Source organism: Acinetobacter sp. WC-141 (genome assembly GCF_000313935.1).
GTDB lineage: Bacteria > Pseudomonadota > Gammaproteobacteria > Pseudomonadales > Moraxellaceae > Acinetobacter.
This window is the reverse complement of sequence record NZ_AMSS01000072.1, coordinates 1-90,444: the sequence shown is the minus strand read 5'-3', so window position 1 is coordinate 90,444 and position 90,444 is coordinate 1. Positions and strand designations below refer to the sequence as shown.

General features: G+C 39.8%; 84 protein-coding genes, 4 tRNA genes, 2 rRNA genes, 1 pseudogene and 1 riboswitch. Of the genes and pseudogenes, 34 read left to right on the top strand and 57 right to left on the bottom strand.

The genetic code is table 11. The annotated features are described in order from the left end of the window. Window positions 1–5: 5 nt before the first annotated feature. The 19 genes and pseudogenes from tuf to ACINWC141_RS14495 all read right to left on the bottom strand — a co-directional run bounded on the left by tuf (window position 6) and on the right by ACINWC141_RS14495 (window position 15,837). Window positions 6–1,195, bottom strand: a pseudogene (gene tuf / locus ACINWC141_RS14585) (elongation factor Tu). A gap of 146 nt (window positions 1,196–1,341) precedes the next feature. Beyond that, window positions 1,342–1,416: transfer RNA gene (locus ACINWC141_RS14580), tRNA-Thr, on the bottom strand. 13 nt (window positions 1,417–1,429) lie between these two features. After that, a tRNA-Gly gene (locus tag ACINWC141_RS14575) sits at window positions 1,430–1,505 on the bottom strand. A 37-nt stretch (window positions 1,506–1,542) separates the two neighbouring features. Then, window positions 1,543–1,626, bottom strand: a tRNA-Tyr gene (locus tag ACINWC141_RS14570). Between the two features lie 54 nt (window positions 1,627–1,680). Beyond that, window positions 1,681–1,756, bottom strand: a tRNA-Thr gene (locus tag ACINWC141_RS14565). 98 nt (window positions 1,757–1,854) lie between these two features. Further along, window positions 1,855–3,348, bottom strand: a complete 1,494-nt coding sequence (gene trpE, locus ACINWC141_RS14560; protein WP_009392263.1) for an anthranilate synthase component I — start codon at window positions 3,346–3,348, stop codon at window positions 1,855–1,857. A 109-nt stretch (window positions 3,349–3,457) separates the two neighbouring features. Continuing rightward, window positions 3,458–4,126, bottom strand: coding sequence for a phosphoglycolate phosphatase (locus tag ACINWC141_RS14555; RefSeq protein ID WP_009392349.1), 669 nt, complete (start codon window positions 4,124–4,126; stop codon window positions 3,458–3,460). 65 nt (window positions 4,127–4,191) lie between these two features. After that, window positions 4,192–4,818 carry an FHA domain-containing protein gene (locus tag ACINWC141_RS14550; protein ID WP_009392230.1) on the bottom strand — a complete coding sequence of 209 codons (627 nt, stop codon included), beginning with the start codon at window positions 4,816–4,818 and terminating at the stop codon, window positions 4,192–4,194. 40 nt (window positions 4,819–4,858) lie between these two features. After that, a complete protein-coding gene (gene gspD / locus ACINWC141_RS14545) occupies window positions 4,859–7,129 on the bottom strand; it encodes a type II secretion system secretin GspD (RefSeq protein WP_009392337.1) in 2,271 nt (756 codons plus the stop codon). A 41-nt stretch (window positions 7,130–7,170) separates the two neighbouring features. Then, on the bottom strand, window positions 7,171–8,007 hold the full coding sequence (locus ACINWC141_RS14540; RefSeq protein WP_009392300.1) for a type II secretion system protein N: 837 nt from the start codon (window positions 8,005–8,007) through the stop codon (window positions 7,171–7,173). Then, window positions 8,007–8,750 (bottom strand): type II secretion system protein N, encoded by a 744-nt coding sequence (gene gspN, locus ACINWC141_RS14535; RefSeq protein ID WP_009392302.1) that lies wholly within the window; start codon window positions 8,748–8,750, stop codon window positions 8,007–8,009. Before gspN ends, ACINWC141_RS14540 begins: the two co-directional genes overlap by 1 nt. Before the next feature lie 332 nt (window positions 8,751–9,082). Then, window positions 9,083–9,409, bottom strand: a complete 327-nt coding sequence (locus ACINWC141_RS14530) for an H-NS histone family protein (protein ID WP_002053185.1) — start codon at window positions 9,407–9,409, stop codon at window positions 9,083–9,085. Between the two features lie 194 nt (window positions 9,410–9,603). Beyond that, the gene (locus ACINWC141_RS14525; RefSeq protein WP_034678749.1) at window positions 9,604–10,044 is read right to left on the bottom strand and encodes an acyl-CoA thioesterase; all 441 of its coding nucleotides are present in this window, start codon (window positions 10,042–10,044) and stop codon (window positions 9,604–9,606) included. A gap of 7 nt (window positions 10,045–10,051) precedes the next feature. After that, window positions 10,052–11,245 carry a hypothetical protein gene (locus ACINWC141_RS14520; protein WP_009392324.1) on the bottom strand — a complete coding sequence of 398 codons (1,194 nt, stop codon included), beginning with the start codon at window positions 11,243–11,245 and terminating at the stop codon, window positions 10,052–10,054. Between the two features lie 9 nt (window positions 11,246–11,254). Next, window positions 11,255–12,097: a hypothetical protein gene (locus ACINWC141_RS14515; protein ID WP_009392347.1), complete on the bottom strand. Its 843-nt coding sequence runs from the start codon at window positions 12,095–12,097 to the stop codon at window positions 11,255–11,257. Window positions 12,098–12,105: 8 nt separating this feature from the next. Continuing rightward, a complete protein-coding gene (locus tag ACINWC141_RS14510; protein ID WP_009392364.1) occupies window positions 12,106–12,873 on the bottom strand; it encodes a uroporphyrinogen-III synthase in 768 nt (255 codons plus the stop codon). A 4-nt stretch (window positions 12,874–12,877) separates the two neighbouring features. Beyond that, window positions 12,878–13,795, bottom strand: coding sequence for a hydroxymethylbilane synthase (gene hemC / locus ACINWC141_RS14505; RefSeq protein ID WP_034678757.1), 918 nt, complete (start codon window positions 13,793–13,795; stop codon window positions 12,878–12,880). Window positions 13,796–13,896: 101 nt separating this feature from the next. Beyond that, the gene (locus ACINWC141_RS14500) at window positions 13,897–14,637 is read right to left on the bottom strand and encodes a LytR/AlgR family response regulator transcription factor (protein WP_009392287.1); all 741 of its coding nucleotides are present in this window, start codon (window positions 14,635–14,637) and stop codon (window positions 13,897–13,899) included. Window positions 14,638–14,697: 60 nt separating this feature from the next. Beyond that, window positions 14,698–15,837, bottom strand: a complete 1,140-nt coding sequence (locus ACINWC141_RS14495) for a sensor histidine kinase (protein WP_009392334.1) — start codon at window positions 15,835–15,837, stop codon at window positions 14,698–14,700. Here ACINWC141_RS14495 and argH point away from each other — a divergent pair. Together argH and ACINWC141_RS14485 are read left to right on the top strand one after the other, a co-directional pair. Beyond that, on the top strand, window positions 15,828–17,261 hold the full coding sequence (gene argH, locus ACINWC141_RS14490; RefSeq protein WP_009392307.1) for an argininosuccinate lyase: 1,434 nt from the start codon (window positions 15,828–15,830) through the stop codon (window positions 17,259–17,261). The genes ACINWC141_RS14495 and argH overlap by 10 nt on opposite strands. A gap of 9 nt (window positions 17,262–17,270) precedes the next feature. Continuing rightward, on the top strand, window positions 17,271–17,540 hold the full coding sequence (locus ACINWC141_RS14485) for an oxidative damage protection protein (RefSeq protein ID WP_004699209.1): 270 nt from the start codon (window positions 17,271–17,273) through the stop codon (window positions 17,538–17,540). A gap of 306 nt (window positions 17,541–17,846) precedes the next feature. Here ACINWC141_RS14485 and phoU read toward each other — a convergent pair whose 3' ends face one another. The 4 genes from phoU to ACINWC141_RS14465 all read right to left on the bottom strand — a co-directional run bounded on the left by phoU (window position 17,847) and on the right by ACINWC141_RS14465 (window position 21,582). After that, on the bottom strand, window positions 17,847–18,569 hold the full coding sequence (phoU, locus tag ACINWC141_RS14480) for a phosphate signaling complex protein PhoU (RefSeq protein WP_000075183.1): 723 nt from the start codon (window positions 18,567–18,569) through the stop codon (window positions 17,847–17,849). Between the two features lie 105 nt (window positions 18,570–18,674). Beyond that, window positions 18,675–20,021 (bottom strand): multidrug efflux outer membrane protein AbuO, encoded by a 1,347-nt coding sequence (gene abuO / locus ACINWC141_RS14475; protein ID WP_034678743.1) that lies wholly within the window; start codon window positions 20,019–20,021, stop codon window positions 18,675–18,677. 81 nt (window positions 20,022–20,102) lie between these two features. Further along, window positions 20,103–21,008 carry a DMT family transporter gene (locus tag ACINWC141_RS14470; RefSeq protein ID WP_009392327.1) on the bottom strand — a complete coding sequence of 302 codons (906 nt, stop codon included), beginning with the start codon at window positions 21,006–21,008 and terminating at the stop codon, window positions 20,103–20,105. Beyond that, on the bottom strand, window positions 21,001–21,582 hold the full coding sequence (locus ACINWC141_RS14465; protein WP_009392294.1) for a TetR/AcrR family transcriptional regulator: 582 nt from the start codon (window positions 21,580–21,582) through the stop codon (window positions 21,001–21,003). The genes ACINWC141_RS14470 and ACINWC141_RS14465 overlap by 8 nt, the downstream gene beginning before the upstream one ends. Window positions 21,583–21,689: 107 nt before the next feature. Here ACINWC141_RS14465 and ACINWC141_RS14460 point away from each other — a divergent pair, with 107 nt between their 5' ends. The 6 genes from ACINWC141_RS14460 (at window position 21,690) to gluQRS (ending at window position 28,112) form a co-directional block, all read left to right on the top strand. Next, window positions 21,690–22,775 carry a hypothetical protein gene (locus ACINWC141_RS14460; protein ID WP_009392369.1) on the top strand — a complete coding sequence of 362 codons (1,086 nt, stop codon included), beginning with the start codon at window positions 21,690–21,692 and terminating at the stop codon, window positions 22,773–22,775. A 34-nt stretch (window positions 22,776–22,809) separates the two neighbouring features. Next, window positions 22,810–22,944: riboswitch (TPP riboswitch) on the top strand. Between the two features lie 88 nt (window positions 22,945–23,032). Further along, on the top strand, window positions 23,033–24,910 hold the full coding sequence (gene thiC, locus ACINWC141_RS14455; RefSeq protein ID WP_004795134.1) for a phosphomethylpyrimidine synthase ThiC: 1,878 nt from the start codon (window positions 23,033–23,035) through the stop codon (window positions 24,908–24,910). Between the two features lie 75 nt (window positions 24,911–24,985). Further along, window positions 24,986–25,621: an NUDIX domain-containing protein gene (locus ACINWC141_RS14450; RefSeq protein WP_009392264.1), complete on the top strand. Its 636-nt coding sequence runs from the start codon at window positions 24,986–24,988 to the stop codon at window positions 25,619–25,621. Further along, window positions 25,618–26,430 carry a 3',5'-cyclic-AMP phosphodiesterase gene (gene cpdA / locus ACINWC141_RS14445; protein WP_034678741.1) on the top strand — a complete coding sequence of 271 codons (813 nt, stop codon included), beginning with the start codon at window positions 25,618–25,620 and terminating at the stop codon, window positions 26,428–26,430. The genes ACINWC141_RS14450 and cpdA overlap by 4 nt, the downstream gene beginning before the upstream one ends. Window positions 26,431–26,640: 210 nt before the next feature. Continuing rightward, on the top strand, window positions 26,641–27,177 hold the full coding sequence (dksA, locus tag ACINWC141_RS14440) for an RNA polymerase-binding protein DksA (RefSeq protein WP_004640678.1): 537 nt from the start codon (window positions 26,641–26,643) through the stop codon (window positions 27,175–27,177). 2 nt (window positions 27,178–27,179) lie between these two features. Continuing rightward, window positions 27,180–28,112 (top strand): tRNA glutamyl-Q(34) synthetase GluQRS, encoded by a 933-nt coding sequence (gene gluQRS / locus ACINWC141_RS14435; protein WP_009392367.1) that lies wholly within the window; start codon window positions 27,180–27,182, stop codon window positions 28,110–28,112. Window positions 28,113–28,161: 49 nt separating this feature from the next. Here gluQRS and ftsW read toward each other — a convergent pair whose 3' ends face one another. The 5 genes from ftsW to ACINWC141_RS14410 form a co-directional block, all read right to left on the bottom strand. Beyond that, window positions 28,162–29,358 carry a putative lipid II flippase FtsW gene (gene ftsW, locus ACINWC141_RS14430; RefSeq protein ID WP_009392256.1) on the bottom strand — a complete coding sequence of 399 codons (1,197 nt, stop codon included), beginning with the start codon at window positions 29,356–29,358 and terminating at the stop codon, window positions 28,162–28,164. Window positions 29,359–29,382: 24 nt separating this feature from the next. Further along, entirely contained in the window at window positions 29,383–30,729 is a 1,347-nt protein-coding gene (gene murD, locus ACINWC141_RS14425) for a UDP-N-acetylmuramoyl-L-alanine--D-glutamate ligase (protein ID WP_009392329.1), read from the bottom strand. Window positions 30,730–30,889: 160 nt separating this feature from the next. Next, the gene (locus ACINWC141_RS14420) at window positions 30,890–31,141 is read right to left on the bottom strand and encodes a DUF6587 family protein (protein WP_009392323.1); all 252 of its coding nucleotides are present in this window, start codon (window positions 31,139–31,141) and stop codon (window positions 30,890–30,892) included. A gap of 20 nt (window positions 31,142–31,161) precedes the next feature. Beyond that, entirely contained in the window at window positions 31,162–33,015 is a 1,854-nt protein-coding gene (gene feoB / locus ACINWC141_RS14415; protein WP_009392372.1) for a ferrous iron transporter B, read from the bottom strand. Further along, a complete protein-coding gene (locus ACINWC141_RS14410) occupies window positions 33,012–33,275 on the bottom strand; it encodes a FeoA family protein (protein ID WP_009392243.1) in 264 nt (87 codons plus the stop codon). The genes feoB and ACINWC141_RS14410 overlap by 4 nt, the downstream gene beginning before the upstream one ends. Window positions 33,276–33,418: 143 nt before the next feature. Between ACINWC141_RS14410 and xerD the strand changes: the two genes are divergently transcribed. From xerD to thrC, 4 genes are all read left to right on the top strand, one after another. Beyond that, window positions 33,419–34,339: a site-specific tyrosine recombinase XerD gene (gene xerD, locus ACINWC141_RS14405; RefSeq protein WP_009392373.1), complete on the top strand. Its 921-nt coding sequence runs from the start codon at window positions 33,419–33,421 to the stop codon at window positions 34,337–34,339. Between the two features lie 146 nt (window positions 34,340–34,485). Next, window positions 34,486–35,298 carry a DsbC family protein gene (locus tag ACINWC141_RS14400; protein WP_009392336.1) on the top strand — a complete coding sequence of 271 codons (813 nt, stop codon included), beginning with the start codon at window positions 34,486–34,488 and terminating at the stop codon, window positions 35,296–35,298. A 243-nt stretch (window positions 35,299–35,541) separates the two neighbouring features. Next, complete coding sequence (locus ACINWC141_RS14395) at window positions 35,542–36,843, top strand: homoserine dehydrogenase (protein ID WP_009392339.1); 1,302 nt, start codon at window positions 35,542–35,544, stop codon at window positions 36,841–36,843. A gap of 54 nt (window positions 36,844–36,897) precedes the next feature. Next, window positions 36,898–38,037, top strand: a complete 1,140-nt coding sequence (gene thrC, locus ACINWC141_RS14390) for a threonine synthase (RefSeq protein ID WP_009392265.1) — start codon at window positions 36,898–36,900, stop codon at window positions 38,035–38,037. A gap of 108 nt (window positions 38,038–38,145) precedes the next feature. On the opposite strand, the gene pbpG is transcribed toward thrC, so the two are convergent. Then, window positions 38,146–39,192 (bottom strand): D-alanyl-D-alanine endopeptidase PBP7/8, encoded by a 1,047-nt coding sequence (gene pbpG, locus ACINWC141_RS14385; RefSeq protein ID WP_155757901.1) that lies wholly within the window; start codon window positions 39,190–39,192, stop codon window positions 38,146–38,148. Window positions 39,193–39,404: 212 nt separating this feature from the next. On the opposite strand from pbpG, the gene gacA reads away from it, so the two are divergent. From gacA to ACINWC141_RS14370, 3 genes are read left to right on the top strand one after another with little or no spacing between them, the layout of a single operon-like run. Then, a complete protein-coding gene (gene gacA / locus ACINWC141_RS14380; protein WP_003654436.1) occupies window positions 39,405–40,040 on the top strand; it encodes a response regulator transcription factor GacA in 636 nt (211 codons plus the stop codon). Between the two features lie 10 nt (window positions 40,041–40,050). Then, entirely contained in the window at window positions 40,051–41,619 is a 1,569-nt protein-coding gene (locus ACINWC141_RS14375) for a sensor histidine kinase (RefSeq protein ID WP_034678735.1), read from the top strand. 23 nt (window positions 41,620–41,642) lie between these two features. Then, complete coding sequence (locus ACINWC141_RS14370) at window positions 41,643–43,061, top strand: sigma-54-dependent transcriptional regulator (protein WP_009392301.1); 1,419 nt, start codon at window positions 41,643–41,645, stop codon at window positions 43,059–43,061. Between the two features lie 3 nt (window positions 43,062–43,064). Here ACINWC141_RS14370 and ACINWC141_RS14365 read toward each other — a convergent pair whose 3' ends face one another. The 4 genes from ACINWC141_RS14365 to lptF form a co-directional block, all read right to left on the bottom strand. Next, entirely contained in the window at window positions 43,065–44,249 is a 1,185-nt protein-coding gene (locus ACINWC141_RS14365; RefSeq protein ID WP_009392338.1) for a S41 family peptidase, read from the bottom strand. A 15-nt stretch (window positions 44,250–44,264) separates the two neighbouring features. After that, window positions 44,265–45,812: a 2,3-bisphosphoglycerate-independent phosphoglycerate mutase gene (gene gpmI / locus ACINWC141_RS14360; protein WP_009392233.1), complete on the bottom strand. Its 1,548-nt coding sequence runs from the start codon at window positions 45,810–45,812 to the stop codon at window positions 44,265–44,267. A gap of 126 nt (window positions 45,813–45,938) precedes the next feature. Further along, window positions 45,939–47,009, bottom strand: coding sequence for an LPS export ABC transporter permease LptG (gene lptG / locus ACINWC141_RS14355; RefSeq protein WP_009392309.1), 1,071 nt, complete (start codon window positions 47,007–47,009; stop codon window positions 45,939–45,941). Then, window positions 47,009–48,109: an LPS export ABC transporter permease LptF gene (gene lptF, locus ACINWC141_RS14350; protein WP_009392370.1), complete on the bottom strand. Its 1,101-nt coding sequence runs from the start codon at window positions 48,107–48,109 to the stop codon at window positions 47,009–47,011. Before lptF ends, lptG begins: the two co-directional genes overlap by 1 nt. A gap of 143 nt (window positions 48,110–48,252) precedes the next feature. On the opposite strand from lptF, the gene ACINWC141_RS14345 reads away from it, so the two are divergent. The 4 genes from ACINWC141_RS14345 to ACINWC141_RS14330 all read left to right on the top strand — a co-directional run bounded on the left by ACINWC141_RS14345 (window position 48,253) and on the right by ACINWC141_RS14330 (window position 51,127). Then, window positions 48,253–49,701 carry a leucyl aminopeptidase gene (locus tag ACINWC141_RS14345; protein WP_034678733.1) on the top strand — a complete coding sequence of 483 codons (1,449 nt, stop codon included), beginning with the start codon at window positions 48,253–48,255 and terminating at the stop codon, window positions 49,699–49,701. Further along, on the top strand, window positions 49,694–50,101 hold the full coding sequence (locus ACINWC141_RS14340; protein ID WP_009392261.1) for a DNA polymerase III subunit chi: 408 nt from the start codon (window positions 49,694–49,696) through the stop codon (window positions 50,099–50,101). The genes ACINWC141_RS14345 and ACINWC141_RS14340 overlap by 8 nt, the downstream gene beginning before the upstream one ends. A gap of 37 nt (window positions 50,102–50,138) precedes the next feature. Continuing rightward, on the top strand, window positions 50,139–50,777 hold the full coding sequence (gene blhA, locus ACINWC141_RS14335) for a cell division protein BlhA (protein WP_009392355.1): 639 nt from the start codon (window positions 50,139–50,141) through the stop codon (window positions 50,775–50,777). 131 nt (window positions 50,778–50,908) lie between these two features. After that, window positions 50,909–51,127: a hypothetical protein gene (locus ACINWC141_RS14330; RefSeq protein ID WP_009392271.1), complete on the top strand. Its 219-nt coding sequence runs from the start codon at window positions 50,909–50,911 to the stop codon at window positions 51,125–51,127. Between the two features lie 61 nt (window positions 51,128–51,188). Here ACINWC141_RS14330 and ACINWC141_RS14325 read toward each other — a convergent pair whose 3' ends face one another. The 6 genes from ACINWC141_RS14325 to glnK all read right to left on the bottom strand — a co-directional run bounded on the left by ACINWC141_RS14325 (window position 51,189) and on the right by glnK (window position 56,690). Beyond that, entirely contained in the window at window positions 51,189–51,848 is a 660-nt protein-coding gene (locus ACINWC141_RS14325; RefSeq protein WP_009392268.1) for a riboflavin synthase, read from the bottom strand. Between the two features lie 43 nt (window positions 51,849–51,891). After that, complete coding sequence (locus ACINWC141_RS14320) at window positions 51,892–53,184, bottom strand: DNA adenine methylase (RefSeq protein ID WP_009392290.1); 1,293 nt, start codon at window positions 53,182–53,184, stop codon at window positions 51,892–51,894. Then, a complete protein-coding gene (gene ribD, locus ACINWC141_RS14315; RefSeq protein ID WP_009392299.1) occupies window positions 53,181–54,266 on the bottom strand; it encodes a bifunctional diaminohydroxyphosphoribosylaminopyrimidine deaminase/5-amino-6-(5-phosphoribosylamino)uracil reductase RibD in 1,086 nt (361 codons plus the stop codon). Before ribD ends, ACINWC141_RS14320 begins: the two co-directional genes overlap by 4 nt. A gap of 15 nt (window positions 54,267–54,281) precedes the next feature. Then, the gene (gene nrdR / locus ACINWC141_RS14310; RefSeq protein WP_003654416.1) at window positions 54,282–54,740 is read right to left on the bottom strand and encodes a transcriptional regulator NrdR; all 459 of its coding nucleotides are present in this window, start codon (window positions 54,738–54,740) and stop codon (window positions 54,282–54,284) included. A gap of 160 nt (window positions 54,741–54,900) precedes the next feature. Next, window positions 54,901–56,295 carry an ammonium transporter gene (locus tag ACINWC141_RS14305; protein ID WP_034678730.1) on the bottom strand — a complete coding sequence of 465 codons (1,395 nt, stop codon included), beginning with the start codon at window positions 56,293–56,295 and terminating at the stop codon, window positions 54,901–54,903. Between the two features lie 56 nt (window positions 56,296–56,351). Next, window positions 56,352–56,690: a P-II family nitrogen regulator gene (glnK, locus tag ACINWC141_RS14300; RefSeq protein WP_009392365.1), complete on the bottom strand. Its 339-nt coding sequence runs from the start codon at window positions 56,688–56,690 to the stop codon at window positions 56,352–56,354. A gap of 278 nt (window positions 56,691–56,968) precedes the next feature. Here glnK and ACINWC141_RS14295 point away from each other — a divergent pair, with 278 nt between their 5' ends. Both ACINWC141_RS14295 and ACINWC141_RS14290 read left to right on the top strand, forming a co-directional pair. Continuing rightward, window positions 56,969–57,196, top strand: a complete 228-nt coding sequence (locus ACINWC141_RS14295; RefSeq protein WP_009392348.1) for an accessory factor UbiK family protein — start codon at window positions 56,969–56,971, stop codon at window positions 57,194–57,196. A gap of 65 nt (window positions 57,197–57,261) precedes the next feature. Next, a complete protein-coding gene (locus ACINWC141_RS14290; protein ID WP_009392292.1) occupies window positions 57,262–58,749 on the top strand; it encodes a YifB family Mg chelatase-like AAA ATPase in 1,488 nt (495 codons plus the stop codon). Here the strand turns inward: ACINWC141_RS14290 and pdxR are convergent. Then, complete coding sequence (gene pdxR, locus ACINWC141_RS14285) at window positions 58,746–60,197, bottom strand: MocR-like pyridoxine biosynthesis transcription factor PdxR (protein WP_009392254.1); 1,452 nt, start codon at window positions 60,195–60,197, stop codon at window positions 58,746–58,748. The two genes, ACINWC141_RS14290 and pdxR, sit on opposite strands and share 4 nt — an antisense overlap. A gap of 111 nt (window positions 60,198–60,308) precedes the next feature. Here pdxR and ACINWC141_RS14280 point away from each other — a divergent pair, with 111 nt between their 5' ends. Both ACINWC141_RS14280 and ACINWC141_RS14275 read left to right on the top strand, forming a co-directional pair. Continuing rightward, on the top strand, window positions 60,309–61,085 hold the full coding sequence (locus ACINWC141_RS14280) for an aldolase (protein ID WP_009392362.1): 777 nt from the start codon (window positions 60,309–60,311) through the stop codon (window positions 61,083–61,085). 15 nt (window positions 61,086–61,100) lie between these two features. After that, entirely contained in the window at window positions 61,101–61,979 is an 879-nt protein-coding gene (locus ACINWC141_RS14275) for a dihydrodipicolinate synthase family protein (protein ID WP_009392357.1), read from the top strand. Window positions 61,980–62,022: 43 nt separating this feature from the next. Here the strand turns inward: ACINWC141_RS14275 and ACINWC141_RS14270 are convergent, their stop codons facing one another. Further along, window positions 62,023–62,835, bottom strand: a complete 813-nt coding sequence (locus ACINWC141_RS14270) for a TorF family putative porin (RefSeq protein WP_009392368.1) — start codon at window positions 62,833–62,835, stop codon at window positions 62,023–62,025. Between the two features lie 957 nt (window positions 62,836–63,792). On the opposite strand from ACINWC141_RS14270, the gene ACINWC141_RS14265 reads away from it, so the two are divergent. Continuing rightward, complete coding sequence (locus ACINWC141_RS14265) at window positions 63,793–65,088, top strand: OprD family outer membrane porin (RefSeq protein WP_009392258.1); 1,296 nt, start codon at window positions 63,793–63,795, stop codon at window positions 65,086–65,088. Between the two features lie 107 nt (window positions 65,089–65,195). On the opposite strand, the gene ppa is transcribed toward ACINWC141_RS14265, so the two are convergent. Beyond that, window positions 65,196–65,720, bottom strand: coding sequence for an inorganic diphosphatase (ppa, locus tag ACINWC141_RS14260; protein ID WP_004795210.1), 525 nt, complete (start codon window positions 65,718–65,720; stop codon window positions 65,196–65,198). 127 nt (window positions 65,721–65,847) lie between these two features. Further along, the gene (locus ACINWC141_RS14255) at window positions 65,848–66,246 is read right to left on the bottom strand and encodes an MAPEG family protein (protein WP_009392286.1); all 399 of its coding nucleotides are present in this window, start codon (window positions 66,244–66,246) and stop codon (window positions 65,848–65,850) included. Window positions 66,247–66,352: 106 nt separating this feature from the next. Here ACINWC141_RS14255 and ACINWC141_RS14250 point away from each other — a divergent pair, with 106 nt between their 5' ends. After that, window positions 66,353–66,760 (top strand): hypothetical protein, encoded by a 408-nt coding sequence (locus ACINWC141_RS14250; protein ID WP_009392296.1) that lies wholly within the window; start codon window positions 66,353–66,355, stop codon window positions 66,758–66,760. A gap of 21 nt (window positions 66,761–66,781) precedes the next feature. On the opposite strand, the gene ACINWC141_RS14245 is transcribed toward ACINWC141_RS14250, so the two are convergent. From ACINWC141_RS14245 to ACINWC141_RS14220, 6 genes are all read right to left on the bottom strand, one after another. Then, entirely contained in the window at window positions 66,782–68,461 is a 1,680-nt protein-coding gene (locus ACINWC141_RS14245; protein WP_009392351.1) for a long-chain-fatty-acid--CoA ligase, read from the bottom strand. A gap of 297 nt (window positions 68,462–68,758) precedes the next feature. Further along, window positions 68,759–70,978 (bottom strand): DNA topoisomerase IV subunit A, encoded by a 2,220-nt coding sequence (gene parC, locus ACINWC141_RS14240; RefSeq protein ID WP_009392234.1) that lies wholly within the window; start codon window positions 70,976–70,978, stop codon window positions 68,759–68,761. A gap of 152 nt (window positions 70,979–71,130) precedes the next feature. After that, on the bottom strand, window positions 71,131–72,450 hold the full coding sequence (niaP, locus tag ACINWC141_RS14235) for a niacin transporter NiaP (protein ID WP_009392333.1): 1,320 nt from the start codon (window positions 72,448–72,450) through the stop codon (window positions 71,131–71,133). 81 nt (window positions 72,451–72,531) lie between these two features. Beyond that, window positions 72,532–73,176 carry a trimeric intracellular cation channel family protein gene (locus tag ACINWC141_RS14230; RefSeq protein ID WP_004795225.1) on the bottom strand — a complete coding sequence of 215 codons (645 nt, stop codon included), beginning with the start codon at window positions 73,174–73,176 and terminating at the stop codon, window positions 72,532–72,534. 45 nt (window positions 73,177–73,221) lie between these two features. Next, window positions 73,222–73,686, bottom strand: coding sequence for a YchJ family protein (locus ACINWC141_RS14225; protein WP_009392352.1), 465 nt, complete (start codon window positions 73,684–73,686; stop codon window positions 73,222–73,224). A gap of 71 nt (window positions 73,687–73,757) precedes the next feature. Next, window positions 73,758–75,350: a TerC family protein gene (locus tag ACINWC141_RS14220; protein ID WP_009392259.1), complete on the bottom strand. Its 1,593-nt coding sequence runs from the start codon at window positions 75,348–75,350 to the stop codon at window positions 73,758–73,760. Between the two features lie 326 nt (window positions 75,351–75,676). Here ACINWC141_RS14220 and ACINWC141_RS14215 point away from each other — a divergent pair, with 326 nt between their 5' ends. From ACINWC141_RS14215 to ACINWC141_RS14195, 5 genes are all read left to right on the top strand, one after another. Further along, window positions 75,677–76,300, top strand: a complete 624-nt coding sequence (locus ACINWC141_RS14215; protein ID WP_009392305.1) for an LOG family protein — start codon at window positions 75,677–75,679, stop codon at window positions 76,298–76,300. A gap of 203 nt (window positions 76,301–76,503) precedes the next feature. After that, window positions 76,504–77,895, top strand: coding sequence for a multidrug transporter subunit MdtD (gene mdtD / locus ACINWC141_RS14210; RefSeq protein WP_009392340.1), 1,392 nt, complete (start codon window positions 76,504–76,506; stop codon window positions 77,893–77,895). 77 nt (window positions 77,896–77,972) lie between these two features. Beyond that, window positions 77,973–78,731 carry a glycoside hydrolase family 25 protein gene (locus ACINWC141_RS14205; protein ID WP_009392335.1) on the top strand — a complete coding sequence of 253 codons (759 nt, stop codon included), beginning with the start codon at window positions 77,973–77,975 and terminating at the stop codon, window positions 78,729–78,731. 1 nt (window position 78,732) lies between these two features. Beyond that, window positions 78,733–79,788: a DNA polymerase IV gene (gene dinB, locus ACINWC141_RS14200; protein ID WP_009392350.1), complete on the top strand. Its 1,056-nt coding sequence runs from the start codon at window positions 78,733–78,735 to the stop codon at window positions 79,786–79,788. Window positions 79,789–80,104: 316 nt separating this feature from the next. Beyond that, window positions 80,105–80,458, top strand: a complete 354-nt coding sequence (locus ACINWC141_RS14195) for a RidA family protein (RefSeq protein WP_004795237.1) — start codon at window positions 80,105–80,107, stop codon at window positions 80,456–80,458. A 147-nt stretch (window positions 80,459–80,605) separates the two neighbouring features. On the opposite strand, the gene ACINWC141_RS14190 is transcribed toward ACINWC141_RS14195, so the two are convergent. The 4 genes from ACINWC141_RS14190 to ACINWC141_RS14175 all read right to left on the bottom strand — a co-directional run bounded on the left by ACINWC141_RS14190 (window position 80,606) and on the right by ACINWC141_RS14175 (window position 85,828). After that, window positions 80,606–81,106: a DUF2726 domain-containing protein gene (locus ACINWC141_RS14190; protein ID WP_009392239.1), complete on the bottom strand. Its 501-nt coding sequence runs from the start codon at window positions 81,104–81,106 to the stop codon at window positions 80,606–80,608. Window positions 81,107–81,420: 314 nt separating this feature from the next. Next, window positions 81,421–83,802: a YgiQ family radical SAM protein gene (locus tag ACINWC141_RS14185; protein WP_009392260.1), complete on the bottom strand. Its 2,382-nt coding sequence runs from the start codon at window positions 83,800–83,802 to the stop codon at window positions 81,421–81,423. A 214-nt stretch (window positions 83,803–84,016) separates the two neighbouring features. Beyond that, window positions 84,017–85,276 carry an esterase-like activity of phytase family protein gene (locus tag ACINWC141_RS14180; RefSeq protein ID WP_009392236.1) on the bottom strand — a complete coding sequence of 420 codons (1,260 nt, stop codon included), beginning with the start codon at window positions 85,274–85,276 and terminating at the stop codon, window positions 84,017–84,019. A 147-nt stretch (window positions 85,277–85,423) separates the two neighbouring features. Then, a complete protein-coding gene (locus ACINWC141_RS14175) occupies window positions 85,424–85,828 on the bottom strand; it encodes a helix-turn-helix domain-containing protein (RefSeq protein ID WP_009392244.1) in 405 nt (134 codons plus the stop codon). An 81-nt stretch (window positions 85,829–85,909) separates the two neighbouring features. On the opposite strand from ACINWC141_RS14175, the gene ACINWC141_RS14170 reads away from it, so the two are divergent. The 4 genes from ACINWC141_RS14170 (at window position 85,910) to ACINWC141_RS14155 (ending at window position 88,097) form a co-directional block, all read left to right on the top strand. Further along, entirely contained in the window at window positions 85,910–86,395 is a 486-nt protein-coding gene (locus ACINWC141_RS14170) for a DUF2938 domain-containing protein (protein ID WP_009392241.1), read from the top strand. A gap of 18 nt (window positions 86,396–86,413) precedes the next feature. After that, complete coding sequence (locus ACINWC141_RS14165) at window positions 86,414–86,980, top strand: flavodoxin family protein (RefSeq protein ID WP_009392346.1); 567 nt, start codon at window positions 86,414–86,416, stop codon at window positions 86,978–86,980. Between the two features lie 4 nt (window positions 86,981–86,984). After that, entirely contained in the window at window positions 86,985–87,209 is a 225-nt protein-coding gene (locus tag ACINWC141_RS14160) for a DUF2798 domain-containing protein (RefSeq protein WP_009392273.1), read from the top strand. Between the two features lie 279 nt (window positions 87,210–87,488). Next, the gene (locus ACINWC141_RS14155) at window positions 87,489–88,097 is read left to right on the top strand and encodes a lytic transglycosylase domain-containing protein (protein WP_081400169.1); all 609 of its coding nucleotides are present in this window, start codon (window positions 87,489–87,491) and stop codon (window positions 88,095–88,097) included. A gap of 52 nt (window positions 88,098–88,149) precedes the next feature. Here ACINWC141_RS14155 and cysK read toward each other — a convergent pair whose 3' ends face one another. The 4 genes from cysK to ACINWC141_RS14135 form a co-directional block, all read right to left on the bottom strand. Then, window positions 88,150–89,148 (bottom strand): cysteine synthase A, encoded by a 999-nt coding sequence (cysK, locus tag ACINWC141_RS14150; RefSeq protein WP_009392354.1) that lies wholly within the window; start codon window positions 89,146–89,148, stop codon window positions 88,150–88,152. Window positions 89,149–89,379: 231 nt separating this feature from the next. Then, entirely contained in the window at window positions 89,380–89,922 is a 543-nt protein-coding gene (locus tag ACINWC141_RS14145) for a GNAT family N-acetyltransferase (RefSeq protein ID WP_009392332.1), read from the bottom strand. Window positions 89,923–90,066: 144 nt separating this feature from the next. Further along, window positions 90,067–90,181, bottom strand: a 5S ribosomal RNA gene (gene rrf, locus ACINWC141_RS14140). A 186-nt stretch (window positions 90,182–90,367) separates the two neighbouring features. After that, window positions 90,368–90,444 (bottom strand): 23S ribosomal RNA (locus tag ACINWC141_RS14135); the annotation flags it as partial.

Below are 90,444 nucleotides of genomic sequence, written 5' to 3'. Positions count from 1 at the left end.
AGTGATTATGCAGTTACTTTCGCAACAACACCAGCACCTACAGTACGACCACCTTCACGGATCGCAAAACGTAGACCTGGGTCCATTGCGATTGGGTGGATTAATTCTACTGACATTTCAACGTTGTCGCCTGGCATAACCATTTCAACGCCGTCTTGTAATTGGATTGCCCAGTTACGTCAGTTGTACGGAAGTAGAACTGTGGACGGTAGCCGTTAAGGAATGGAGTATGACGACCACCTTCTTCTTTAGAAAGTACGTATACTTCTGCATCGAATTTAGTGTGCGGCTTGATTGTACCTGGTTTAGCAAGTACTTGACCACGTTGTACGTCTTCACGCTTAGTACCACGAAGTAATACACCACAGTTCTCGCCTGCACGACCTTCGTCAAGAAGCTTACGGAACATTTCTACGCCAGTTACAGTTGTTTTAACTGTATCTTTAATACCAACGATCTCTACTTCTTCACCAACTTTAACGATACCAGCTTCTACACGACCAGTTACTACTGTACCACGGCCTGAGATAGAGAATACGTCTTCGATTGGCATTAAGAATGCTTTGTCGATAGCACGTTCTGGTTCTGGAATGTAAGAGTCAAGCGCTTCAACAAGAGCAAGAACTGAAGACTCACCATATTGACCAGCATCGCCTTCCAATGCTTTAAGCGCAGAACCACGGATAACTGGAGTGTCATCACCTGGGAAGTCATAAGTAGAAAGAAGTTCACGAACTTCCATTTCTACTAATTCAAGTAATTCTTCATCATCAACAAGGTCACACTTGTTCAAGAATACGATGATGTAAGGTACACCAACCTGACGAGAAAGAAGGATGTGTTCACGAGTTTGTGGCATTGGACCGTCAGTCGCAGCACACACAAGGATCGCGCCGTCCATCTGAGCAGCACCAGTAATCATGTTTTTAACGTAATCGGCGTGACCTGGGCAGTCTACGTGCGCGTAGTGACGGATTGGAGAATCGTATTCTACGTGTGAAGTATTAATTGTAATACCACGTGCTTTTTCTTCAGGTGCTGAGTCGATTTGTGAGTAATCTTTCGCTTCACCGCCGTAAGTTTTTGCACAAATAGTTGCAATCGCAGCAGTTAAAGTTGTTTTACCATGGTCAACGTGACCGATTGTGCCCACGTTTACGTGTGGCTTATTACGTTCAAACTTAGCCTTAGCCATGTTTATAGTCCTCGTTTACGTCGAACACAATTCTGAGTAAGACCCAGCATCGACATATCGCCTAAAAAATCAAACACCCAATACTTGAAAAGCAGACTAATAAGCCTGCTTTTTAAATCTTTGTAGAAAATCTACTAAACTGTATCTGGAGCTCTTATCGAGATTTGAACTCGAGACCTCTCCCTTACCAAGGGAGTGCTCTACCACTGAGCTATAAGAGCGATTATCCTTCGATGGAGCGGGAGACGAGGGTCGAACTCGCGACATGCAGCTTGGAAGGCTGCCGCTCTACCAACTGAGCTACTCCCGCACGATGCTGGTATACTTAGCACTTCAATCGAAGTTAATGGTGGTGAGAGAAGGATTCGAACCTTCGAAACTTTCGTAGCGGAGTTACAGTCCGCCCCCTTTGACCGCTCGGGAATCTCACCATATCACACTTATTTCAGTGTTATCCTTTACACAACAACTCAACACTCTTAAGATGGTGCCGGCACACGGATTCGAACTGTGGACCTACTGATTACAAGTCAGTTGCTCTACCAACTGAGCTATGCCGGCTCTTCTTAGTGTTTCGTACGTTTCGTATCGGAACGGTGTGCAGTTTAGCAAAACTTCCAAACGATGCAAGCAGTTTTTTAAAAAAAACTGCTAAAAACTCATAAAATCAATCCGTTTGACGATAATTCAACCGCTTTGATCACTGCGCGAGCTTTTATTTGGGTTTCATTCCATTCTGATTCAGGATTTGAGTCTGCAACCAAGCCTGCTCCAGCCTGCACATACACTTTTTTATCACGGATAACACAGGTGCGGATTGCAATCGACATATCCATTTCACCATGCCACCCTAGATACCCTACTGCCCCGCCAAAAACCCCTCGTTTAACAGGTTCGACTTCATCAATAATTTCCATTGCACGAATTTTTGGTGCGCCAGATAAAGTACCTGCGGGGAAGGTTGCTTTAAATACATCTAGTGCATCGATATCATCACGTACTTCACCTTGTACATTTGAAACAATGTGCATGACATGTGAATAGCGCTCAATGACCATTTGATCAGTCACTTGGACCTTACCAATTTTAGAAACTCGCCCAACATCATTTCGACCAAGGTCAATCAACATTAAATGCTCTGCGATTTCTTTCTCATCAGAAAGTAAGTCTTTTTCTAAAGCGATATCTTCTTCTTTAGTTTTTCCACGTGGTCTTGTACCAGCCAACGGGCGAACTGTCGCAATACCATTTTCTAGACGAGAGAGAATTTCAGGTGATGACCCTACAATATGGAATGGCTTTTTATCTGTAATTGTTTGACCCTGTACCAAGAATAAATAAGGTGAAGGGTTTAAATGACGCAAAGCACGGTAAACCTGTAAAGCCTCTCCATCAAAGTCAGAAACCATGCGTTGTCCAGGCACAACCTGCATAACGTCACCCGCACGGATGTATTCTTTAACCTTTTCTATGGTCTCAAGGAATTTCGCTTTACCCGTAATTGATTCAAAATGAGGTGGTGTATGCGGCTTAGCTTGCAAGCTAACAGGTGTAGCCAACAATTGCTCTAATTGATCTAGCTTTTGCTGAGCATCTTCGTAGGCATTTGGCTGTGCAGTATCGGCATGAACAATTAAAAATAAAGTATCTTTCAAATTATCAAAAACAATCACTGTTTTTGATAGCATCAACCACAAATCTGGTAACGCAATAGGATCAGCCGCAGGGACATTCTTTAAGCGCGGCTCTATGTAGCGAACCGCATCGTAGCCCAAATAACCAACCAGCCCGCCAGTAAAACTTGGTAAGTCTGGTAAAAGCTCAGCTGATGGAACTGAAAATTGCTTCTGAAATTCACGAATATATTCAAATGGATCTAGACAATCTTCTTGTGTGACCGAACCATCAGCATGTTGTATAGACAACACCCCTGCATTACATGAAAAAACTGTCGATTCACCTAAACCGATCATGGAATAACGCGCCCAGTTTTCACCACCTTCAACCGACTCAAATAAATAAGCTTGTTTTTGCTCCTTAAACCGAGCAAAAACAGATAACGGTGTTTCCGTATCTGCCAAACGCTGGCGATAAACTGGGATCGTGTTGTAACCTGATGCCTTAAGTTGTTCAAATTGCGCTAATGTAGTCATGAATTTTTCTCTAATATGGTTTCGATTTAAAACGGTGTTTTTCTAGTTTCGATTTAGACACGCCATCGAAAAACCATACGCTTATTCATGCTGATCTCCATTTCACTCATTAGACAATTAACTCAGCCAAACTATCAACCACTTGCTGCGGTTGGCAATCATAGATATTTTCTCCATGATTATAGCCATAGCTAACCACAATACAATCAATTCCCGCACGGCGCGCAGCTTCTATATCATTACTTGAATCGCCAATCATTAATGATTGCGAAGCAGATATCTTTAAACTTTGCATACAATGCAACAAAGGTAATGGATGTGGTTTTCTCTCTGGCAAACTATCTCCCCCAAGCACGACTTGAAAATAAGGAGAAAGCTCCAATGCATCAAGTAATCCTTGAGCAAGTTGCACAGGTTTATTGGTAACACATGCCATATGTATATTCAAATTTTTACAATGCTTTAAAAACTCAGTGACTCCAGGATAAATTTGAGTATTCACACAAAGCTCGGCACTGTAAATATCAACAAATTTCTGTAGTAGGATTTTATGCTGTTCAGCATCTAATTTCCCAAAAATATGAAACAGAACACTTTCACAAAGTTTAGATACTCCTTTACCGACCCATTCTCGTATCTGGGCTTCTGTTATTAAAGGCCAGCCTAATTCTTGTAAGCTTAAATTCATTGATCTATATAAATCAGCAGCAGAATCAACCAGTGTTCCATCTAAATCAAATAAAATTAAATCGCGCTTATTTAGTTGTGCAACAGACATCTTGTTCTTCTCAAAATTAAAAAGGCATGCTTTTAGCATGCCTTGATTGTAAAAGCAGCAAAGGATTATTTAAAGAATAACCATGCCAATAAAGCTAAGATTACTAAAATAATAATAGTGATTAAACCAACCGATGCATTCTTCTGTTGCTCTTTTTCTTCAGCAACACGAGAAACTGGCTCATCAAAAGCAATAGGCGTTTGCTGTTGTGCATTAATATCCACACCCTCTGGAATCGGTGCAGGCTTTGGAATAGAAATATTCTGCGGCATTCCATCGCGACGAACTTCTACTTCTACAGCACGCTCTGCAAGGCTCGGCATACCTTGATCGCTTAAATCTGGAGATGATGTGGTATTTACAGGCTCGGCTTCAATTTCAGGTAATTCCGTGACTTTCTGTGCAGGCGCTAATACAGAAAATTTAAAACTAGCGAACTGAACAATATCACCATCATGTAGCTGCTTTTCTTGCTCAATACGAATATCGTTTACAAATGTGCCATTTGATGAATTAAGGTCTTGCACCCATAGCGCTTGATCTTTTAAAAGCAATGCCGCGTGGCGTCGTGAAATTTCAGCAGCTTGTAACAACACATCGGCATCTTGATGACGGCCTACCAACATATCACGATCGACACTAATTTCTTGGCCCGTAATTTCACCAGTAATTGCTTGTAGTTTCCAAGTCATACGTATGTCCCATTCATTTTTTATCAATCATAACATGCTACTACTGTGCTGTGTTTGGGCGCAGTGTCGTTGTTGTTACTGTATTTTTAGTACGATTAATTTCAGGTTCAGGCAACTGTAAGGACTGTTTTCGAACCGCTGGTTCTACTGCTATAGGTGTTGTTACTGTCGAGCTTTTGCCACCAGAAGGAACTTGACTGTAATTTTTTGGCTGAGAAGCGATACTAGGTGGTGTCATCTTTTGATTATAGACATCATCAACCTGTTCAGGTAGTTTGGCAAAGTTGCCATTTTTATCCATCGCTAATTGTAAGCTGTAAAGCTGGTTGTAGCGCTGCTGAGACAAACGGCGCACATCATTTGCATCACCCACAATTGTTGGATGAATAAAGACGAGAAGATTACGTTTTACATTGCTTCGAGTATCCGAGCGGAATAACCGACCTACATATGGAATACTACTTAACCCAGGAATACCTTGACGGTTAAATTCAACATCGTCAGATACTAAACCACCCAAAACTACTGTCTGTCCATGCTCAGCCAATACAGCAGTTTTAATAGCACGTTTATTGGTAATTAAATCGGCTGCCTGACCTTTACTCGCCTGAACATTCGAAACTTCCTGTTCAATTTCAAGTCGAACTGTGCCATTTTCACCTATGTGAGGTATAACTTTTAATGTTACGCCTACGTCTTTTCGTTCAACAGTGGTGTATGGATTGATGCCTGTACTATTTGTAGTAACCGAACCTGTTACAAATGGAACATTCTGACCGACAACAATATAAGCTTCTTCATTATCCATCGTCACAATAGAAGGCGTAGACAACAAATTAGAAGCTGTATTCTCTTTTAGAGCTTGAATTAAAGCTCCATAAAGCTGACGAGAACCATCTGCACCCTCTTTATACTTTCCTAATGCAATTGAACTACCTGCTCCAATTGCACTCCCTAAACCAGAAGCACCACCCGTTAAATAACCAGCTGCCAGTGAAGCTAGACTTGAACCTGCGTTCGTAAAGTTAATTAAACCAATACCACTATTGATATCACCAAGTGCCCATTGCACCCCTAATTGATCGGCATCTTTACCCGAAACCTCAATAATGGCAGCCTCAATAAGAACTTGCTGACGCCGAACATCTAGCTGCTGAATCGCAGATTCAATTTCACGCATTAATTGTGGGTCAGCCTTAACCACTAACGAGTTTTGGGCATTATCTGCAATAATGCTCACACCATTTTGGCTAAAGCTAGAGATATTGTTTTGATTATTACTATTTGAATTGCCATTTAAGTTAATAGATGGCGTAGAAATTGAGCTACCATTTGAACCAGATGTGTTTGAACTGGAATTTTGGTTATTACCCATCAAATTATTGATCGGATTCGACGAGTTAGAAGAATTATTATTACTATTTGATGAAGAAACAGCCTGCCCTGTTACAAGACCTTGTAAAATCTCTGATAAATTTTTTGCACTTGCATATTTTAATCGAAAAACTTTTAAGCCCCCTAAGCGGTCTGCCGAAGGTACATCCAGCATTTCGATCATGTGACGAATACGCTTACGTGTTTCAGGGTCACCCTTTACTAAAATACGATTGGTTCGGTTGTCTGCAATAATACGAATACGTGCACCACTAAAATCTTTCGAAGCTCCCGTTGCACTCATTGCCTCAAGTTGAGTAATGATTTCTTCCGCCTGACTCGATTGCAAGTTAATCGCTTCAATATCATTTTGTCCCGTACCGTCGAGGTTACGAATGATATTTTCAAGTTGGTAGATATTCGCAGCTCGGTCCGAAACAATCAGCGCATTCGTCCCTGCTATCGCAGCCATATGTGCGAATTGAGGCATTAAAGGGCGAAGTGCTGGGATTAAATCATTTGGATTTGTATTTTCAAGCCAAATGACTCGAGTGACGATTTGATCACCACGCACTCTATTTCTAGAGTCGTAAGGAATTCCCGAATTCTTAACATTGCTATCTGGCACCAGTTTGATGGTATTCCCAGAAGGTATTGCCACCACCCCATTTACATTTAGGACCCCAAGGAAAAGATCATAAACTTCATCTTTGTTGAGTGGCTTATTCGATATTACTGTGACATTGCCACGCACTCGCGGATCTACTGCAAAGTTTTTCCCCGTAATGTCTGCAACTTCATTAATAAATGCAGTTAAGTCAGCATCACGTAAATTGATCTTCCATGTCTGGGCATAGACGCTGCTGCTCACTGTCGCAATCAATGGAGCTGCTGCAAGTAATGCCCAAAGTGGACGTTGATGATTCAATAAAGCCATAACTTGCGATAATTCCTAACTCTTATGGTGACGTGTTATCACTAAAAATTTTGTTGTATGGTCATCACTTGATCACCACGTTTTATTTCTAATTTCACTTGCCCAGCTCGACGAGCCTGTTCAAGTAACTGCACATCCGTTTGTCCTTGCCCAACCGTTTGACCGTTTAAAGAAACAATCCGGTCACCCGGCCTTAAACCTAACTTATTTCGAAGCGCAGTAGGTGTACGTTCTGTAACTTCAAAACCTTCGCTTGAGTTCCCACTTACCCCCATATCTTTGAGGTACTGCTCTCGGTTCCCCTGCATTTGCTGAATAGCCTGGCCAAGCGCCTCTTGAGTCGTATTAACAGGCGCCGATGACTGAGGCGTAGTCGCAGTTGGTTGTGAAGCATCCGGTGTCATGGGCTGATATAAACCGTTTGGCAAACCTTTAAACTGAAGCTCACGCGTACTTCCATTACCTTGACGTAATATCACGTGGTCCCAATAAACTTCTGCTAACTGGTAAGATGTAGAAGCGATTGTTTCACCCACCCGATACCGGTCAGCAGTATTATCAAGCTTAATAACAGCCGAAGAAAAACGGTTCGGATAGCCCACCATCACACCTTGCAATTCTAGGTTGACATTTTCCTGGGCTGCATTGGCAGAAGGTTCATTAAAAAGCGAAAAAGTACTAATGTTAGGAATCTGTGGCTGCTGTGATCCTAACTCTACCCGATCAAACTGCATCATTTGGGGCGGTGCAATAACCCACCAAAATAATGAAGCCAATTTCCAACACAGCCATAGAACTAAAAAGGCAAATACCACCACACTTAACCGATCTAATTTTTGCCATTGTAGTTGCTGTAATTTCTCAATCCATACTTTCATTAGTTACCACCTTGTAGTAATGGTTGGCGAGAACTAATGACAAAAGTATCTAAACCAGCTTTCCCATCATAAGACGGAATATTCAGTAATAATCTTTGCGTAAGCTGCATATCAAGCATCATGTTGGCATCTAATAAAAGGTTTGCCATTTTTTGACTGCGTTGATCACGTATATCAATCTGTAATTGACCATTTTGATCCGTTAATTGCCCATTTAAAGAGGGCATATTCATCCGGTCTTGACGATCACCAATATTATAAATCAAAGCACCACCACCCCAATGCAATTGACCATCAACTGCGGCGAAACCCTGCTCTTTTTTATAATTAAAATTAATATCTTTTAACTGGATACTATTCACAGGCCATTGCCAGTTCACAATTTGTTTTAATGTTTCAGGCGCAACCTGACCATTCATAGCTTTTACAATTACTTTTTTTCCAACACCATAGGCCATTACCCCAGATAATTGGGTATTTCCACTATGGATATCTACATCAGCAGCGAACCTTAATAAAAATAGGTCAAGAGGTCTAGTTTTCCAATGAATCGAGCCTCTCAAAGTACCGCGCCGCCAATCTGCTTGGCCTTGCCAGATATTTCCACTTACATTGTGTAGAGTTTGATTATTCTTTGAAAATTTAGAAATAAGCCAAGTCGCCGGGATCTGTAAAATAATAAAAATTAAAAATGCAATGAGGGCAAATAACCACCACTTCCATTGCTTAGACTTTTTCTTCATTCAGCCTTACCAACATGCAAATTATCATCCTTATTTTGAGAGTAGCTCCCTAGTCTGACATTATGCATACTTTTTCAACATCGCCAATTCACTTCATATAAAAAAACCAAGCAATCGGGCTTGGCTTCGGTATTAAGACTATAAGGTGAACGTATGACAAAATCATGAAAACCCAGTACTAAAAGAACTAAATGCACATTTGATCTCAACACTGTATTTAAAGATGAATTTAAACACTCAATTTCTTAAATAATATTTACCACAAAATTTTAGATATTTTCACGCATAAAAAAGCCAGACAAATTTGTCTGGCTTTTAAAACGGCAATACGATTAGATTAAGAAATCTTCAAGTTTTGCACCTTTTTCAATTTCAGCAACCAACCAGCGTGGTTGTTTACCACGACCAGTCCAAGTCTCTTCAGAATTGTTTTTGTTGCGGTAACGCGGTTCAACAGATTTACGTGTTGTTTTCTTACGTTTTTGAGCACCAAACTCAAGAAGTTGTTCAACACTAAAACCTACATTTTCAGCGATCTCGATAATTTGATTATAAGCATCTTCGATTGCTTGATCTTTTTTACTTGCAATTAAAGCTTCCGCTTCTTCTTGTAAGCGTTTTAACTCTTCAACAGATAATTCACTGATATCCGGTTTCATTAATAAATACTCCAGTCTTACAGACAATTCAAAATAATACAGACAAAATTTAAAAACATAAAATCAAGACCAATATTATTTATAATCTATTCAATAAGCAATAGTTTGAAAGCCGTGTTCATCAGAATAAACCAAAAAATTACCTTTTAATTACATTATCAATTATAAATGAAATATATTTTATTAATATTTATTTAAGATAAATGTATTAAGTCATGTCCAACAGATTTTTCTAGCTCAATAATTTTTTGTTTTATTTCCTGAGGTATTTTACATTTTCGTTCTGTTAATTTATCTACGCAGACCATAACTGCTTCACCAGTAGCCACAATTTGTTGTTGGGTTTCGCTCCATAATATATAAGCCATACGGAATGCACTATTACGGAGCTCTTCCACGCGAACACCCACTTTCAATACATCTGGATAAAGAACTGGCTTTAAATATTTACATTGGCTGGAAGCTACAACGGTATATAATTGTGGGGTTAATATATTTATCGCTTCCATATATAAAATACGTGAGCTTTCAATATATCGATAATATTGTACATTATTGACATGACCAAAAGCGTCCATATCTCCCCACGCTACTTTCTGTTCATATATTATCGGGTAGACAGACAGTTCTTTCATTTTTGCCTCATATTTTAAATTTTAAAAAATTCGCATCATTTTCAAAGATTAGGTTTAACTGTTTGATTAACACCTCATCTTCATTAAGCGTAGACTTAATACGCAAATAGCTCATTAAAATATTATCTGGATATAATGTTAATAATGTTTCAGCCTCTGCTTGACGTCCAGTTGCCATATAGACATGCCATTTTGCAAAGGTTAAAACTGGCAAATTCATATATTGATTTTCTAATTCAATAATTTTTTCTTCGACATCAGCATAGTCTGGAACCTGTTTAAGCAATTGTTGCTGAAACCACAGATAAAACACTTCTGGATCAAATTGCTCTTTTAATAGGTGTAGTGTTAAGGCTGCATGCTGCATGCTCATATCAGGCATACGCGCCAGTAATTTGAGCCATAACAACTTACTGCTATACGGTCGAGTTTGAATCTCGGACTCTAAATCCAGATAACGTTGTTGCAAAGCATGTAAGTCATCAATAGAAGCTTCATCAAATTGCTGAAGAAGTTGCTGTAACCATAAGTCACGGTGCTCAGCATCTAATAATCCATACTTCATTGACCGCAAATATACCCATGGATGTTGCAGCGCCAATTGCCCCCATAACGCAGTTAATCGTTGCTGGTAGGCGGTTTCTATTTCTTGAAGCCACGGTGACAACTGATGCTGGTATAAAAATTCAAGATGAGTTAAGGCACGGTCAGCTTCGTTTTGGGCTAAAAAGATTTCGATTCGCTCTAACTCTGCCAATTCAAATGCCATGGGTGGAGACTGATCTAAAGCAGCCAATGCTTTTGGATAGTCTCCACTTAAAACCAGAAACTTGGCATCAATAATATTTTTTAAAAGTCCTGATTGAGTAAAAACACGTTCAATAAAAACACGCTGATCTTCGGCAGCCTCTAGTAACCAGACAATACCTAATTGTTCATAAGGATGAAGGTTTTTAAACTGGAAGATATTTTCACTTTTCCTCTGCTCACGAGAGGAATATCGTTTAATCCAAAGCCACACCAGTTGAGCAATAAAACTCAACACCACAAAAGCAAGGGTTAATCCCCAGACATTTGTTTGCAACTGCAATTGTCGCCAGTAGATATAGACATACCCCATTCCATAGCCATAACTAAATAAAGCTAAAGCTGCAAAGAGTATTAAGCTGATTACGAAATAAACCGATAGGAGGTGTTTCATATCTCCTCCTTATGAGCCAATTAGACCAAGTGTAGATAATTTAGGAACAGGTACGACAGATAAATGAGCCACTTTAGCAATACGTTTTTTTAACTGCTGACTCGCTCCATCAGGCATTTCATCTAGTTTTTGCATAACAGATTGCAACTCGTTTTGGTACTCTGTCATTTTCCCTTGATTGAGTGCCTGTTCAGCAATCAATAATCTTAATTGCACTTCTTTAAGCACCACACTTCGATTCATTAAATTAATAGACGGCGTTTCTACTTTTTCTATACGGAACCATTTTTTCCACCAAGACACAGACTCAGATTGATCCATCTCAAGCTTAGGCCGAGCTAAAGCTTGCTGAATATTTTTATCAATCGTCTGTAATAAATCGTCAATCAATTGATGGCGTTGATTTTGGGCCAAACTGAATTGTTGAACTGCTTGCTTATCCTGCTCAAGCGATTGATTTAAGCTATGTTGCAATGCTGGAGCAATTTCATAATGCACAAGAGATTGCTGTAACTGACTTAATTGATCAACTGCGTAAATCAGCTGCTGCTGATCAATTGCAAATTGAATTAAATCTAACTTTTGTTTTATTAAAACTGTAGGGGCAATACCCATCGGTGGGGCTTCTAAATTGCTGTCAGCACTCAACTTATTTTCTGTATTTACAGGTTGATTCTGTAGTTGGCGCTGTAAAGCAACCAATTGATCATTTAGATTGGCATAGTGCTGTTCTGATTGAAGCAAGCTTTGCTTAAGCTCAGGAACAGTACGAGAAATTTGCCACATATCGTAACTGAGCTTAGCCAACCAAGCCATGCCCAGTATAATGATGATAGAAACAAGTTTTCTCATACGAATCCTTATAATGCCTGAATGAGATGAATCATCCCCGAAGGCGATAAATTTTCAAGTTGAATAATGTGAAAATGGGCCTGTTGCTGATCACGATATTCTTTAACAATTTGAAAAAGACGTGGCCCTAAAACCAAATATACACAATCAGGTTGTACATTATTTTTTGAACAAAGCTCTAACCAATACTTCCAGCTGGCCTCACTGGTAATTAAGACTAGCCATTTGTTTAAATTATAATTTGAATTGTGTGTCAGATGTTTGAATGTAGAATATGAAGCTTCTGGGCACTGCCGATGATATAAAACGAAATTTAAAATCTGAATGCCTTGCTGCTGCAAGGTCTCCATCATAAATTGACGCCCACCTTCTCCTCGCCAAAAAGCGACGTTACCTGCCTGCTTCATATTATGAAGAATAGGTAGATTTAACATCCCCTCAGAGGTTTCAACATCGGGAATATGTGCTTCTATTCCATACTCATTTAGACAATTGGCCGTTGCCTGCCCCACAGCAATCCACTGAATATGCTTCAAGTCAGCTAGTTTTAAGCCACTTTGTGCTAAATACTTCATGCCCACCTCAACAGCAGTTGGGCTGACCACAACAATCGCTTGCGCTTTACTTACTTGCTGGTAAAGCTGAAGTAATTGTTCCGAAAAGGGTTTGGCAACAAGTTCTAAAAGAGGTAAAGACTCAACCTGATATCCCTTATTTTGCAGAGCTTCTGTTAATTCAGCTGCACGCGAATCAGGTCGAGTATTAATAAACAACATAGTTTTAATAGAGAGCCTTCAATAACTCGCCAGCACCTTGATCAAGTAAGTTTCGAGCAAGGTTTTCACCCAATTGCTGAGCGTTATTGGCTTCATCTGTCAGTTCAGCACGTAATAATGTTTGGCCATCAGGGCTTCCGACCCGCCCTTCAATATGGATTTGTCCATTTTGTAGTGTTGCATAACCTGCAATTGGGACCTGACAACCACCTTCAAGATAGGCATTAAAAGCACGTTCAGCACGCACACAAACGTCTGTTTCTTCGTGCAATAATGGTTGAATTAAAGCTAATACATCCTGGTCAGCAGCACGGCATTCTAAGCCCAATGCGCCTTGACCCACCGCAGGCAAACTAATGTCTGGTGTTAAACAATGACGAATGCGTTCTGACAATCCTAAACGCTTCAAACCAGCACTCGCTAAAATAATCGCATCATATTGACCATCATCTAGCTTCGCTAAACGTGTTCCAACATTTCCACGCAAGTCAATAATTTGCAAATCAGGACGTTGTTTTAAAATCTGAGATTTACGACGCAAGCTTGAGGTACCAACTTTTGCACCTTGAGGTAAGTCAGCAAATTTTTCAAATTGATTTGAAACGAAAGCATCTAATGGATCTTCACGTTCACAAATTACTGCCAAGGTTAAACCTTCTGGTAAAGCCATCGGCACATCTTTCATTGAATGCACAGCTAAGTCTGCACGCCCATCCAAAAGTGCTGCTTCTAACTCTTTAACAAAGAGCCCTTTCCCACCAATTTTTGCTAAAGGTGTGTCTAAAATTTTATCACCCTGTGTGACAAATTTAACCAACTCCACCGTTAAATCTGGGTGAAGCTCCTGTAATCGGGCACGAATATATTCTGCCTGCCAAAGAGCAAGTGGGCTTTGTCGTGTAGCAATTTTCAAGGTTTTCATAAATTCAAGCATGGGCTGGTCAAACAATACACCCTAAACTTAACTTGATCCCTTAAAATTGCAAGTAAAATCTCGCATGTCCAAGCTAACTCTTTTTAAGTTTAGAGCTGATGAATTCGCTCTCTAAGCGTAGATAAATGTCGACGGCTCACCGAAAGTCGTTCGTCCAGACCACGTAATCGGACCTGATATTGCCCCGAACTGACCAACTCCAGTCCATCTAAATATGCAACCGCAACCAACGCATTTCGGTGAATACGAATAAATTGATCTGCAAATTCGGTTTCGAGTTCTTTTAAAGTTTCATCAATTAATACACTGCCATTTTGATGGCGCACCGTGACATATTTCTGATCTGCTAAAAAATAATAGATATTCTCAACAGGAATCAGCTCAACCCCACGATAGGTTTTTGCAGCAATTTGATGTCGCTGAGTTTTTAGAGCATGTAAAAAATCATGTTGTGGCAAAGCATTGAGCTGTGCTTGAGTAAGCTGAGTCAGTTGACTAAAAACTTGTTCAAGTTCTTGAGGATCAATTGGTTTAAGAAGATAAGCTTGAGCCTGAGATTTAAATGCTTCCAATGCATGTTGATCATAGGCAGTACAAAATACAATCGCAGGTCGAGGATTTAGCTGACTTAACTGTTCTGCACAGACAAGACCATTCATACCTGGCATTTGAATATCAAGTAAAATTACATCCGGTTGATGAAGCCGCGCCTGTTCCAAGGCTTCTTGTCCATGATGAGCCGTTGATACAACTTCATGTCCCATCTTTGAAACTAAACGTGATAATCGCTCCACTGCAAGTGGTTCGTCATCACAAATCAGCACCTTCATTCATCCTCCTTGTCACCGTTAACTTGATCCATTTTTTTATGGTTAACTCTGACTAACTTATTATTTTGTTTGATATTGATAGCTCATAATGGTGGTATATAAGGCTTTACCTTTATAAACCTGAAATCTAACGGAGTTCCCATAATATGCTTTCAGGCGTTGTTTTACATTTTCAAGCGCGATTCCATGCCCTTTCCGTGAATTTATTGTATCGTCTGTATATGGGTTGGTAATGACTATACTGACCTGATTTTGCAATATTTCAACCAATACCCCTATGGTTGCTTTCCCCATCATTGGTTCTACCCCATGAAAAATACTATTCTCTAACAAAGGTTGTAATGTCAATAAAGGAATAGTGACCTGTTTTAATTGCACAGGTGAAAGCTCAATCTTCCAATCTACTTTTAAACGCTCCCCCAAACGCACCTGTTCAATCATTAAATACTGTTTACTCAGCTCGATTTCTTCATGCAGACTTACCAATTTCAACTCTTGGAAGCTGGCACGAAATAAACGTGACAGGCTAATCAACATACCTTCTGCTTTATCTGGATCTATCGCAATTAAACTCACCACATTATTTAAACTATTAAATAAAAAATGAGGATGAATTCGCGCTTGCATGGCCTGAATACGGGCATTTAACTCTGCATTTTGTTGATGTAACCACTGTTCTCTGAGATATAAATAACGTAAGCAGAAAGCCCCCAGTAATATTCCATAGCTTAGATATAAAGGCACATTGGTAAAATAAATGCTCCAGCCCTGTGTTAAAGAAGCATGTTTATTTAAAAGACCAAACTGAAAAAAATTACTCATTAAAGTGGATAAAACCACAATACCTTGCAACATGACAAAACCGATAACCAAGGCAAATTCTTGACGTAAGCTGCTAAAAAAATCTTGAAGGCGTTCAACCAAGGCAAAAAACGACAATATCACCCAATTAATAAAAACGATGTATTGTAAAAGGCGTCCACCGCTTAATGCTTGCCAAGACTGCGCTTCAGCCAATGCCAAAACCAGTGCCAAAACATTACTTGCAACAATTAATTCGAATAAGTGTTGCCAACGCCCGTTTTTCGTAAAAAAATAGGAAGAATTTTGATTTCGGTATGCTGTAGGAAACAACTTTGTTTGTTGAGCTTCGGCAAGTGATATACTCTTTTTTATTTTACTGAGCCACCATGACCACATCTTCAAATCCCCCTAATTCAGTAACCCCAGACCAAACTTCAGGTATGTGGGGTGGTCGTTTTTCTGAAGCGACGGATGCTTTTGTAGCTGAATTTACCGCCTCTGTTCAGTTTGACCAGCGTTTTTATAAACAAGACATCGCGGGTTCTATTGCGCATGCTACCATGCTTGCTAAAGTTGGCGTACTCACAGAAGCAGAACGCGATGACATTATTGAAGGTTTAAGCACCATTCGCTCAGAAATTGAGGCTGGAAACTTTGAATGGCGCATCGATCTTGAAGATGTTCACATGAACATTGAATCACGTTTGACTCAACGTATTGGCATTACAGGTAAAAAACTACACACAGGTCGTAGCCGTAACGATCAGGTTGCAACGGATATTCGTCTTTACTTACGCGACGAAATTGATGATATTTTAAAATTATTAGAACGCCTACAAAAAGGCCTGTTAGGCTTGGCAGCCAAAAACGTAAATACGATTATGCCGGGTTTCACACACTTACAAACTGCTCAGCCTGTGACTTTCGGTCACCACTTACTGGCTTGGTTTGAAATGTTAGTGCGTGACACCGAACGTCTTCAAGACTGCCGTAAACGTGTTAACCGCCTACCACTTGGTTCTGCTGCTCTTGCTGGTACAACTTATCCGATTGATCGTGCTTATACAGCAGAACTTTTAGGTTTTGAAGCTGTATCTGAAAACTCTCTTGATGCCGTATCTGACCGTGACTTTGCCATCGAATTTAATGCTGCTGCAGCACTGATCATGATGCATTTATCACGTATGTCAGAAGAACTTATTCTTTGGACTTCTGCACAGTTCAAATTTGTGAATATTCCTGACCGTTTCTGTACTGGTTCTTCAATTATGCCGCAGAAGAAAAATCCGGATGTTCCAGAACTTATTCGTGGTAAATCTGGCCGTGTATTTGGTGACTTAATTAGCTTACTTACGCTCATGAAAGGTCAACCATTGGCATACAACAAAGACAACCAAGAAGACAAAGAACCTTTATTTGATGCAATCGATACGGTTCGTGGTTCACTCATGGCTTTCGCAGATATGATTCCTGCATTGGTTCCAAATATTGAAATCATGCGTGAAGCTGCACTTCGCGGATTCTCTACTGCAACCGATCTTGCTGACTACCTAGTGAAAAAAGGCGTTGCTTTCCGTGATGCTCATGAAATTGTAGGTAAAGCTGTTGCATTAGGTGTTGCTGAAGAAAAAGATTTATCTGAGTTAACACTTGAGCAATTACAACAATTCTCTGACTTAATTACAGCAGATGTATTTGATAAAGCTTTAACACTAGAAGCTTCTGTAAATGCACGTGATCATATTGGCGGAACTTCACCAAAACAGGTTGAAGCTGCGATTGCTCGTGCCCATACACGTTTAGAACAGTTATACGCTTAAGGATAAAACATGAGTCGCCAAGTATTTTGCCGCAAATATCAAAAGGAAATGGAAGGTTTAGACTTCGCTCCTTTCCCTGGTGCTAAAGGCCAAGATTTTTTTGAAAATGTTTCTAAACAAGCATGGCAAGAATGGTTACAACACCAAACTACGCTGATTAATGAAAAGCGCTTAAACGTGTTTGAACCAGATGCGAAGAAGTTTCTTGAAGAACAACGTGAGAAGTTCTTTAACAATGATGAAAGTGTAGAAAAAGCTGAAGGCTGGAAACCAGAGTAATCGGTTTGTTTTAGCTGATTCATCATTAAAAAAGGCGGGTTTATATACATAGATCCGCCTTTTTTTACGTGAAACTTACACAAGCATAAAAAGCCTTACATAGAGCGAACAGGACTCTACATGACATCAAAAAGCTAAAAACTTAATATCAATTTATAGCAAGAAGAACACGATCCCTGTCGTGTTTATGCACTTGATTTTCTGTCCTGCACTTCCCCCCAAAGTTCGGGACATTTTTTTATCTATTATTTTAAAAATAAAAAAGCCTTGTTTTAAACAAGGCTTTTAAGTATTTCAGCTTAAGTCTTACTTTTCGTGGACTTTAGCTTCAATTTCTTCAATTTTGGTATGACGAGCATCAAAGCCTTTTGCCATATAAATCACTTGTTCGGCAATATTACGCGCATGGTCGCCAATACGTTCTAAAGAACGTAAAACCCACATCACGTTAATCACACGTGCAATATGGCGTGGATCTTCAATCATATAGGTCATTAATGTACGTGTTGCTGATTGATATTCACGGTCAATGTCAGCATCGGCTAAAAGTACACGTAAAGCTTGGTCTGCATCTAAACGCGCAAAAGCATCAAGTGCATCATGAATCATGACACGAACCTGATTACCAATATGACGTGTTTCCATGTAGCCACGAGGCGAACCGCCCTCTTCACAAAGGTTCTGTGCAATGCGTGCAATTTTTGCAGCTTCGTCACCAATACGCTCAAGGTCAGTATTGGCTTTGCTCATGGCAATAACCATACGCAAGTCGATCGCTGCCGGATGACGACGGGCCAAAATTAACGTCAAGCCCTCATCAATATCACGTTCGTATTGATTGACTGCATTATCTTTAAATTGAACATCAATCGCTAAATTTGCGTCTGTATCAAGCAAAGAATGAATTGCATTTGCGACCTGTTGTTCGACCAAGCCACCCATGGTCATAAACTTTGTGTTTACATCTTGCAAATCTTCATTAAATTGAGAAGAAATATGATGGCTTAACACCGGATTACTCGGACTCAAGGGAAGCCTCCAACATGATGGCGCAGGAATAAAATGATTGAGCATTAAAACACAGCAATCATTAAGTTTTTATGACAAAATTAAATTTCAGATAAAAGCATTTTATTACTGATACGTTAACCAGCTATTGAGCTCAACCAGATCTTTTTCACCTAATTGGCCTACTGCAGCTTTTAAACGAAGCACATTTAATAAATAGTCATATTGAGCATTAAGATAATCCTGTTTTGCAGAAAAAGCATTACGCTGCGCTAATAAAACATCAACCATACTTTTTAGGCCTTCGTTATAACTTGCTTTCGAGGCTTGAGAAACCAAAGAAGATGAATCCATTGCAGCTTTTCTTGCTTCGAGTTTGGCTTGATCGGTATCGACCTGCATAAATGCACTTTTCACATCGACATTGGCACGGCGAATCGCTGCATCAAGTTGTGCCTGCGCTTTACTGGCTTCCACAGTGGCTTTTTTAATTGATGTTCGGGTCCGTCCGCCATTAAATAAATTCCAGTTCATTTCTACCCCAACCTGATCAAATTTTCCGTCAGTCGAAATGAGCGTCTCTGGTGTTTGTTTGGTATAGCCATAGCTTGCCACAGCATCTATTTGGGGATAAAGCGCTGCCTTTTCTACACGGCGCTGATCTTCGCTATATTTTTGCTGTAAGCGGGCTTGCTGAATCTTTAGGTTTTTTTGCTGGGCCAAAAAAAGCCAATCATTAAGCTCTGCCGGATAGGGCTTTTGAAAATTGAAATCACTTCGTAATACAGCAAGCTTATCTTGATAAGAACCAATATATTCAGAAAGCTGTTCTTGAGCTAAAAGTAATTGAACATTGGTTGAAATACGATTGGCTCTGGCATTTTGATATTGGGCATTTGCTTCACTCACATCACTACGTGCCACCAACCCTTCTTTGAGTTTGGCATTCATCATATTGAGCTGTTCAAGCAAAGCCTTTTCTTCTTGTAAGTATGCAACACTCAACGCCTGCTGACGCAATACATTAAAATAGGCTTCTGCCACATTTAAAACATGATCTTGTTTTTGCAGTCTTAAGGTAATTTCACTTAAGGCAACCGAAGTTTTAACTTGTTTATAACCTTCCCAAGCATCCATACGAAATAGTGGCTGACGTGCAGTTAAGGTCGCTTGGCGGGTGGTTGAAGTATTACTCACTAAAGCATCTGAAAGGCCTTCTTGATCAATACCCGGAAAGTTTGAACGTTTTACAGTTTGTCGATTACGAGTAATATTTCCAGACAGTGTAACGGTGGGTAATAACGCTCCAGTTGCCAAGCCCAAGTTCAGTTGATCTGCTTCAAATTGTTGTTGATTGGCCTGCCATGTCGGGTCATTTTGTTTTGCGCGCTCATAAGCTTCAACCAAATCTAGAGCAAAACTCGAAGACGCAAAACTCCAAAGGCCAACGGCGACCATTAATTTTATTTTCATTGTTCAAATCAACGATAAAACTTGCCCTTAAGACTAAGAAAAATTCGAATCAAACTCAAGCCATTAAAAGTTTTAGTTTTTTTAAGTGTTCTTAGTTTTCGATAATATTAAAATACAAATAAAAATCAAAAACATGCCTATCCAGCCCACCCATGAAACATGCTCACCTACCAACACAATCGCAAAAATCGCAGCAACTAAAGGTTCAAATAAAGTTAAGGTGGTCGCTTTACTAGCATTTACTGTTTTTAGTCCAAAACCGAAAAGTAAATAACCCAAAAACATAGGAATCAGCATCATATAACCAGCCACAAGTAAATTGGTTGAACTGTGTAATAACCCACCACCTGTAACCAACAAAGTAGGAAGCAAAATAACTGCCCCACCACCCATAATCATGCCCATTGCAGCTTTTGAGGCAATACCTCGATCTATTAATCTTTTTGCAGCCCATGAATAAAGTGAATAAGTTGTAGCTGCGACAAGCCCAAGAAAAATACCGAAGTATTTATTCCATTGATTTGTATCGTCTAGAACCGCATGACTTTCACCCATCGACAACATCGTTACGCCAAGCACACCGCACACAAAACTTAGGAACCAGATAGCAGTCAAAGCTTTGCGATCAAAGAATCGTTCTAAAATTGCTGCGATTAGTGGAGCAGTACCAATTGAAACCACAGTACCAATCGTAATGCCGGCATAATGCATTGAGGAATAAAAAGCCAAAGGGTAAATACCCACCGCCGCTACACCTAAAAGCAGTATTGAAAGATTTTCCCTTATAAATTGACGGTTTTCCCGTATCGCTCTTGACGCAATCAAAGCTTGTAAGAGACCTCCACCGCCCATCGCTACAGCGCCAATAGCAAGTGGGCCAAGTGTCGGAGCAAATGCGGCCGCAGTACCTGTTGTTCCCCACAAAACAGAAGCAACTAAAATCGCAATTGTGCCTCCATAGCTACTATTTTTAATGAGGCTAATCATGTGGACATTCTCTATTTAAAATATCTTCTGCCATTTGTTTTGCTAATAGAAGTTGACGACTGTTTCCTTCTAAGCCTGCTCTTGCCATAGAACCTTCTAAAAGAAAAGAAAGCTGCGTAGCCACATAGTTAACACGCTGTGAGTCGGGTATTAATTTTTTTAAATGCTCAGCAACAATAGCCTCAACTTCTTCTTTATGCTGTCTTACCGAACTTCGCCCTGCACTATTGGCCGGAAACTCAGCCGCAGCGTTCAATAACCCACAACCTCGAAAGCCTTTTTCATAGGCGAATTCTGCATGGTCTTGATAGGCATCAAACACAGCTAAAATGGCTTGTTTCGCTGTTTTGGTTCGTTCTAAACGTATTTGGTAGAGATCAAGCCACTCTTGATGGCGCGCAGCAATGTAGGCATCGACAAGCTCACCTTTTGAAGAAAAATTATTATAAAGCGACATCTTAGCAACATCTGCTTTAGCCGTAACTGAGTTAATTCCAGTTGCAGTAATGCCATCGTTATAAAATAAAGTTGAAGCGGCATCGAGAATTTTCTGTCTTGCTGTTTTATCATTCATAGCTATAATTTAAGTAGACCGACCTACCTAATAATAAAGATTTCTAACAATGATGCAATCTTTTTAAGCGTTATAATTTGAGCAATATTAATTTCTATAAAAGTACAATGATGAAAAAAGTTTTAATGATGAGTATGTGCAGCGCACTACTTTTAGCTGGATGTAATAAAACATCAGAGCAAGATCAGGCTGTATCTAAAGAGCAAAAATCAACTGAGCAAAAGGCCACTCAAAAACAAGACAGTAGTTGCTTACAAATTATGGCAGCCATGCAAAAAATTAATCAAAACAGCAAAATAGAAGACTTAAATCAAATTAATGAAAAGCTTAAAACCTGTGTTCCTTCGTTAAAAAATGATGAGCAACTTAAGCTGATTGATGCATCAACTGCCATGTATCAACGTTTTATTAAACAAGACTACACTGAAAAAACAGGTAGAGCGTTTGAAGCATTTGGCTATGCCATTTTAGAACATAAACAGCAAGACCTTAAAAAGGTCATTCAAAGTCAGAAAAAGCTCTTCGACCAACTGAGCCCACGTGATCAATATTTACTTCAACATGAAGGCCAAGCCTACATTGAACTTCTCTATCAAGGCGAAGGCATGTTTACCTATCGACGTCAGCCAAACTATTTAGTTGATGTTTTTTCTAATGCCTTACCAGCAGAACAGAAAGAGTTTTTAACTCGTATGGCAAAAGACAATCAAAATATTTTCTATAACGATGGTGCGTTGGCTATTTCTTGGAAAGAGCTCACTGAACATGCGTTATTTTGGGAAAAATTTATTCAAAAATATCCAAAAAGCCATTTTATTAATGATGCAAAACTACTTTTTAACGAATATCGCTATTTTATTTTCTTTGGTCTCGATAATACGCCTGTATCAGATGAATATGCACCGAACACATGGTTTGATAAAGAGGCGCTTCAACAAATTCGCTTTCTATCTACACAAAATCAGTCGAGTTTAGCGAAACCTGCGCAACTATTTCTTAAGTTTATTGCCACGCCTGTAGAGGAACGCAAAGCACAATTTAAAATAGATTTAACTGATAAGAATGGTGATAAAAAATCAAATTATCAGATGACTCATGAACAACTTGAGCAGCTATTAAAATTAGACTCTCCATGGAACACTGAAGTCTATCGTGACTGCCATATGGATGCGGTTTGTATAGATACAAATTGACAATGCCACCCAACCTAAAACATGTTAGTCTGTAAATCGCTTGACGGAGCGCGAGTAATAACTCGCTGAGATTGTGTAAATTTCGTGTTATCGCAACACAAGTTTGAACATGAGTACCGTTGAACCTGATCAGGTTAAGACCTGCGTAGGAATCAAGCCATCTGAAAACTTAAGCCTTAAATTTATCTTGTAAAGATAAATCCGCCATCGTTTTTGGTCGTGCTTGATTCGTTGATGTTATTCATAAGGATCATGTAATGAACCAGTTAACGAATCTCTCTTCTGCTGAAATTTCAGCTCAACATGAACAAGATGCAAAAGATTTAACCCGCATCTTACCCGCTTCTAAAAAAGTTTATATTGAAGGCTCTCGTCCTGATATTCAGGTTCCAATGCGAGAAATTTCTTTAACAGATACTCCAACTGGTCTGGGCGGTGAACATAATCCCCCTGTTATGGTCTATGACACTTCAGGTGTTTATACAGATCCAAATGTTCAAATTGATTTAGACAAAGGTTTACCTTCAGTTCGCCAGAACTGGATTGAAGAACGTAACGATACTGACGTACTTTCTGGCTTAACTTCAACTTTTGGTCAAGAACGTTTAAAAGACATTCGTACAGCTGATATCCGCTTTGCTCACATTCAAAACCCACGCCGCGCTAAAGCCGGTAAAAATGTCACGCAAATGCACTATGCCAAGCAAGGTATTATCACACCTGAAATGGAATATATTGCAATTCGTGAAAATCAACGCCAGCGTGAAGGTGTTGATATGCGTCAACATGCTGGACAAAATTTCGGTGCAAAAAACTTAAAAGAAATTACACCTGAATTTGTTCGCCAAGAAGTTGCTGAAGGTCGTGCGATCATTCCTGCCAACATTAACCATCCAGAACTTGAGCCAATGATTATTGGCCGTAATTTCTTAGTTAAAATTAATGCCAACATTGGTAACTCGGCGCTTGGTTCTTCAATTGATGAAGAAGTTGCCAAAATGACTTGGGCAACCCGTTGGGGTGCCGACACCATTATGGACTTATCGACAGGTAAAAATATCCATGAAACACGTGAATGGATTATTCGTAACTCACCTGTTCCAATCGGTACCGTACCAATTTATCAAGCACTTGAAAAAGTTGATGGTGTTGCAGAAGACCTAACATGGGAAATCTTTAAAGACACACTGATTGAACAAGCTGAGCAAGGCGTTGACTACTTCACGATTCACGCAGGTGTATTACTCCGCTACGTACCACTTACCGCAAACCGTTTAACAGGTATTGTGTCTCGTGGTGGTTCAATCATGGCACAGTGGTGTCTAGCACATCATGAAGAAAACTTCTTATATACTCATTTCGATGAAATCTGTGAAATCATGAAAGCCTATGACGTTTCATTTAGCTTAGGCGATGGCTTACGTCCGGGTTGTATTCAAGATGCAAATGACGAAGCACAGTTCAGCGAACTTAAAACACTAGGCGAGCTGACTCATCGTGCATGGGAACATGATGTTCAAGTCATGATTGAAGGTCCTGGTCATGTACCAATGCACATGATCAAAGAAAACATGGACCTTCAGCTAGAAGTGTGTAAAGAAGCGCCATTCTATACGCTTGGGCCTTTAACAACAGATATCGCTCCGGGTTATGACCACATTACTTCTGCAATTGGTGCAGCCATGATTGGTTGGTACGGCACAGCGATGCTTTGTTATGTAACACCAAAAGAGCATTTGGGTTTACCAAACAAAAAAGATGTTAAAGACGGGATTATTACCTACAAGCTTGCGGCACATGCTGCTGACCTTGCGAAAGGACATCCGGGTGCGCAAGTTCGCGACAATGCCTTGTCAAAAGCACGTTTTGAATTCCGTTGGGATGATCAGTTCAACTTAAGTCTAGACCCTGACACAGCGCGTAGCATGCATGATGAAACCTTACCAAAAGAGGCTCATAAATCTGCTCACTTCTGTTCAATGTGTGGACCGAAGTTCTGTTCGATGAAAATCACCCAGAATGTTCGTGACTATGCCAACAACCTCACTAATAGCAATTCAGAGGTTGAAGAAGGCCTCAAAGCCATGAAAGAGGTTTATCAAGAACAAGGTCAAAAACTGTATCATAAAGTGTAAATATTCAAAAAAAACACTTGCCTAGCCATGATTCTCGGTTAGGATGAAATAAATAGATTTCGTCCTGATCGAATCATGAGTATTGTTGAACGTCCAAGTTATACATCTAAAGATGTCGAAGTAACATCACGCGAATCTCTATTCCGTGGTTTTATTCAAGTTGAAAAAGTCAGTCTTCGACATCGTCTATTTAATCAGCCTGAATATACCCCTATATTGCAGCGTGAACTTGTTCATCGCCCAGAAGCGGCTGGCGTTCTACTCTACAACGATCAAAGACAACAGTTTGCGCTGATTGAACAATTTCGTGTAGGTGCAATTAATGACCCCGATTCGCCGTGGCAATTGGAAGTCATTGCAGGTGTATTAGATGGAGATGAAACGCCGGAGAGCTGTATTCGCCGTGAAACACTTGAAGAGTCAGGATGCACAGTTAATCATTTACATCATCTATTTAGCTTTTATCCATCTGCTGGGGCGTGTTCAGAACTATTTCACTTATATGCTGCCGAAACAGATTTACCAACAGAAGGCGGGGTTTTTGGCATGCCTGATGAAGGTGAAAATATTCTTTTACACCTGTTTGACTACAGCGAAATATCAACATTATTGAGTCAAGGACGTTTGAGAAATGCCCCTGTCATTATGGCGTTACAATGGCTATCTCAACACATCACAACGATAATAAAATCCGACGAGGTAGGACGGTGACTTTTCAAGTCTCAACACTTTCACAAAAAGACCATGTCATTATACAAATTACCGATACCCACCTATTGGAGTATCCACACTTAGAATTTGTGGGTATGAATCCTGAAGAAAGTTTTCATGCCATTATTCAACAGATCCTAAAAAAACATCCTGAAACTGATACCATTATCCACACTGGAGATCTGGCTCAAGCACCAACGCCTATTACCTACAAACGTTATATTCAATATATGCAAACGTTAGGTCTGCCATTTTTTCAGACACTAGGTAATCATGATAACGTTGACCACTTTCCACTGCATAAAGAGAACCATCAGGAACCTGTGGTCATTTGCTTAGGAAACTGGCGCGTTATTTTATTAAATAGTGCAGTAAAAGGTCAGATTGATGGACATCTGTCGCCAGAACAACTACAAAATTTAGCGGCATTACTCGAAGAGTTTTCAGATAACCCTGTTTTGCTGGCTTGTCATCATCATCCTTTTGCAATGAAATCTAAATGGATTGATCATCACAAGTTACAAAATTCTAATGCGTTACTTACAACGTTGGCTCCATTTGAAAATGTAAAAGCTTTAGTCTGCGGGCATGTTCACCAAGACTCCCTAAACACTTGGCAAGGGATCGAATTTTTCTCGACACCATCGACAAGTGTTCAGTTCAAACCGTTTAGTAATGAGTTTGCCCTAGACCAAAATGCTCCCGGCTACCGTTACATTCGTCTAAAAAACGATGGTAGTTTTGAAACAGAAGTCATCCGTCTTGAAAATTTTCAGGGCCTTATAAACACTGATATTTCAGGCTATTAGCCCTATTTCTTATATGCTTATATGCAATTATGACTAGGGTAAACACGTTTTGAAAATATTTACGAGGCGGAATGACTATCATCTTGCAGGAAAAATCTATATGATGACGACCCGATGGGAAAATCCATCGATGGTTTTCTATAAAAACACTTGCATATCACCATATTTTTTGCGTATAGATAATACGTGTATGATGAGGAATGCCCTATTATGGCGAATGACAACCACAACCAAGTTTTGGATGAACATACAGAAGTTGTAGTGGAAGGTGAAAAAGCTTCTGCAAAACGTGCACGTAAAGTGAAACCTAAAACTTCTGACATAGGCACAACTGCAAGTTTATTTGGTATTGCACCTTATCAACCTAAGAAAAATGAAGAGTACATGTCTGAAGGACAGCTCGAGCATTTCCGACAAATTCTGCAAGCATGGAAAGCTGAATTAATGTCTGAAGTTGATCGTACGTTGAATACGATGCAAGACGAATCAACTGCATTGCCAGATGTAAATGACCGTGCCACCCAAGAAGAAGAGTTTGCAATTGAATTGCGTACACGTGACCGTGAACGTAAATTAATTCGTAAAATCGAACAATCTATGGAAGCAATTAAAAACGAAGACTACGGTTTCTGTGAAACATGTGGTATCGAAATCGGTTTACGTCGTTTAGAAGCACGTCCAACAGCAACTCTATGTATTGATTGCAAAACTTTAGCAGAAATCAAAGAGAAGCAAAATAACGGTTAATTGTGACTGTTGAGAATCTTCTAGCTGAGCACAGCTCAGCTCTTGCGAATCAGCGAAACGATGTGTCGCTGATTCGCTACTCAGGTCGGTTTGCGCCATCGCCAACCGGCCCTTTGCATTTTGGATCACTCATTACTGCCGTTGCCAGTTACTGTGATGCAAAAGCTCACCAAGGCAAATGGCTCGTTCGTGTCGAAGACACAGATATCCCTCGTATTTATCCGGGCAGTGAAGATCATATTCTCACGTCACTGGAAGCCTTCCAGTTCGAACCCGATGCAGAAATTATTTTTCAAAAAAACCGTTTAGATATTTATGAAAGTGTATTAGACCAACTTAAAAAAGAGGGTCTTATCTACGCATGTCAATGTACGCGTAAAATGCTGGGTTCAAATGCAATCTATGCAGGGACTTGTCGCGATCTCAATCTCGATTTTCAAGGCCAAGCAATTCGGGTAAAAGTTCAGGATCAGCAAATTTGTTTCGATGATCGACTACAAGGACTTCATTGTTCTAACCTGCAACACGACCTTGGAGACTTTGTTCTTAAACGTCGTGACGGGATTATTAACTATCAACTTGCTGTCGTCGTGGATGATTATCTACAAGGCATCACCCATGTCGTTCGGGGCGCAGACTTACTAGATAACACCGAACGTCAGATCTGGCTTGGTGAGCTCTTAGGTTATCCTAAACTGAGCTATATGCACCTTCCCCTTGCGATGAATGATCAAGGGCAAAAGCTTTCTAAACAAAATCTTGCTCAGGCACTCGATTTATCTAAAGCGCCTCAATTGCTGCAACAAGCAATACAAGCATTAGGGCAACCTAGCGTTGATTTGGACCAGCCTAACGTAATGCTTAAACAAGCGGTAGCGCAGTGGAATGTAGACTTAATTCCACATGGACAAGAGCTCAGCGGAACCTACTTATAAATAAAAAAACCCGATATCAAATCGGGTTTTCTCATGCCTAAATGTTCAACTAGAAGTTTGATTCTTCCCTTTCTGGGTTTACTTCTTGGGTTGAAGCATCAATCTTTAAGATCAAGCTAATCATCGCAGCACACATCATTAAAGATGTACCACCATAACTAATAAATGGCAGAGTCAAACCTTTAGTCGGCATCAGCCCCATATTCATGCCCGCATTTACCAAGATCTGGAGCAAGAAAATAATACTAATACCGTAAGCCAAATAGCCTGCGCGAAGGTAATGATGCTTCAATGCACGATGACCAATTTTGATACAGCATGCCAACATCAAGAAAGACAAACCAATGACAATCGAAATACCAAAGAAACCAAATTCTTCACCTAACACGGCCAACATAAAGTCAGTATGTGCTTCTGGCAAATAAGATAACTTTTGGACACTGTGCCCTAAGCCTGTACCAAACCATTCACCACGGCCAAAGGCCATTAATGCATTTGATAACTGGTAACCTACCCCTAATGGATCTGCCCATGGGTCAGTAAACGAAATCAAACGCTGGAAACGATACGGCTCAAACAAAATCAAAAAGACAATACCGGTTACAATCGCACCAAGCATAATTAAGAACTGTGTTGGCGGCGCACCAGATAAAAAGAATACCCCGACCATCATCAATACAATTACGATCGTAGCACCCAAGTCAGGCTCAGCAATAATCAAACCAACCGTAATTGCCATCACACCACTTAAACGTAATAAGCCTTTCCAATGAGTACGAACCTCTTTGGCACGGCGCACAACATAGTCTGCGGTAAAGATTGCCATCATGACTTTGGCAACCTCGGTTGGCTGTAAAGTAAAGCCACCGATCTTAATCCAACGTGTAGAACCGTTCACTTCTGAACCTACCACCAAAGCAGCAAGCAGCAGAACCATGGTCAACAGCCACAGCGGGAAAGTATTTTTAAACCACGTATTGAGTGATATCCGATAGGTCAAATATGCCACCACAGCCGCAGCAACAATCGAAATACCATGACGAATCACATAGTGAAACGGGTTTTCATGCATATATTCAGCATAGGGCATCGAAGCAGACGCCACCATCACTGAACCGATACACAATAATGCAACGACACAGAAAATCAGGACATTACGTGGCGTCACTTCCGCTGGCCATTTAGGCAATATCCGTTCATACCAATGATTGATTTTCTGGATTGTGGTCTGAGCTAAGCCTGCCATACTACATTCCTAATCATGTTTTCTTTAAACCAACGAATTGACGCAGGCAACAAACTGCTGACCACGATCATTATAACTTTTAAACATATCAAAACTTGCACAGGCTGGTGATAACAACACCACATCTTCAGCTTGTGTTTCACGTTGACACAGCTCTACAGCTTCTTTAAGCGTTGCTGCATGTAAAATTTTAGTTGCGCCTTGAATAGCCTGTTCGATGATAGGTGCATCTTCACCAATCAATACCACAACTTTGGCATATTTTTCGATAGAAGAACGTAATGGAGCAAAATCTTGACCTTTACCCTGCCCACCTAAAATCAAGGCAACCTTACCTTTTTTAACCTCAATTGCAGCACCTAAACCGTCAATTGCTGCAAGTGTAGCACCAACGTTAGTCCCTTTAGAGTCATTATAATAACGTACATCATGTACAGTTCTCACATACTCACAGCGGTGCTCTAATCCTTTAAATTGTTTTAACGTTTCAAGCATAGATTCCATAGGCAAACCAATTGCTTCACCTAATGCCAAACAAGCTAAAGCATTGGCTACGTTGTGCATGCCTTGAATATATAAATCTGAGCTTTTAATTAAACGCTGCAAACCACGTGCAAGCCAAAGCGTGCCATCACCATCTCTTAAAACACCATATTGATTTAAGTCTGGTGCATTTAGACCAAAGCTTTGCATTGGTGTTGTATCTGGAACAAGAGGGCGACTTAAAGCATCATCACGGTTAAATATAACTTTTTTAACGCCTTGGAAAATACGGTGTTTTGCTTGGTGATAACCCCACATATCGCCGTGACGATCTAGGTGGTCTTCACTCATGTTAAGAACTACAGCAACCTCAGCATTTAGGTGAGATGTGGTTTCTAACTGGAAGCTTGATAGCTCAAGTACAAGTAATTCAGGTTGATCTTTAAGTAAATCTAGAGCTGGTCGTCCAAGGTTGCCACCCACAGCAACTTTTTTACCCGCATCTTTAGCCATTAAACCAATTAAAGTTGTTACTGTACTTTTGGCATTAGAACCCGTAATAGCCACAATAGGCACTTCGGTCGCACGACGTAATAGTTGAATGTCGCCTACTACTGAAATGCCTTGAGCAATAGCTGCCTGAATTTCTGGTAATTGTGGTGCAAGGCCTGGGCTTAAAATAATTTCTTCTGCTTGTAATAATAGTTCTTGGTCAAGTTGACCAAAACTGGTTTTAACACCAGCTGGAATCTGGTCATGACCAGGAGGGGTTGGACGAGAGTCCGTTACTGCAACTTGGTAGCCTTGTTCATGCAGGAAATTAACAGCAGAAACACCTGATATTCCTAAGCCTGCGACAACTTTTAATCCACCACGTTGTATTAACATTTTTGCCCCACAATTTATCAATCGACAGAATGGCAAAAATGTTAGCACTTTGCTGTTTTGAATGCTTTTTCAGTTTGAACTTTATTCATCTTTTTTTGTGTCAGTGCGTAAAAAAGCCATCAATATGATGGCTTTTTAAACGAAACAGGAAATACTAAATTTATTGCCATTTGATTGGCTTAATTTCTTGAACTGTATTGGTAGGTTTATCTTCGTTTGAACAACCACAACCACCAGCACAACCAAAGGTCATTTTTGGTTTAAGCCATGTTGCTAAGGTTGTCCAACCCTGCTTTTCACAAAATACAGAGAGTGAAGAAAAGACGGAATTTGCTGTTTTTGGAAATACTTTCTTAAAAACAACAACCGCACTCCAAATCACTAAAACCGCAATAATCAGATATTGAATCATATACAACCTCCTTTCTTGCCTTAACCCCAATAGTGGGAAGCAATTTGATAGGTAACAAACGATGCCAAATAAGCCAAACCGAACAGATATGCAGTCATGGCAGCAACATGTTTCCATGAACCTGTTTCACGTCGTACTGTTGCCAACGTAGCCAAACAATGTGGAGCGTAAATGAACCACACTAAAAGCGACAATCCTGTTGCCAAAGACCAACCTGTGCCATCTGCACTAATTAGATGTGACAAACCTTGAGCTACCGCATCATCACTCGTTGCAGACAAGGCATAAACTGTACCTAATGCTGCAACCACAACTTCACGTGCCGCCATTGCTGGAATCAAAGCAATACAGATTTGCCAGTTAAAACCAATTGGAGCAAATAAAGGTTGAATAAGGTGTCCGAGCATACCGGCAAAACTATAATCTATAGCAGGTAAAGTCGCCCCTTCCGGTGGTTGTGGGAAAGTACACAAAAACCACAGCAAAATAGAAAGTGCAAAGATGATCCCACCGACACGTTTCAAGAAGATTTTTGCACGGTCCAGCAAGCCAATGCCCACACTTTTTAAATCAGGGAAACGATAACTCGGCAGCTCTAGTAACAAGGCATGTTGAGATTTATCTTTTTGGAAGAATTTCATTAAAAATGAAACACAAAGCGCACTCACAATACCAGCCATATACAGACCGAATAGCACCAGACCTTGTAGGTTGAAAATACCCCAGACCATTTTCTCTGGAATAAATGCAGCAATCAGCAAGGCATATACTGGCAAACGTGCCGAACAAGTCATTAATGGTGCAACCATAATGGTCGTAAAACGATCACGAGGGTCACTAATACTACGCGTCGCCATAATTCCCGGTACTGCACAGGCAAAGCTTGAAAGTAAAGGAATAAAAGCTCGCCCACTTAACCCAGCTTGAAACATTAACTTATCAAGCAAGAATGCTGCACGCGGTAAATAACCCGATTCTTCGAGTACTAAAATGAAGAAGAACAAGATTAAAATTTGTGGCAAGAACACCACTACGCCACCCGCACCCGCGATAATGCCGTCAACAACCAGACTATGCAGGAGTGGCTGTGTAATCACACTTCCTATTACTTCACCAAGCCAACCGAAGAAACCTTCAATGCCATCCATGAATGGAGCCGCCCAAGCAAAAACTGCCTGGAACACAATAAACATCATGAGGGCAAGGCTAAGTAGACCTAAAACTGGATGTAAGAAAATTCGATCTAGAAAATCAGTACGCTTATCGTTTTGCTCAACATAATGAACAACATCTTTAAAAATCATATCGATTTTTTGATGATGAGTCCCAGTTAAACCACTCAATTCGGTTTGTGGCACACTGTATTTTTCTTGATCAAGGGCATGTAATAAATTTTCAATACCCGCATTGCGAACAGCAACTGTTTCAACAACTGGCACACCCAAACGTTGAGATAACTTTTGAGTATTAATTTGGATGCCACGACGACGCGCTTCATCCATCATATTCAGTACAAGTAAAATCGGACGGCCTAGCCCGATCATTTCGAGCACCAATCCTAAATGCAATTTTAAGTTAGTGGCATCAACCACACATAAAAAGGCATCTTGCTGCCCTTCTTCTGCAATCTTACCCAAACACACGTCACGGGTAATAACTTCATCAGGACTAGTTGCATTTAGACTATATGTGCCCGGTAAATCGAGTACACGCACTGCTCGACCTGAAGGTAACTGAAAATGACCTACTTTACGCTCAACAGTTACGCCCGCATAGTTTGCAACTTTTTGTCGAGTTCCAGTTAAATGGTTAAAAAGAGAGGTTTTACCACAGTTCGGGTTTCCCACAAGGGCAATACGTAACGCATCACTCATGCGGGTACTCCTTCGTCTACTTGAATTTCGATTTTTTCCGCTTCTGCTTTACGTAAAGCGAAACGAGTAAAGCCTATTTGGATCAAGATCGGATCACCACCAAAAACACCCTTGGTAATCACTTCCACTCGTGTGCCCGGTACAAAGCCCAGACTTTCCAAACGAATTGCGACCAAATCTTGCTGCTCGGACTCTACCGATATCCGATTCACATTGGTGATGGTCGCCGCTTGCTTCACTTTTAAAGCTGATAAACGCACCGCATCCGATCCTAAACCTTTTTTTCTAGTATACATATAAATGAGAATAATTACCAAATAAGGTTAAATTTCACTTCTTATTCAGTTTAATCGACAAACCTTAAAGTTTCTTTTACAGTACAGAGGTTTAGAGGATGTAGTGTATGTTAAATAAGAAACCGCGTATTCCAAGCCCTGTTCAAATTCCTGAACATTTAAGCTTTTTACAAGGTTTTCGCGACTATCTCGTTGCCCAGACAGTAAGTCCACATACACGAAATGCTTATTTATCCGACCTTATTCAATGCGGCGAACTTCATAAAAAAACAGCCCTTCCAGAGTGGACAAGTGATGATATTGCGGATGTTCTGATTGAGTTGACCAAAGTCGGAAAAAGCCCGCGTTCGATTGCCCGCTGCTTATCTGCTCTACGTCAGTTTTACAAATTTTTACGTGAACAGAAATTACGAAGCGATAATCCTGTAGCAACCCACCACTCTCCTAAAATTGGACGAGCATTACCCAAAGATCTATCTGAAGAAGATGTCGAAGCACTGATTCAAGCACCAGATATCAATACAGCACTTGGTTTACGTGACAGAGCAATGTTCGAAGTGCTGTATGCATGCGGCTTACGTGTTTCAGAACTACTTAACTTACGGCTCGAACTCATTAATTTAAAACAAGGCTATTTACGTGTTACAGGTAAAGGCAATAAAGAGCGTTTGGTCCCATTAGGACAATTTGCTTGTGAGTGGGTAGAACGCTATTTGAGTAATGCTCGGCCTCAACTCTATAAAAGCTCGACTGACTATCTTTTTTTAACCCAACATGGCGGGATTATGAGTCGTCAGAACTTTTGGTATGCCATTAAACGCTATGCACTACAAGCCAATATTCAAGCTGAACTTTCACCTCACACGTTACGTCATGCCTTTGCGACGCACCTGCTCAATCACGGCGCGGACTTACGTGTAGTACAAATGTTATTGGGTCATAGCGATTTATCTACAACTCAAATTTACACACATGTGGCACAAGTAAGAATGCAACAATTGCATGAAAAACATCACCCTAGAGGTTAAAAAATTTAAAACTTATTATTTGAAATAAGCCTAACAATCATTTGATTTCGTTCACAAAGGTTAAGAAAGTTTTAACAATACACACTAGATTTTTTGTTATGCTTAGCAGCTTCTGACTATAAATACTGATGAAATAAGGGTTATCTATGTCTTTTACCCGATCTCAACTTTTTCTTGCCTGTGCGTTGGCTTCTAGCCTGTTATTCAGTGCTTGTTCTAAAGAAAACAAACCACAAAAAGAAGATGCGCTCACTGCGACCGCACCTGCTACAGGGGAAGCTTCAACCATTATTGAACGCAATGCTAAACAGCGTTTAATTGAAACTTTGCAAAAACAATTTAAGAATGCAAATATCAACGCCAAAATTTTAGATATCAAGCCAACCGAGGTTCCTAATCTATATTGGGTAAATCTTGAAGGGATGACGTCAATTTATACAACCAGCGATGGTAAATACCTTATTCAAGGTGATGTAATCCGATTAGGTGATAAAGAACTTCATAATATTGGAGATAATCTTCAAGCATCAGAAAATAAAAAGCATCTTGCCGCTTTAAAAAATGAAGATCTCATTGTTTACCCTGCAAAAGGTAAGGCGAAACACGTCATCTATGTATTTACCGATGCAAGTTGTCCTTATTGCCATAAACTACATGAGCACATACCCGAAATTAATGAAAAGGGTATTGAGGTACGCTATATCGCTTGGCCACGCGGTGAACAATTTATGCCGACCATGGAAGCTGTATGGTGTAGCGCAGATCGTAAAGCTGCCTTTAATCAAGCAGTACAAGGCATCAACATCCCTCCTGCCCAGTGTAAAAACCCAGTTCGAGCGCAATATCAACTTGGCTTAAACATGGGTGTAAATGGTACACCTGCTATTTATAGTGTTGATGGTGAGTACTTGGGTGGATATCTAACACCAGATGAATTAATTAAACGTCTGGATAAATAATCCACTTAAAGTTGATGAATGATTAATCATCAATGTCTTACAAAAAGCGCTGCTCTGATTGCAGCGCTTTGTTTTTTCAATCAATAATGCTTTACCTACCTGTGTTTAAAGACTGATCTACTCTTCTTTTCTAAACATCGCACTCTAATTCATTGAACAGGCACTAAAAGCGCTAGAGTCTGGCGTTTTTTTTAGCTATGATCTAGCTTCAACTAAATGATTAAATGATGAATGGAGTGTGACGTGAAACCAGTTCGCCTGGCAATACTCGGTCTAGGAACCGTAGGTGGAGGAGCCCTTAAACTACTACAAGAAAATGCCGCTGAAATTAAACGTCGCACCGGTCGAGAAATTCAAATTACCCACGTTGGAACACGTCGCCCTCGTCCAGATCTCGAGCTAGAAGGGATTAAACAAAGCGCAGATTTACTTGATATCGTTCGTCAACCAGACGTTGATATGGTTGTTGAAGTGATGGGTGGTATACACCCTGCTTACGAAGTTATCATGGAAGCGATCAAACACGGCAAACAAGTCGTGACTGCAAATAAAGCTTTACTCGCTGAACATGGCAATGAACTATTTAAAGCAGCTGAAGATAATGCTGTACAAATTGCCTATGAAGCAGCAGTTGCTGGCGGCATTCCAATTATTAAAGTCATCCGCGAAGGTCTTGCTGCAAACCATATCGAATGGTTAGCAGGCATTATTAATGGTACAGGCAACTTTATTCTGACCGAAATGCGTGAGAAAGGCCGTGCATTTGATGATGTATTAAAAGAAGCTCAAGAGCTTGGTTATGCAGAAGCAGATCCAACTTTTGACGTTGAAGGTATTGATGCTGCGCACAAACTTACAATTTTAGCGTCTTGTGCGTTTGGTATTCCTCTTCAATTTGATAAGGTCTATACCGAAGGTATTAGCAAAATTACCGCACAAGATGTGAAATATGCCGAAGAGCTCGGTTTCCGCATTAAACACCTAGGAATTGCGCGCCGCGCTGAAAAGGGTATTGAACTACGTGTTCACCCAACCCTCATTCCAGATGAACAGCTTATTGCGAATGTAAATGGCGTTAAAAATGCTGTTTTAGTTCAAGCGAACGCCGTAGGTCCTACACTTTATTATGGTGCTGGTGCTGGTGCTGGTCCAACTGCTTCTGCTGTTGTTGCCGATGTAATTGATATTGTTCGTGACATCTCTTATACCGAAGATGGCGCAGGAACAATTCCTCAGTTAGCTTTTGAAGCATTAACAAATGTGCCAATTTTAAGCCGTGAAGAAATGACCACAGGTTATTACATCCGCTTAAATGCCGAAGATCAAACTGGCGTACTTGCAGATGTCACTACCATCTTAAGCCGCGCTGGAATTAGTATTGATGCGATCATGCAACAATCTCGTTTAAAAGATCTCATTCCAATCGTGATTCTGACCGATCCAATCGTTGAATCTAAAATGGATGATGCTCTTGCACAAATCCAAGCATTACCTGCAATTCGTGGCGAAATCGTAAGAATTCGTTTAGAATCGCTCGATAGTTAATCAGGTTGAGGGAAAGATTCCCTCTCCCGCTTCACCTCTAATTGGAACACCATCATGTCTAATGCCAATCGTTATACTGGTCTTGTAGATCGTTATCGTGACCGTTTGCCAGTTTCGGCAACTACTCGTGCTATCTCTTTGGGTGAAGGCAACACCCCACTCATTAAACTTGAGAATATTCCACGTATTATTGGCAAAGATGTTGAAATTTATGTGAAATATGAGGGTTTAAACCCAACTGGTTCATTTAAAGACCGTGGTATGACCATGGCTGTAACCAAAGCGGTTGAAGAAGGCTCTAAAGCGATTATCTGTGCATCTACTGGTAACACTTCTGCTGCTGCTGCTGCTTATGCTGCACGCGCAGGTATCAAAGCATTTGTTTTGATTCCAGAAGGCAAAATTGCGATGGGTAAAATGGCACAAGCGATGATGTATGGTGCAATCACTATGCAAATCCGTGGTAACTTCGATGATGGTATGCGTCTTGTAAAAGAAGTCGCTGATCAAGCGCCTGTAACGATTGTAAACTCAATCAACCCTTACCGTTTGCAAGGTCAAAAAACTATTGCTTATGAAATCGTTGAAGCTTTAGGCCGTGCACCTGATTATCACTGCTTACCTGTAGGTAACGCAGGTAACATCACTGCTCACTGGATGGGTTATACCGAAGCGGTAGCAAATCAACCTGCTGATCAGTTTGAACAAGTGATTTATGATGCAGCTACTGATCAATTCACTGGTCCAAAACCTGAAGGTTTACCAACAATGGTAGGTTATCAGGCTTCTGGCGCAGCTCCATTCTTACGTGGTGCTCCAGTTGAAAACCCAGAAACAGTTGCAACTGCAATCCGTATTGGTAATCCACAAAGCTGGAACCATGCAAAAGCAGTCGTACGCGACTCTAAGGGCTGGTTCGATGAACTTCAAGACAGCGAAATTTTAGAAGCTCAACGCTTACTTTCTATGTATGAAGGTGTATTTGTTGAGCCAGCATCTGCTGCTTCTATTGGTGGTGCGATTCGCGATATTAAAGCAGGTAAGATTGCTGAAGGTTCTGTCATTGTATGTACAGTAACTGGTAATGGCTTAAAAGACCCAGATACTGCAATCAAACAATGTGCTGATGCAGTCATGTTGTCAATTGATGCAACAATGAACCAAGTAAAAGATTCGATTTTATCTAATATGTAAAATCTGAGTTTTCATAAAAACGGCTGTTCAATACAGCCGTTTTTTTATGACCTTTTTAATAGGCATAAAAAAACGCTTCTTGATAGAAGCGCTTTTAGAATATTTAAATTAAATACGTTTTGGTAAATTGCTTAACCAACCCAATAGGTTAGTCGCATCATTATTACGTGCCTGCGTACTTGGCTCACCAAGCAATACAATCACTGCTGGACGCGAATTTACTGTTGTATGCATCACAACACAACGGCCTGCTTCATTGATATAACCTGTTTTAGACAGGTTAATATTCCAACCACCATTACGCACTAGAGCATTGGTATTGTTAGATTTCAACACGCGATAACCCAAGTTGAAATCATAAGTTGGTGTTGTTGAAAATTGACGAATCAAGCCATATTGAGAAGCTGTACTTGCCAAAATCCCCAAGTCACGCGCAGAAGATACATTACGTGGATCTAATCCTGTTGACTCATAATAATGAGTTGCGTTCATACCTAAAGCACGTGCTTTAGAGTTCATTGCTGCTACAAATGCAGGACGACCGCCCGGATATGTACGTGCTAAAGCCGCTGCTGCCGGATTTTCCGACTTCATTAAAGCAAACAATAACACTTCTGCACGGTTCATCTTGTCACCAACACGGAGTGTTGAACTTGAATTTTTACCGTTTGCTCCCGCAAAATCAATTTGCTCAAGCGTAATTTCTTCTGACATGTTTAAACGAGCATCTGCCGTTACCACTGCTGTCATTAACTTGGTAATAGATGCAATTGGTACAGAAGCGTTCGTATTTTTACTAAACAGCACCTCACCAGTTTGCGCATCCATCACTAACGCAGCTCGAGCACTTACACTCGGCTGAGCATTGTAACCAGTCGTATCACGAATTGGCGCAAGTTTAGGAGCAGATGCGATAACTTTCGGTGCGTTACCACCACGCAATGTTGTGGTTACAGATGTTGAACCTTGTGGAGTTGGTTCATCATCTTCCTCATTCAAAAATTGGCTAGCGTCAGCTGCAGTCCAATTTAAGCTTGCAGTACCACTATTCCCTGAGGACGGGTTATTGACGAGTTCTGCAAAGCTTGTTGAACTCAAACTAAGCAAAATAGACATGCTTAGCACATGTATTAAAGACTTTTTAGAATTTTTCACGGCACAATACTCGACTCAGGGTGATACACATTTGCGCTTACTATAATTATGCCTTACATTTGAGGTATAAGGTATAACGCTTTTACCGACACAATTGTGCACAACTATTCGCTCACTATATAAGAATAGGATTGCTAATTTTGTCATTCCATTGCAAGCTAATTTTGCTTTATGTAACAAAAAACTTGTTTTTTGAAAGAAAGGAGGTCTTCTTGATTACAGTTTTAGTTGTGGATGACCATGAACTTGTACGTACAGGCATTTGCCGTATGTTAGAAGATCATGCCGATGTAGAGGTCATTGGACAAGCCGAATCGGGTGAAGAAGCAATTGCTATTGTTCGTCAGAAACATCCTCAAGTTGTGTTGCTTGATGTCAACATGCCAGGCATCGGGGGCGTAGAAACGACACGTCGTTTACTACAAACCGCACCAGACACAAAAGTTATTGCTGTAAGTGGTTTATCAGAAGAACCGTACCCTTCTCTTCTGCTTAAAGCAGGAGCTAAAGGCTATATCACTAAAGGTGCTCCAATTACCGAAATGGTTCGGGCAATCAACAAAGTCATGCAAGGTGGCAAATACTTCAGTGCTGATATTGCTGAGCAGTTGGCGAGTTCTTATCTATCTGACACGCAACAATCGCCTTTTGACGCTTTATCCGAACGAGAAATGCAAGTTGCAATGATGGTTGTAAATTGTATTAGCGCTCAGGAAATTGCGGACAAACTTTTTGTAAGTGTAAAAACGGTTAATACTTACCGCTACCGTATTTTTGAAAAACTCGCTATCGATAGCGACGTTAAACTCACTCATCTTGCGATCCGTTATGGTCTGATCAAGCCATAATCAAACTTATATGCAATTTCCCTTAAACTCATCGTTGTCCCATACGATTTTTCGTTTGGGCACGTGGTATGGTTTATATCGTCTTATTATTGCGGTTAGCCTCAATATTATTTTGGTTTTAACCGATGCTCAAATCGACAATAGTCTACAACAACCCGCTTTATATTCTTACACTCTGCTTAGCTATTCCATATTAAGCCTTCTTCAGCTTTTGTGTTTTAAGTTTGTTGCAACCCAGACAACAAAGCAGCTTATTTTATTTTTTGTAGTTGATGTTATCTGCCTGAGTTTACTTACATTTTCTGTAGGCGAACCAAATCTACAACTCAGCTTGCTGTATGTTATTGCAATATTTACCTCGGCAATTTTACTCAGCGCAAGAATGTCTTTGCTCATTACATTACTTGCTGTCATTGCCGTTATTTACCAACGTTTTGTCGATAGTTTATTTGACTACAACAATCTAAATACGATTGGTAATAGTGCCTTATTAGCCTTCTTATTTTTTGTGGTGCATGGCATTGGGCAAATTGCGGTACAGCGCTTTAAACTACTTGAAGCACTGACTTTCCACCAATCCATAGAACTCTATCAACTACAAAATATTAACCGCTATATTTTGGAACAGATTGAAGAAGGCTACTTGGTTCTAGATGAAAACTACGACATTGTTTTAAGTAATCCCGCTGCCTGCTCTCTGTTAGGCATTCCTCCACAATTTGCCAGTGAAAAATATCCTCTAGCGAAATGGCATGCTGACTTATTTGAAATTCTTAAGTTTGATAACTTAAAAGAAGGTGACCGATTTATTTTTGAGTCTCGGCTTTCGGCCTACTCTATTAATATTAAAGTGCAACATCTTTTAGTGCCGCAACAAGCATTGACGCTACTTATCCTACAAGATGCACAGCAAATTAATCAGCAAGCTCAACAACTCAAACTTGCTGCCTTAGGGCAACTATCAGCCAGTATTGCACATGAAATTCGTAACCCTCTAGCAGCCATTGTTCAGGCAAATGAATTACTTAAAGATAGTGATTTAGATCAGCAAAATACTTTACGCCATATGATTGGTAAGCAAACAAAACGCATTGATAGTATTGTTCAAGATACATTAGGACTTGCCAGCAGCGAAAGAACTCACCCGATCCAGATTGAATTAAACGACTTCACAAAGACACTATTAGACGAAGATCTATTAGATGTTAAACATTCTATCCAGCTTAAAATTTCTGATTCATCCTTAAAATTATTATTTGACGAGAAACAACTCAGACAGGTGCTGATTAACTTGGTCAGGAATGCTTTACGACACAATGCACCCGATTCACCCCATATTTTGATCAATATTCATTCACACACAAATAAAATCTATATTGATGTGATCGATTACGGTGAAGGTGTTGCAAAACGTGATATATCTCAATTATTTAAACCATTTTTTAGTACCGAAATTAATGGAACTGGTTTAGGATTATATTTGTCTCATAGTTTTTGTGAGGCAAACCATGCAAAGCTCACTTATGTAGAGCAAAAACAAGGGGCATGTTTCCGAATGGAATGCTCAATAATATATTGATTTTTTATTAGGTTTTTGGGGAAATGGCAGAACAGCAACCACTCGTTTTGCTTGTAGACGATGAAGAAGATTTGTGCCTTTTAATGCAAATGACTCTTGCACGAATGGGGATTAAAACACATCTTGCTTATCGGGTTGAACAGGCCAAACAACTCTTCACTCAGTTTCATTACGATGCATGTTTAACCGATTTAAACCTGCCCGATGGTAGCGGTTTAGAATTAGTTAAACATGTTTCTCAAACTTATTCTCACACCCCTATTGCAGTTTTAACTGCATACGGCAATATGGATATTGCAATTGCAGCGTTAAAGGCGGGAGCTTTTGATTTTGTAAGTAAACCGGTTAACCAAATTCATTTAGATCAGCTGTTAAAAAAAGCGCTTAACCAGCCAAAACCAGAGCATGAGTTCGGTGAAACCACGTTAGAGGATGATCTATTAATCGGACGTTCTCCACCCATACAAAACTTACGTATTGCTATTAAAAAAATAGCCCGCTCCCAAGCTCCTGTGTTTGTTACAGGCGAATCTGGCACAGGTAAAGAAGTTGTTGCTCATCTTGTTCACCGCTTAAGTAACCGTAGTGAAGGGCCATTTATTGCGATTAACTGTGGAGCGATTCCAACCGAGCTCATGGAAAGTGAACTTTTCGGGCATAAAAAAGGTAGTTTTACTGGAGCGACCCAAGACAAACAAGGTCTTATTTTATCTGCTCATGGCGGCAGTTTATTTTTAGATGAAATTGCCGAATTGCCGTTAAGTATGCAGGTTAAATTGCTTCGGGCAGTGCAAGAGAAAAAAATTCGTCCAGTAGGTTCAGACCAGGAAATCGATGTTGATTTTCGGGTGATTAGCGCCAGCCACCAAGATTTAGATTTATTAGTTCGACAAGGTAAATTCCGGCAGGATTTATTTTTCCGTATCCATGTTATGGATATCATGTTACCGCCACTGCGTGAACGTGGTGAAGATATTTTGCTCTTAGCCAATCATTTTATTCAAAAGGTTTGTACGGAATGGGAAATTCCAAGCAAACAATTAACGGCTAGCGCTGAAACTTACTTATTGCAGCAAGACTTTCCGGGTAATGTTCGTGAATTAAGAAATATGATTGAACGAGCTATTACCTTAAGTGATGATGAATGCATTGATTTAACACACCTAGCACCTCCTCTCAGAGGCAGTAGTATTAATCCTCAAGTCACCACTAAACCAGTAAATGACACATCAACTGCAATTGCTCAGGCTCGACCAAAATTACCCATAGAAGGCTTAGAACGCTACTTAGAAAATATTGAAAAAGATATTCTGCTGAACGCATTGGATATGACACATTGGAATCGGACCTTAGCAGCTAAAAAGCTAGGAATGACCTTTCGTTCTTTACGCTATCGACTAAAAAAGTTTGGCTTAGATACCGAATTGGGAGAAGAAGTATAAAAACTACTTTCTCTTTAGAAATAGGTCTGCAACGCGATCTAAATATACGTCTTCTTTCATTTCTGGGGGCAAAGGATAGGCTTGATTAGGCTGAATACCTTGCCCTTCAATCATATTGCCATTTGGCGTGTAATAGTGTGAGACTGTCATTTGTAATGCCGCACCACTTGGCAAAGGAAATAGTTTCTGCACGACTCCTTTTCCATAACTTTTTTCACCCATGACCCACGCACGCTGGTGTTCTTTCATGGCCGCAGTAAAAACTTCGGCTGCCGATGCAGAACGATGATTAATTAATATACCTAATTTTATATTCTGAAATTCATTGCCAGGCAAAGCCTGAAATTGCTGATTACCTTCCGAACGGCTTTTAGTTGAGACAATAATCCCATTATTTAAAAATAAATCTGCTGACTCGACTGCTGCCGACAACAATCCACCCGGATTATTGCGCAAATCAATTAAAACGGCTTTTAAACGTGGTGAACTATTTTCTTCAATTAATCGTTTAATTTCATTTGCGGTGTCTTGCTGGAATACTCTAATTTTTAATACGAGCACCTGATTATGTAGCATTACAGGTTCTATATCGGTTTCTATTTTTTTATTACGAACTAAGTTAATGTTTCCATTTAACTCTTCTGCTTGTACCTGAAGCGTACTTCCGATAGAACCATAAAGCAGCCCGAGCACTTGATCTTGGTTTAAATTTTTTAAGTCTTGATTATCAATCTTGAGAATCGTCTGACCATTTCTCAAACCTAACTTGTATGAGTCTGAGCCAGTTTTAAGATCACGAATCATCCATTTATGAACATGGACTTCTGGGCTTAATGCAAAATCAACTGACGCAAGGTCACCTTCGGTATATTGGATGAGTTGACGATATTCTTCTGCCGACAAGTAACGCGAATAACGATCTAACCCACTCACTAAACCTTTAATGGCTTGTTGAAATAAGGCATCATCAGACTTCACGTCGACATAGTTATCTCGAACGATTCCATAGATTTGCACAAACTGTTGAATCGACTCGATCGGCACCTCTGCATAACTATGTTCCGGCTCTTCCGGATCCGAATGCAAAGGTGACAATTTCTCTTTTACAACTGGCGCCGCAAAAGAAAATTGGCTGCAACACAGCAACATACTTACAATAAGTTTTTTATATTTAATGTGTTGCAGCATCCAATCACCTTTATTTTATGCAGATAATGTAATCAGGTTACGCCCTTGCATTTCAGCAGGAACAGGAATCTGCATTAAATTGAGAATTGTCGGTGCTACATCGGCAAGCACGCCACCTTCTGCAATTGTTGCTTGTGTTGGGCCAACATAGATGAACGGTACTAGTTCCGTTGTATGTTGCGTGTGAACTTGACCGCTTTCGTAGTCTTGCATTTGTTCAACGTTACCGTGGTCAGCAGTAATCAACATATGGCCTTTCTTTGCCATAACTGCTTCATAGACACGACCTAAACAAGTATCAACCGCTTCAACTGCTTTAACTGCAGCATCAAAAATCCCTGTATGACCTACCATATCACCATTGGCATAGTTCACAACCAATAAATCGTATTCACCAGAATTAATGGCTTTAACCAGTTCATCAGTTACTTCATAAGCACTCATTTCAGGCTTAAGATCGTATGTCGCAACGTTAGGAGATGGAATTAAAATACGCTTCTCACCCGGATATTCATCTTCTCGTCCACCACTAAAGAAGAAGGTTACATGAGCATATTTTTCAGTTTCGGCAATACGTAACTGAGTCTTGCCAAGAGAAGATAAATATTCACCCAATGAATTCTTTAATGCTTCTGGCATGTAAGCAACTGGCGCATCAATACTCGCTTGATAACGGGTGAGCATGACAAATTTAGAAAGGTTCGGTACAACTTTACGCTCAAAACCTGCAAAGTCTTTTTCTACAAATGCGCGAGTAATTTCACGAGCTCGGTCAGCACGGAAATTCATAAATACAACGCTATCACCGTCTTGTACTTTAGCAACATCACCAATACGAGTCGCTTTTACAAACTCATCATTTTCATTAGCTGCATAAGCTAACTCTAATCCTTCCACTGCTGTTTGCGCAGTACGAAGTGCCTCGCCTTCAGTTAACAAGCGATAAGCTTGCTCAACACGATCCCAACGGTTGTCGCGATCCATTGCAAAGTAGCGGCCAATCATAGTCGCGATACGGCCTTGACCAGGATATTGAGCAAATAATGCATCTAATTTTTCTAAAGACGGCTGAGCGCTACGTGGAGGCGTATCACGGCCATCAAGGAAAGCATGTAAATAAACTTTTGCACCACGTTTTAATGCAAGCTCACACATCGCCACAATATGGTCTTCATGTGAATGGACGCCACCTTCTGAGAGTAATCCCATAATATGGACAGCACCACCAGCAGCTTTGGCCTTTTCAACAGCGTCAATCAACACTTCATGTTTAAAAAAGTCGCCAGTGCGGATATCTTTGGTAATACGGGTAAAGTCTTGATACAACACACGGCCAGCACCAAGGTTCATATGGCCAACTTCAGAGTTACCCATTTGTCCATCAGGTAAACCTACATCTTCACCTGAACCAGAAATTAGACTATTTGGATGCTTGGCTTTCATTGCCGCCAAATTTGGTGTTTTTGCTGCAAGAAAAGCATTATCTTCAATCGCTTCACGGTGTCCAACACCATCCATAATGACCAGAACGTGAGGGATCTTGCCAGCAGTTGCATCCGTCATAATCTATTTCTCTTTTGTCTACAATTTCGTCACAATATCTTACCGAATTTTCGGTCAAGACTCTATTTTTTCCTATGGCTTTCACCAATATCCGCGATTGATGAAAACCATACATATCAATTATTACTAGCGAGCGCGGTAAAGCAAATAACTTCCGGCACCAAACATTAACAAGATAGGTACAAGCACAAACCATGCTGGAGAAGGAGAATAAACCAAGCTGGCATAGCCCAAGAAATCCTGCAAATAATAGAAACTCAAACCAATAAATAATGCGATTACCAATCGGAAACCCATCGATTGTTGGCGTAAGGGCCCAAAAATAAATGAACACGCCACGAGAACCAGAGCGATCAACGAAAATGGCGAGGCAATTTTTTGCCAGAAAGCCAATTGATAGGTCTTTGGAACCTGACTATATTCATCCATATAGCGCATGAAACTAATCAGCTGGCTTGGCGATAAATCTTCAGGATCTAACGTCACCATGTGCACATATTTAGGCTGTAATGCTAAAGAAAGCGATTGTTCGTCATGGTTAGTTTCGATGGCATTTCCTGCCGCCAAAATATCCATTTGTTCTGCTTTCTTCAAAGCCCATTGACCATCTTTTACAAACTGCCCTTGTTGAGCATTAATTAATGATTGCAAGTAATAGTTCTGGTCAAAATCGACCACTTGAATGTCTTTTAAATTGCCCTGAGAGTTAGCATAGTCAATATAGATAAATCGCTGCCCTTCACGTGACCAATAGCCTTTCACTTCACCTAAAGCAGCGACAGAGCGGTGACTTTTGATACTTTGTGCTTTTTCATTGGTATATGGAATAACCCATTCACTTAAAGCAAAAGACAAAATAATAAGCAGTAAAGCTGAACGCATCACCCAACCGACGATACGCCATAAACTAATGCCAACAGAGCGCATGACAATAAGTTCACTACTGGTCGCGAGTGACCCTAAACCAATGACCGCACCAATCAAGGCAGAAATAGGTAAAATTTCATATAGATAACGAGGCGCTCCCCATAACACATAGATAAGAGCCTGCCATGCGTTATAGTCTGGTTTGAGCTCACCCAACTCGCCAAGATATGTAAATAAGACCTGTAAAATCGACAAAACAACTGTGGTGCCAAACATCGCAAGCGCAGTGGTTTTCGTCACATATTTGGCGACTATTCGACGTGCTAACATTATAATTTCACTCGCTTGATCTGTTTCTTGATTTTTGGTGCCAACTTCTGTTTACGTGAAAATAAGGCGGCTGCAACGCCATAAACTACTAACACGGCAGGATAAGCCCAAATATCGAGTTCTTCTTTACTAATACGAGTCTTGATTGCAATCATTAATACGATCAGACTGGAAAAAATAAAAATCGCCGGAATAAGACGGTAATAACGACCTTGTCTTGGGCTCACTTCAGACAATGCTACAGAAAGCATTAAAGCAATAATAATAGTGAATGGTCCAAATAAACGCCATCCCAACTCACTTCTAACCACTGGATCATTCGTTTTTGAGAACAGTTTCGTCGTTGATAATGCTTCTACATCACCACTTTCAAACTTAACATCCTTATCATTTTCTAAACGCAGACGATAAGACTGAAATTCTGCTTGTGTATATTTTGGTTGTCCCGGGAATATTTCATAACGGCGGCCTTGCACCAGATCAACTACATTGGCTGTGTCATTTGCAACTTCTACACGAGTCGCTTCTTTCGCCAAGATCATGACATCTGGTTTATCTTCTTTAGCAGCGCGTTGATAAAAGAAAATATCTTTTAGATTTTTTCGATCTTCAGATAGCGAACCTGCATAAATCGTATAGGGTCCAGAAGAAATAAATTCTCTTGGGCGAACCAAATCGAAACCGGTTCGAACCGCTTGAGTGGTGGTTAATTTTTCAAACTCACGCAACCCCCACGGCGTCATCCAAAGCATAAGCACAGACTGACAAACCATATAAACAAGTGTCATTGGAATGAGTAAGCGTGCTAATTGATGACGACTCACACCGCTACCATTTAAGACAGCCATTTCATGGTCAACATATAAGCGACCAAACACCAACATTAAACCAATAAAAAAGCCCAATGGTAAAATGAGTGTTAGAAATTCAGGTAAACGATATCCAATGATGCTAAACAAGATACTGGCATCTAAACGCCCCTGCGCCGCCACACCAAAGTATTTGATCAGACGACCACCCATCATGATTAAGGTCAATAAGGAAATGACCACCAATGAGGTAGAGACAACTTGCTTGACGAGATAACGCCGAATAATCAAAGTAATACTTCCAAAAGGCTAATCGGGACGAATGCTAGTTTACCCGAATGTTAAAAATATAAAACCGCACATTGCAACGCTATGCTTGAAAGTGTTTCAATGTTTTAATTCATCATAACTTTCTATAGGCAATCACGGCAGCCATGAAATTTACAACTTATACAACTTTTCCCGAACAGACATCTAATGAATCTTTGTGGGTGTTAGTTGATTCAGAACAGCTACAAAGCAACATCAACACATATCAAATCAATAACCTAGAAAGCATTCTTAGCGCTACCCAGTTTAAAGGCAACTTCAATGAAACTCTGCCACTATTTGGTCAGATTTCAAATCAGCCTCACAGCCAATTACTTGGCTTAGGAAAAACAGCCGAACTTCAGGCAGTTAAGCTCGCTAAACTTGCTCAAACGATTATCAAATCGACACAAAATAAATTTAAGCATATCGCAATTGATATTGCTGCGTTACCTGTCGAATACCATTATTTATTCGCTTTAAGCTTAACTCAAGCAGCTTATGGTTATGATGAGTTTAAATCGAAAAAAAATGAATTTGTGTTACAACAGGTTGATTTAATTAGTTCAACTACGAGTCTAGATGAACAACAACTGGCTTTAGTACATGCTGTACAATCTGGTCAGTCTTATGCACGCGATCTTGGCAACCGTCCGGGGAATATTTGTTTCCCAGAATATTTGGCAGAACAGGCCCTAGCTTTAGCCGCTGAATTCCCAGACTTACTTAAAGTCACTGTTTTAAATGAGCAGCAAATGGCTGATCTAGGCATGTATGCTTTTCTTGCAGTCAGTAAAGGGTCTGAGCGTCCGGGTCGTATTGTTACTCTCGAATATCAAGCACAGCTTGAGCAAGCTCCAGTTGTTCTTGTTGGTAAGGGCGTAACTTTTGATACAGGCGGTATTTCTTTAAAACCAGGCCTAGGCATGGATGAAATGAAATTCGATATGTGCGGTGCCGCCTCTGTACTGGGCACCATTCGTGCACTATGCGAAGCACGCCTTCCTATTCATGTGGTTGGTGCAATTGCAGCAGCAGAAAATATGCCTTCTGGTAAAGCAACTCGTCCGGGTGACATTGTGACTACCATGAGCGGTCAAACTGTTGAAATTTTAAATACAGATGCTGAAGGCCGTTTGGTACTGTGTGACACATTGACCTATATCAAGCGTTTTAATCCAGCTGTAGTGGTTGATATTGCGACCTTAACAGGTGCATGTGTCGTCGCTTTAGGCAAAGTACTCAGTGGATTGTTCTCACCAGATGATGCTTTGGCAGCCGAGCTCCAACAAGCGGGTGAACAATCTTTTGACCGTGTATGGCGTATGCCGGTGATTGATGATTATCAAGAGTTACTTGATTCACCATTTGCTGATATTGCAAACATCGGTGGACCATATGGCGGCGCGATTACGGCAGCATGTTTCCTTGAGCGCTTTACACGTGAATATCGTTGGGCTCATTTAGATGTAGCAGGGACAGCATGGTTATCTGGTCCAGCTAAAGGCGCTACTGGTCGTCCAGTACCCCTCCTCATGCAATTTTTAGCAAATCGTGTAAATACGAATGGCTAAAGTTAGTTTTTATCTGTTTGAAACCAGTGAAGAACGGCAAGTCGATAGTGCTTGCCGTTTATGTCGAAAAATATTACAGAAGCATCCTAAAATCTGGTGGTATTGCCCAGATGTGCAGCTACAACAGATTCTTGATGAAAGATTATGGGATTTTGACCCAGTCAGTTTCATTGCACATGGCGTTGACCAGACTGATGCTGCTGTATGTATTTCGGCTAAACAACCGCTTGAACAAGGCTTGTTAGTATTTAATTTTAACAATCATGCACTTGAACAAGTTGATCATTTTAGCCACATTATAGAAATTGTTGAAAATAATGAAACAGCCAAGCAAATTGGTCGAGAAAAATTTAAAATGTATCGCCGTTTGGGTATAGAACCGCGGACCTTTAAATTATAACGCGCTAAAATGTAAATACTGTTGATTAAGGAGAACCATGGTGGCATTAAATGTCGGGCAAGATTTTAAAAAAAGATGGTTAAATGCGCCTGAAGCTGTCCGTCATACCTATCAACAGGATCTGGCACGTATTTGTGACTTACTAGAGCCTCAAACGCCTATTCAGCTTTGGGTTTTAAATGATGAAAAAGCGCAAATAGAATCACAGCAAAAAATTGAACAAGCCTACGCAGATCTTAAAGCAGAACTTATCGAGCAAGCACGTATTCGTCGTCAACTTGCTTTAGAAAAAGCACTTGCGGACAAACGTGCATCAGAAGCGGCCTATGCTGCGGAGTTGCAAGCAGACGAAATTCGTAAATTTAATGAACAGACTGAAACATTACAAATTTTACGTACTCATTTAGAACAGGAAGTTGCAGAGCAAACTGCGCGTTATCAGAAAAATCCTGAAACACCAGCAGTCAATTACTCTGCTGGCGTAAAACTTAGTATTACCGATGATCAAATCTTATCTGAGCTTGAAAGTTTACGTATTCGTTTAGAGCTTGAAGCTGAGAGCTTAATTGAACAGTCTGTAACGGCTTTCCGAGCGAAGCTAAATTCGGCAGCTCAAGAAGAAATTGAATACATTTTAAAGAATTCTAAGTTTTCTGATGAAAAAATAGAAAAGTAAATCTTTAAATATTTTTCTTGTCATCAAAATGACATTTAATTGTCACAAAATAGTCATGCACAAAATTCTTGTAGATCAATTGATTATAAGAATGAAAAGTAGCTATTTAAGATAATTAATGAGGGTAAGAGATGGACATTCTGCATCAGATTTCAAAACAAGTTGAACAGCTTGATCAGGGTGAACAGTGGACGTTTTCAGCACAAGAATTTTATATGAGTCATAACGACTTTAACTCTTTATCTATCTTACTTACACGTGAGTCCGAAAACGGTGATTTTACAATTACCCGCACTCAGCATAACAAGCCATGGGTCGGCACACACTTGGTTACGCTAACCAAGCAATAAATTTTTAAAATAAAAAAACCGGAACAAGTGTCCGGTTTTTTCATTTTAACGATTTAGCTTTTTATTTTAAAAAACCATTCTCAGCTAAAAAAGCCATACTAATATTCGACTCTGTTTTTTGTTCAGCAGCCTTCTCACCTAGCAATAAACGCTCGATATAACGCGCTAAAACATCAACTTCAAGATTTACCTTACTGCCTACTTGCCACGTTCCAATGTTAGTACGTTCTGCTGTATGCGGAATTAAGTTCAAGCTTAAAATATTTCCACGTAAATGGTTAATCGTTAAACTAATCCCATCTACGGTCACAGAGCCTTTTTCTGCTAAATATTTAGCAAGTTCTACAGGTGCTGTAACTTCATAATAGATTGAGCGCGCATCTTCACGTACTACAGTAATTTCACCCACACCATCAACATGGCCACTCACAATGTGTCCACCAAAGCGTGTTGTCGGTAACATTGCCTTTTCAACATTCACTCGTTGACCAACTTTCCAGTTACCTAAAGTCGTGCGATTTAAACTTTCACGAGAAACATCAGCTGCGTACCAATTATCGCCCCATTCAATGACTGTAAGACAAATACCATTGGTTGCAATTGAGTCACCCAAATGTACATCTGACATATCCAGATCAGTCTGAATACGCAAACGTACATCACCACCTACGCTTTGCAGGCTTTCAACTTTTCCTAAACTTTCAATAATGCCTGTAAACATGGCTCAATCTCCAAATCTTTTTACACTGCTTAAATTGCAGCGCTTACCAAAGTGCGAGCTGTGTACTATTACCTGAGGTATCTACACCACCTAGCTCGGCGAAGTGGTAAAGCTGGCCTAATAACTGACGTAATGGTGGTCCTGACTTGGCGTGAGTATCTGTAATCACAATAAACTCAAGCACGCGTGCACGTTCAGACTGTCGCTGTTTACTTACTCGATAGCGCGGAACATCTTGGGTTAACAAGGTCACTTTACCGCGCTCCAGATTGGCCATAAGCAAATCTTTCGGCTCGATATTACCATCAGTTGAATAACTGGTCAGAATATAGCGGGCATTGATGGTTGAAAGTAGTTTTTCATACGCATCTTTCGCATATTTAGAAGAGTTATAAGGGCTTGGACGTTCTTTACGCCATGCTCTATCAATACCACTCTTATAACCTTTGGTATCTGGTGAAGGTAAATCAACCTGATCCCATAAAGTTAATGCATTTAAAACATGGTAATTACTACTATATGCATGTTGGTTATAAGGTGGATCGAGATAAGCAACATCTACTTCAAAACCACTCATTTGATTTGCGAGATGCTGTGAATCTACACACCACATTTCAGCAGCAGGACGCTTACGATCACCAATCTCGCAAAAACGGCTTGGTGTTAACCAAAGCAATGACTCAATTCGTTCTAATGCAGTTTGTGTACGTCCGCCCCACCCTTGGTGGAAGCTTTTAAATACACCACTGGTGTTACTCACAAAACTTGCTGAATAGAGCAATGGCGCGAGCAAGGCACTCATCTCTACATCATTAATTGCACCTTGCGCCTGCCATGTTGCAATCTGCTGGCGAATCGCATCAATACGCATACCATTACGGCGTTTAAAGAACAAACGATCACGGGTTGGATCGTATACATCATCGTTACGTGGGCAAAGGTTATGCGTTACCCAGCCTTTAACCTCAGGTAAACGATTTAAATAATCGATTGCCTTCTGATATCCACCCAGCTCTTTAAAAGCAGGCGCATCAGTACAAGCTAAAATCGCATGATTTAAAGCATGGCTATAAGGTTCCCAGTCATTTGCGATCACACGGTAACCATTTTGACGCGCCAAGCGAGACACGACACCACTGCCGGCAAAGAAATCGGCAAAAATCGGAGGATTCTTTTTCTTGCTATTCAGCGTCCCTGTAATTTCAAGGGCTTCTAAAATTAGATGGAGCAATCGGCGCTTATTACCCAAATAAGGAACAAGCTGATGGAAAAGATATTCGTCTGTCGTACGGGCCGCATGACGACGTTTGTGATAAACCGAAGGCTCTGGATTCATACTTTCTCTTGCGTAGGGATTAACCTTAAGCGTATATCTTGATCAAGTTGTGTCACATCAAGAAGTGTAAAACGAAGTTGTTGTGCCATATATTCAAATTCTGCATTGAACATGGCTCTTGCACTTTTCCCCAATAATGTCGGGGCAATATAACTGATCAATTCATCGACTAAACCTTCTTGTAAAAAGGCGGTCGATAATGTTGCACCAGCTTCCACCAATACATCATAAATTTGATATTGCTTAGATAGGGTCTGTAACAGCATTTTTAAAGGCTGAATTTCTAATTGTATCACGCCTAAATCGGCAAGTTCTTGACGATATGGCCCCATCACCATCACAGTTTCAGGGTTTTCTAAAATTTTAGCATTACGTGGCAAACGCCCCTGACGATCTAAAACAACTCGTTTCGGCTGAGCAACTGTCTCAATATCAATATGTCCGAGTGAACGCACATTAAGCTGACAATCATCTGCAATCACGGTCTCAATACCTGTAATCACTGCTCCTGAAATAGCACGCCAATGCTGGACATCTTGACGGGCAGCAGAACCAGTAATCCATTTCGATTCACCAGATGCCATTGCCGTACGACCATCTAGACTTGAAGCTACTTTTAAGCGTACATAAGGCATGCCTGTAGACATCGCCTTTAAAAAACCTTGGTTTAATTTTTCTGCTAAATCTTCACAAATGCCAACTTCTACTTCAATTCCGGCATCTTTCAAAATCTGCACACCTTTGCCCGCAACGAGTGGGTTTGGGTCAGGACATGCCACAACCACTTTTTTAACTTGTGCTTTAACCAGTGCTTCGGCACAAGGAGGAGTTCGCCCATAATGTGCACATGGCTCAAGCGTCACATAGGCTGTTGCACCTTGTGCTTGTTCAGCCGCCTGACGTAAGGCAAAAACCTCTGCGTGGGGTTGACCTGCTTTAGGATGAAAGCCCTCACCTATTAACTGATCATCTTTGACAATGACACAACCAACATTTGGATTCGGCTTAGTCGAATATAGACCTCGTTTGGCAAGTTCAATAGCTTGCTGCATCCAATATTGATCTTTTTTCAACTCAGACATAAAAATCTCAAATAGTTATTGTTCACGTTGCTGCATTTGCTCAATTTGACGGCGAAAAGCTTCAACATCCTGAAAATCTTGATAGACAGAAGCAAATCGAACATAAGCGACATGGTCAAGTGCAAATAAAGATTGCATGACGACTTCACCAATTGTTCTAGACTTCACGTCGCGCTCACCTAAACGGCGAATCTGCAATTGGATATCACTTAAAACAGTTTCGATCTGTTCTTGGGTGACTGGACGTTTTTGCAAAGCGTGCATTAACGAACGACGTAATTTGGCCTCATCGAAAGGTTCATTTTTTCCATTCGATTTGATTACACGGGGCATCACCACTTCATAGCTTTCAAAAGTGGTAAAACGTTCACCGCAACTTACACACTCACGACGTCGACGAATCTGACAGCCTTCGGCGGCTAAACGTGAATCGATGACTTTACTATCTGCGGCGTTGCAAAATGGACAATGCATAGCGGATTTATAGGGTCGATTACTTTGACCTAGTGTAGCAAAATTTCTACGCTTACAGAACCAGCATTCTATGAGACAAAAAAACAGTCCTGAGCAAGATCAAAGTATCGCTTTGATCACTGCGCAAGACTGTTCTTTTAAGACAGCAGATATATACGAATTATTCTATGCGTTCGCCATGTTGGCTTAAATCTAGACCCATGCGCTCATCATCGGCGTTCACACGGATACCAATCACAAGATCAATCACTTTAAGAATTACAAAAGTCGCGATACCACTGTAAATCATGGTTGCCAATACACCTTCAACTTGTACCCACAATTGACCAGCAAATGTTGATACTAAGGTAACGTTAGCTGCTTTAATAATTTCATCACTGTAGAATACGCCAGTTAAAATCGCACCGACAATACCACCTACAGCATGTAAACCAAACGCATCCAAAGCATCGTCGGCTTTAAGTAAGCGTTTAAGTGCAGTAATCCCCCAGAAGCACACTACGCCACCGATAAGACCCATGACTAAAGCACCGCCTACCCCAACAAAACCTGCTGCTGGCGTAATCACAACCAAACCAGCGACCGCACCAGAAGCGCCACCCAATACAGATGCTTTACCACGAATCATGCGTTCAACAACTAACCAAGAGAATGCAGCAGCGGCAGCAGCAACTTGAGTCACTAAAATTGCCATACTTGCACGAGCACCCGCGCCTAATGCACTACCACCGTTAAAGCCGAACCAACCTACCCAAAGTAAACTTGCACCAACAACAGTTAGAGTCAGGTTATGCGGAGCCATAGATTCACGGCCCAAACCAATACGTTTTCCAAGCATATAAGCAGCAACTAGACCTGCAACACCTGAGTTGATATGTACAACTGTACCACCAGCAAAATCTAATGCGCCTGCTTTAAATAACCAGCCATCTGTTGCCCAAACCCAGTGAGTAATTGGTGCATAAACAACGAGCACCCAAACCGCAATAAAGATCATGAAAGCTGAATACTTCATACGGTCTGCAATAGATCCGCTAAGAATTGCAACTGTAATAATGGCAAAGGTCATTTGGAAAATAACAAACAGACTTTCAGGAATTGTCCCACTCAATGCATCAAACGCGACTCCGTTGAGCATTGCTTTAGACAAATCACCAAAAAATGCACCTGTGCCAGAGAACGCGATTGAATACCCAGCAATCACCCACAGCAAACTGACTAAAATTGCAGCGGATAGGCTGAACATCATCGTACTTAGGACATTTTTTTTACGTACCATACCGCCGTAGAATAGTGCCAAACCAGGAATGGTCATTAACAGAACCAAAGCTGTTGAAACTAAAATCCACGATGTATCGCCTGTATCAAGTTTTGGTGTTGGTGCTGGAGCTGCCGGAGTTTCAGCAACTGGTGCTTCTGCTGTGGTTGCAGTAGCTTGAGATGTTGATGTAGCCGCAACTTCCGATGTAGGTGTTGTTACAGCATCTTCTGCCCAAACGGCAGTACCACCCAAAAGAGCGCCTGATAGACTCAGCGCCATAAGTATTTTTTTCATTCGTGTCCCCCAACCTCATTTGCGAGTTATTTTCTACTCAGCAAGCTTTGTGCCAATTAGACAGCATCCGGTCCAGTCTCACCCGTACGAATACGGATTACTTGTTCCAGATTAGTCACAAAAATCTTACCATCGCCGATTTTTCCAGTGCTTGCCACACGTGTAATTGATTCAATTACCGAGTCGACCATTTCATCACTAATCGCAATTTCGATTTTTACTTTAGGTAAGAAATCAACCACATACTCTGCGCCACGGTAGAGTTCTGTATGTCCTTTTTGACGACCAAAACCTTTAACTTCAGTTACGGTAATCCCTTGTACACCAATGTCAGAGAGCGCTTCACGCACATCATCCAATTTAAACGGTTTTACAATTGCAGTTACAAGCTTCATGTTTGTTTCCTTCGGCTTCTTTTCACCAGTAAGGTTTTATGTTCAATTTTCATGCCAATATTTCAAAGGTTGGGGGAAGTGAATCTTTTGCATGAAGTTTCTTTATAACCTATTTAGTGATCAAGATGTAGATGAGCTATTAAAAATAAAATGAATTTTCAGTATGGTTAGCTGCTGATTTAATGTTCTATTTATACTAAAAGAATTGAAACCTATATCCCACGTTCAAGCAGTGGTAAACTGTAAACCATAAGGTAATACAACACTTTGGATATTTTATGCTAGAAACTTTATTACAGGCCATTCTGGAACAAATTGATGAGCCTAAAAAAGATTTGGAAAAAAATTTACGTGCATTATTAAATGAAGCAGTCGAAAAGTTAGATCTTGTTTCCAGACAAGAGATTGACCGCCAAAAAACTGCACTTCAATCGGCCAACCAACGTTTAGAAGAGCTACAAAAACAAGTGAGTCTATTAGAAGAAACTTTAAAGAATAAAAAATAAGCACCACTGTAGCGCACTTATACTTTACAACGATTAAAAATGAAGCACCATAATGGAACAATAAGATGTCTTTTTCTAAAATTTATACACGGGGACTTTTGGGTTTACATGCACCTCTCATTGAAGTAGAGGTACATGTGAGTCAAGGCTTACCTTCTCTGACCATTGTAGGTCTAGCAGAAGCGGCAGTCAGAGAAAGTAAAGACCGCGTTCGCTCAGCCATTATTAATAGTGGATTTCAATTTCCGACTAAACGACTGACCATTAATCTTGCACCAGCAGATTTGCCCAAAGATGGTTCACGTCTAGATTTACCCATTGCTGTCGGTATTCTAATTGCCTCTGGTCAGCTCCCAGAAAACTGCGCCGAAGATTTTGAATTTATTGGAGAGTTAGCACTTGATGGCCATGTAAGGCCAGTGTCAGGTACTTTAACTTTGGCAATGGCTTGTCAACAGGCTAAGCATAAAATGCTTTTACCGCTTGATAATAGTCAGGATATTAGCCATTTACCCGACTTTAAATGTTATCCGGTGAGCCATTTAAAAGAAGTCTGTGAACATTTTCTGGGCACAAAATCTCTCTCTTCGGTTGAACCTACGACCACTTCAAACCAAATGCCTTATAAATTTGATCTGGCAGATGTAAAAGGTCAGCTACGCCCACGGCGTGCACTCGAAATTGCTGCGGCTGGAGGGCACTCCTTACTTTTTAAAGGACCACCCGGAACAGGTAAGACTCTACTTGCCTCAAGGCTTCCTTCAATTTTACCGCCTCTCTCTAATCAAGAAACACTTGAGGTTGCGAGTATTTATTCAATTTCAAATACATCACATACTTTTGGTCAGTGTCCATTTCGAGCGCCCCATCATACAGCATCCGCGATTGCACTCGTTGGAGGCGGATCTCACCCTAAACCGGGCGAAATAACATTGTCGCATTTAGGGGTTTTGTTTTTAGATGAACTTCCTGAGTTTGACAGAAAAGTGCTAGAAGTTTTACGGCAGCCGCTTGAGTCAAAAGAAATCATTATCTCACGAGCAGCTCGGCAAATTACCTATCCAGCTAATTTCCAACTGATTGCAGCCATGAACCCCTGCCCGTGTGGTTATGCGTTTAATCAAGATAGTCGTTGCCAGTGTTCACCTGAAAGTATTAAGCGCTATCAAAACCGTATATCGGGACCTTTACTTGACCGTATCGATTTGCATATTGATGTACCACCTTTAAAAGCTCAGGAACTGCAAGATCCAACACCTGCTGAAGATTCTAGCAGCGTTCGACAACGTGTGATTTCTGCTTATGAACAACAAATGCAAAGACAAGATTGTTTAAATCAAGCACTTTCACCGAAACAACTTGAGCAATATGCTGTCCTTGATAATACTTCGCAACGAATGATTGAAATGGCTCAACAACGTTTAAATCTATCGGCTCGCGCTTATCATCGTGTTTTACGAGTAGCGCGAACCATTGCCGATTTGGCTCAAAGTGAGGTGATCCAAAGTCCTCATCTTACAGAAGCGCTCTCTTATCGAGGCAATCATTCTTAAGGTAAAACAGCGGATGATGAGTCCGCTGTTCTTTTATTAAGAACTCTGTTTAACGTCTCAATTAAAGCAGTGATTTCCTTCTCTGATAAAGCTGCAAAACCCAAGCGAATACAATGACTAGAAGACTCCCCTTGTTTAAACTTTTGCTCTGTATCAATGTTGAGTTCTTTTAATTTTATAAGCTGATCTTGAGTAAATGGTTTCTGGAATTTCACCCATACAGCCATTCCACCCGCGGGTGGTTGTATATGAACACGCTCTGCAAAAATTCTTTTAAACTCAGCTAACACATGATCACGGCGTAGCTGATATATTTTTTTCATTTTACGGATATGTCGTTTGATTTCGCCCCGCTGCATTAAATCAGCTAAAGCAAGTTCAGTAATATTATTACCTTGACGATCAATCAGTAAAATATCTTCAGTAATCGATTGAATGATTGTTGGAGATGCCACCATATAGCCTAATCGAATACCGGGTGCAAAAACTTTAGATAATGAACCCACATGAATAACCAACTCAGAATGAGGCAAACTCGCTAAGGGTGGCATAGGCCGACTGTCATAATGAAATTCATGGTCATAGTCATCTTCAATAATATAAAAGCCCCATTTTTTTGAAAGCTCTAAGAGTTGGAGACGGCGATTCATTGTCATCGTGACTGTTGTAGGATATTGATGGTGTGGGGTTGTATAAATGGCAGCTACAGAATGCTCTTGTAAAATCCGTTCTAAATCCTCAATGACAATACCTTGTCCATCTAATTTGACAGAAACGACCTGAAAACCATTTGATTGGAACGCTTTAAAAGCAGATGGGTAGTAAAGCTCTTCAACAATAATAACGCCCTGCCGATTAGGTAATGCACGAGAGGCAAGAAAAATTCCCATCTGGCTACCCCGTACAATACAAATCTCATCTTCGGCAACATTCATAAAACGCTCCATCGACAACATTTGTTGTAAGGCTTGTCTTAACTCAATCATACCTCGTGGGTCACCATATCCCATATACTGATTTTGAGTAATTTTAATCAGTGCATGCCGATAGGCGCGTGAAAATAGTTCGTAGGGAATAAGCCGTGGATCTGGCACCCCATCGTTATGTGGATATAAAGCAACTTGCTGAATAGTCGGTTTATCATTAACTTTTCGCTCAGATATCGGCTCTATTTGGAGCTGTTTTTCTGGCAAAACATCTGCCACAAATGTGCCTTTTCTGGGACGAGTCACAAGCCATCCTTGTGCTTCTAATTCTTCATAGACCGCTTGTACTGTTTTCCGATTAATTCCTAATTCTTTTGATAAGCTACGAGAGCCCGGCAGCATAGTCCCTTGCGCCAAACGGCCACTTAAAACTTCCTGACTAATCAAGTTAGTCAGTTTTAGAAAAACCGTTTTTTCTTCTCTTTCATCAATACGAAAATGTACTTGCCAAGGTCTTAGCATATTTGCCTCATCTGGACCAGATAACTTATAAAAACTGGATGTATTGATTCATCCAGTTGTTTTCTATTCTGCCTTCACCTACTTAATTTGGTCAACTGGACTGGAGAAAAGATGAAGACTGCTTCTGTAAACAAACAAGATCTGATGCAACACGCACAACAAGACATGCAAAAGTGGATTAGCGACTCAGATTTAACTGATCGCCAAAAGCTTGCACTCACTTGTCGTATTTTATTTGATCATGGCCATGATGCTGGTTTAGCAGGCCAAATTACTTGCCGTAGTGAAAATAAAGATTCCTTTATTACTCAGCGTTTCGGTTTAGGTTTTGATGAAATTACTGCCTCAAACTTACTTGAGGTGAATCAAGATTTAGAGCCAATCAATCAAGAAGGAATGGCAAACCCAGCCAATCGTTTTCACACATGGATTTATAAAGAACATCCAGAAGTGAACTGCATTATCCATACGCATCCCACCCATGTAGCTGCCCTGTCGATGCTTCAAATTCCACTTATGGTTTCCCAAATGGACGTTTGCGCACTTTACGAAGATTGTTCTTTTGTAGGCCATTGGCCGGGCGTTCCTGTTGGCAATGAAGAAGGCATTTTGATTTCTTCTGCTCTAGGTAAAAACCGCGCTGTTTTGTTGTCTCACCATGGACAACTGGTCACAGGAAAAACTATTGAAGAAGCATGCAACTTGGCTCTTTTAATTGAACGCGCAGCTCAACTGCAACTGCTAGCCATGTCTGCCGGGCAAATTCAGCCAATCCCACACGATTTAGCCATAGAAGCTCATGACTGGGTATCTACCGATAAACGCAACAAAGTGAACTTTGCTTACTACGCACGTAAAGCTTTGAAAAAACATTCTGACTGTATTTAAAAAGAGATTTCGACCATGAAACTACACGGCATTATTGGCTACCCTGTTACTCCATTTTCTGATGACAACACTATTAATCTTCCTGTTTTAAAACAGATGCTGGATTTGCTTATTGAAAATGGCTGTGATGCGATTGCACCTTTGGGTAGCACAGGCGAAAGCGCTTATCTTGAATGGGATGAGTGGTGCTTAGTGGCTAAAACTTCAATTGAAAGCATTAACAAACGTGCGCCTGTCATTATTGGAATTTCAGAACTCACCACTGATCAAGCCATCAAAAAGGCGCAAATCGCACAAAGTTATGGTGCAGATGCACTTATGGTGATTCCTGTATCTTACTGGAAACTCACAGATCAAGAGATTTTTGAATATTATCAGGCAATTGCCCAAGCAACGACTTTACCGATTATGATTTATAACAACCCTGCGACTAGTGGTGTTGATATGTCGCCAGAATTAATCGTACGTATGTTTAACAACATTGCAAATATTACAATGGTGAAAGAAAGTAGCGGTGACATTCAACGTATGCATAAAATTCAGGAACTCTCAAAAGGTGAACTTCCATTTTATAACGGCTGCAACCCTCTAGCTTTAGAAGCCTTATGTGCAGGAGCAAGCGGTTGGTGTACAGCAGCACCAAACCTGTTAGGTCAGCAACCTCAACAGCTTATTGAATATGTAAAAAATGGTGAGTTAGAACGAGCCCAAAAAACATTTTATCAACAACTTCCTCTACTACGCTTTATTGTAAATGGTGGGTTACCTAAAACGATTAAAGCAGGTTTACAGCTACAGGGTGTCTCTGCGGGTTCACCACGTAAACCACTGTCCAAAGCCTCGGATATTGAGCTTAGCCAATTAAAACAGCTACTTTCTGAAATAGAAAACTAATAAAAAAAGCGGGTCAATAAACCCGCTTTTTATAACTCAAAACTTAGAATGTTTTAGTTAAACTAAACACTAAACCTGTGTCATAAGGTTTTTTCTGAGCATCGGTCATGCCAGAAGTACTAATATCTGTACCAACTACATCTAGCTCAGCAACAATACCCAAAATGTTATAGTTTACGCCGACTTTATAATCGATATAGCTATCGTCTTCACCTGGTCCACCCGCAACTACAAGTAAAGAGTCTTTATTTTTAAGCTTGTTATAACCAACTGAAGCAAGCCCAGTAAATCCTGTGTCTGCAATTGGTGCTGAATAACCGACGTTAAAATACCAGAACTCATCAGAGTGGCCCCAGTAATCATCCGAATAACTTACACCCACACTAAGTGCATCACCTTTAAATAAAGAGTCTGCAAATGTTAATTTCCCGTAAAATTCGTTAAAGTCAAAACCAGTATCCCCATTGTATGGGTTAGTAAATTTTGAATCAGAACCAATATAGCCGTAATGAATTACACCCACGTCATAGGTCGGTGCCAGCTTATCTGACAGTTTTAAGGTATTGGTATAACCTAATGAGATATCGGTTTCAGTTGAAACGCCAGGTGTATTAAAGTCAACGCTTGACCCCCAAAGCGCAACATATGCACCAGACTTATGAGAAAAAGTAAAACCACCTTGAATTGCCGGGTTGTTTGACGATTGCGTAATACCACGGAAACGGTAGTCTGTGGTTGCTGCGACACTCCCGGTTGCTGTAATACCATAAAAAGATGGTGCATCTTCAGCCATAGCCATGGTTGAACCTGCTGCAAAGATACCAAGACCTAAGGCCTTAAGTGCAAATTTCATCATTCTGATCTCCCCCATAATGAATGCACGATTTATGTATAAACACATTGTGTTACTTAAGCTTTAGCAATTGCTGTGCCAAGTACATCTTTCTTATCGCTGCACTTCATTAATTTAGAAATTAGAATATTTTTATGAGGAGAAAAATGCTTATTAAGTTTAAAAATATATTCATAAAAAACAATATTATGAAACACTACATTTATCCAATTAAAAAAGAACAACATGAGGAAACACCTTGTCGGAAATAAATTAACAACATCGGCAGTATCAATTTACTCAATGTAAAATTTCTATTTAAACTTAAATAAGGGATATAAAAATTACGTAAATTTTTTAAAACTGGCTTTTAATGATCTGTGAATGGGCATTTCTTTTAATTAGATTTCTTTATTTTTTCTGTTTTAAAACTTATGAACTATTTTGGGTCTTTTTTTAAACAAAAATACTTATAAAAGTCTAGCGCACAAAATTCAGGCAACACATCGCACTAAATTTGTTCAAATAGAATAGATTCTATGGGCTTACTCATAGTGGTTTATTCTTGTACATCCTTCCATTAAAATAATGTTATAAAGTAACAATTCATATTGCATTGAGTATTAATTCTTAAAAAAGTAACTTTAAAAAAGATTAAAAAGCAAACAAATCCAATAAAAAAGAGCAAAAATTGATCATAAAAATCAACTATTTTTTAAGCTTTAACGCTAAATTAAATGGTAAAAATCCACTAAAAAATAAATTAATTTTTTTATTTTAAACAATAAATTAACTACAAAAAATTAACAATAAATTTAGAAAATCCGCCCTACCACATTAATCAAATTATGCATAGCATATATAAAATAAAATGAACAAAAATATATCTTTTTTATAGATTACTTATACAATTGATTGAAATCCTAGGCCCTGAACAATAACAAGGCACAGGATTTATCGTTTTTATGAGGTTCTTTAAATATGCTAAATGCACAAAAACTTACATTAGCAGTTCTCATTTCTGCGGCAATAATTTCCTCAGCTCAGGCAAGCGAGCAAAGTGAGGCAAAAGGATTTGTTGAAGATGCGAACGGTTCTATTCTCTTCCGTACAGGTTACATCAGCCGTGACAAAAAAAATGGCGTAGATGACACCAGTTCATTTGCTCAAACAGCAATTGTAAATATTGATTCTGGCTTTACCCCTGGTATTGTCGGTTTCGGTGTTGGTATTGTTGGTGATGGTTCATTTAAAATCGGCGACAATAATAACGCTGGTAATAACATGATTCCACGCGAAACATTGAACGGTAAAGAAAACTCTGGTGATACTTATGATCACTGGGCTCGTGGTGGTGGTAACGTAAAAGCACGTTTCTCGAATACAACTGTACGTTATGGTACTCAAGTACTCGACCTACCTGTTCTTGCAAGTAACACAGCTCGTCTAGTACCTGAATATTTCACGGGTACATTGTTAACTAGCCATGAAATTAAAGATTTAGAAGTCATTGCTGGTAAATTCACTAAAAACCAATATTCTGATCAAGTGAACACAGATGGCCGTCGTCTTGACCGTGCAATTGTTTGGGGTGCTAAATACAAGTTTGATGATAATTTAAATGCATCTTACTACGGTTTAGATAGTAAAGATAAACTTGAACGTCATTATGTAAATGTGAACTACAAGCAACCTCTTTCTAATGACAGCTCATTAACTTACGATTTCAGTGGTTATCATACTAAGTTTGATGAAGGTGCTTCCACTTATTCACAAACTACTGATGACCTATCTAATCGTAAGAATAATATCTGGGCAATCTCTACAGCCTATAATACTGGTCCACATAACATCATGGTTGCTTACCAACAAAACAGTGGTAATGTCGGTTATGATTATGGGGAAAATGCTGACGGTGGCCAAAGTATTTATTTGCCAAACTCTTACCTGTCTGATTTCATCGGTAACGATGAAAAATCTGCGCAAATTCAGTACAGTCTTGATTTTGGTAAGTTAGGTGTATTACCAGGTCTAAACTGGACCACTGCATTTGTATATGGTTGGGACATCAAAGTTAAAGGTTTAACGGATGATGCCGAAGAACGTGAATTCTTTAACCAAGTAAAATATACAATTCAAAGTGGCTTTGCTAAAGATGCAAGCCTTCGTATTCGTAACTCTTACTATCGTGCAAGCGATGCTTATCAAACCAATGCTTACATCGGTGATACCAACGAATGGCGTATTTTCCTTGATATTCCTGTGAAATTATTCTAATTCACAAATCTATCAAGCATAAAAAAACCTACGTCTGGCAACAGATGTAGGTTTTTTATTAAGCTCAGAATATCAATTGAGGCATTCTGAGCCTTATCAATTAAAGCTTATTTAGCAGCTTCAATAGCTTTTAATACTTCTGCTTTAGCAACATCAGCACCTTCCCAACCACTGATTTTTACCCACTTACCTGGTTCTAAATCTTTATAGTGACTGAAGAAATGTTCAATTTGGCTAATCAACAATGGAGGAAGGTCTGTATATTCCTTCACGTCTTTATACAATGGAGACAATTTTTCGTGTGGAACAGCGATTAATTTCGCATCAATACCACCATCATCTTCCATTTTTAATTTACCTACCGGACGGCAACGAATTACAGAACCAGCAGCAACAGGATGTGGAGTTACAACAAGTACGTCTAACGGGTCACCATCTTCAGACAAAGTATTTGGAACATAACCATAGTTCGCTGGATAGAACATTGCTGTGCCCATGAAACGGTCTACAAACAATGCATCAGAATCTTTGTCGATTTCATATTTAATTGGTGCTGCATTTGCAGGAATTTCAATGATGACATAGATGTCATTTGGGGCATCTTTACCTGCTGGGATATTGCTGTAACTCATATCAATACTCTTTCGTTATGAAGTCAGATGTAAAATCCACTCGATTATAGCGTGGATATCATCAAAATGATGCCGATTATACAATGCGCACACGCGAAAGTTGATATGAATGATGACAGAATGACACTCAAGTCAGCTTAATCGTGACCACTAATAAGAAGATTGGGCACAATATAGATAAGAACCAGACAATCGAACGTAAAGTTGCCCAATTACTTAAATAACAGATCCCATAAATAACTCTTAAAATAATATATGCCCAACCCAATCTCAGAATAAAATATTCCGGAACGACCATATATTCGGCCATTAAAATAGCTGTTAAGAATAAAGGTAGGCTTTCAAAGCTATTTTGTTGTACGGCATTTGCGCGAGCAGCCAGACCAGTTGTTTTCGCAAAAAAAGCTCTTGGATTCTGATTATCGACAGGCTGAAAACCACCTGTAAACTTTGCAATTACGGTAAATGCGTATGGCAGCAAACATGCCACTAAAATAATATAGATAATGCCGCTGATGCCCTGCATAGTGCCATCCATCACTGAAAATACTGTTGATCATGCTATCATAACATTGCGTTTTTACCTGAAATTTTATGCAATCACTTGTCATCACTGATTAATAGGGCCATGTATGCAACAACCTGATCAAAAAGAATTGTTTGAAGTCTTGGATAAGCAAAAACAGAATCAACTTCAGATAGATCGCATATTAAAGATCATCCTCCCTATTATGGCTTTTTTACTTAGTGTGATTTGTGCAAATTTGAATTGGCAATCGACACTTGGCACCTTTGTTATTTTAACAATTACCTTTATTGCAGTCGGTATTAAACGACTTACTTTGTGGCACTGGCTCATTGTGATTACGATATATTGCTTAGCAGATAATTATTTAAGTTATGGTCAGCTTGATTTAACTCACCTACGCCTGCAACTCGGCACAATGCTTGTTTTTGTTGGGATGGTCGGAATTGGACGCCCTTATATAGACCGCTGGTTTATAAAAAGCCATAAAACTAAAATAAAAAAAGCGCCCTAAGGCGCTTTTTTTATTCACTGATTAGGCTGGTTTACGTAAGTCTTTACGTAAAATTTTGCCTACATTTGATTTTGGTAATTCATCCATAAACTCAACATAACGAGGGCGTTTATAGCCTGTTAAGTTTTCTTTAGCGAAGTTCAAAACTTCTTCAGTCGTCAAGCTTTGATCTTTTTTCACAATAAAGAGTTTTGGCACTTCACCTGATTTTTCATCTGGAACACCAATAGCTGCAACTTCCAATACTTTTGGATGTTTAGCAATAACTTCTTCGATTTCACTTGGATAAACGTTAAAGCCAGAAACCAAAATCATATCTTTTTTACGGTCTACAATTTTTGTATATCCACGGCTATCCATAACACCGATATCGCCCGTACGGAAGAAACCATCCGCTGTCATGACTTTAGCTGTCTCATCAGGACGATTCCAGTAACCTTTCATGACTTGAGGACCGCGAATCGAGATTTCGCCTTGCTCACCTAAAGCAACTTCTTTACCATCATCATCTAAAATAGCAACTTCAGTTAAAGGTAACGGAATACCAATGGTGCCGCTAAATTCAGTAGAAGCAGGCGGATTTGCAGTTGCTACCGGTGAAGTTTCTGATAAGCCATAACCTTCAATAATGGTTGTACCAGTAATTTTCTTCCAAGCTTCTGCTGTAGAAGGTAAAACAGCCATACCACCGCCCATCGCCATTTTTAAATTGCTATGGTCAAGTTGTCTAAATTCTTCATTATTGACTAAAGCATTAAATAATGTGTTTACCGCTGGGAAGAATGATGGTTGATATTTACGTAATTCGTTAATAACAGCTGGTAAATCACGAGGGTTCGGAATCAAGATATTTGCTTGACCTTTATACATACCATACATCGCGCAAACCATGAACGCAAAAATATGATAAAGCGGCAATGCACAAACAATGCGGTCGCCTTTAGCACCATCGTTTGCTCCAAATTTACTTTGGAAAATACCGTCACACTGAAGTAAGTTTGCTACAAGATTGCGATGAGTAAGCTCTGCACCTTTTGAAACGCCTGTTGTACCACCAGTGTATTGAAGTACAGCAGTGTCACTTAAAGTTAAAGTCGGACGCTTATAATTACTCGCATTTTCTTTATTTAATGCTGAATTAAATTTAACGTGTCCTGGAATATTCCAAGCCGGAATTTGTTTACGTACTTTACGTAATACAAAATTCACTAGAGTACCTTTGAGTGTACCGAGCATATCTCCGACTGATGCAACTACTACATGCTTCACTGGAGTTTTACCCAAAATGCTTTGGTAAACACTGGCAAAGTTTTCGATAATTACAAGTACTTCTGCACCTGAGTCATTTAATTGATGCTCAAGTTCACGCGCAGTATAAAGTGGATTAACATTCACTAATACTAAACCTGCACGTAACACAGCTAATGCAACTACAGGATACTGCAACACATTCGGCATCATTACTGCCACACGAGTACCTTTTGCTAACCCCAAATTTTGCAAATAGGTCGCGAACTTACGGCTTGCAAGCTCTAACTCATTAAATGACATCGCTTTATCCATAAAGATAAAGGCATCACGAGAACCAAATTTTTGGAAATTACTCTCAAAAATATCAACAAGTGAGGTATTTTCCGCAGGCAATGCTACTGTTTCTGGAATCCCTGTCTTTTGGTATTCTGCAAACCAAATTTTTTCCATAATGCCATTATCTCCGATTCGTAATCCTTAGTAATAACTGTTATTCAATGCCCCAGCTATTCTTTAGCTTCTTGGTGCCAGAACATATGTAAAACTTATTGGCACATTCATGACACTTTCGAACAAGATTATGAGACAGAAGTTTTGACAATTTATCCCTGCCAAATTTTTTGCATGGAGTACAAATTACGTACTCCAAATTGCTGTCCTTTTAATCGTTATTCAATACCAACAAGTTCAGTTCATTGCTTGAACATGTTGCCATATATAGCGTATTTATGTTGCCAGACGCTAGCTTTATCTCTGAATCAACAGTTTATTTGCTTTTTGATATCCACGTGGTAAGAGCTGACCTTTTGAAGCCCGTTTACCTATATATTTTTGTAGATCATCACCTTTTAATTTTAGATGTTGCTGACCTGCAACCACCTGAATTATTTCATCTAAGTTCAGGGTTGTCATGGATAAAATTTGCTCTTTAGCTTCAAGTTGTATCAACTTATTACCTTTACCCTTATTTAAATTTGGCAGTTCTGCCAAATCGATAATTAAGAGTCGACCTGCTGAGCTGAGCACAGCCAAATGTGTCATATTTTGAGCAGATACTAATGGTAAAGCTTTTGATTTTTCAGGGACTGACAAGAATGTTTTTCCTGCCTTAGCATTGGTATCGAGCTGTTTGGCTTGAGTTTTAAACCCATAACCCGATGTACTTGCAGCGATAAGCTCAGACTCTTCATCTTCTAGATAAACCTGAATAAACGACACGCCACTTGCAGGAGCAAGTTTAGAACTTAATGGTTCACCCAAACCTCTTGCTGATGGCAAACTGCTAATAGGCAAGGCATAACTACGCCCTGTCTCATCAAGGAAATAAATCCGTTGATTGGTTTTACCCACAGCGTGACTTAGATATTGGTCACCGGCACGATAGTTTAAATTCTCTGCATCAACATCCGCACCTTTTGCAGCACGAATCCATCCCGCTTCAGATAAAACCACCGTTACCGCTTCAGCTGGCATTAAATCCTGTTCTTTAATCTGAACGGCTTCGGCACGCACCACGATTGGAGAGCGTCGTTCGTCACCAAACTTTTTCGCGTCTTCTTTTAATTCACCAATAATCAGATTTTTTAAAGATTCCGGATTTTCTAATTGCTCACGAATAATGGCAGCTTTTGCAGCAAGCTCATCTTGCTCTTGACGGATTTCCATCTCTTCAAGTTTTGCTAAATGACGCAACTTGAGTTCTAAAATTGCTTCTGCCTGTATCTCATCAATATTGAAATGTTCCATCAATACAGGTTTAGGCTGATCTTCTTCACGAATAATACGAATCACTGTATCAATATCAAGATAAGCAATTAAAAGACCTGCCAAAATATGCAGACGTTTTTCAATTCGGTTTAAATGATATTCTAAACGGCGAGTTACCGTTTTTTTACGGATTTCAATCCACTCAAGCAAAATGCGACGAATTGACTTAACCTGAGGACGACCATCCTCACCAATCATGTTTAAATTAACACGGTAACTCGACTCTAAATCGGTGGTTGCAAATAAGTGGCTCATTACCGTTTCTGCATCAATACGATTAGAGCGAAGTACAATCACTAATCGCGTTGGGTTTGCATGATCCGACTCGTCCCGTATATCAACGACTAATGGCAGCTTTTTGGCCTGCATTTGGTCGGCAATTTGAGTAATCACCTTAGAGCCCGATACTTGATAAGGCAATTCGGTAATCACGATTTCATTTTTTTCAATGGTATAAACCGCTCGCATGCGGTAACTGCCACGACCAGTGATCTGGATTTTGAGTAACTCTTCCGGTGGAGTAATAATTTCAGCTTTTGTTGGTAAATCTGGCCCGGGAATATATTCAGCCAATTTTTCATCCGAAGTTTGCGGATTACGAATTAAGGCAATCGTTCCTTTAATCACTTCACGTAAATTATGCGGCGGGATATCGGTTGCCATACCAACAGCAATACCGGTTGTGCCGTTGAGTAGAATATTAGGAATACGCGCTGGCAACGTAATCGGTTCTTTTAATGAACCATCAAAGTTATCTTGCCAGTCAGTTGTGCCCTGACCTAACTCATTTAACAACAACTCACTGTAAGCAGAAAGCTTTGCTTCGGTATAACGCATCGCAGCAAATGACTTAGGATCATCTGGTGCCCCCCAGTTACCTTGTCCTTCAATTAAAGGATAACGATAACTAAATGGCTGAGCCATCAATACCATCGCTTCATAACATGCCGAATCACCATGAGGATGGTATTTACCGAGCACATCACCTACTGTACGTGCTGATTTTTTTGGCTTGCCGCTATTTTTTAAGCCTAGCTCGCTCATGGCATAGACAATACGGCGCTGTACAGGCTTTAAGCCATCACTGATATGCGGCAATGCACGGTCCATAATGACGTACATGGCATAATTCAAGTAAGCCTGTTCAGTAAATTCGGCTACAGAGCGGTTTTCTGTCGCTTGATGCGCAAGGCTGGTCATAGTCAGCTTATCTTCCAAATCAGTCGTTATTTTAAATGAGTCTTATGCTAAGTGGGCTATGTTACAGACACAAGAGGGAGTCTGTCACCTGAGCGTCAAATTATGTCTCATCTCTCTATATTTTTAGCTACTTGCTATAAAGTTAGGCAAAACTAGAGGCCTATCGACTCTAGTCTTTTCCCTTGGGTTTCTTCACCTAATATTAAAATTACGGCTGCGACTAAAAGTAAAACCACAGTAAACATCATAAAAACATGACTAAACCCATGCTTTGCAACCATCATATGGGTAACGACGATCGGCGCCAAAATTCCACCTAAACGCCCCATTGCCGATGCCCAGCCCGAACCAAAAGCCCGAATATTGGCTGGGTATTGCTCTGGAGTATAGGTATATAACACTCCCCATGCCCCTAAATTAAAGAATGACATGAGACAACCCCAGAACATAATGCTGTTCACACTATCGGCTTGGCCAAAGAAATATGCAGACAGTGCACAAAATCCGATAAATGAAGCGAGAGTAATTTTTCGACCTAAACGTTCAACAAACCACGCCGCCGCTAAGTAACCCGGTAGCTGAGCCAAAATCATCAGCAAAACATATTCAAAAGATTTAACAATGTCATAGCCCTGTTTCACCAATAAACTTGGTAACCAAGTGAAAATGCCGTAGTAGGAATACACAATTCCAAACCAGATGAGCCACAGCATTAAACTACGACGAGCGAAAGGACCACTCCAAAGTTGTTTAAAAGAGACTTTTTGTTGTATGGCTACAGGCACAACTTCAATATGATGAACAATTTGGACACCAGCCTGAGCTTCTAATTTTTGAACTAGGGTATGCGCTTCTTCGATACGACCGCGGTTAATCAGGTACGGTATCGACTCGGGGAGTTTTTTCCAAATTACTAAAATATAAATTAGTGGGAGGCCGCCCATGAGAAATGCAATATGCCAGCCAAATTTAGGAATAATAAAATAAGAAATTAACGCAGCAACTAACCAGCCTAAACCCCAAAAACTTTCAAGTAATACAATAAAACGACCACGTACATGTGAAGGTATATATTCACTCACCAATGTCACAGCAACAGGTAACTGCCCACCAAGTCCAAGGCCAACAATAAAACGGAAAATCAATAACCATTTCAAATCTGGAGCAAATGCACATAAAGCAGTCGCAATACTATAAATTGCCATGGTCGTGGCAAATATTGTCTTTCGACCAAAACGGTCTGCTAAAGCACCAGAACAAACTGCACCAATAGCCATGCCTACAAAGCCAATACTGACAATCCAACCGCTTTCGGCTGGGGTTAATGCCCAGTCTTTAACAAGCGTTGTCATGATAAAAGCAATGATGCCAGTGTCCATCGCATCAAACATCCAACCTAATCCAACCACCCACAATAATGTGTAGTGGAATTTGCCAATCGGAAGATTTTGTATACGTGAAACCAGATCCATAAGAAAACTCTACTGGAAAAAATAAGTGAGCAAGACAATATATTTAATTGTTATAGCATGCTCACATCGTATTCTGCATGATTAATGTTCATCGGTTGAAGAAGCCGATTCTGCATCATCATCTTTATAAATAAACTTAGGCATTTCTAAGCCGAAATAGATCGCAATTAGACGAAGGGTGAAACCGAAAATTAAGGTTGAAATAACGGTTAACTCTAAACTGAAACCCAAGTCTAAACATACCCAATAGCAAATGACCGCCACAAAAGAAATACTCGCATAAAGTTCGCGACGGAAAACGAATGGGACATCGTTACATAAAATGTCACGTAAAATACCGCCAGAAACTCCGGTTAACACCCCTGCGACTGCCGATACGACAAAACCATGACCCATTTGTAAGGCAATCTGACAACCAATAATAGTAAATCCGATTAGGCCTAAAGCATCGAGTACCAAAAAGATGTTATGTAAGTGACGCATCCATTTGGCAATAATGATTGTGACAAATGCAGCACAACACGTCAGAACCAAATATTCAGGATGTTTTACCCAAGTTAAAGGATAGTGTCCGAGCAATACATCACGTACCGACCCGCCCCCTAAAGCAGTCACACAGGCAATCAGTACGACACCGAACCAGTCCATACTCCGTCGCCCAGCAGATAATGCACCTGTCATGGCTTCAGCAGTAATCGCAATAATATAAATAACGGTGAGTAACATTGCCCTTTCCCTCAGGCCAAACGGTGCGCGTATTTTAAGGTAAAGTTATATGAATTGTGCACAGCATTGTTTAAATTTTTTTCCGGAGCCACATATACAAGGCTGTTTCATGGTGACATGCATATCTACCGTGGGATCAAGAAAAAACCATTGTTGTTGATATACAAAATGTGAAACCTCATGGTGAACCTGAGCTTTTTGTCCATCATGATAATGTGCCTTGAACTCAACCTGTGCATGGGTTTTATCTAATTTTTCTTTCGCGTTGACGACGTCTAAACCCAACCATTGATTTTGTTTACTCCAGTCTGCAATGGCATCTTTATCAAGCGCAGTTTGCTGACCTAAAGCGGTTGTTTTCACAATATAATCAATTTGCTGTAATGCAAAAGCACTATAACGCGAACGCATAAGCTGCTCTGCTGTCAGGGCTTTTGCTGTGCCTAAATGTAAAGGCTCACAACATTCTACATAGCTGCCTTTTCCACATGGACAAGTGTGTTGAGTCATTCTGTGTTTCTCAAATAAAAAATAGCTCAGAGTGGAGCTATTTTATGATGTTTCTAGAAATGAAGCCTAACTTAATCTTTTGGTTCGTCTGGTTCGATAGAAACAATATGAACTTTCTCGATTTTATGGCCTTCCATCGTAATCACTTCAAAGCGATAACCATCGGCTTCAACAGCCTCACCATTTTCTGGTAAGCGGCCTAAATGGAATAACAAATAACCCGATAAGGTTGAATATTGTTCACTTTCATCGACCAAATCACGACCTAATAAAAGGGATAAGTGGCGAATGTCTGTCGAACCTTCAAGTATTAATGAACCATCTGCCAAGCTCTCAGCGGCTGCATCTAGCTCATCTTCATCAGGGAATTCACCCGCAATGGCTTCTAAAATATCGATTGGCGTTGCGATACCTTCAATTGAACCATATTCATTTAAAACGATTGCCATTTGTAAAGGTGCTTGACGTAATTGCTCCATTACCATGAGTACTTGAGCATTTTCATGCACAATGACGGGTTCACGTAAATGCTTTTCGAAATCAACCACACCTGTTTCAATAAAGCCATTTAGAACTTTATGAGTAAGTGCAATACCCTCAATATTATCAAGTTCACCACGTGCAACAATCAAACGAGAGTGTGTCATTGACATCAAACGTTCTTTTAAAACTTCCGGTTCATCGTCTAAATCAATCCATTCAAGTTCAGGTCGTGGCGTCATAACAGACTTTACAGGACGTTCTGATAAACCAAGAACACCTTGCACAAGCACACTATGGTAAGCACCATTTTCTTCGTCAAAAACTTCATCTGCAAAAGCTTGTGTAGCCAATACATCTTCTTTATCAGACGATTGCGTATCTGAGCTAGAGCCGCTGCTTTTACTTCCTAGCATACGTAACACGGCAGAAGCAGTGCGATAACGTAAGTCTGTGGTTGTAACCAGTTTTTCCTGATTGCGGCGCATGCTCTGGTTGATAATCTCTACCAAAACCGAGAAACCAATTGCAGCATATAAGTAACCCTTCGGAATATGGAAACCAAAACCTTCCACAACCAAAGAGAAACCAATCATCATCAAGAAACCAAGACACAGAATAACGACGGTTGGATGCTTATTAACAAAGTCCATGAGTGGTTTCGATGCCCACAACATGATTCCGACAGCAACAATCATTGCTAACATCATGACACTTTTGTCTTTGACCATCCCGACTGCAGTAATCACACTGTCTAACGAGAACACAGCATCAAGCACAACAATCTGGACAATAACCATCCAGAACGCCGCATGAACTGGATTGTCTTCCTTTTGCAGTTGTTTGCCTTCCATGCGCTCGTGCAATTCCATGGTGCCTTTAAAGAGCAAGAACACACCACCGAACAACAAGATCAAATCACGACCAGAAAATGGATGATCAAAAATATGGAAGAGCGGATGAGTAAGTGTTATTACCCAAGCAATAGCAGCCAATAAGAGCATCCGCATGCCCAAGGCCAATAATAATCCCAGTTTTCGAGCCTTACCTCGCTGCTCTGGCGGCAGTTTTTCAGCCAAAATAGCGATGAAAACAAGGTTATCGATCCCCAATACAATTTCAAGAACGATTAAAGTTGCTAAGCCCACCCAAGCAGATGGATCAGACATCCATTCAAAGATCATCGATCCTGCTCCTGTGCTGATTGGATTTTATCTTTATTTGGCAACACAGCAGGCATGCCCATACAAAGGAGGGAAAATGTTTTTTTAGGACAAGAAATTAAAACGGAGCGACTACAACCACTACCCATATTTGTTCATATGTTGTTAAACGAATTTTTAGTATAGGCAAGATTTAACATAAATTCATCATTTTTATTTGTTCATAACGGGCATTCACCAAACCCATACAAAACATGATTCTTTCCTATAAATCTGCTTATAAAGTTGTCATATCTTTTGCTTAGTGTAGACAAGAAATATGAACGTGATAAGGTAAAAATAAAGCAATGAATAGCGTATTAACAATGGCAGTAAATGATTCACCAATAACAGCTGTAAAAACAAAACAACCTCTTATTGCATTATATTGTGGTTCACGTGCAGGAAATAACCCAATCTATCGAGAAAAGGCAATTGAACTTGCTCATGGAATTGCTGACCAAGGTTTCGGTTTAGTCTATGGCGGTGCCAGTATTGGTTTAATGGGACAAGTTGCTGAAAGCGTTCTTGCAAACGGCGGAGAGGCTGTAGGTGTCATTCCTGAATTTATGCTCGATTATGAAGTAGCACATGCTGGGCTGACTGAATTACATGTGGTAGAAACCATGCATGAACGTAAAGCCATGATGGCAGAGCGTGCAAGTGCATTTGTCGCATTACCTGGTGGTTTAGGAACGTTTGAAGAAATATTGGAAATAGCCACTTGGGGCCAACTTAACCAACACCAGAAACCCATGATTTTATATAACGTAAATGGCTTTTATAATGCATTGATTGCCCAGTTAGATCATGCGGTCCAAGAGGGTTTCCTCCCACTTCAACACCGCGCTAAATTAATTGTATGTGATGATGTTGATCAAATTTATAACGTGATTAAAAACTTAAAAATGCCGAAAAGATTTGTTGTGTAATTTTTTCTCTACTCTCCATAAAAAGCGGCCCAGCCGCTTTTTTGTTTTTATACTTCTACCTCTTTATTTCATTAGAATAATTTAGCTAGTTAATTTTGATAAATAGAAGAACTTAAATTTAGTAAACGGGTATTCAACATTGACTTACTTTTTTTACTTTCAATTTGTTTTACACTAGACCAAAACGTTAACTTTCAAATGTTATGAATGCCACGCCGACTCACCAAGCCTTGCAACCCGAATATCGCCTACTCGTTCTTTTGGTTTCCATTGGCTTTTTTATGCAGGCTTTGGACACAACAATTGTAAATACCGCTATTCCTGCAATGGCTCACCATCTAAATGAAGACCCTTTACGCATGCACAGCGTAGTGGTGGCCTATGTCTTATCGGTTGCTGCCTGTATTCCTTTAAGTGGCTGGTTAGCAGACCGCTTTGGTATTAGAAATATATTCTTATCGGCCATCGTTATTTTTACACTAGCCTCTTTGGGTTGTGGTCTTTCTCAGAGTCTCAATGAACTCTTATTTTTCCGAGTCATCCAAGGCGTGGGCGGAGCTTTACTACTTCCCGTTGGCCGTCTGTCACTTTTAAAAATTATTCCCCGAACTCAATTCTTAGCTGCAATGAGCTTAATGAGTCTTGCAGGTTTACTCGGGCCTTTGGCTGGTCCAACTTTGGGTGGTTGGTTAGTTGAAGTTGCAACTTGGCACTGGATTTTCCTGATTAATATTCCTATGGGCATACTCGGTATATTAATGACATTAAAAGTCATGCCAAATGTAAAAGAGCCTATGGTCAAAACATTTGATTTGGTCGGTTTCATCTTATTAGTAGTGGCAATGATCGGATGGTCGTTGGGTATTGAACATCTGGCATCGCCTGAATATTCAAACTGGTTTAGTATTTCGCTAATAGTGGTCGGCATAATCGCAACACTTTGGTATGCCTATCACTCACACACTCATCAAAATGCATTATTTCGCAGCCGTCTCTTTAGAAACAAAATTTATGCAATTGGTATTTTAGGTAATTTCTTTGCCCGCTTTGGTGGTAATGCCTTACCTTTTGTTTTACCGCTCATGCTACAGGTGGCTTTTGGTTTTGAGCCTTTCATTGCCGGTTTAATGATGATTCCACTGGTCTTGGGTTCATTATTTTCAAAGCCAATCGTCAGACCGATTATTCAAAAAATTGGCTATCGACGTTTTTTACTCATAAACACCACACTGGTCGGGCTATGTATCGCCTCTTTCGCCATCATGACAGTCGACACTCCAACTTGGTTTAGAGCCTTACACTTTTTCTTATTTGGCACATTAAACTCACTACAATTTGTGGGTATGAACACATTGACCTTGAAAGATTTGCCTCAACAAGATGCAAGTAGCGGTAATAGTTTTCTATCGATGATCATGATGCTATCAATGAGTATTGGCGTGGCACTGGCAGGTACACTCATTAACGTATTTACCAATTATTATGGTCCAGCTCATGTAACCACTGCATTCCATGTCACTTTAATTTGCCTCGGTTGTATCAATGTAATTGCGGCTCTTATTTTCTGGCAAATTCCAAAAAATACTCCCATATAAGCCTTTGCATTTTTAGCGTGGTTTCTCATTCTTGAATCGCGCTATGATGTCGGCTTCAGATCTTTAATGAGTTTTGCATGACCAAATTAGCTAAAACCTTTTTCACAGCACAGTACAATACCCTAATCGGAATTGGCTTGGCATGTGTTATGGGCGTATTGGCTTATTTTGGTCTGTTCTACCAGCAAAAAGCTGTTGCACAAGATTATCCAGTTCAGGGATTCGATGTCTCTCACCATCAGGGTGATATTGACTGGAAAAAAATATCACCAGAAAAGTTCCAATTCGTTTATTTAAAAGCGACAGAAGGCGGTGATTACCAAGATTCAAAATTTCAAGAAAACTGGCTTAAAGCTCGTGAACATGGGTTTCACGTAGGTGCTTATCACTTTTATCGTCTATGTCGTGATGGTAAAACGCAAGCAGATAACTTTATTGCGACTGTACCTAAAAAATTAGATGCTCTTCCACCTGTTATTGATCTGGAATATGACGGTAACTGTATTAACTCGCATACCAAAGAACAATTACTTAAAGAAATAGGCATCATGCATGACCGCTTAAAACAGCATTATGGCAAACCACCTATCTTTTATATTTCTAAAACCTTTTACCACATTGTGCTAATAGGTAGTTTCCCCAATACACCACTTTGGGTCAGAGATTACGAAGGAAAACCTGAACTTAAAGACAAGAGAAAATGGCTCTTTTGGCAGCATAGTAATCAGGGTAAAATTGAAGGGATGACAAAGCCAGTAGACTTAAATGTTTATGAGGGTTCAGTCAAAGAATGGCACCAATTCTTACAGCAGCAAGGCATCGTGAAAGCACAATAATATGCGCAAAATCATTCATATCGATATGGATGCCTTTTATGCATCAGTCGAGCTACGGGAACACCCGGAATTAAGGCATTTACCCGTTGTCATTTCATCTCACCATCCGCGAGCTGTAATTGCTGCTGCATCTTATCCTGCCCGTGAATTTGGTTTACGTTCAGCCATGTCGATGACTCAGGCCAGAAAACTATGCCCTCAAGTTGTTATTATTGAGCCAAATTTTGAAAAATATCGTACAGTTTCAGCTCAAATTCATTCAATCTTTCAGCAATATACGCTTCTTATCGAACCATTATCTTTAGATGAAGCCTATTTAGATGTCACTGAGAATTTAAAACAAATTGCAAGTGCAACCGAAGTTGCCATGCACATTCGGGAAGATATTTTTCGGTTAACGGGACTTACTGCCTCGGCAGGTGTGGCACCAAATAAGTTTTTAGCAAAAATTGCTTCGGACTGGAACAAACCGAATGGTTTATGCGTAATCAAACCTTCACAGGTTGCTACTTTTATTCAAGATCTTCCGCTTAAAAAAATTCCTGGAGTCGGTAAAGTCACTCAGGAAAAATTACAGCAGCTTCAGTTACATACTCTAGGCGACTTACAGAAAATTGAAGAGGCTGTTTTAGTTCATCATTTCGGCAAATATGGTCAACAACTCTATCTCTATGCACAAGGAATTGACCACAGACCTGTCCAAGCTGAAAGAGCTCGCCAACAAATTTCTAAAGAGACCACTTTCGATAGTGATTTTACTTTGGTCCAATGTCAGCCCTATTGGCAGGGACTAGCCGAAAAAGTCTGGCAAACTCTAGAGAAAAAACAGCTCAATGCACGTGGTGTGAATATCAAACTTAAACTCAAGAATTTTCAAACTTTACAACATAGTAAAAGCTTTAAAAGACCGATCCAGTCCTTACAAGACTTAATCCAAGTTTTATTTTTATTATTAAATGAAATGCAAATACCAGAACATTTCCAGTTTCGCTTAATTGGTATAGGTGTTTATCAATTACAAACCCAAGCAGATGACTTTCAACTTAACCTTTGGTAATTGGCTATTTTTCACCCGAAAGAGTAGTTTTTGAACAAAATCTATTCCCTTTTACTGCAAGTTTGGAGTAACCTAATTGGCGCATATTCATTACCCATGTATTTGCAACATGCCAAAGCAACCTTTACTTTCGGCATATCGTCCTGTGATTGGCGTGACGACCAAATCCGAATATTGCAGGGCCCTTCCGATACATGGCTGATCTTATATTCCTCATCACAATAATCTACTGAAATTCTTTTCTACTTGCTTGCGCCCGCCTAGCAACTCTTCATAAAATCAATACTATTAAATAAAGCCACTCTAGAGCATTTTTATGACGGTAAAGCGTTTACACGTGACTTCGCGCTACTGCGAAGTTGCGATTTCAGGTAATTTGGTACACTTAGCTGGGCAACTCGCAGATGATACAAGCGTAGATGTTACAGCACAGACTCAACAAACTTTAGATAATATTGACCGCTTATTGGCAGAAGCTGGAACAGATAAAACCCATATTCTTTCTGTTATGATTTTTCTAAAAGATATCGACAAAGATTATGCAGCAATGAATGCTGTTTGGGATGCATGGATTAGTGAAGGACATCCACCAGCACGTACTTGTGTAGAATCCAAACTTTATGCGCCAGACGTACTTGTAGAAATGACGGTTGTTGCAGTACTTCCATAATTTTTATAAATATAAAGTGACACTAAATTGAGCAATATCCCTAGTTATATTGCTCAATTTTTTAGTAGTTTTAACATTTTTAATGTCAGCATGTTATTTAGATCTTCTTTAATGAGTTCTCCAATCAATTGTTATAGTCTCTAATTTTTAAGACTTCACAAAAGCATTTGACATTCTTTCTAGCTGCGGCGTTGTATGTAAAGTTGCCATCTCTGTTTCTGGAGTTAGTAAGTCTCTTCTTAGATCGTGATAATCAGGTACTTCACTGTAATGCAGCACACGATAGCCAGCCAGTTGTAAAAGACGACGTTCATATTGCTGATGCGCTCGGCGTAAACCATTTTCGCCAAGAACAACAACCACTACAACCTGATAATTTTGATCAAGTACAACAAAGTCAGCTGCCATATTTTGATATTTTCGACGTGTATGCGCATATTTTGTGGTTAATAACGCATCAAAAGACACATGTGCCAACACGGTAAATTTAGGCAAAACTGTTTGTAGTCTGGTTAATGTCATTTGTTCATGACTGGTTAATACTGCACGGCGCTTCAATGCACTATCATGTTGATGCCTTCGTGAAAGACTTTTCACTGCCATCACAACAGCCAAGAATAATAATAAAATCGTAATTAAATAATACATAGGTCCAATCCTTTAGGTTTTTTATAATGATTTTGCTAGAGCACACTTTGTTTTAATTGATAACGACACAGCCGTTTTTTAAAAGGTTCACTTAGTAATTTCACTTGTAGTTATCAAGCTTGGCTTAAATTTAGCCACCCTCACATTATTTATAATCATACAGTCAGCAACAATCAAGTGCAGCTCGTCAGATTTTCGGTATTTATCATCTTTCGTTACGCTTTTTGTACTTTAAATCTGCAAAAATCTCACTATGCGATTTAAACAGATACATTAAAAACAAAACAGGCTCTATTTAAGAGCCTGTTTTATCATCATCCACGAACCTTGGTTTTCGGTTTACTTTTTCCACCGAACGGTCTTTTCTCACCTGTTTCACGAGGAGGCAAACCTGTATGTTGAGTTAGAACCTGTCCTTTTTGTGGACGTTTTTGCCCTGCTACTGAGCGAGATTGCCCCTGACCACGTTTTGCTGAATCTCCCGCAACAGACGAGTTCTTCTTACGTGCAGATTTATATTCACCTTCCGCAGTACCTTGTGGCTGATAAGTCGGAATCAAATGCTGCTTCGAATTACCAATTAAATCGGCACGACCCATTTCTTTTAAAGCCTCGCGAAGTAATGGCCAGTTGTTTGGATCATGGTAGCGTAAGAATGCTTTATGCAAACGACGACGCTTCTCACCTTTTACAATATCAACCTTTTCAGTATAACGAGCAACTTTAGCAAGCGGGTTTTTGCCCGAATAGTACATGGTGGTTGCAGTTGCCATTGGCGACGGATAGAACGTCTGTACCTGATCGGCACGGAAACCATTTTTCTTAAGCCAAATTGCAAGGTGCATCATGTCATAATCTGAAGTACCCGGATGTGCTGCAATAAAGTAAGGAATTAAGTATTGCTCTTTTCCTGCTTCTTTACTAAAACGGTCAAACATTTGCTTGAAGCGATCATACGTACCAATACCCGGCTTCATCATCTTCGATAACGGGCCTTGTTCGGTATGCTCTGGTGCAATTTTTAAATAACCACCAACGTGATGTTGTACCAACTCTTTTACATATTCAGGGTTTAGTACCGCAAGGTCATAACGTAAACCAGAACCAATCAGAATCTTCTTCACACCTTTAATCGCACGTGCTTTACGATAAAGCTGTACTAAAGGTGCATGATCGGTATGTAAGTTCTGACAAACGCCCGGATATACACAAGAAGGCTTACGGCAGTTCTTCTCAATTTCAGGGTCTTTACAATGCAAACGGTACATGTTTGCTGTTGGCCCACCTAAATCTGAAATAATGCCGGTGAAGTTTGGTGCCGTATCACGGATTTTTTCAATCTCACGTAAGATCGAATCTTCCGAACGGTTTTGGATAATACGACCTTCATGTTCTGTAATCGAACAGAACGTACAGCCGCCAAAACAGCCACGCATGATATTGACAGAGAATTTGATCATATCAAATGCAGGGAAACGCGCATCGCCATAAGTAGGATGTGGCAAACGTGCATATGGAAGATCAAACACATAGTCCATTTCCTCAGTTGTTAGAGGAATTGGAGGTGGATTGATCCAGACATCGCGCTCACCATGACGTTGCACCAAAGCACGGGCATTACCCGGATTAGTTTCAAGATGCAAAATACGGTTTGCATGCGCGTAAAGCACATGATCATTCGCCACTTCTTCAAAAGAAGGTAAACGAATGACTGCCAACTCACGTGGAGGCAACTTGTGTTTAATTGCTTTTGAAGGTGCCGGCTTTAATTGAACAATTTGAGTGTCATCATCTAGTTTGTCGCCTTCACGCACAATCGGATTTGCAACAAACTCTTTCTGGAAATCTTGATATTGAGCTAATGAGTTACCTTTTTCTTTTTCAACCTCACACCCGTCAATATCTTCAGTCATGACATAAGGGTTAATAATTGGATCAACACGTCCAATCGTATCTACGTCATTACTTGCAACTTCAACAAACTTTGCTTTTGATGCTTTGTTATGTTTATTAATAATAAAAGCTGTACCACGAACATCAGTAATCTCGTGAATTTTCTCACCCTTAGCCAAACGGTGCATCACATCAATAATGGCACGTTCACCGTTACCGTACATCAGCAAATCGGCTTTTGAGTCCATCAAAATCGAACGACGAACTTTATCTGACCAATAATCATAATGCGCAATACGGCGTAAACTGCCTTCAATTCCACCTAATAACACCGGTACATCTGGGAATGCTTCACGACAACGTTGACAATATACTGTTGCTGCACGGTCAGGACGTTTGTTCGGCTCATTGTTTGGAGAATAAGCATCATCCGAACGAATTTTACGATCTGCCGTATAACGGTTAATCATCGAATCCATATTACCCGCGGTCACACCCCAAGCAATGGTTGGCTTACCTAAAACTCGGAAGCTTTCAACATTGGTCCAATCTGGCTGTGCAATAATTCCGACGCGAAAACCTTGTGCCTCAAGCACACGTCCAATCACACCAGATACAAACGATGGATGATCAATATAAGCATCGCCGCAGACTAAAATAAAGTCACACGCATCCCAGCCAAGTTGATCCATTTCTTCTCGTGACATCGGCAAAAATGGCGCTGGTTCAAAACACGACGCCCAATATTTGTCGTAATCAAACAACGCTTTTGGCGCAGTTTGCATGGTGTAGGCAGTAGACATGGCTTGCGAATCTCGGCTAGCAGATGAAGGAGAGACATCTAAAGATGAAAGCCGATCATTTTAACATGAATTTCATTCATTTTCCCTGTTTATAAAACAAACAAAAACAAGGATATAAAAATTAATTTGATTAAAGTTTGTTCAGTATTTTATTCTTCTCATAAATGCGGCGGAATAAAACCCGCCGCAGTTTTAACTCACTGGTTTATATGGCTTAGAACAAAGCTTTTGGTAAACGAATTTGAATAATCTCATTGTCATCAGCCAGTTTTGCGTTACGCCCTGTCGAACCAGGGAAGTTATTATCATTTAGAACAGTCAACGTTGTATCGTTTTCAATAATCACATCTTCGATGGTTTCAAATGGGAAAGCGAAAACCTGTTCTGTCCCCATATCCCCTGCTCTTGCTGTGCTATACAACAAATTCGGGTTAGCAATTTTAATTAAATCGACTAAATCTTCACGGCTGACTAGCTGACCTGACTCATTTAACTTAATACGAATTAATTTTTTATAGCCGCCTAAATTATTCTGTGTTGCATCACGTTCAATAATGATACCTTCATTATCATTAAAGAGTTGGAAGTCCCCAATATTGGTTGCCTTGCTATCTAACTGGAACCAATAATATTTTCCTGTATACGCTTTTTTCTTAATATCGAATTGAGAAATCAGTAACTGTCTTTCCGTTTCCCGAATTGACTTAATTGGCTTTTCTATAAGCGGGTAAAGATACTGCCCATCTGGTGAAATTGCCATTCCTTCAAAACCACCACTTTGCTGAACCAGAGGCTCTACAAAATTAATTTGAGCTTTATTAAACTGATTTTGTGGTGAACGTAATTCTTGAGTCGGATTTAATGGATTTGGTAGAGCAATCGGAGCATCTAGCAACACACCATCTGCTGAAAAATGAAGTAAATACGGACCAAACTCATCCCCAATCCAGTAAGTGCCGTCATTAGTACGTTGCATCGACTCTGGGTCAAAATCAGCACCGGTTAATAATCGATCAGCTGTATCACCATTCACGATATTAAATGGAATTAACTTGTTTGGATCACGCAGCTGGATAAAGCTTTGTACAGTCACTTGACCCGTGCCTTTAGCTTTAGTTTTGAAATCAGGCTTTAATTTATAAATACGAAGTAGAAAGTCTGCTGAATTATCTTGCGTCCCAAAACCATTATCGGCCATTGCCATATAACTGCCATCTTCATTTTTTAATGCGGCAGAAAAGCCCTGTACAGGTTGGCCTTTAAATGGAGGATAAATTCCGTTTGCACCTTTTACATATGCGCCAGAATCTGGTCCAGCTGCATAAGTTTCTACAGGTAACTTGGCAAAAGAAATTAAGGTTGGTTCGGTAACTTTTTCAGTGGGTGAGGTTTGTTCTTGATCATTATCATCGTTACATGCCGTCAATCCCAAACTGGCACAACAGAGTAATGCGACTAAAGTTTTTTTGCTCATGGTTTTATACAGTCGGTAAAAAATTAAGCAAATTTAATCAAGCTTATATGAAGTTTTTACTTCAAAAAGATGAAATCTTTATGGCGAAAATATGACAAACCCAACTTTTCAATACAAACACAAACTAAATAACTTCATCAAAAAAAATTAAAGTTTCGTTGGCTGATATTCTCCAGCAATTGCTGCTTTTAAAAAGTTCTGGAAGGTTGGACATTCCATATGATTTTCAGCAGGACATACAGCAGCATGTTCTAATCCTTGGCTGATAAAATGCAATCGCTTTGCCATGTGCTCTAACTGTTCAGCTTTATCTTTTAGTTTTTGCCGATCGAGCTCTGGTTTACCATCTTGTCCAAACATTGTTGCGATTTCATTTAAAGAAAAACCTGCGGCACGACCTAAAGCAATGAGTGCCAGCTGATCAAGCACTTGTTTCCCATATTGCCGACGTAAACCTTGCCGCCCTATCGATTTAATTAATCCTTTCTCTTCATAAAAACGTAGTGTTGCTGTTGTGACTTTTGCCCTTTTAGCGACTTCACCAATATCCATAACAACCTCTTGACTTAAAGTGAACTTTAACTTGCACAATAAATTTATCACGTTTCATACGTATAAAAGCAAGGTTTCAAAATGAATCTCTCCACATTGTTCTTTCAAGCTTTATGCCTTAGTATTGGTGCAACAATTATTATGGATATCTGGCTGTTAATATTAAAGATATTCAAAATTCCAACCTTAAATTTTTCCTTTCTCGGACGCTGGTTCGGCTGGATATTTCAAGGGAAACTCATCCATCAATCTATTGCAAAAAGCCCTCAAATTAAGGGTGAATATTTATTAGGTTGGATTGCTCACTATAGTGTCGGACTGATCTTTGCATTCAGCTTTCTTTTCATTGTCGGCTCAGATTGGCTAATTCATCCTCAGTTTTATTCAGCACTTCTGTTTGGTGTAGTCACCGTTCTCATCCCTTTTTTTATTATGCAACCTGCGATGGGTAGTGGCTTTGCTTCATCAAAAACACCTCATCCTTTTTTGAACTGTCTAAAAAGTTTGATGAACCATAGTGTTTTTGGTTGTGGCTTATATCTCACTGCAAAATTATTTCAAATTTAAATAAAGAGGAAACTGCTCATGAAAACTGTTGCCATTATTTACTATAGTCGCCAAGGCCACACCCAATTTATTGCTCAGCAAATTCAAATGGGTATCTTGAGCCAAGAGAATATTGAAGTAGATCTACTAAGTGCGGAACATCTTATTGAAAATCCAGAAATCCTAATTCAATATAACGGCTTAATTTGGGGAACCCCCACTTATTTAGGTGGTGTATCTTCCAAGTTAAAACAACTCATGGATGCAACAGGTCCATTATGGAAAAAACAGAGCTTTAAAGGAAAACTAGCGGCTGGCTTTACTGTATCTTCCCTTCCCGCAGGTGATAAACAATCAACACTAATTTCACTTTTTACCTTTTGTATGCAACACGGCATGTTATGGGTTGGCAACCCGATTATGCCTGAGCAACACCAAGGTGTTCCGTATACTCAAGCAGCCAATCGTCTAGGCTCATGGTCAGGCTTAATGGCTCAGGCTGAACATAGCAGTAATGCTAATAGGTTTGATGAAGGAGATATTAAAACTGCTCAACAATTTGGAGAAAATTTTGCATTGACCTTAAATGCTTATCAAGGAATATAAGACCATGAAAGTACAGAAACTTTTATTCCTCTTAATTTTATCTGGAATGATGTCTTTTATAGTTTCAGGTATTTCAACGTTTAAAGTAGTGGGACTAAATCATCATTTTCTTTCATTGTGGGTATCAGCTTGGATTCTTGCATGGATATTGGCTTTTCCAAGTGTATTGATTTGTGCTCCTATAGCCCAGAAACTAGTCGACATCGTATTTAAGAAAGTTGATCTGTAAGTTAAAACGTACAAAACTTGCGGTGATTTGCGGATATTTATCTTTAGTATTTTTTTATAATATATGAAACATAGAGAGACAGGATGTCTCATTGAAGAAGAATAAGAACGCAGGAAGCGGTAGTCGACAGGAGTTAGCTACATAAGCTGAATACGAAAGAACCTCGACAGGATGTCGGGGTTTTTTCATTTTAATTATACAAAATTCTCACTATTTGCTTGTGCTGAGCAACAGAACTTATATTGATCCGATGAGTATGGCTGAATACCATGATTTCATTTGAAATTTGATTATCGGTTTTGTATTTTGCTTACCTCTTCTTTATCTAACAATTATTTTAAAACGACTCAAACAAACATTTTGAGTCTCAAATTTTTCGTAATTGCTTTAATGACAATAATGACTGGGTGTACAAGCTTAGGCCCGAATAGTGGTTCATTTTCATGGCGTTCAAATAAACTCTCGTCTGGTCTACAAAAAGCTTATTCTGTTCCACAAAGCACAGCGAATCGGTTATCTCCGATAATTATTCAAAGTGCTGATCAATATAATGTGCCGCCTCTTTTACTTGCCGCGGTCATAAGACAAGAATCGAGTTACAATACTAATGCCCTCTCGCCTACGGGTGCAGTAGGTTTAACCCAAATTATTCCTAGCTATTGGCAACAAACTTGTGCTGGTAATTTGTATGATGAATCTACAAATATTCAATGTGGTGCTTATATTTTAAATCATTACTATCAATCAGCGGATAGTTGGTTCAAAGCAACAGCTTATTATAATGTGGGACCAACTGGATATGAGCGAAGTTTCTGGACACGTCACAAAGCTAAAAAATATGCTCGATCTGTTAAACGTCATCAAAAAGCTTTAAAAAGTGCTCTATAAATAAGCTTAAATAAAAGCCCATCAATAGATGGGCTTTTTTATACAGTTAATATTATTCGTCAAATAAACCATCAAACAGAACAGAAGATAAATAACGCTCCCCACTATCTGGCAGAATAACAACAATAGTTTTACCAGCATTTTCAGGGCGTTCTGCAATTTTTGCCGCCGCAGCCAAAGCTGCTCCACTTGAAATACCCACTAGAATACCTTCTTGGGTTGCACAGTTTCTTGCCCACTGAATTGCTTCTTCGCTAGTCACTGGTAAGACTTCATCCACAAGATCTAAATCAAGATTCTTTGGAATAAAGTTCGCACCAATTCCCTGAATTTTATGCGGCGCAGATGTAATGTTCTCTCCATTTCTAGTTTGAGTAATAATTGGAGACTCAGCAGGCTCAACGGCTACAGAATACAAAGGTTTATTTTGAACTTGTTCGAAATAACGAGAAATACCAGTAATTGTGCCGCCAGTACCTACGCCAGCAACCAGAATATCGACTTGTCCACCTGTTGCTTGCCAAATTTCAGGACCAGTTGTATCTACATGGATTTGTGGATTCGCTGGATTTTCAAATTGCTGAGGTAAGAAATAAACATCTGGCTGTTCAGCTGCTAATCGTACCGCTTCATCAACTGCACCTTTCATCCCTTTCGCTGGTTCAGTTAAAACCAAATTGGCACCGAGAGCTTTTAATACTTTTCTACGCTCAAGACTCATACTTGCAGGCATAGTTAAAGTAATTGGATAACCCTTAGCAGCTGCAACAAAAGCCAATGCAATCCCCGTGTTACCACTAGTTGGTTCAATAATATGCATGCCTTCTTTTAACACACCACGCTTTTCTGCATCGGCAATTAGTGCCGCTCCGATACGACATTTCACAGAAAATGCAGGGTTACGGCTTTCCACTTTTGCTAATACGGTTGCACCAGTTTTAATCAAACGATTAATGCGAACTAAAGGAGTATTGCCAATAGCTTCTGCATTATTTGGATAAACTGCTATTCCTAAATTATTGGGTGTTGGAAATTGCTGATCAGTAGACATGTTATATCCTTATTAGATTTGGAATGATTCTGAATCATTATAAGCTTCTAAAATAAACAAGAAAGTACAAAAGCTAAGTAAAACCTAAATTCTAAAATTAACAGCTTGTCTTGTTATAGATTTATTTTTAACAAATAAAAAATTAGAAAAATATTTAAAAATCAAATTATTAGACTAAATTAATTTATTTAACTAAAGCTAATATTTTTTCAATATTTTATATAGAAACAGTTACCAAAGTTCACCCTCTCTCCAATCCGCACAAATAGTATCATCGTCTAAACGATGTGAAAGTAAGTCTTGCAGCTTAACACTCAACGGAAATAGCATAATTTCATAGTCATCGGTTAGATAAGTAGAAGCATCTTGTTTGATGCATAAATTTCCCCACCACGAAATCCAATCTAATTTTTTATAGAATGTCTCATCTTCAGGCTGTAATGCCGCGAGTTCATAACCCAAAGTAGTTAAAGTATAGGTTAAATATCTTAATAATTGTGAAGCGAGTCCTTTTCCCCGCATCTTATAATCAGTAGTCACATATTCTATATAAGCAGTTTTTACAGTAACACCATCTTTTAAGGTGAAAATTCTATCTGTCCATAAAGCATGGCTCACAATATTATCCTCTAATATGCCGACTATATGAACAGCGGTTTGCATGAAGGCATATTGACTCCAAGGATCTTCATCAAAAGCAGTAAAACACAGCTCACCAATTTGTTGCCGTTGTTGCTTATTTAGGTCATAAGCCGCAATGATTTTAAACTGCATAGGCAGAAACTCTATTTTAATTGTTTAAATCATAAGCAAAGATCGAAATAATACGAATTTTTTTAGTTAAAACTCTTCAATTTGATTTAATTTCTGCATAAAAAAACACCCCCAACAGTTAAGTTGGGGGTGTTTAGAATAATGAGCTGGCGATGACTTACTCTCACATGGGAAACCCCACACTACCATCAGCGCTAAGAGGTTTCACTTCTGAGTTCGGGAAGGGATCAGGTGGTTCACTCTTGCTATGGTCGCCAGCACAACTGGTATGGATACTTGCTTCGTTTTATTCACTTTGTGATACGTTGCGTTTTCCAAATCTTTACAGATGGGCTGATTGAGTCTTACTTTAGATGTTCATTTTAGCTAAGCATATAACTAAATCAAGTTGCTTTGCATATTTATGAATCGATTGATGCTTTATATACAACTGCTTGGGTGTTGTATAGTCAAGCCTCACGAGCAATTAGTATTGGTCAGCTTCACATATCACTATGCTTCCACATCCAACCTATCAACGTC

Excerpts from the sequence above, each read along its gene's own strand:
- trpE (WP_009392263.1), bottom strand. The coding sequence starts at position 3,348 with ATGACTACATTAGCGCAATTTGAACAACTTAAGGCATCAGGTTACAAC.
- ACINWC141_RS14555 (WP_009392349.1), bottom strand. The coding sequence starts at position 4,126 with ATGTCTGTTGCACAACTAAATAAGCGCGATTTAATTTTATTTGATTTA.
- ACINWC141_RS14550 (WP_009392230.1), bottom strand. The coding sequence starts at position 4,818 with ATGACTTGGAAACTACAAGCAATTACTGGTGAAATTACGGGCCAAGAA.
- gspD (WP_009392337.1), bottom strand. The coding sequence starts at position 7,129 with ATGGCTTTATTGAATCATCAACGTCCACTTTGGGCATTACTTGCAGCA.
- ACINWC141_RS14540 (WP_009392300.1), bottom strand. The coding sequence starts at position 8,007 with ATGAAAGTATGGATTGAGAAATTACAGCAACTACAATGGCAAAAATTA.
- gspN (WP_009392302.1), bottom strand. The coding sequence starts at position 8,750 with ATGAAGAAAAAGTCTAAGCAATGGAAGTGGTGGTTATTTGCCCTCATT.
- ACINWC141_RS14530 (WP_002053185.1), bottom strand. The coding sequence starts at position 9,409 with ATGAAACCGGATATCAGTGAATTATCTGTTGAAGAGTTAAAACGCTTA.
- ACINWC141_RS14525 (WP_034678749.1), bottom strand. The coding sequence starts at position 10,044 with ATGAAAGAACTGTCTGTCTACCCGATAATATATGAACAGAAAGTAGCG.
- ACINWC141_RS14520 (WP_009392324.1), bottom strand. The coding sequence starts at position 11,245 with ATGAAACACCTCCTATCGGTTTATTTCGTAATCAGCTTAATACTCTTT.
- ACINWC141_RS14515 (WP_009392347.1), bottom strand. The coding sequence starts at position 12,097 with ATGAGAAAACTTGTTTCTATCATCATTATACTGGGCATGGCTTGGTTG.
- ACINWC141_RS14510 (WP_009392364.1), bottom strand. The coding sequence starts at position 12,873 with ATGTTGTTTATTAATACTCGACCTGATTCGCGTGCAGCTGAATTAACA.
- hemC (WP_034678757.1), bottom strand. The coding sequence starts at position 13,795 with ATGAAAACCTTGAAAATTGCTACACGACAAAGCCCACTTGCTCTTTGG.
- ACINWC141_RS14500 (WP_009392287.1), bottom strand. The coding sequence starts at position 14,637 with ATGAAGGTGCTGATTTGTGATGACGAACCACTTGCAGTGGAGCGATTA.
- argH (WP_009392307.1), top strand. The coding sequence starts at position 15,828 with ATGACCACATCTTCAAATCCCCCTAATTCAGTAACCCCAGACCAAACT.
- ACINWC141_RS14495 (WP_009392334.1), bottom strand. The coding sequence starts at position 15,837 with ATGTGGTCATGGTGGCTCAGTAAAATAAAAAAGAGTATATCACTTGCC.
- ACINWC141_RS14485 (WP_004699209.1), top strand. The coding sequence starts at position 17,271 with ATGAGTCGCCAAGTATTTTGCCGCAAATATCAAAAGGAAATGGAAGGT.
- abuO (WP_034678743.1), bottom strand. The coding sequence starts at position 20,021 with ATGAAAATAAAATTAATGGTCGCCGTTGGCCTTTGGAGTTTTGCGTCT.
- ACINWC141_RS14470 (WP_009392327.1), bottom strand. The coding sequence starts at position 21,008 with ATGATTAGCCTCATTAAAAATAGTAGCTATGGAGGCACAATTGCGATT.
- ACINWC141_RS14465 (WP_009392294.1), bottom strand. The coding sequence starts at position 21,582 with ATGAATGATAAAACAGCAAGACAGAAAATTCTCGATGCCGCTTCAACT.
- ACINWC141_RS14460 (WP_009392369.1), top strand. The coding sequence starts at position 21,690 with ATGATGAAAAAAGTTTTAATGATGAGTATGTGCAGCGCACTACTTTTA.
- thiC (WP_004795134.1), top strand. The coding sequence starts at position 23,033 with ATGAACCAGTTAACGAATCTCTCTTCTGCTGAAATTTCAGCTCAACAT.
- ACINWC141_RS14450 (WP_009392264.1), top strand. The coding sequence starts at position 24,986 with ATGAGTATTGTTGAACGTCCAAGTTATACATCTAAAGATGTCGAAGTA.
- dksA (WP_004640678.1), top strand. The coding sequence starts at position 26,641 with ATGGCGAATGACAACCACAACCAAGTTTTGGATGAACATACAGAAGTT.
- ftsW (WP_009392256.1), bottom strand. The coding sequence starts at position 29,358 with ATGGCAGGCTTAGCTCAGACCACAATCCAGAAAATCAATCATTGGTAT.
- murD (WP_009392329.1), bottom strand. The coding sequence starts at position 30,729 with ATGTTAATACAACGTGGTGGATTAAAAGTTGTCGCAGGCTTAGGAATA.
- ACINWC141_RS14420 (WP_009392323.1), bottom strand. The coding sequence starts at position 31,141 with ATGATTCAATATCTGATTATTGCGGTTTTAGTGATTTGGAGTGCGGTT.
- feoB (WP_009392372.1), bottom strand. The coding sequence starts at position 33,015 with ATGAGTGATGCGTTACGTATTGCCCTTGTGGGAAACCCGAACTGTGGT.
- xerD (WP_009392373.1), top strand. The coding sequence starts at position 33,419 with ATGTTAAATAAGAAACCGCGTATTCCAAGCCCTGTTCAAATTCCTGAA.
- ACINWC141_RS14400 (WP_009392336.1), top strand. The coding sequence starts at position 34,486 with ATGTCTTTTACCCGATCTCAACTTTTTCTTGCCTGTGCGTTGGCTTCT.
- thrC (WP_009392265.1), top strand. The coding sequence starts at position 36,898 with ATGTCTAATGCCAATCGTTATACTGGTCTTGTAGATCGTTATCGTGAC.
- ACINWC141_RS14375 (WP_034678735.1), top strand. The coding sequence starts at position 40,051 with ATGCAATTTCCCTTAAACTCATCGTTGTCCCATACGATTTTTCGTTTG.
- ACINWC141_RS14370 (WP_009392301.1), top strand. The coding sequence starts at position 41,643 with ATGGCAGAACAGCAACCACTCGTTTTGCTTGTAGACGATGAAGAAGAT.
- ACINWC141_RS14365 (WP_009392338.1), bottom strand. The coding sequence starts at position 44,249 with ATGCTGCAACACATTAAATATAAAAAACTTATTGTAAGTATGTTGCTG.
- gpmI (WP_009392233.1), bottom strand. The coding sequence starts at position 45,812 with ATGACGGATGCAACTGCTGGCAAGATCCCTCACGTTCTGGTCATTATG.
- lptG (WP_009392309.1), bottom strand. The coding sequence starts at position 47,009 with ATGTTAGCACGTCGAATAGTCGCCAAATATGTGACGAAAACCACTGCG.
- ACINWC141_RS14345 (WP_034678733.1), top strand. The coding sequence starts at position 48,253 with ATGAAATTTACAACTTATACAACTTTTCCCGAACAGACATCTAATGAA.
- ACINWC141_RS14340 (WP_009392261.1), top strand. The coding sequence starts at position 49,694 with ATGGCTAAAGTTAGTTTTTATCTGTTTGAAACCAGTGAAGAACGGCAA.
- blhA (WP_009392355.1), top strand. The coding sequence starts at position 50,139 with ATGGTGGCATTAAATGTCGGGCAAGATTTTAAAAAAAGATGGTTAAAT.
- ACINWC141_RS14330 (WP_009392271.1), top strand. The coding sequence starts at position 50,909 with ATGGACATTCTGCATCAGATTTCAAAACAAGTTGAACAGCTTGATCAG.
- ACINWC141_RS14325 (WP_009392268.1), bottom strand. The coding sequence starts at position 51,848 with ATGTTTACAGGCATTATTGAAAGTTTAGGAAAAGTTGAAAGCCTGCAA.
- ACINWC141_RS14320 (WP_009392290.1), bottom strand. The coding sequence starts at position 53,184 with ATGAATCCAGAGCCTTCGGTTTATCACAAACGTCGTCATGCGGCCCGT.
- ribD (WP_009392299.1), bottom strand. The coding sequence starts at position 54,266 with ATGTCTGAGTTGAAAAAAGATCAATATTGGATGCAGCAAGCTATTGAA.
- nrdR (WP_003654416.1), bottom strand. The coding sequence starts at position 54,740 with ATGCATTGTCCATTTTGCAACGCCGCAGATAGTAAAGTCATCGATTCA.
- ACINWC141_RS14305 (WP_034678730.1), bottom strand. The coding sequence starts at position 56,295 with ATGAAAAAAATACTTATGGCGCTGAGTCTATCAGGCGCTCTTTTGGGT.
- glnK (WP_009392365.1), bottom strand. The coding sequence starts at position 56,690 with ATGAAGCTTGTAACTGCAATTGTAAAACCGTTTAAATTGGATGATGTG.
- ACINWC141_RS14295 (WP_009392348.1), top strand. The coding sequence starts at position 56,969 with ATGCTAGAAACTTTATTACAGGCCATTCTGGAACAAATTGATGAGCCT.
- ACINWC141_RS14290 (WP_009392292.1), top strand. The coding sequence starts at position 57,262 with ATGTCTTTTTCTAAAATTTATACACGGGGACTTTTGGGTTTACATGCA.
- pdxR (WP_009392254.1), bottom strand. The coding sequence starts at position 60,197 with ATGCTAAGACCTTGGCAAGTACATTTTCGTATTGATGAAAGAGAAGAA.
- ACINWC141_RS14280 (WP_009392362.1), top strand. The coding sequence starts at position 60,309 with ATGAAGACTGCTTCTGTAAACAAACAAGATCTGATGCAACACGCACAA.
- ACINWC141_RS14275 (WP_009392357.1), top strand. The coding sequence starts at position 61,101 with ATGAAACTACACGGCATTATTGGCTACCCTGTTACTCCATTTTCTGAT.
- ACINWC141_RS14270 (WP_009392368.1), bottom strand. The coding sequence starts at position 62,835 with ATGATGAAATTTGCACTTAAGGCCTTAGGTCTTGGTATCTTTGCAGCA.
- ACINWC141_RS14265 (WP_009392258.1), top strand. The coding sequence starts at position 63,793 with ATGCTAAATGCACAAAAACTTACATTAGCAGTTCTCATTTCTGCGGCA.
- ppa (WP_004795210.1), bottom strand. The coding sequence starts at position 65,720 with ATGAGTTACAGCAATATCCCAGCAGGTAAAGATGCCCCAAATGACATC.
- ACINWC141_RS14255 (WP_009392286.1), bottom strand. The coding sequence starts at position 66,246 with ATGCAGGGCATCAGCGGCATTATCTATATTATTTTAGTGGCATGTTTG.
- ACINWC141_RS14250 (WP_009392296.1), top strand. The coding sequence starts at position 66,353 with ATGCAACAACCTGATCAAAAAGAATTGTTTGAAGTCTTGGATAAGCAA.
- ACINWC141_RS14245 (WP_009392351.1), bottom strand. The coding sequence starts at position 68,461 with ATGGAAAAAATTTGGTTTGCAGAATACCAAAAGACAGGGATTCCAGAA.
- parC (WP_009392234.1), bottom strand. The coding sequence starts at position 70,978 with ATGACCAGCCTTGCGCATCAAGCGACAGAAAACCGCTCTGTAGCCGAA.
- niaP (WP_009392333.1), bottom strand. The coding sequence starts at position 72,450 with ATGGATCTGGTTTCACGTATACAAAATCTTCCGATTGGCAAATTCCAC.
- ACINWC141_RS14230 (WP_004795225.1), bottom strand. The coding sequence starts at position 73,176 with ATGTTACTCACCGTTATTTATATTATTGCGATTACTGCTGAAGCCATG.
- ACINWC141_RS14225 (WP_009392352.1), bottom strand. The coding sequence starts at position 73,686 with ATGACTCAACACACTTGTCCATGTGGAAAAGGCAGCTATGTAGAATGT.
- ACINWC141_RS14220 (WP_009392259.1), bottom strand. The coding sequence starts at position 75,350 with ATGATCTTTGAATGGATGTCTGATCCATCTGCTTGGGTGGGCTTAGCA.
- ACINWC141_RS14215 (WP_009392305.1), top strand. The coding sequence starts at position 75,677 with ATGAATAGCGTATTAACAATGGCAGTAAATGATTCACCAATAACAGCT.
- mdtD (WP_009392340.1), top strand. The coding sequence starts at position 76,504 with ATGAATGCCACGCCGACTCACCAAGCCTTGCAACCCGAATATCGCCTA.
- ACINWC141_RS14205 (WP_009392335.1), top strand. The coding sequence starts at position 77,973 with ATGACCAAATTAGCTAAAACCTTTTTCACAGCACAGTACAATACCCTA.
- dinB (WP_009392350.1), top strand. The coding sequence starts at position 78,733 with ATGCGCAAAATCATTCATATCGATATGGATGCCTTTTATGCATCAGTC.
- ACINWC141_RS14195 (WP_004795237.1), top strand. The coding sequence starts at position 80,105 with ATGACGGTAAAGCGTTTACACGTGACTTCGCGCTACTGCGAAGTTGCG.
- ACINWC141_RS14190 (WP_009392239.1), bottom strand. The coding sequence starts at position 81,106 with ATGTATTATTTAATTACGATTTTATTATTATTCTTGGCTGTTGTGATG.
- ACINWC141_RS14185 (WP_009392260.1), bottom strand. The coding sequence starts at position 83,802 with ATGTCTACTGCCTACACCATGCAAACTGCGCCAAAAGCGTTGTTTGAT.
- ACINWC141_RS14180 (WP_009392236.1), bottom strand. The coding sequence starts at position 85,276 with ATGAGCAAAAAAACTTTAGTCGCATTACTCTGTTGTGCCAGTTTGGGA.
- ACINWC141_RS14175 (WP_009392244.1), bottom strand. The coding sequence starts at position 85,828 with ATGGATATTGGTGAAGTCGCTAAAAGGGCAAAAGTCACAACAGCAACA.
- ACINWC141_RS14170 (WP_009392241.1), top strand. The coding sequence starts at position 85,910 with ATGAATCTCTCCACATTGTTCTTTCAAGCTTTATGCCTTAGTATTGGT.
- ACINWC141_RS14165 (WP_009392346.1), top strand. The coding sequence starts at position 86,414 with ATGAAAACTGTTGCCATTATTTACTATAGTCGCCAAGGCCACACCCAA.
- ACINWC141_RS14160 (WP_009392273.1), top strand. The coding sequence starts at position 86,985 with ATGAAAGTACAGAAACTTTTATTCCTCTTAATTTTATCTGGAATGATG.
- cysK (WP_009392354.1), bottom strand. The coding sequence starts at position 89,148 with ATGTCTACTGATCAGCAATTTCCAACACCCAATAATTTAGGAATAGCA.
- ACINWC141_RS14145 (WP_009392332.1), bottom strand. The coding sequence starts at position 89,922 with ATGCAGTTTAAAATCATTGCGGCTTATGACCTAAATAAGCAACAACGG.